The organism is Streptomyces barringtoniae (genome assembly GCF_020819595.1).
In the GTDB taxonomy this organism is placed as follows: Bacteria; Actinomycetota; Actinomycetes; order Streptomycetales; family Streptomycetaceae; genus Streptomyces; species Streptomyces barringtoniae.
On record NZ_JAJHNP010000003.1, the window covers coordinates 338,592 to 453,527 of the forward strand.

The 114,936-nt window shown below is 72.6% G+C and carries 96 protein-coding genes and 4 pseudogenes (2 of these 100 running past the window's edge); 54 read left to right on the forward strand and 46 right to left on the reverse strand.

Annotated elements, in window-relative coordinates:
- The 7 genes from LMU33_RS06390 to LMU33_RS06420 form a co-directional block, all read left to right on the forward strand.
- A protein-coding gene (locus LMU33_RS06390) for a polysaccharide deacetylase family protein (protein ID WP_228618110.1) crosses the window boundary here: on the forward strand, positions 1-524 show its 3' portion. Its footprint begins 250 nt before the window's first position; the window shows 524 of its 774 coding nt (coding positions 251-774); its start codon lies off the left edge, out of view; it ends in the stop codon at positions 522-524.
- A gap of 212 nt (positions 525-736) precedes the next feature.
- Positions 737-1,945, forward strand: coding sequence for an EfeM/EfeO family lipoprotein (locus tag LMU33_RS06395; protein ID WP_228618115.1), 1,209 nt, complete (start codon positions 737-739; stop codon positions 1,943-1,945).
- Positions 1,942-3,180: an iron uptake transporter deferrochelatase/peroxidase subunit gene (gene efeB, locus LMU33_RS06400; RefSeq protein WP_228618116.1), complete on the forward strand. Its 1,239-nt coding sequence runs from the start codon at positions 1,942-1,944 to the stop codon at positions 3,178-3,180. The genes LMU33_RS06395 and efeB (LMU33_RS06400) overlap by 4 nt, the downstream gene beginning before the upstream one ends.
- Before the next feature lie 203 nt (positions 3,181-3,383).
- Entirely contained in the window at positions 3,384-5,198 is a 1,815-nt protein-coding gene (locus tag LMU33_RS06405; RefSeq protein WP_228618117.1) for a phospholipase C, read from the forward strand.
- Positions 5,199-5,331: 133 nt separating this feature from the next.
- Positions 5,332-6,333 carry a phosphotransferase gene (locus LMU33_RS06410; protein ID WP_228618119.1) on the forward strand — a complete coding sequence of 334 codons (1,002 nt, stop codon included), beginning with the start codon at positions 5,332-5,334 and terminating at the stop codon, positions 6,331-6,333.
- A gap of 219 nt (positions 6,334-6,552) precedes the next feature.
- Positions 6,553-7,551 (forward strand): hypothetical protein, encoded by a 999-nt coding sequence (locus LMU33_RS06415; protein WP_228618120.1) that lies wholly within the window; start codon positions 6,553-6,555, stop codon positions 7,549-7,551.
- 155 nt (positions 7,552-7,706) lie between these two features.
- On the forward strand, positions 7,707-9,260 hold the full coding sequence (locus LMU33_RS06420; protein ID WP_372477884.1) for a N,N-dimethylformamidase beta subunit family domain-containing protein: 1,554 nt from the start codon (positions 7,707-7,709) through the stop codon (positions 9,258-9,260).
- Positions 9,261-9,421: 161 nt separating this feature from the next.
- Here LMU33_RS06420 and LMU33_RS06425 read toward each other — a convergent pair whose 3' ends face one another.
- Positions 9,422-9,604, reverse strand: a complete 183-nt coding sequence (locus tag LMU33_RS06425; RefSeq protein WP_228618122.1) for a hypothetical protein — start codon at positions 9,602-9,604, stop codon at positions 9,422-9,424.
- 399 nt (positions 9,605-10,003) lie between these two features.
- Here LMU33_RS06425 and LMU33_RS06430 point away from each other — a divergent pair, with 399 nt between their 5' ends.
- Positions 10,004-10,393 (forward strand): VOC family protein, encoded by a 390-nt coding sequence (locus LMU33_RS06430; protein WP_228618124.1) that lies wholly within the window; start codon positions 10,004-10,006, stop codon positions 10,391-10,393.
- Between the two features lie 15 nt (positions 10,394-10,408).
- Here the strand turns inward: LMU33_RS06430 and LMU33_RS06435 are convergent.
- Both LMU33_RS06435 and LMU33_RS06440 read right to left on the reverse strand, forming a co-directional pair.
- Positions 10,409-10,915, reverse strand: a pseudogene (locus tag LMU33_RS06435) (RNA-guided endonuclease InsQ/TnpB family protein); the annotation flags it as partial.
- A 127-nt stretch (positions 10,916-11,042) separates the two neighbouring features.
- The gene (locus LMU33_RS06440; RefSeq protein ID WP_228618125.1) at positions 11,043-11,735 is read right to left on the reverse strand and encodes an NAD(P)-dependent oxidoreductase; all 693 of its coding nucleotides are present in this window, start codon (positions 11,733-11,735) and stop codon (positions 11,043-11,045) included.
- Between the two features lie 169 nt (positions 11,736-11,904).
- Between LMU33_RS06440 and sigJ the strand changes: the two genes are divergently transcribed.
- Entirely contained in the window at positions 11,905-12,876 is a 972-nt protein-coding gene (gene sigJ, locus LMU33_RS06445; RefSeq protein WP_228618127.1) for an RNA polymerase sigma factor SigJ, read from the forward strand.
- Positions 12,877-12,937: 61 nt separating this feature from the next.
- Here the strand turns inward: sigJ and LMU33_RS41910 are convergent.
- The 3 genes and pseudogenes from LMU33_RS41910 to bla all read right to left on the reverse strand — a co-directional run.
- Positions 12,938-13,395 (reverse strand): annotated as a pseudogene (locus LMU33_RS41910) (right-handed parallel beta-helix repeat-containing protein); the annotation flags it as partial.
- Positions 13,386-13,601, reverse strand: coding sequence for a hypothetical protein (locus LMU33_RS06455; RefSeq protein WP_228618131.1), 216 nt, complete (start codon positions 13,599-13,601; stop codon positions 13,386-13,388). The pseudogene LMU33_RS41910 and the gene LMU33_RS06455, both read right to left, overlap by 10 nt.
- 78 nt (positions 13,602-13,679) lie before the next feature.
- Complete coding sequence (bla, locus tag LMU33_RS06460) at positions 13,680-14,609, reverse strand: class A beta-lactamase (RefSeq protein WP_228618133.1); 930 nt, start codon at positions 14,607-14,609, stop codon at positions 13,680-13,682.
- 133 nt (positions 14,610-14,742) lie between these two features.
- Between bla and LMU33_RS06465 the strand changes: the two genes are divergently transcribed.
- Together LMU33_RS06465 and LMU33_RS06470 are read left to right on the forward strand one after the other, a co-directional pair.
- Entirely contained in the window at positions 14,743-15,732 is a 990-nt protein-coding gene (locus LMU33_RS06465) for a LysR family transcriptional regulator (RefSeq protein ID WP_228618135.1), read from the forward strand.
- Positions 15,729-16,652 (forward strand): serine hydrolase, encoded by a 924-nt coding sequence (locus LMU33_RS06470; protein WP_228618137.1) that lies wholly within the window; start codon positions 15,729-15,731, stop codon positions 16,650-16,652. Before LMU33_RS06465 ends, LMU33_RS06470 begins: the two co-directional genes overlap by 4 nt.
- Before the next feature lie 192 nt (positions 16,653-16,844).
- On the opposite strand, the gene LMU33_RS06475 is transcribed toward LMU33_RS06470, so the two are convergent.
- The 3 genes from LMU33_RS06475 to LMU33_RS06485 all read right to left on the reverse strand — a co-directional run bounded on the left by LMU33_RS06475 (position 16,845) and on the right by LMU33_RS06485 (position 20,464).
- Complete coding sequence (locus LMU33_RS06475; protein ID WP_228618139.1) at positions 16,845-17,555, reverse strand: DUF4232 domain-containing protein; 711 nt, start codon at positions 17,553-17,555, stop codon at positions 16,845-16,847.
- A 212-nt stretch (positions 17,556-17,767) separates the two neighbouring features.
- Positions 17,768-19,993, reverse strand: coding sequence for a catalase/peroxidase HPI (gene katG / locus LMU33_RS06480; RefSeq protein WP_228618141.1), 2,226 nt, complete (start codon positions 19,991-19,993; stop codon positions 17,768-17,770).
- Positions 19,994-20,026: 33 nt separating this feature from the next.
- A complete protein-coding gene (locus tag LMU33_RS06485; protein WP_228618143.1) occupies positions 20,027-20,464 on the reverse strand; it encodes a Fur family transcriptional regulator in 438 nt (145 codons plus the stop codon).
- 544 nt (positions 20,465-21,008) lie between these two features.
- Here LMU33_RS06485 and LMU33_RS06490 point away from each other — a divergent pair.
- Together LMU33_RS06490 and ku are read left to right on the forward strand one after the other, a co-directional pair.
- Complete coding sequence (locus tag LMU33_RS06490) at positions 21,009-22,007, forward strand: hypothetical protein (RefSeq protein ID WP_228618145.1); 999 nt, start codon at positions 21,009-21,011, stop codon at positions 22,005-22,007.
- Positions 22,008-22,084: 77 nt separating this feature from the next.
- A complete protein-coding gene (gene ku, locus LMU33_RS06495; RefSeq protein WP_228618147.1) occupies positions 22,085-23,053 on the forward strand; it encodes a non-homologous end joining protein Ku in 969 nt (322 codons plus the stop codon).
- Between the two features lie 18 nt (positions 23,054-23,071).
- On the opposite strand, the gene LMU33_RS06500 is transcribed toward ku, so the two are convergent.
- Entirely contained in the window at positions 23,072-23,329 is a 258-nt protein-coding gene (locus tag LMU33_RS06500; RefSeq protein WP_228618149.1) for a substrate-binding domain-containing protein, read from the reverse strand.
- Positions 23,330-23,343: 14 nt separating this feature from the next.
- Between LMU33_RS06500 and LMU33_RS06505 the strand changes: the two are divergent.
- The 4 genes and pseudogenes from LMU33_RS06505 to LMU33_RS06520 form a co-directional block, all read left to right on the forward strand.
- Positions 23,344-24,288, forward strand: a pseudogene (locus tag LMU33_RS06505) (Gfo/Idh/MocA family protein); the annotation flags it as partial.
- A pseudogene (locus LMU33_RS06510) lies at positions 24,285-25,147 on the forward strand (sugar phosphate isomerase/epimerase family protein); the annotation flags it as partial. The pseudogenes LMU33_RS06505 and LMU33_RS06510, both read left to right, overlap by 4 nt.
- 186 nt (positions 25,148-25,333) lie before the next feature.
- The gene (locus LMU33_RS06515) at positions 25,334-26,512 is read left to right on the forward strand and encodes an acyltransferase family protein (protein WP_228618151.1); all 1,179 of its coding nucleotides are present in this window, start codon (positions 25,334-25,336) and stop codon (positions 26,510-26,512) included.
- Between the two features lie 268 nt (positions 26,513-26,780).
- Positions 26,781-27,530, forward strand: a complete 750-nt coding sequence (locus LMU33_RS06520) for a class I SAM-dependent methyltransferase (protein WP_228618153.1) — start codon at positions 26,781-26,783, stop codon at positions 27,528-27,530.
- Here the strand turns inward: LMU33_RS06520 and LMU33_RS06525 are convergent.
- From LMU33_RS06525 to LMU33_RS06555, 7 genes are all read right to left on the reverse strand, one after another.
- Positions 27,458-29,869 carry a catalase gene (locus LMU33_RS06525; protein ID WP_283844085.1) on the reverse strand — a complete coding sequence of 804 codons (2,412 nt, stop codon included), beginning with the start codon at positions 29,867-29,869 and terminating at the stop codon, positions 27,458-27,460. The genes LMU33_RS06520 and LMU33_RS06525 overlap by 73 nt on opposite strands.
- Positions 29,870-30,383: 514 nt before the next feature.
- The gene (locus LMU33_RS06530; protein ID WP_228618155.1) at positions 30,384-31,847 is read right to left on the reverse strand and encodes an aminotransferase class I/II-fold pyridoxal phosphate-dependent enzyme; all 1,464 of its coding nucleotides are present in this window, start codon (positions 31,845-31,847) and stop codon (positions 30,384-30,386) included.
- Between the two features lie 166 nt (positions 31,848-32,013).
- Entirely contained in the window at positions 32,014-34,185 is a 2,172-nt protein-coding gene (locus tag LMU33_RS06535; RefSeq protein ID WP_228618157.1) for a discoidin domain-containing protein, read from the reverse strand.
- A 111-nt stretch (positions 34,186-34,296) separates the two neighbouring features.
- Positions 34,297-35,652, reverse strand: a complete 1,356-nt coding sequence (locus LMU33_RS06540) for an FAD-binding protein (protein WP_228618159.1) — start codon at positions 35,650-35,652, stop codon at positions 34,297-34,299.
- An 82-nt stretch (positions 35,653-35,734) separates the two neighbouring features.
- Positions 35,735-36,550: an inositol monophosphatase family protein gene (locus tag LMU33_RS06545; protein ID WP_228618161.1), complete on the reverse strand. Its 816-nt coding sequence runs from the start codon at positions 36,548-36,550 to the stop codon at positions 35,735-35,737.
- 84 nt (positions 36,551-36,634) lie between these two features.
- A complete protein-coding gene (locus LMU33_RS06550) occupies positions 36,635-38,422 on the reverse strand; it encodes an RICIN domain-containing protein (protein ID WP_308280758.1) in 1,788 nt (595 codons plus the stop codon).
- Between the two features lie 125 nt (positions 38,423-38,547).
- The gene (locus LMU33_RS06555) at positions 38,548-39,729 is read right to left on the reverse strand and encodes an FAD-dependent oxidoreductase (protein WP_228618163.1); all 1,182 of its coding nucleotides are present in this window, start codon (positions 39,727-39,729) and stop codon (positions 38,548-38,550) included.
- A gap of 254 nt (positions 39,730-39,983) precedes the next feature.
- Here LMU33_RS06555 and LMU33_RS06560 point away from each other — a divergent pair, with 254 nt between their 5' ends.
- From LMU33_RS06560 to LMU33_RS06590, 7 genes are all read left to right on the forward strand, one after another.
- Complete coding sequence (locus LMU33_RS06560) at positions 39,984-40,991, forward strand: Ppx/GppA family phosphatase (protein WP_228618165.1); 1,008 nt, start codon at positions 39,984-39,986, stop codon at positions 40,989-40,991.
- A 93-nt stretch (positions 40,992-41,084) separates the two neighbouring features.
- Complete coding sequence (locus tag LMU33_RS06565) at positions 41,085-41,438, forward strand: hypothetical protein (RefSeq protein ID WP_228618167.1); 354 nt, start codon at positions 41,085-41,087, stop codon at positions 41,436-41,438.
- 132 nt (positions 41,439-41,570) lie between these two features.
- Entirely contained in the window at positions 41,571-42,539 is a 969-nt protein-coding gene (locus LMU33_RS06570) for an ABC transporter substrate-binding protein (protein WP_228618168.1), read from the forward strand.
- Positions 42,536-43,336, forward strand: a complete 801-nt coding sequence (locus tag LMU33_RS06575; protein WP_228618170.1) for an ABC transporter permease — start codon at positions 42,536-42,538, stop codon at positions 43,334-43,336. Before LMU33_RS06570 ends, LMU33_RS06575 begins: the two co-directional genes overlap by 4 nt.
- Positions 43,333-44,178 carry an ABC transporter permease gene (locus LMU33_RS06580; RefSeq protein WP_228618171.1) on the forward strand — a complete coding sequence of 282 codons (846 nt, stop codon included), beginning with the start codon at positions 43,333-43,335 and terminating at the stop codon, positions 44,176-44,178. The genes LMU33_RS06575 and LMU33_RS06580 overlap by 4 nt, the downstream gene beginning before the upstream one ends.
- A complete protein-coding gene (gene mdlC / locus LMU33_RS06585) occupies positions 44,175-45,785 on the forward strand; it encodes a benzoylformate decarboxylase (RefSeq protein ID WP_228618173.1) in 1,611 nt (536 codons plus the stop codon). Before LMU33_RS06580 ends, mdlC begins: the two co-directional genes overlap by 4 nt.
- A gap of 3 nt (positions 45,786-45,788) precedes the next feature.
- Positions 45,789-46,556 (forward strand): ABC transporter ATP-binding protein, encoded by a 768-nt coding sequence (locus tag LMU33_RS06590; protein ID WP_228618175.1) that lies wholly within the window; start codon positions 45,789-45,791, stop codon positions 46,554-46,556.
- A 153-nt stretch (positions 46,557-46,709) separates the two neighbouring features.
- On the opposite strand, the gene LMU33_RS06595 is transcribed toward LMU33_RS06590, so the two are convergent.
- On the reverse strand, positions 46,710-49,349 hold the full coding sequence (locus LMU33_RS06595) for a WD40/YVTN/BNR-like repeat-containing protein (RefSeq protein WP_228618176.1): 2,640 nt from the start codon (positions 49,347-49,349) through the stop codon (positions 46,710-46,712).
- A 102-nt stretch (positions 49,350-49,451) separates the two neighbouring features.
- Positions 49,452-50,576 carry a GNAT family N-acetyltransferase gene (locus tag LMU33_RS06600; protein ID WP_228618178.1) on the reverse strand — a complete coding sequence of 375 codons (1,125 nt, stop codon included), beginning with the start codon at positions 50,574-50,576 and terminating at the stop codon, positions 49,452-49,454.
- Between the two features lie 972 nt (positions 50,577-51,548).
- Here LMU33_RS06600 and LMU33_RS42205 point away from each other — a divergent pair.
- The 5 genes from LMU33_RS42205 (at position 51,549) to LMU33_RS06625 (ending at position 57,405) form a co-directional block, all read left to right on the forward strand.
- On the forward strand, positions 51,549-51,728 hold the full coding sequence (locus LMU33_RS42205; protein WP_443728961.1) for a hotdog domain-containing protein: 180 nt from the start codon (positions 51,549-51,551) through the stop codon (positions 51,726-51,728).
- A gap of 691 nt (positions 51,729-52,419) precedes the next feature.
- A complete protein-coding gene (locus tag LMU33_RS06610) occupies positions 52,420-54,612 on the forward strand; it encodes a glycoside hydrolase family 31 protein (RefSeq protein WP_504967688.1) in 2,193 nt (730 codons plus the stop codon).
- A gap of 132 nt (positions 54,613-54,744) precedes the next feature.
- A complete protein-coding gene (locus LMU33_RS06615) occupies positions 54,745-55,953 on the forward strand; it encodes a carbohydrate-binding protein (protein WP_228618180.1) in 1,209 nt (402 codons plus the stop codon).
- A 128-nt stretch (positions 55,954-56,081) separates the two neighbouring features.
- Positions 56,082-56,858: a polysaccharide lyase family 7 protein gene (locus LMU33_RS06620; protein WP_228618182.1), complete on the forward strand. Its 777-nt coding sequence runs from the start codon at positions 56,082-56,084 to the stop codon at positions 56,856-56,858.
- A gap of 94 nt (positions 56,859-56,952) precedes the next feature.
- On the forward strand, positions 56,953-57,405 hold the full coding sequence (locus LMU33_RS06625) for a hypothetical protein (RefSeq protein ID WP_228618183.1): 453 nt from the start codon (positions 56,953-56,955) through the stop codon (positions 57,403-57,405).
- A gap of 33 nt (positions 57,406-57,438) precedes the next feature.
- On the opposite strand, the gene LMU33_RS06630 is transcribed toward LMU33_RS06625, so the two are convergent.
- Positions 57,439-60,813, reverse strand: coding sequence for a pyruvate carboxylase (locus LMU33_RS06630; RefSeq protein WP_228618185.1), 3,375 nt, complete (start codon positions 60,811-60,813; stop codon positions 57,439-57,441).
- A 158-nt stretch (positions 60,814-60,971) separates the two neighbouring features.
- Positions 60,972-61,877: a hypothetical protein gene (locus LMU33_RS06635; protein ID WP_228618187.1), complete on the reverse strand. Its 906-nt coding sequence runs from the start codon at positions 61,875-61,877 to the stop codon at positions 60,972-60,974.
- A 693-nt stretch (positions 61,878-62,570) separates the two neighbouring features.
- On the opposite strand from LMU33_RS06635, the gene LMU33_RS06640 reads away from it, so the two are divergent.
- A complete protein-coding gene (locus tag LMU33_RS06640) occupies positions 62,571-63,560 on the forward strand; it encodes an aldo/keto reductase (RefSeq protein ID WP_228618188.1) in 990 nt (329 codons plus the stop codon).
- Positions 63,561-63,570: 10 nt separating this feature from the next.
- Here the strand turns inward: LMU33_RS06640 and LMU33_RS06645 are convergent, their stop codons facing one another.
- Positions 63,571-64,143 (reverse strand): hypothetical protein, encoded by a 573-nt coding sequence (locus LMU33_RS06645; protein WP_228618189.1) that lies wholly within the window; start codon positions 64,141-64,143, stop codon positions 63,571-63,573.
- 70 nt (positions 64,144-64,213) lie between these two features.
- Here LMU33_RS06645 and LMU33_RS06650 point away from each other — a divergent pair, with 70 nt between their 5' ends.
- Positions 64,214-64,564 (forward strand): iron-containing alcohol dehydrogenase, encoded by a 351-nt coding sequence (locus LMU33_RS06650; protein ID WP_228618191.1) that lies wholly within the window; start codon positions 64,214-64,216, stop codon positions 64,562-64,564.
- A 142-nt stretch (positions 64,565-64,706) separates the two neighbouring features.
- Here LMU33_RS06650 and LMU33_RS06655 read toward each other — a convergent pair whose 3' ends face one another.
- Positions 64,707-65,063 carry a DUF6343 family protein gene (locus LMU33_RS06655; RefSeq protein WP_228618192.1) on the reverse strand — a complete coding sequence of 119 codons (357 nt, stop codon included), beginning with the start codon at positions 65,061-65,063 and terminating at the stop codon, positions 64,707-64,709.
- A 375-nt stretch (positions 65,064-65,438) separates the two neighbouring features.
- Between LMU33_RS06655 and LMU33_RS06660 the strand changes: the two genes are divergently transcribed.
- On the forward strand, positions 65,439-66,686 hold the full coding sequence (locus tag LMU33_RS06660; RefSeq protein WP_249813378.1) for an MFS transporter: 1,248 nt from the start codon (positions 65,439-65,441) through the stop codon (positions 66,684-66,686).
- A 201-nt stretch (positions 66,687-66,887) separates the two neighbouring features.
- On the opposite strand, the gene LMU33_RS06665 is transcribed toward LMU33_RS06660, so the two are convergent.
- The 3 genes from LMU33_RS06665 to LMU33_RS06675 are packed head-to-tail and all read right to left on the reverse strand — an operon-like array spanning position 66,888 to position 68,616.
- Positions 66,888-67,631 carry a metallophosphoesterase family protein gene (locus LMU33_RS06665; RefSeq protein WP_228618195.1) on the reverse strand — a complete coding sequence of 248 codons (744 nt, stop codon included), beginning with the start codon at positions 67,629-67,631 and terminating at the stop codon, positions 66,888-66,890.
- On the reverse strand, positions 67,628-67,906 hold the full coding sequence (locus LMU33_RS06670; RefSeq protein WP_228618197.1) for a hypothetical protein: 279 nt from the start codon (positions 67,904-67,906) through the stop codon (positions 67,628-67,630). Before LMU33_RS06670 ends, LMU33_RS06665 begins: the two co-directional genes overlap by 4 nt.
- Positions 67,903-68,616 (reverse strand): nucleotidyltransferase family protein, encoded by a 714-nt coding sequence (locus tag LMU33_RS06675; protein ID WP_228618199.1) that lies wholly within the window; start codon positions 68,614-68,616, stop codon positions 67,903-67,905. Before LMU33_RS06675 ends, LMU33_RS06670 begins: the two co-directional genes overlap by 4 nt.
- 386 nt (positions 68,617-69,002) lie before the next feature.
- Here LMU33_RS06675 and LMU33_RS06680 point away from each other — a divergent pair, with 386 nt between their 5' ends.
- On the forward strand, positions 69,003-70,157 hold the full coding sequence (locus LMU33_RS06680) for a PP2C family protein-serine/threonine phosphatase (protein ID WP_228618200.1): 1,155 nt from the start codon (positions 69,003-69,005) through the stop codon (positions 70,155-70,157).
- Between the two features lie 76 nt (positions 70,158-70,233).
- On the opposite strand, the gene LMU33_RS06685 is transcribed toward LMU33_RS06680, so the two are convergent.
- The 4 genes from LMU33_RS06685 to LMU33_RS06700 form a co-directional block, all read right to left on the reverse strand.
- A complete protein-coding gene (locus LMU33_RS06685; RefSeq protein ID WP_228618202.1) occupies positions 70,234-70,734 on the reverse strand; it encodes a hypothetical protein in 501 nt (166 codons plus the stop codon).
- Between the two features lie 178 nt (positions 70,735-70,912).
- Positions 70,913-71,398, reverse strand: coding sequence for an SRPBCC domain-containing protein (locus LMU33_RS06690; RefSeq protein ID WP_228618204.1), 486 nt, complete (start codon positions 71,396-71,398; stop codon positions 70,913-70,915).
- Between the two features lie 140 nt (positions 71,399-71,538).
- Positions 71,539-72,354: an SAM-dependent methyltransferase gene (locus tag LMU33_RS06695; RefSeq protein ID WP_228618206.1), complete on the reverse strand. Its 816-nt coding sequence runs from the start codon at positions 72,352-72,354 to the stop codon at positions 71,539-71,541.
- A gap of 52 nt (positions 72,355-72,406) precedes the next feature.
- A complete protein-coding gene (locus LMU33_RS06700; RefSeq protein WP_228618207.1) occupies positions 72,407-73,282 on the reverse strand; it encodes a Sco1979 family transcriptional regulator in 876 nt (291 codons plus the stop codon).
- Positions 73,283-74,508: 1,226 nt separating this feature from the next.
- On the opposite strand from LMU33_RS06700, the gene LMU33_RS41135 reads away from it, so the two are divergent.
- The 3 genes from LMU33_RS41135 (at position 74,509) to LMU33_RS06715 (ending at position 76,773) form a co-directional block, all read left to right on the forward strand.
- On the forward strand, positions 74,509-74,841 hold the full coding sequence (locus LMU33_RS41135) for an ATP-binding protein (RefSeq protein WP_308280760.1): 333 nt from the start codon (positions 74,509-74,511) through the stop codon (positions 74,839-74,841).
- A 436-nt stretch (positions 74,842-75,277) separates the two neighbouring features.
- Positions 75,278-75,931: a GNAT family N-acetyltransferase gene (locus LMU33_RS06710; protein WP_228618211.1), complete on the forward strand. Its 654-nt coding sequence runs from the start codon at positions 75,278-75,280 to the stop codon at positions 75,929-75,931.
- Between the two features lie 44 nt (positions 75,932-75,975).
- Entirely contained in the window at positions 75,976-76,773 is a 798-nt protein-coding gene (locus tag LMU33_RS06715; protein ID WP_228618213.1) for an SAM-dependent methyltransferase, read from the forward strand.
- Positions 76,774-76,820: 47 nt separating this feature from the next.
- Here the strand turns inward: LMU33_RS06715 and LMU33_RS06720 are convergent, their stop codons facing one another.
- From LMU33_RS06720 to LMU33_RS06730, 3 genes are all read right to left on the reverse strand, one after another.
- A complete protein-coding gene (locus LMU33_RS06720) occupies positions 76,821-77,090 on the reverse strand; it encodes a hypothetical protein (protein ID WP_228618214.1) in 270 nt (89 codons plus the stop codon).
- 43 nt (positions 77,091-77,133) lie between these two features.
- On the reverse strand, positions 77,134-79,290 hold the full coding sequence (locus LMU33_RS06725) for an acetoacetate decarboxylase family protein (RefSeq protein ID WP_228618215.1): 2,157 nt from the start codon (positions 79,288-79,290) through the stop codon (positions 77,134-77,136).
- A gap of 209 nt (positions 79,291-79,499) precedes the next feature.
- Positions 79,500-79,958: a flavodoxin family protein gene (locus tag LMU33_RS06730; RefSeq protein WP_228618217.1), complete on the reverse strand. Its 459-nt coding sequence runs from the start codon at positions 79,956-79,958 to the stop codon at positions 79,500-79,502.
- Positions 79,959-80,060: 102 nt separating this feature from the next.
- Between LMU33_RS06730 and LMU33_RS06735 the strand changes: the two genes are divergently transcribed.
- Positions 80,061-81,005, forward strand: coding sequence for a GNAT family N-acetyltransferase (locus tag LMU33_RS06735; RefSeq protein WP_228618218.1), 945 nt, complete (start codon positions 80,061-80,063; stop codon positions 81,003-81,005).
- A 92-nt stretch (positions 81,006-81,097) separates the two neighbouring features.
- On the forward strand, positions 81,098-81,796 hold the full coding sequence (locus LMU33_RS06740; protein WP_228618220.1) for a lipoprotein: 699 nt from the start codon (positions 81,098-81,100) through the stop codon (positions 81,794-81,796).
- A gap of 132 nt (positions 81,797-81,928) precedes the next feature.
- Here LMU33_RS06740 and LMU33_RS06745 read toward each other — a convergent pair whose 3' ends face one another.
- Positions 81,929-83,917 (reverse strand): DUF1996 domain-containing protein, encoded by a 1,989-nt coding sequence (locus LMU33_RS06745; protein ID WP_228618373.1) that lies wholly within the window; start codon positions 83,915-83,917, stop codon positions 81,929-81,931.
- A gap of 368 nt (positions 83,918-84,285) precedes the next feature.
- On the opposite strand from LMU33_RS06745, the gene LMU33_RS41915 reads away from it, so the two are divergent.
- Positions 84,286-86,070: a C40 family peptidase gene (locus tag LMU33_RS41915; protein ID WP_372477886.1), complete on the forward strand. Its 1,785-nt coding sequence runs from the start codon at positions 84,286-84,288 to the stop codon at positions 86,068-86,070.
- 51 nt (positions 86,071-86,121) lie between these two features.
- Here LMU33_RS41915 and LMU33_RS06755 read toward each other — a convergent pair whose 3' ends face one another.
- On the reverse strand, positions 86,122-87,180 hold the full coding sequence (locus LMU33_RS06755; RefSeq protein ID WP_228618221.1) for an NAD-dependent epimerase/dehydratase family protein: 1,059 nt from the start codon (positions 87,178-87,180) through the stop codon (positions 86,122-86,124).
- Positions 87,181-87,393: 213 nt separating this feature from the next.
- Between LMU33_RS06755 and LMU33_RS06760 the strand changes: the two genes are divergently transcribed.
- Complete coding sequence (locus tag LMU33_RS06760) at positions 87,394-88,758, forward strand: FAD-dependent oxidoreductase (RefSeq protein WP_228618223.1); 1,365 nt, start codon at positions 87,394-87,396, stop codon at positions 88,756-88,758.
- A 132-nt stretch (positions 88,759-88,890) separates the two neighbouring features.
- Positions 88,891-89,856 carry a DUF1152 domain-containing protein gene (locus LMU33_RS06765; protein ID WP_228618225.1) on the forward strand — a complete coding sequence of 322 codons (966 nt, stop codon included), beginning with the start codon at positions 88,891-88,893 and terminating at the stop codon, positions 89,854-89,856.
- Between the two features lie 34 nt (positions 89,857-89,890).
- Here the strand turns inward: LMU33_RS06765 and LMU33_RS06770 are convergent, their stop codons facing one another.
- Positions 89,891-90,892, reverse strand: coding sequence for a hypothetical protein (locus tag LMU33_RS06770; RefSeq protein WP_228618227.1), 1,002 nt, complete (start codon positions 90,890-90,892; stop codon positions 89,891-89,893).
- Positions 90,889-91,281, reverse strand: coding sequence for a PadR family transcriptional regulator (locus tag LMU33_RS06775; RefSeq protein WP_228618375.1), 393 nt, complete (start codon positions 91,279-91,281; stop codon positions 90,889-90,891). The genes LMU33_RS06770 and LMU33_RS06775 overlap by 4 nt, the downstream gene beginning before the upstream one ends.
- 327 nt (positions 91,282-91,608) lie before the next feature.
- Between LMU33_RS06775 and LMU33_RS06780 the strand changes: the two genes are divergently transcribed.
- The 6 genes from LMU33_RS06780 (at position 91,609) to LMU33_RS06805 (ending at position 100,943) form a co-directional block, all read left to right on the forward strand.
- On the forward strand, positions 91,609-92,844 hold the full coding sequence (locus LMU33_RS06780) for a hypothetical protein (RefSeq protein ID WP_228618229.1): 1,236 nt from the start codon (positions 91,609-91,611) through the stop codon (positions 92,842-92,844).
- Between the two features lie 30 nt (positions 92,845-92,874).
- A complete protein-coding gene (locus LMU33_RS06785; protein ID WP_228618231.1) occupies positions 92,875-93,159 on the forward strand; it encodes a DUF1232 domain-containing protein in 285 nt (94 codons plus the stop codon).
- Between the two features lie 29 nt (positions 93,160-93,188).
- Positions 93,189-93,926, forward strand: a complete 738-nt coding sequence (locus LMU33_RS06790) for a 2-phosphosulfolactate phosphatase (RefSeq protein WP_228618233.1) — start codon at positions 93,189-93,191, stop codon at positions 93,924-93,926.
- A 298-nt stretch (positions 93,927-94,224) separates the two neighbouring features.
- Positions 94,225-96,735 carry a SpoIIE family protein phosphatase gene (locus tag LMU33_RS06795; RefSeq protein WP_228618235.1) on the forward strand — a complete coding sequence of 837 codons (2,511 nt, stop codon included), beginning with the start codon at positions 94,225-94,227 and terminating at the stop codon, positions 96,733-96,735.
- 83 nt (positions 96,736-96,818) lie between these two features.
- Complete coding sequence (locus LMU33_RS06800; RefSeq protein ID WP_228618237.1) at positions 96,819-99,557, forward strand: SpoIIE family protein phosphatase; 2,739 nt, start codon at positions 96,819-96,821, stop codon at positions 99,555-99,557.
- Between the two features lie 66 nt (positions 99,558-99,623).
- Entirely contained in the window at positions 99,624-100,943 is a 1,320-nt protein-coding gene (locus LMU33_RS06805; protein WP_228618239.1) for a tetratricopeptide repeat protein, read from the forward strand.
- 13 nt (positions 100,944-100,956) lie between these two features.
- On the opposite strand, the gene LMU33_RS06810 is transcribed toward LMU33_RS06805, so the two are convergent.
- Complete coding sequence (locus LMU33_RS06810; RefSeq protein ID WP_228618240.1) at positions 100,957-101,190, reverse strand: hypothetical protein; 234 nt, start codon at positions 101,188-101,190, stop codon at positions 100,957-100,959.
- Between the two features lie 91 nt (positions 101,191-101,281).
- A complete protein-coding gene (locus tag LMU33_RS06815) occupies positions 101,282-103,132 on the reverse strand; it encodes a glycoside hydrolase family 15 protein (protein WP_228618242.1) in 1,851 nt (616 codons plus the stop codon).
- Between the two features lie 153 nt (positions 103,133-103,285).
- Between LMU33_RS06815 and LMU33_RS06820 the strand changes: the two genes are divergently transcribed.
- The gene (locus LMU33_RS06820) at positions 103,286-103,492 is read left to right on the forward strand and encodes a hypothetical protein (protein ID WP_228618244.1); all 207 of its coding nucleotides are present in this window, start codon (positions 103,286-103,288) and stop codon (positions 103,490-103,492) included.
- A 169-nt stretch (positions 103,493-103,661) separates the two neighbouring features.
- Here the strand turns inward: LMU33_RS06820 and LMU33_RS06825 are convergent, their stop codons facing one another.
- Complete coding sequence (locus tag LMU33_RS06825; protein WP_228618246.1) at positions 103,662-104,798, reverse strand: molybdopterin-dependent oxidoreductase; 1,137 nt, start codon at positions 104,796-104,798, stop codon at positions 103,662-103,664.
- 351 nt (positions 104,799-105,149) lie between these two features.
- Between LMU33_RS06825 and LMU33_RS06830 the strand changes: the two genes are divergently transcribed.
- Together LMU33_RS06830 and LMU33_RS06835 are read left to right on the forward strand one after the other, a co-directional pair.
- A complete protein-coding gene (locus LMU33_RS06830; protein WP_228618248.1) occupies positions 105,150-105,833 on the forward strand; it encodes a TNT domain-containing protein in 684 nt (227 codons plus the stop codon).
- A gap of 73 nt (positions 105,834-105,906) precedes the next feature.
- Complete coding sequence (locus LMU33_RS06835) at positions 105,907-106,260, forward strand: hypothetical protein (protein WP_228618250.1); 354 nt, start codon at positions 105,907-105,909, stop codon at positions 106,258-106,260.
- A gap of 66 nt (positions 106,261-106,326) precedes the next feature.
- On the opposite strand, the gene LMU33_RS06840 is transcribed toward LMU33_RS06835, so the two are convergent.
- The 6 genes from LMU33_RS06840 to efeU all read right to left on the reverse strand — a co-directional run bounded on the left by LMU33_RS06840 (position 106,327) and on the right by efeU (position 112,352).
- Positions 106,327-106,710, reverse strand: coding sequence for an STAS domain-containing protein (locus tag LMU33_RS06840; protein WP_228618252.1), 384 nt, complete (start codon positions 106,708-106,710; stop codon positions 106,327-106,329).
- A gap of 191 nt (positions 106,711-106,901) precedes the next feature.
- Positions 106,902-107,111 carry a DUF5709 domain-containing protein gene (locus tag LMU33_RS06845; protein ID WP_372477887.1) on the reverse strand — a complete coding sequence of 70 codons (210 nt, stop codon included), beginning with the start codon at positions 107,109-107,111 and terminating at the stop codon, positions 106,902-106,904.
- Positions 107,112-107,186: 75 nt separating this feature from the next.
- Positions 107,187-107,663, reverse strand: a complete 477-nt coding sequence (locus LMU33_RS06850; RefSeq protein WP_228618253.1) for a DUF5709 domain-containing protein — start codon at positions 107,661-107,663, stop codon at positions 107,187-107,189.
- 69 nt (positions 107,664-107,732) lie between these two features.
- Positions 107,733-108,890, reverse strand: coding sequence for a Nickel transporter NicT (nicT, locus tag LMU33_RS06855; RefSeq protein WP_228618255.1), 1,158 nt, complete (start codon positions 108,888-108,890; stop codon positions 107,733-107,735).
- 103 nt (positions 108,891-108,993) lie between these two features.
- Complete coding sequence (efeB, locus tag LMU33_RS06860; protein ID WP_228618257.1) at positions 108,994-110,265, reverse strand: iron uptake transporter deferrochelatase/peroxidase subunit; 1,272 nt, start codon at positions 110,263-110,265, stop codon at positions 108,994-108,996.
- Between the two features lie 56 nt (positions 110,266-110,321).
- The gene (gene efeU / locus LMU33_RS06865) at positions 110,322-112,352 is read right to left on the reverse strand and encodes an iron uptake transporter permease EfeU (protein ID WP_228618259.1); all 2,031 of its coding nucleotides are present in this window, start codon (positions 112,350-112,352) and stop codon (positions 110,322-110,324) included.
- 245 nt (positions 112,353-112,597) lie between these two features.
- Between efeU and LMU33_RS06870 the strand changes: the two genes are divergently transcribed.
- The 4 genes in view from LMU33_RS06870 to LMU33_RS06885 are tightly spaced (each overlapping or abutting the next) and all read left to right on the forward strand, a layout consistent with a single transcriptional unit that may run on beyond the window.
- Positions 112,598-113,257, forward strand: a complete 660-nt coding sequence (locus LMU33_RS06870; protein ID WP_228618260.1) for a DedA family protein — start codon at positions 112,598-112,600, stop codon at positions 113,255-113,257.
- Positions 113,257-113,694 (forward strand): hypothetical protein, encoded by a 438-nt coding sequence (locus tag LMU33_RS06875; protein ID WP_228618262.1) that lies wholly within the window; start codon positions 113,257-113,259, stop codon positions 113,692-113,694. The genes LMU33_RS06870 and LMU33_RS06875 overlap by 1 nt, the downstream gene beginning before the upstream one ends.
- On the forward strand, positions 113,691-114,446 hold the full coding sequence (locus LMU33_RS06880) for a phosphatase PAP2 family protein (RefSeq protein WP_228618264.1): 756 nt from the start codon (positions 113,691-113,693) through the stop codon (positions 114,444-114,446). Before LMU33_RS06875 ends, LMU33_RS06880 begins: the two co-directional genes overlap by 4 nt.
- Positions 114,400-114,936, forward strand: the 5' portion of a protein-coding gene (locus LMU33_RS06885; protein WP_228618266.1) for a response regulator transcription factor. 129 nt of this gene lie beyond the right edge of the window; the window shows 537 of its 666 coding nt (coding positions 1-537); the start codon lies at positions 114,400-114,402; its stop codon lies beyond the right edge, outside the window. Before LMU33_RS06880 ends, LMU33_RS06885 begins: the two co-directional genes overlap by 47 nt.

Genomic DNA, 114,936 nt, shown 5'->3' on the forward strand with positions numbered 1-114,936 from the left:
TCTGGACCCCGCAGGTGCTCCAAGTGCTGCGCGAGAACGGCGTGAAGGCGACGTTCTGCATGATCGGCCCGCTGGCCGAGGCGCACCCGGACCTGGTCCGACAGGTGGTGGCGGCCGGGCACCGCCTGTGCGACCACACCGTGTCGCACGACACCACGATGGACAAGAAGTCCGAGGCCTACCAGTCGCAGCAGATCCTGGAGGCGCAGCGGCAGATCACCCAGGCGTCCGGCGGGGTGCGGCCGATGTACTACCGGGCTCCGGGCGGCGCCTTCACCCCCTACAGCCGGCATCTGGCGGCCTCGCACGGGATGCGTCCGCTCGGCTGGAACGTGGACTCCAAGGACTTCGAACGGCCGGGCACGGGCACCATCGTCGCCACGGTCCAGCGGGAGGTGGCCAACGGGCCGACGATCCTCTTCCACGACGCGGGCGGCGACCGCTCGCAGACGGTGGCCGCGCTGCGCACCCTGCTGCCGTGGCTGAAGCAGCAGGGCTACTCCTTCGGTTTCCCGGTGCGCTGAACGGGCCGCCGGGGAAGGCGGCTTCAGCCGATCCGGTGGCAGAGGTTCTCCAGGGTGCCCACGCTCGGTCCGTGCCGGGCAGCTCGTGGAGCGTCGCGTCGGTTAACCCCAGGGGAAATCTTGGTCATCGGAGTCCTGGGACGACTGTTCGGATCCGCAGGGGTGCCTACCATGAGGCCGCTGCGTATCACGTCGTACCGGAAAGGCTCGCCATGCCGTTGCCTCGCCTCGGCACGCGGTCCGCTCGTCTCCGGACGGCGCCCGCCGTGTTCGTCGTCCTCGCCGTGGCCCTCGCGGGCACACTGCTGGCGTTCTCGCTCGGCGTCCCGCGCCACGGCCGGGCCGCCGGCGCCCCGTCGGCGCACGTCGTCATCGACGTGTCGCAGAGCCACTGCGGCCGCGGCTGGACCCGGCCCGAGCCCGGGGTGCGGACCTTCGACCTGCACAACTCCTCCGACGGCGCCGCCGAGGTCTACCTGGAGGACCCGGCCAGCCAGGCGGTGTACGGCGAGGTGGAGGGCATCGGCCCCGGTACGACGCGGCAGTTGACGGTCCGGCTGGGCCAGGGGACGTACGCCTTCAAGTGCGTGCCCGACGACGCCGACGCCGTCACCGGCCCCACCGTGCACATCACCGGCGGACAGCGCGGCCCCGGCGCCGCACCGGTCTCGGAACACGACCTGATCCCGCCCGCCCTCGCCTACCAGAAGTGGGTCGGCGGCGGACTCGACCAGGTCGTCCGGCTGACGACGAAGCTGAAGGACGCGATCGACCGGGGTGACCTCACCGCCGCGCGGTCGGCCTGGCTGCCGGCGCATCTGGAGTACGAGCGGCTGGGCGCGGCGTACGACGCCTTCGGGGACGCGGACGCGGCGGTCAACGGCACCGACGCCGGACTGCCCGGCGGGGTGCACGACAAGGACTTCGCCGGGTTCCACCGTATCGAGTACGGGCTGTGGCACGGTGAGCCGGCCGACGGGCTGCGCGCCCCGGCGGCGGCGCTGGTGAAGGCGGTGACCGGGCTGCGGGACACCTGGTCGCAGACCCGTATGGACCCCGCCCAGCTGGGGCTGCGCGCGCACGAGATCCTGGAGAACACCGTGCAGTTCGAGCTGACCGGCCGCACCGACTACGGCAGCGGCAGCAACCTCGCCACGGTCCGCGCCAATCTCGACGGCACCCGCGAGGTACTGTCCCGGCTCAGGCCCCTGCTGACGACCCGCTATGCCGGTCTTCCCGAGCTCCGGAAGGAGTTGGACCGCGCCGGGCACACCCTGGACGGGTTCGGCCACGGAGCGTCCTGGACCCCGCTGGACCGTCTCACCCGCGCACAACGGGAGGACGTGAACGCGGTGCTGGGCGGCCTGGTCGAGCGCCTGGCGTCGGTGGCCACCCTGTGCGACCCCCGGAGGACCGTGTGAGCGAGCCCGCAGTCACCGCCGAACCACCCGACGGCCTGGGCCGGCGCGGCTTCCTGCGCGGCGCCGCCCTGGCGGGAGCCGGGCTCGCCACCAGCGCCGCCGCCCCCGCGCAGACACCGGTCGCCGCGACGGCGTCCGTCGCTCCCTTCCACGGCGTCCACCAGGCCTCGGCCATCGCGGCCCCGCGCCGCTGTTGCGTGTTCGCCTCCCTCGACGTGACCGCCGGGAACCGCGCCGAACTCACCGACCTGCTGCGCACGCTCACCGACCGGGCCCGCTTCCTCACCTCGGGCGGTACGCCGTCCCCGGTGGGCATCACCGGCCCGCCCGCCGACTCGGGCGTCCTCGGCGACCGGCTGCCCGCCGGACAACTGGCCGTCACCGTCGGCGTCGGTGCCTCGCTCTTCGACGACCGGTTCGGGCTGTCCGCGCTCAGGCCCCGGCGGCTTACCGCCATGCCTGCCTTCCCCGACGACGACCTGCAGGCCGACTGGTGCCACGGCGACCTCAGCCTCCAACTGCACGCCGACGAACCGGACACCGCCCTGCACGCGCTGCGCGACATCGCCCGGCACACCCGGGGCGCCGCGCAGGTCCGCTGGCGCCTCGACGGCTTCGCCAGCCCGCCCCGGCCCTCCGGCACCCCGCGCAATCTGATGGGGTTCAAGGACGGCACCGCGAACCCGGACGCCACCAGTGCCCGCGAGATGGACCGGCTGGTGTGGGTGGGCCGGGGCATGGGCGAGCCTGACTGGGCGGTCGGCGGCAGCTACCAGGTCGTACGGCTGATCCGGATGCTGGTGGAGTTCTGGGACCGGGTCTCGCTCGGCGAGCAGGAGCGGATGTTCGGCCGCGCCCGCTCCTCCGGCGCGCCCCTGGACGGGGACCACGAGCACGACACGCCGAAGTACGCCGACGATCCCAAGGGCGACGTCATCCCGCTGGACGCGCACATACGGCTCGCCAACCCGCGCACCCCGGCCACCGCCGACCAGCGTCTGCTGCGCCGCGCGTACAACTACGACCGGGGCATGGACGCCAACGGCAACCTCGACATGGGTCTGCTGTTCACCTGCTACCAGCAGGACCTGAAGCGGCAGTTCGAGACGGTGCAGCACCGGCTGGCGGGCGAGCCGCTGACGGACTACATCACCCCGTTCGGCGGCGGCTACTTCTTCGCGGTGCCCGGCGTGCGGGACGCCCAGGACTGGTACGGGCGCGCCCTGTTCGGCTGAACCTGTCCGGACAACTTGGCGGCCGAATGGGTCAATACACAGTCAAGTTTTGCCCTAGCATCCCTGACTCGGTGTTCACCCGCACGCCATCATGGCTCCGCCGACGCGCCCCGCAACGGGCGCAGCATCCGTGCTCGTACGACGCACAGACGTTCTGTCCGGAGGGGTTAACAACCATGGCAAGCAGAGGAAGACGAGCCGCGATGCGGAGCCTGGGGGCGCTCGCGGGGGCCGCGGCGCTCACGGTGCTCGGCAGCAACGCGCCGGGCTGGGCGGCGACGCCCGCCACGGCGCAGGGCGGGCACTCCTCGACCGCGACGCCGATCAAGCACGTCGTCGTGCTCTTCGACGAGAACATCTCCTTCGACCACTACTTCGCCACGTACCCGAAGGCCGCCAACACCGACGGCACGAAGTTCACCGCGTCGAAGAACACCCCGAAGGACATCGACACCCTCGCGCACGCCGGGCTGCTGACGAAGAACCCGAACCAGTACGCGCCGAAGCGGCTGTCCCCGTCCCAGGCGATGACCTGCGACCAGAACCACAACTACGGTGCCGAGCAGCTTGCCTACAACGGCGGCAAGGCCGACCAGTTCGTGCAGAACACCGAGGTCGACAAGTGCAGCGGCGGCCTGTTCGGCGAGCCGGGCCTGGTCATGGACTACTACGACGGCAACACCGTCACCGCGCTGTGGAACTACGCCCAGCACTACTCCCTGTCCGACCGCAGCTTCAGCTCGGTCTACGGTCCCTCCACGCCCGGCGCCCTGAACCTGATCTCCGGTCAGACGCACGGTGTCATCTCCATGGACCCGTCCAGCGGCACGGAGAACCCGAAGCAGACGCCGACGCCCGACGCGTACACGGTGAAGTCCCCCGACGCCAAGGGCGTGGGCACGGTCATCAACGACCCCGACCCGGCCTACGACGACTGCTCCGACAAGGACCACACCAGCACCAACGCGCTGGCCTCGATGCAGGGCAAGAACATCGGTGACCTGCTCAACGCCAGGAAGGTGAGCTGGGGCTGGTTCCAGGGCGGCTTCCGCCCGTCGACCGCGTGGAACGGCACGTCCGGCTCGTACGCCAAGTGCGACACCACGCACACCAACCTGGGCGGGGCCGCCGTGGCGGACTACAGCCCGCACCACAACCCGTTCTCGTACTACAAGTCGACGGCGAACCCGCACCACCTCGCGCCGAAGAGCGTCTCGGAGATCGGCCACAACGGTCAGGCCAACCACAACTACGACCTGACCGACTTCTCCGCCGCGCTGAAGGCGGGCAAGCTGCCGGCCGTCAGCTACGTCAAGGCCGGTGAGTACCAGGACGGCCACGCCGGCTACTCGGACCCGACCGACGAGCAGCACTTCCTGGTGAACCAGATCAACGCGATCCAGAGCTCGCCGCAGTGGAAGTCCACCGCGATCGTGGTCGCCTACGACGACTCCGACGGCTGGTACGACCACGCCTACGTCGCCCCGAAGAACGGCTCGACGGACACCTCGCCCGGCTCCAACGGCAAGGCCACCGACAGCCCGGCCTGCCAGAACGGCCCGAAGGCGTCCGGCGGTTACGCCGACCGCTGCGGCCCCGGCACCCGCCAGCCGCTGCTCGTCATCTCGCCGTACAGCAAGGTCAACAAGGTCGACCACACCCTGACGAACCAGGCGTCCATCACCCGGTTCATCGAGGACAACTGGTGCACCGGCCGCATCGGCGACCACTCCTTCGACGCCACGGCCGCCTCCCTCGCGGGCATGTTCGACTTCCGGCACCCGAACAACAAGCAGGTGCTGCTGAACTCCGACGGCTCGGTCAAGCACGTCGGCCCGATCCAGCACGTCGCCCCGGTGTCCACGAGCATCACCCCGGGCCCGGCCATGCAGAACACGGCCGCCGCGACGGACGCCTCCGGCTTCCCGGCCCTTCCGGTCGGCCTCGGCGTGGGCGCCCTGCTGGCCGCGGGTGCGACCGGCACGTACCTGACGCTGCGCCGCAGGCAGCAGGCCTGATCCCGCAGCAGCGCACACAGCCACGCGCCCCCGGTCGGTGACCGGGGGCGCGTTCGCGTCCGATGGAGCCGTGCGGCGCGCCACGGAATGAAACGGGTGGCCGGCTCCCCTGCCGTGATGTTGAGATGGCGCGGTGCAGGGTGAGTTTTCGATCGTCGTGGACCGCAGCGAACACCAGTACGCGCCGACTCCGTGGGAGCAGGAGTCGTGGCGGGTCTCGGCCCTCGCCTGGGTGGCGGAGCAGCTCGCCTCCCACGGCCTGCGGGCGGGCGGTGAGTTGCGTGTCCGGCTGCGCCCGTGGTCCGTGCTGGTGCGGGTGCCCGTCGAGGGGCGGGAGGCGGTCTGGTTCAAGGCGAACCCGCCGGCCAGCGCCTTCGAGGGCCCGTTGACCGCCGCGCTGGCCCGCTGGGCGCCGGAGCATGTGCTCCGGCCGCTGGCCGTCGACGCCGAGCGTGCATGGGTGTTGCTGCCCGACGGAGGAGAGCTCTTCCGCGACGTGCTCGCCCGGGAGCCGGTCGAGCCGCGGACCTGGGAGGAGCTGCTGCGCCAGTACGCGAGCCTGCAGCGGACCCTCGCTCCGCACGCGCGCGAGATCGAGCGGCTCGGGGTGCCCGCCACCCGGACCCCCGATCTGCCGGGGGCGTTCGACCAGTTGCTCACGAGGAGCACCGCGCTGCTCCCGGAGGCACGCGAACGGCTGGATCGGCTGCGGCCCCGCCTCACGGACTGGTGCGCAGAACTCGCCTCCTTCGGCGTCGAGGACACCCTCGACCACGCTGACCTGCACGACGGCCAGCTGTTCCGTCCGGCGCCGGGCCGGTTCACCTTCTTCGACTGGGGCGACGCGGTGGTCTCCCACCCGTTCTGCAGCCTGCGGATCCCCGCCGAGAAGGCGCGCGCACGGTACGGGCCGCAGGTCCTGGCCCGGCTGCTCGACGCCTACCTGGAGCCCTGGACGGGCGCCGGCCGCACGCCCGCGGACCTGCACCGCGCGGCACACCTCGCCTGGCGCCTGAGCGTCCTGAGCCGCGCCGCGTCCTGGGGCCGCACGTTTCCCGACGCGTCGGGCAGCGGCCCGGGCGCCGAACGGAGCTCCGCGTCCCTGCTGGAGATCCTCAACGACCCGCCGTTCTAGGCCGGTTGGGCCGTCGGCGTGGTTCCGAAGGCGTCGGTCACCACGGGACGGCGGTGGCGACCGGGCGTTCCAGGTGCCAAGCACCGGGGGCCGGCCGCTTGCCGGTGCGCCGACGCGTCGTAGCCGCTTCTCCCCCCTTCGGTCCGCGCGCCACCCGATCCGTGCGCCGTACTCGGCCGCACTCGCCGCCCCCTCACCGCGCGGCGGACACTGGGCCGTATGACCCGCACTCGTACGCCCGCCGCTCCCCCGCCCGGCCGCCGTACCGTGCTGGCGGCCCTCGCCGGTGTCGCGCTCGGCGCGGCGGGCTGTTCCGGCCGTACGACCCCGGCCGCGCACCCGTCCCGGAAGGCCACGGCCGGCATCGGGTCGCCGTCGCCCTCTCCCGTGCTGCCGCGCACCACCCCCTGGCGGCCCACTTCGGCCGAGGTCCAGCCGGCCGCGAAGCTGCGCGCCGTGCGGCTGGTGGAGGCGATCGGCGCCTGGGCCGACGGTCACGGCGGCGCGGCGGCGGCACGGGCGAGGGTCGCGGCGCTCGGGCTGCCGGCGTCCCTCGTGGGCCGGGCCGGGCCGCTGCTGCCGACGGCCGACCAGGCGGCGCTGCAGGTCGTGGACGCGCAGTACGGCGGGATCCTGTCCCGGTCGGCCAGCGTGCTGGTGGTGTGCCGGCAGTGGACCCGGCGCGCCGGCACGGTGAGCGCCGGCGGGACGACGGTCGATGTCCGCCTCTCCCGGTCGGGTTCCGGCTGGACGGTCGACGCCCTGCATCCGGCACACCCGGGACCGGCCGCCCGGTCCTTGGCGCCGGACGTCCGGAGCGTGCTGTCCGACGAGCGGATCGTGCTGCCGCCCGCCGCCGTGGCGGACCTGCGCAGCGGTCAGGTGCACACCAGTGTGGCGAAGGCGATGCTCGCGCTGGCGCGGACGTACCGGCTGGAGGTGAGCGTCGTCCGCTCCGGGCATCCGCTGGACGTGTTCGGCACCAGCCGGCCCAGCGACCATCCGCGGGGCCGAGCCTTCGACGTGTGGCGGATCGACGGCCACGCGGTCGTCGATCCGGCGACCTCACGCGGTCTGATCGAGCGGTTCATGCGGGACGCGGCGGCCGCCGGGTCGTACAACGTGGGCGGCCCCGTGCCGCTGTCCGGCGGCGGTGCCGGTCAGTTCTTCAGCGACGCCACCCATCACGACCACGTGCACGTCGGCTTCCGCACCTGACCGCAGCCCGCGGCATCACCCGTTCGGCCGTACCGCCGCCGGCCCGGGCAGGCGCCCTCGCGCGGCCCGCCGGCCGGTGTTCCCGTGACTCCCGCGGGTTGCGCGGGCCGGGCGGGCGTCGGAACCCTGGAGCCGACACACATCCGGGAGGTGCAGTGGCTCCGGCACACGACACCACGCCGTCGGACGGCCTCGGCCGCCGGCGTTTCCTCACCCTGTCCGCGGGCCTCGGCCTCGGCACGGCCGCCGCGTGCACGGCGGCACCGCCGCGCCCGCACTCCACCGCGGCCCCCCACGGCCGGCTGCGGCCCGAGGCGGAGCGGGACGCCCCCGGCACCGCCGACTGGCGCCTGGCCTCCACCGGCCCACCGGACGCGGTGGCCGGTTACCCGGACCGGGTGAGCGTCACCCCGGGCGAGCAGTTCGGGCTGCACGTGTCCACCACGGCCGCCGCGTTCCGGGTGTCCGCGTTCCGGGTCGGCTGGTACGGCGGCCGGCAGGCCCGCCGGATATGGACGTCCGGGCGCATACCCGGCCGCGCCCAGCCGGCGCCGCGCGTGCTGCCCGCCACCCGCACGGTGCGCGCCGACTGGCCGGTGACGTTGCCGGTGGACACCTCGGGCTGGCCGGAGGGCGCCTATCTGCTGCGGCTGGAGGCGGACACCGGCCACCAGCGTCACGTTCCGCTGATCGTCCGGTCCACCGACGGCACGGGCCGTACGGTCCTGCTGCACGCCCCGGCCACCTGGCAGGCGTACAACCGCTGGGGCGGCAGCAGTCTCTACAACGGCGCGTCCGGGGCGTACGCCACCCGCTCGCTCGCGGTGAGCTTCGACCGCCCCTACGACGGCGACGGTGCCGAGAAGTTCCGGGTGTACGAGTGGGCGCTGGTGGTGCTGGCCGAGCGCCTCGGCATACCGCTCGCCTACACCACCGGCGTCGACGTCCACCGCGACCCCGGCGTCCTGCACGGCGCGCACGCCGTCGTCTGCCTGGGGCACGACGAGTACTGGACGCCGGAGCAGCGGGCCCATGTGACCGCCGCCCGGGACGCCGGTACGAACATCGCCTTCCTCGGCGCGAACACCTGCTTCCGCCGGGTCAGGCTGGAGGCCGGGGAGGGCGCGGACGCCCGTACGGTGGTCTGCTACAAGACCGCCTACCGTGCCGACCCGTGCTACGACTCCCACCCCGCGCTGGTCACCACCGACTACCGTCTCCCGCCCGCCGCGGATCCCGAGTCCTCCCTGACCGGCGTGCTCTACGAGGGCTATCCGGTCGACGCCCCCTATGTCGTCCGGGCCGCCGACCACTGGCTGTACGACGGCACAGGCGCACGTTCCGGCGACGCCTTCGCCCATCTCGTCGGCGTGGAGTACGACCGGATCACGCCCGGCGCTCCCGCCCCGGGCGAGCTGGAGATCATCGCGCACTCCCCGCTGGTGTGCGGCGGCCGGGCCAGCCACAGCGACTCGGCGTACTACACGGCTCCCAGTGGCGCCGGCGTGTTCGCGACCGGCACCATGCGCTGGGTGGAGGGCCTGACGGCCGGGACCGGCATGTTCGGGCGTGACCACGGCATGGACGCCCGCACCCGCACCTTCGTCACGCGCACCACGGAGAACCTCCTGCGCACGTTCGCGAAGGGCCCCGCGGCCGGGCACGCCCCGCCGCCGCGCGCCAACGTCCGTACGGTGTACGGCGCCTGACCTCGACCCGCCTGCAGGGAGGCGCGAACCTGTTCAGCCACAACATGCCGTACAGGTTGGTCCGCATGACCCGGACGCGCGCTGGTCCGTCACGGCGCCCCCTGCGTCTGGAGGGCGGGACGGCGACCGGGTTGCCGGACCACGCGGGCCGAAACGCCCGGTCAGTCCGTCGCGGCGTGCCGTCCGCCCGACCGCATGTGGTCCCTGCGGGCGTTGTTGTAGATCCGCAGGAGATGCTTGGCCACGGCACAGGCCGCGCCGTCGGCATGGCACTGACGGCACGTCCGCACGTGCTGCTCATAGGTGAGGCGCGCGTTTTCCAACGCGTCGTTGAGAGAAGACATGGACATCTCCGGGCAGGGCGCGTCCTGGGACCGCACCAAGTTGACTGACTGGTAACCCGGAACCAAGGTGATCATATTACTGGCGGTAGTGGGAAACCCTCTCCATCGCCCTTGCGCCAGGGCATGGTTGCCCCCTCTCCGAACGGCTGCCCCGCGCGACCGTCACCGTGCGTGACAGCCACCCGGAGTCGAAGGCCGGATGCTCGGCGCCGCGGACCCGGAGGCCCACCCCGTCGGCCGCGAACGACACGGTCGGCCGAGCCCGGCGCGATGCCGCCGCCGGGCGTGACGTCGTCGACGCGCCGTGGCATCCCCGGGCTAGGATCGTCGGCAGCATCGCGTGTCGGTCACCGTCTGGGTGAGGCATGGAGGTGCCAGGACATGCCCCGGAGGCATTCCTTGTCTGTCCAGTTCAACCACACCATCGTCCATGCCCGGGACAACCGGGAGTCCGCCGAGTTCTTCGCCGGACTGCTCGGTCTCGAGATCACCGGGGAGTGGGGCCCGTTCGTCGCGGTCGCCCTCGCCAACGGAGTCACCCTCGACTTCGCCACCATCCCCGAAGAACACATCACGCCCCAGCACTACGCCTTCCTGGTCTCCGAGGAGGAGTTCGACGCCGCGTACACGCGGATCGTCGAGGGCGGCATCGAGCACTACGCGGACCCGCACCGGCGACAGCCCGGCACGATCAACCACAACGACGGCGGCCGCGGCGTGTACTTCATGGATCCGGTGGGCCACGCCATGGAGCTGATCACCGTCCCCTACGGCGGTTGGCCTTCTTGACGTCTCCCCGACCTGAAGGCCGGGGATTCCTCCCACGGTCGTCTGACCGTCTCGGCCTGTTCCTGCTTCAACGCGCTGTGCCGGGACTTTCGTCCTGGTCCTACCTGCGCTCTGCGGGGCGTTCAGCCTGTCGGCCCGTCCGGCCGCCAGGATGTTGCGAGCTGCATTCACGTCGCGGTCGTGGACGGTCCCGCATTCCCCGCAGGTCCACTCTCGGACGTGGAGGGGCTTGGGGCCGTCCTGGACGCCGCAGGCCGAGCAGACCTGCGAGGTGGGCTCGAAGCGGCCGATCCGGCCGAAGTACCGGCCGTGCTTGGCGGCCTTGTACCCCAGCATCGCGACGAACATCGACCAGCCCGCGTCGTGCACAGACTTCGCCAGGCGAGTGCGGGCCAGGCCCTTGACTGCGAGGTCTTCCACATAGATCGCTTGGTTGTCGCGGATCAGGTCCGTGGAGAGCTTGTGCAGCCAGTCTCGGCGCCGGTCGGCCACGCGGGCGTGCCGGCGTGCGACCTCGGCCCGCGGAGCTCAGGGCATCGAGCAGCAACAACGTCCGCTCTGAGGTACAGGTCAGAGCAGTCCGGGAATGTATTCATCCCCGGCGTGAACGCCGAGGCCTTCTGCGAGATGCCAGGGTAACCGGCACACTTCACCTGCCGAAGCCCTCCTTCTTGACGAGGTCGAGGAAGCGCGGAGTGCCCTCGGTGGTGCGCACGTCGAGGAAGGCGCGCACATGCCCCTCGGTGACGGCCTCGCGCACGAGCGCGTGCGCGAGGTCGGCCCGGGAGGTGAACCGCCCGGGCAGACGGCGGGGGACCAGCCGGTAGTCGCTGACCTCGGTCGTGTCGAAGAGGCCGGCGGGCCGCAGCACCGTCCAGTCGTGGCCGCTCGCCCGCACGATCTCCTCCATGCGGCGCATGTCGTCGTAGACCGTGCGCCCGACGACCCGCACGAAGAACGGCTCCAGCACCTTCCGGAAGAAGATGCCCTCGCCGGGGGCCGGCACGTCGAACAGGACGGTGGAGGTGACGCACACCAGGCGCCGGACGCCGTGCCGCGTCATGGCCCGGGTGATGTGGGTGAGGCCGGCCGAGTACACCGTGACCGGAGCCCGGCCGTAGGGGACGCCGAGCGCGGAGATCACCGCGTCGTGGCCGGGAACGACGCGGTCGACCGCCGCCCCGTCCAGGACGTCGGCCTCCGCGACCCGCAAGCGGGGGTGGTCGAGCGGGAAGTCGTCGGGGTGACGGGTCACGGCGGTGACGGTGTGTCCGGCGGCGGTCGCCTGCTCGGTGACCTGCCGTCCGGTCGGCCCGTTCGCGCCGAAGACGACGAGTCGCATGGGCTGCTCCTTCGCTGCGTGATGCTGCTGCCGTGGACCGAGAGGGCCGGAGGGGCGGCAGGTGTGACAGCGCGGGAGCAGGATGAGACCTACGGCACACATCCGCCCCCCGATGTCACACTCCGGGGACCCGGCCCCTCTGGGTGGGCAGACGTCGTGAGGAGATGCCATGCCCGACAACCGGACGCCCGCGGGGGCGGACACCGCCACACAGGCGTTCCTCGACCACCGCGAGCTGCTGTTCTCGGTGGCGTACAACATGCTGGGCGCCGTCACCGACGCGGAGGACGTCCTGCAGGAGACCTGGCTGTCCTGGACGGGGCGGGCAGGTGCCGGGGACGCGGGGCAGGCGGCGGAGATCGAGCATCCGCGCGCCTATCTGGTGCGGATCGCCGTACGGCACGCGCTCGCGCGGCGGGCACGGATCGCCCGGCGGCGCGAGACCTACGTCGGGCCGTGGCTGCCGGAACCCCTGCCCACGGACGGCGCTCCCGGTCCGGCGGCCGGTGAGGACGCGTCCGAGGGCGCGGTGCGCGCCGAATCGGTGTCGCTGGCCATGCTGGTCGTGCTGGAGACCCTGACCCCGCTGGAGCGGGCGGTGTTCGTCCTGCACGAGGTGTTCGGCTACGCACACACCGAGATCGCGGACATCCTCGGCCGCAGCCCCGCGGCCGTACGACAGCTCGCGCACCGCGCCCGGTCCCATGTGCGCGCCCGGCGCCCCCGCTACCGGGCGCATCCCCGCGTCCGGCGGCAGGCGACGGAACGGTTCGTGGCCGCCGCGCTCGGCGGGGATCTCGCGGCGCTGCTGGAGATCCTGGCGCCGGAGGCCACGCTGTGGACGGACGGCGGCGGCAAGGCCCAGGCGGCGCCGCGGCCGATCCGCGGCCGGGACAAGGTGGCACGGGCGCTGACCGGCTACGCCGCGCGTACTGCGGTGGGGCTGGAGTTCCAGCACCGGCACGTCAACGGCGACGCGGCCGTGGTGGTGTTCGAGGACGGGTCCCCGCACGCGGTGATGGTCATGGACCTCGACCCTGACGGTGAGCGGGTCCGCGAGGTGTACCTGGTCACGAACCCGGACAAGCTCTCGGCGCTGGAGTCGGACGAGCCGCGTCCGAAGGTCTGGCGGCGCGCGTGAGCGGGACGCCGCAAGGCAGCGGCGTCCCGCCGGGAGACCGTGGTGCGCCGGGCCGCGGCTGCGGCGTCACGACGGTGCCGCCGAAGGTCACCGCGAGGTGCCCGTCCGAGGCGAAGGACCAGCCGAGGGCTCCCGGGTACGAGGAGCAGCGGGAGCCGTTCGTACCGGTCCAGAACTGGTTGGAGCTGTCGGAGTTGCCGACGGTCTTGTCGTTCGAGCCGCTGACGGCGAAGCGGCACGAGGTGTTGGAGCGGAACACCGAAGTACCCGCGTCGAAGGCGAAGTTGCGTTCGGCGTTGTCGATGCTCGCGTTGTTGGAGATCGTCATCGTGCCCGGGTTGCTGTTGTAGGTGAACCGTGATGGCCGTTCTTGCAGGCGATGTCGTGCCGCACGATGTGGTTGACCGCGATGTCGTCGCCGCCGAGCTTGTAGCCGTTGCGGTCGCCGTTGGCGTTCTGGGTGCCGTCGGTGAGTGTGCCGTTGCCGTGCGACAGGGAGTACTCGATGGTTACCCGCCGCGCAGGTAGATCGTCCCGCCCGGGGCGATACGGCTGATGGCCGCGGTGAGTGTGGTCGGCGCCGACTGTGTGCCGGCCACGCTGCCGGAGCCGTTCGGCGACACGTACTGCACGGTGGCCGTCGCGGCCTGTGCCGTGGTGCCGGACAGCGCGACGAGCGTACCGGCGAACAGACCGGCGCACGCGATGGCTGATCTCGGTTGCATCGGCTTGTCTCCAGTTGTGGCATGGTGAAGGAGGGGAGGGGGAATGATTCACATTCAGATGAATGAATGCCGCGAGGGCTACTCCCCCGGTGCAAGGACTCGGGCCACGATCCGTGCCGCCTCCGCGACCAGTGCGTCGTCCGCCGGTGCGTCCGGGGCGCTCTTCGTCGACAGCACGGTCAGCAGGACCGGCGTCTTCCGCGTGGTCCAGGCCACGCCGATGTCGTTGCCGCTCCCGTAGTCGCCGGTGCCGGTCTTGTCCGCGAGAACCCAATCGTCCGGGAGTCCGGCGCGGAACCGCGCGGCACTGGTGGTGTTGCCCTTCAGCCAGGTGACGAGCCGTTCCCGGTCGGCGCCGGCCAGGTCCCGGCCCAGGGTCAGCCGCTCGAAGCTGTGGCCGAGGGCCTCGGGAGTCGTGGTGTCGCGCAGGTCGCCGGGGATCGCGGTGTTCAGGTCCGTCTCCCAGCGGTCGAGCCGGCTCACCCGGTCGCCCAGCGACCGGAAGAAACGGGTGAGTCCGGCGGGACCCCCGATCTGACGCAGCAGCAGGTTGCCCGCCGCGTTGTCGCTGTACTGGATCGCCGCCGCGCACAGGTCCGCCACCGTCATGCCGGTGTCCACGTGCTCCGCGGTGCGCGGCGAGTTCGGCAGGATGTCGTGCGGCGGGTAGTGGATCACCTTGTCCAGCGGGGCGCAGCCGCCGTGGTCCCGCAGGACCGCCGCCGCGGCGAACGCCTTGAACGTCGAGCACATCGCGAACCGCTCCCCCGCCCGGTGGGACACGGTCCGTCCGGTGCGGGCGTTGCGCGCGTACACACCGAGCCGGGCGCCGTGCCGTCGCTCCAGATCGGCCAACTCGGCTTCCGCACCGGACGGTTCCCTGTCCGGAGCCGCCGACGCGGCGGGCGCGGAGACGGCCGTGGCGGCCACGGCCGCGGTGGTGAGGGCGAGGCCCGCCTTGAACAGGCGGCGCCGGCCGAGCGAGTTGGCGTGGTCGGGGCTGGTCATGAGCACAGTCCTCCTGGTCGTCCGTCCGTGATCGGCTTCCCCGATCTTCGACGGGGACAGCGAAACAGCCGGACACCACTCATGTCCAAGAGTGAACTTTGAACATGTCATACCTTATTGATATGACTGCAGGGTGGATCTCCTCGCGCATCTCGAGGCGTATGCCGCGACGGCCGACGAAGCGAGCTTCTCGCGGGCGGCGGACCGGCTCGGCATCGCCCAGCCGCTGCTCAGCCGCCGTATCAAGACACTGGAGGAGCACTTCGGCGGCCTGCTGTTCGACCGTTCCCGGCGGCAGATCACGATCACCGAGCTGGGCGCGCTGCTCCTGCCGTACGCGCGTGACGTGCTGGACCGGGCCCAGCGGCTGCGGCAGGTGGCCGGTACGGCCGGGCGGGCACGGACGCAAGCCGTCGGCGTGCCCGCGCACTGCGCCCCGGCGGCGCTGGCACGTGCGATCCGCGCCGGCGCCGAGCACGGGATCACCCTGGGCATGCGCGAACTGCCGCCCGCAGAAAGGGCTTCCGGGCTGGCCGACGGCTCGCTCTCCTACGCACTCGTGCGGGTTCCGCCGGAGCGGGGCGCGTTCCAGGTGCCGCTGGGCCTGGCGTCGGCGCCGGAGGCGTCCGGCGGAGGGCGGGGCCCGGAGTACGACGGCGTGCGGCGCGCCGTCCATCTGGAGGACCTGCGGCCGCGCCGCGGGCGCGGCGCCGAACGCACCGCTCCCCCACCGGTGTTGACCCTGCCGGAGGATCAGGTGCCGTCCTGCGAGGACCGGCTGGAGCGCGCGGTCGCCCGGGCCGGGCTGCCACCGGGCCGGTTCCGGCCGGCCGGGCCCGCGGCCACCGCACTCGCCGAGACGCTGGCCGGGCGGGCCCTGCTGCTGTGCGCCGAGCCCTTGGCCCGGCAGCACGGGGCCCGCTGGGCGCCGCTGGGCGACCGGTCACTGCACCGGGGGTACGACGTGAGCGGCGCCCCGGACCGGTCCGGCTCCGCGGAGGTGCCGCACTGGCTGGTCCCGCTGCTGGCGTCGGCCGCGGGAGCCGCTGCCCGAGGGCCCGGTGGACCAGGTTCCGGGACCGGCGCCGAGGACGTACCCGCACGGCTGGCGGCACGCGGATGAGCATGGCACCGGTGTACGTCGCGGACGACGGCGCCCTCCTGGACGTCGCCGAGGCGATCGTCGCGGACTGGGCCGCCCTCGGTGTGCGCGGTTCCTTCCTCGCCCGACACCTGGGCACCGGCGAACAACTGGGCTTCGATGTCGACGAGTTGATGCCGCTCGCGTCGGTGGTGAAGGTCCCGCTCGCCCTCGTCGTACTGGACCGGATCGCGTCCGGGGAGCTCGATCCGGCGCACCCGGTGACGGTCGATCCGGCGCAGAGCAGCGTCGGTCCCACGGGGCTCGCGGCGTTCCGGCACCCGGCGAGGGTGGCCGTCGGAGATCTCCTGCTGATGATGCTGTCCGTGAGTGACAACGCCGCGGCGGACACCCTGCTCGACCTGGTGCGGGTGGCGGACGTGGACGAGCGGCTGCGGGCCTGGGGGTGCGGGGAGATCCGGATGCGGCACCGTCTGAACCACATGTACGAGTGCGCCGCCGGTGCCGCCGGCAACGACTTCTCCCTCGCACTGGAACTGGCCCTCCGGGACGAGCGGGCCGGCCGGCACACCATCGAGACGCTGGACCCGGCGTACGCCAACGCCGGGTCGGCCGCGGCGCTCGTCGAACTGCTGCGGCGGGTGTGGTGCGACGAGGTCTCCACGCCGACGGCCACGGCGGAGCTGCGGCGGCTGATGGGCCTGCAGGTCTTCACGCACCGGCTGGCGGGCGAACTGCGGGCGGACTCGCTGCGGTGGAGCGGCAAGACGGGGACGTTTCTGCATCTGCGGCACGAGATCGGGGTGGCCGAGGCGGAGTCGGGGGACCGGGTGGCCATGGCGGCGCTCACCCGCGCGGACCGCTGCGCGGGGCTCGCGCCGGATGTCGACCTGGCGATCGGGGCGGCGGGGCGGGAGGCGTTCGAGGCGCTGCGGAGGTGAAGTCGGCGTTCGCGTGAGCTCCGTTGGGGCTGTTCGTCGTCGGGCGACTGCGGGTGCGATGTGGGGTGGTCGCGCGGTTCCCCGCGCCCCTTCGGGACGCCGTGACAACAGGCGTTGTTCTCGCGCCCGCGGCAGGCGGGCGGCCCCACCGAGGCGTGCTCGGAGCCGGCCGCCCGCCGATCACGTGCCGGTTCAGGCCGGCTTCGCCGCCGAAACCGCGGTCGCGGTGACGGTGTTGTCGCACTCGGCGAACTCGCCGTCCGACAGGGCGACCTGGTGCGCGCCCGAGCCGGAGAAGCCGACCACGAGCGTCGGGTAGACGGCGGGCTTGGCGCCGGAAACGCAGTAGCCGTCGCCCTCGCCCTCGACCTGGACGAAGGTCAGCTTCACCCATGCCTTGCCACCCGGCGCGAGGCGCACGGGCGAGGCTTGGCCGGTGGGCGTCACCTTCAGGGGGCTGTTGTGTTCGGGGGAACCGTTGCCCGCACCGGCCACCGAGGGGTGGCCCTGCAGGACGCAGGCGTGTCCCGAGACGTTGGTGAACTGGATGAGCGCCGTGCCGGTACCGGTGCCGACGCGGTTGTCGGGCCCCTGCTGGGCCGTCGCCTGCACGGCCGAGACCGGGCATGCCGACGCCGTGCCGGCCGAGGTGTGGGACGCCGGAGAGACCGCGGCGCTCGGGGCCGTCGAGGTGCCGCCGGACGATCCCGAGGTCGACGGCGGCGTGGCGGCGGGGCTCGCGGCGGTGGAGGCGATACCGGAGGGAGTGGCGGCAGCCGGAGTCGGGGAGGACGACTTGCCGGCCCCGTCGCCGTCTCCCGACCCGCACGCCGTCAGCGACAGCGCGGCGGCGATCACGGCCGTCGCCGATGCGGCGAGGCGGATGGTGTTGCGGTGGTGCATGAGGTCCCCCGATTCCGGTGGTTCGACCGGCTCCCTGCCGGTGCTCGCGGAGGGAGACAGAGTCGGGCGACCCGGGGTTTCCGCTGTAGATCGTCTGTGACGGTTGTGGATCTCCTGTGACGTTTCGGTGACGGAGATCCGGTCCCCGTTCGGACGACGAGGGCGCCCGCCCCGACCCCTGCGGGTCGGCCCGGACGCCCTCCAGGCCGTGCTCAGACCAGGTCGAACCGGTCCAGGTTCATGACCTTGTCCCACGCGGCGACGAAGTCCTCCACGAACTTCTCCTTCGCGTCGTCGCTGGCGTACACCTCGGCGAGGGCGCGCAGCTCGGAGTTGGAACCGAAGACCAGGTCGGCACGGCTGCCGGCCCACTTCAGCTCGCCCGTGACGGCGTCGCGGCCCTCGAACGTGGTCTGGTCCCCGGAGGTCGACTTCCAGGTCGTGCCCATGTCGAGCAGGTTGACGAAGAAGTCGTTGGTGAGGACGCCGGGCGTCTTGGTGAGGACGCCGAGCTGCGACTGCTGGTGGTTGGCGCCGAGGACCCGCAGACCACCGACGAGCACCGTCATCTCGGGGGCGCTCAGGTTCAGCAGGTTGGCCTTGTCGACCAGCAGGTACTCGGCCGGCAGGCGGTTGCCCTTGCCGATGTAGTTGCGGAAGCCGTCCGCGGTCGGCTCCAGCGCCTCGAAGGACTCGGCGTCGGTGTGCTCCTCGGTCGCGTCCACGCGGCCCGGGGTGAAGGGCACCCGCACCTCGAAGCCGCCCTCCTTGGCGGCCTTCTCGACCGCGGCGACACCGCCGAGGACGATGAGGTCGGCCAGGGAGACCCTCTTGGCACCGGCGGAGGCGTTGAACTCCTGCTGGATGTTCTCGAGGGTGCGCAGCACCTGGGCCAGCTCGTCGGGCTCGTTGACCTCCCAGCCGCGCTGCGGCTGCAGGCGGATCCGGGCGCCGTTGGCACCGCCGCGCTTGTCGCTGCCGCGGAAGGTGGAGGCGGAGGCCCAGGCGGTACCGACCAGCTGGGACACCGAAAGACCGGAGTCGAGCAGCTTGGTCTTCAGAGCCGCGATGTCGGCGTCGTCGATCAGCTCGCCCTCGCGCTCCGGCAGCGGGTCCTGCCAGATCAGGGTCTCCTCCGGGACCTCCGGGCCGAGGTACAGCGACTTCGGGCCCAGGTCACGGTGGGTGAGCTTGTACCAGGCGCGGGCGAAGGCATCCGCGAACTCCTCCGGGTTCTCGTGGAACCGGCGGGAGATCGGCTCGTAGATCGGGTCGAAGCGCAGCGACAGGTCGGTCGTGAGCATCGTCGGCAGGCGCTTCTTCGACGGGTCCTGCGGGTCGGGGACGATCGCCTCGGCGTCCTTGGCCACCCACTGCTTGGCCCCGGCCGGGGACTCGGTCAGCTCCCACTCGTAGCCGAAGAGGATGTCGAAGAAGCCGTTGTCCCACTGGGTCGGGGTGGCGGTCCAGGTCACCTCGAGGCCGGAGGTGATGGCGTCCGCGCCCTTGCCGGTGCCGTAGGTGCTCCTCCAGCCGAGTCCCTGCTCCTCGAAGCCGGCGGCCTCGGGGTCGGGACCGACCGCGTCGGCGGGGCCGGCGCCGTGGGTCTTGCCGAAGGTGTGGCCACCCGCGATGAGGGCGACGGTCTCCTCGTCGTTCATGGCCATGCGACGGAAGGTCTCACGGATGTCGCGGGCCGCGGCCAGCGGGTCCGGGTTGCCGTTCGGGCCCTCGGGGTTGACGTAGATCAGGCCCATCTGGACGGCGCCGAGCGGGTTCTCCAGCTCGCGGTCGCCGGTGTAGCGCCTGTCGTCCAGCCAGGTGGTCTCGGGACCCCAGTAGACGTCCTCCTCCGCCTCCCAGACGTCCTCGCGGCCGCCGCCGAAGCCGAAGGTCGTGAAGCCCATGGACTCCAGGGCCACGTTGCCGGCGAGGATCATCAGGTCGGCCCAGGAGATCTTCTGGCCGTACTTCTTCTTCACGGGCCACAGCAGGCGGCGGGCCTTGTCCAGGTTGACGTTGTCCGGCCAGCTGTTCAGCGGGGCGAAGCGCTGCTGGCCGGCGCCGGCGCCGCCGCGGCCGTCGCTGATGCGGTAGGTGCCGGCGCTGTGCCAGGCCATACGGATGATGAGCGGGCCGTAGTGGTCGAAGTCGGCGGGCCACCAGTCCTGCGAGGTGGTCAGCACCTCGGCGATGTCCCGCTTCAGGGCCGGCAGGTCGAGGCTCTCGAAGGCCTCGCCGTAGTCGAAGTCCTCACCGAGCGGGTTCGTCACGGGCGGGTTCTTGGCAAGGATCTTCAGGTTGAGCCGCTCCGGCCACCACTGGCGGTTGCCACCGCCCTGGGTCGGGTGCAGGGCCCGGTCATGGGCGACGGGGCAGCCGCCGCTGGTCCCCTCCGCCTTCGCGTCTGTGACGATCGCGTCGTGGTTCTCAGTCATGGCAATCCTTCCGAACTGTGCGGAACTCGGTGCTCAGGAACTGCGGCCGGTGGAACAGTCGGGGCACATCCCCCAATAGACGACTTCGGCCTCGTCGATGGCGAAGCCGCGGTCGTCGGAGGCGGTCAGACAGGGCGCGTCGCCGACCGCGCAGTCGACGTCGACGACGGCACCGCACGACCGGCACACGATGTGGTGGTGGTTGTCGCCCACGCGCCCCTCGTACCGGGCCGGGTGACCGGCCGGCTCGATACGGCGGACGAGGCCCGCCGCGGTGAGGGCGTGAAGGGCCTCGTAGACGGCTTGCAGGGAGATGTGGCCCACGCGGTTGCGTACCCCGGAGGCGATCGCCTCGACGCCGAGGTGGTCGCCCGCCCGGACGGTCTCCAGCAGCGCGACGCGGGCTGCCGTCACGCGCAGGCCGGCACCGCGGAGCTCCTCGGCGGTGGTCGGGGTCGGGGAGGCGGTCATGACGCCGAACCTACCCTCATAAACACGAGCGATTCAAGAAAACGAACGATGCAATTTTGGTTGCGCCCGGCCGACCGCCGTCCGCCCGCGCGTCCGCCTCGACACCCGCCCGAGCGTTTGCGTTCGCGTTTGCCTTCGCGTGGCTCCGCCCCAGACGCCCGCGCGCCCGGGTGGGCAGGCCGCGACGGCTCCGGCGGTACGGCGACGGGTCGCGGCGCGGACCGGGGTGCGGACCGGGGTGCGGGTCGGGGGGCGGATCGGGGTGCGGATCGGGGGCATGCCCGCATCATGTGACCCCGGGCCGACGACGGCGGCGCGGCAAGCCGGACGGTCCTCCGAACGGGTGAGCCGGGGCAGCGGCGTCGACCTGACCCGGCGGGCGGCCCGTCCGGTCGTGCCCGTAGCGGCGGGCCGGTGGCGCCTCCACCCGACCCACCGGAATCCGTCCCACCTCACCAGGACGAGTAGTCGCATAAAGCACATAAACGCCAAAGAGCGCGAAACTCGGACCCCGTCACCCAAGTGGCCGTTGAGAGGGGCGCTGGTGGACCTGGACGCCGTCGCCGACGAGCTGTACGGGTTGCGGCCGGAGGAGTTCGTCGCCGCCCGTGACCGCCGCGCCCGGGACGCCCGCAAGGCCGGTGATCAGGCTCTCGCCAAGGAGATCGGCGCGTTGCGACGACCCAGCCCGGCCGCATGGGTCGGCAATCTGCTCGTCCGCCGGCAGCCGGAGGAGGTCCGGCCACTGCTCGAACTCGGCGAGGAACTGCGCCGGGCACACCGCGAACTGGACGGTCCGCGGCTGCGCAAGCTCGCCCGTCGGCAGAGCGAGGTGATCGGCGCGCTCGGCCGGCAGGCGCGGCGGCTGGCGGTGGAGGCCGGTCGACCGGTGGGTGAGGGGGTACAGCGAGAGGTCGAGGAGACCCTGCACGCCGTGCTCGCCGATCCGGAGGCCGCCAGGGAGTGGGCGGCGGGGCGGCTCGTGAAACCGCTCAGCTCCACGTTCGGGTTTCCCGAGGCGGGCGAGGGCGTCCTCGCCCGCCGTCCTGCTCTCCCCGCGGCGGCCGGGGCGAAAAAGCGCGCCGAGGGCGAGGAGCCCGGCGGACGTGGCGCGGAGAGGAAGGGGGGTGAGGCGGAGGCGCGCGAGGACGAACTGGCACACCGGCGCCGTCTCAACGAGGCCCGCAGAGCCGCCCGGGACGCGGAGCAGGACCTTGATGCCCGCGAGGCGGAGGCGGAGACCGCCGGGCGGGAGGCGGAGGAGGCCCGTGACCGGGTGGCCGAGGCGGAGGAGCGCGTGCAGGAGTTGCGCGCGCGGCTGCGTGACGCGGAGGAGGAGCAACGGCGGTGCCGTACCGACGAGCAGGAGGCGCGGGAGCGGGCCCGGCGGGCGGACCGCGCCGTGCGGGAGGCCCGGCGCCACGCCGAGGCGACCGCGGCCGAGGCCGAGGCCGAGGCCGAGCGGCTGGCCGGCGCCCGGCACGAACGCGCCGGCGATGACCGGACAGCACCACGAGGACCACTGGGACACAACAGGCGCTGACCGACACCGGACGACGCACCCACAACGGACGGCTGACCCCCTACGGACGACAGACCCCATGACGGAGGCGAGGAGCCATGGCGAGACCCATCTGGACCGGTGTCCTGACGTTCGGGCTGGTCACCCTGCCCGTGGGGCTGTACACCGCCACCGAGGACCACACGGTGCACTTCCACCAGCTTCAGCGCGGCACCTCGGACCGGATCCGCAACAAGCGGGTCAACGAGCGCACCGGCAAGGAGGTCGACACCGACAAGATCGTCAAGGGCTACGAGATGGACGAGGGCGAGTACGTCGTCGTGGAGCCGGAGGAACTGGAGGAGATCGCGCCGGGGCGGTCGAAGGTGATCGACCTGGCCGGGTTCGTCGGCCTGCACCAGGTCGAGCCCGTGTACTTCGCCCGCACGTACTACGTCGGCCCGCGCGGCAAGGAGTACGTCAAGGTGTACGAGCTGATGCGGTCGGCGCTGCACCGCTCCGACAAGGCCGGGATCGCCACGCTCACCATGCGCGGCAAGGAGTATCTGACCGCGTTGCGCGCGCAGCCGGGCGTTCTCGTCCTGCACACCCTGCACTGGGCCGACGAGGTGCGCGACCCCGCCGACGTGGTGCCCGAGCTGCCGGAGCGGCGCACGAAGAGCGACAGCAAGGAGCTGCGGACGGCCGAGCAGCTGATCGACGCCCTCACCATCGACTGGGACCCCGCCGACTATCACGACACCTACGAGGAGCGCGTCAAGAAGCTCGTCGCCGCCAAGCGGAAGGGCGAGGAGGTCGTCGGCGAACCGGAGCCGCCGGAGGCGACCAATGTCATCGACCTGATGGAGGTGCTCAGCCGGAGCGTCGAGCAGGGCCGGTCCAGGGGGCGCAAGGGCGGCGGAGAACCGCCAACGGGCAAGAAGCAAGCCGCCGGCAAGAAGGAGGAGGACCTGGGTGCCCTGTCCAAGGCGGAACTGTACGAGCGGGCGAGCGCCGCGGGCGTACCGGGCCGGTCCAGGATGTCGCGGGATCAGCTCGTCAAGGCCCTTGCGGGGACGGCGGCTTGACCGTCGGGGGCATCGGATTCAGGTCGGCGGCGGGCAACTTGCCCCCCGGCACGACCAGCTTCGGAACCAACTCCGCTTCCTGGGCCCCAGTTCCGGATCCTCGAGGCGCTCGACGGCGAAGCGGACCGCGTGTTCGGCCATCAGCCGCGCGTCCTGGCGTACGGCAGTCAGGCCGATCGGCATCAGATGGGAGAGATGGCTGTCGCCGTAGCCGACGACGGAGGGGTCCCGTGGCACCTCGGCGCCGCCCCGGGTCAGCGCCATCAGCAGCCCCATGGCGCTGAGGTCGCACCGTCACCGGCGCCCGTGTCACCACCGTCACGGACATCGACGCCGCCCGCGCCGAGGAGGCGGCGGCTCCGGCCGGCGCCCGGGTGCTGCCAGACGGCGCCGCCGTGGTCGCGGCGGACGACGTGGACGCCGTCCTCGTGACGTTCTGGGGCCCGACCCAAGCCGAGCACGTGCTGAACGCGATAGCCGCCGGGAAGCCGGTGTTCTGCGAGAGCGCTGGCCACCACCGCCGAGGACTGTCTGAAGATCATCGAGGCGGAGCAGGCGCACGGCCGCCGCCTGGTGCAGGTCGGCTCATTGCGCCGCTACGACGCCGGCTACCGGCAGACGAAGCAGGTCATCGACTCCGGCCGCATCGGCGACCGCTGATCGTGCACTGCGCCCACCGCAACCCGACCGTGCCGGAGTCGTACACCTCCGCGATGGCCGCGCTGGACACGGCGGTGCACGAGGTGGACGTGCTGCGCCGACTGCTGGACGACGAGATCGTCTCCACGCAGGTGGTCACCCCGCGCGCCACGGGCAAGCGGTTCGAGCACCTGAAGGATCCGCAGATCATGCTCTTCGAGACCGCCAGGGGCGTCCGCATCGACCTGGAGGTCTTCGTCAACTGCCAGTACCGCTACGACATCCAGTGCGAGGCGGTCGGCGAGGAGGACCTGGTGCGGCTGCCGGATCCCGCCTCGGTCGCCGTGCGCACCGGCGGCCGGCACAGCACCGAGGTGCTGACGGACTGGGTGGGCCGCTTCGCGGGCGCCTTCGACACCGAGTTCCGCGAGTGGATCGCGAACCTGGCCGCCGGCCAGGAGCCCACCGGGCCGTCGGCCTGGGACGGTTACGCCGCCACCGTCGTCACCAGCGCCACGGTCGAGGCTCTGGACTCCGGCCGGGTCGTCGCCACGGACCTCAAGCCCCGCCCCGCGTTCTACGGAGGTGCCGCGTGAAGATCGCCCTCGACCCGTACATGTTCCGTACCCTGCCGATCGACGACATGGTGCGCACGCTGGCCGAACTCGGGCACGAATAAATCGAGTTGTCCCCACGTGCGGACTTCATCCCGTTCTTCCTGCATCCGCGGGCGGACGACGCGCGCATCGCGGAGTTGAAGAAGTCCCTGCGCACGCACGGAGTACGGCTCTCCTCGGTGCTGCCGCTGTACAAGTGCTCCTCGCCGGACGAGACCGAGCGGCAGGCGGCCGTCCGTTACCGGAAGCGGGTGATCGGGATCACCGCGGAACCCGAATGCCCGCTGATGAACGCGGAGTTCAACGGCCGTCCTGAGCAGGCTGCGCAGAGCGAGGCCGCGTTCTGGCGCTCGCTGGAGGAACTGCTGCCGCTGCTCGAGCGGGAGGGCATCGCGCTGGCCCTGGAGGCGCATCCGGACGACATCTGCGAGGAGAACACGCCCGCGGTCGACCTGGTCCGCGCGATCAACAAGCCGTGGGTGAACTACCTGTACCGCGCCCCGCACTTCTTCCACCTGTCGGGCTCGGACCCGACGGCGGACATCGCGGCGATGATGCGCTACGCGGGCGACAAGCTGCGGCACGCGCACATCGCGGACTCCTTCAACCACAAGGGGTCCTCCGCCTACGGTACATCCTCAACCCGCCCGGCACCGCGGCCCGCGTTCACCAGCACCTGGACATCGGGCAGGGCGAGATCGACTGGGACGCTTTCTTCGGTACGCTGCGGGAGTTGAAGTTCGACGGCGTGGCCACGGCTTGTGTGTTCGCCTGGGAGGAGCGGGCCCGCGAGTCCTCGGCGTTCATGCTGGAGCGGATCACGAAGGAACTGGCCGCGCGCCGATCAAGGCGGTGCGTGGGGCATCACTCGTACGGGTGCACCCGGTCCGGCCTTCCGTGGCATACGGAGGGGTCTGTCGTTCGGCAGCGAGTGTGATGTTTGCCATGTGACGTGATGGACCAGGGGTGAACGGGCAAGGTACCCCTTCATGCCCCACGCCAACCCTCTGCGGCAGGTGATTCGATGACAACGGCGACGACCCGGACGTTCCGGACGACGCCGCCCACCCGTTCCGGCGACACGACCGCCAGGGACTCCCCAGCAGCCGCCATGCCCTCACTGCCCTCCCTCACGGGACTGCGGTGGATGGCGGCACTGCTGGTGTTCGGACTGCACGTGAACAACTTCGGCTATTTCGGAGGCACCGGTGGCCGCCTCGTGTCCTGGGGATTCGGGGCCGGCGCCACCGGCGTGTCGTTCTTCTTCGTGCTGTCCGGCTTCGTACTGACCTGGTCGGCGCGACCCGATGACCGCGCGCTCGCCTTCTGGAGACGGCGCATCGCGCGCATCTACCCGGTGCACCTCGTCACCGCGGCCCTCGCCCTGGTCATGACGTACACGCTGGCGAACCAGCCGAGACCGACGCCGAAGCAGGCGCTGTCCAATGCGCTGCTGCTCCACTCCTGGTGGCGCCCCTGGTGGCAGACGCTGAACCCGGTCAGCTGGTCCCTCGCCTGCGAGGCGTTCTTCTACGCCTCCTTCCCCCTGCTGTTCCTGCTGCTGCGCCGGCTCGGTCCACGCTGTTCGGTCGCGCTGGGCGCTCTGTCGGTGGTGGCGGTCGTCGTGCTGGCCCGGGCGGACGCCCATCACTGGTGGACGTACGCGCTGTACTCGTTCCCGGCGGCGCGGCTGCCCGAGTTCGTCCTCGGCGCGGTCACCGCGCGGCTGGTGCTGCTCAACCGGTGGCGGGGTCCCGGTCTGGAGGCCTCGCTCGCCCTGGCGATCATCGGCTACTTCCTCGTTCCGCAGGTCGCGCCCGGCTACTCCGCCACCATGTGCACCATCGTCGGGTACACGCTGCTCATCCCGGCCGCGGCCGTCGCGGACATCCAGGGGCTGCCCTCGCTGTGGCGGCGCCGGCGGCTGGTGCGGCTCGGCGAGCTGTCGTTCGCCTTCTACATGATCCATCTGCTGGTGCTGCGGGCCGCGACGCAGTTGCTCGGGACGAAGCCGCACTTCGGTCTGCTGGCCGGGATCGCCGTCACGACGACCGCGTTCGCGGTGTCGCTCGGGCTGTCCTGGCTCCTGTACGAGGCGGTGGAGCGCCCGGCGAGACGCCTGCTGCTGCGCCGGCGCCGCCCGGCCGCACAGCCGGATGCGGTCGAGGTCCGCCGCGAGGAACCGGCTGCGGCACGCGACTGAGCCGCTGCCCGGCCGTGGGAGGCGCGCGCTGGGGTACGCGGCCGAAAATCTGCCCCCGGCTCGATCGTGGAGGGGCGCGTGCCGGTGCGCCGTGGGGTCCCGGAGGCCTGTCGGCCGACCTCCGGGGGAGGTGCCCCGCTGCTCCTCCACCGTCCGCTCCAAAGCCCGCCGGTGCCTTCCGGCCGGGCCCTGCCATCTGGTGTTCGGCCGCTCCCGTCCCTAGGTTCTGCACATCGGGAGCATCGGGCGTATCGGGGATGGGGGGCGGATGGACCGGGACATCCGCACGGTGGAAGACGTGCTGCGACTCCTGGACGGGCTGTTCGCGCCGGAGGCCGACCGGTGGACGGAGGGCGCGGCCGCATGGTGGGACGGGTTCTATACGGAACGGGACAAACAGGTGCCGTTCTTCGCGGCGAAGCCGGACGAGAACCTGGCGTCCTACCTCGAGCGCGGTCTGATCGCGCCGGGGCGCGCCCTCGACCTGGGCTGCGGCCCCGGCCGTAACGCGCTGTACCTCGCCGCGCGCGGCTTCGACGTGGACGCCGTCGATCTCTCACCCGCCGCGATCGCCTGGGCCGAGGAGCGCGCGCGGGAGGCCGGGGACACCGGGGGCGCCGTGCGGTTCCACTGCGGTGACGCCTTCGCTCTGACCACGGGAACCGAGCCGGCGCTGGCGGGCCCGTACGACCTCGTCCACGACTCCGGATGCTTCCACCACCTGCCACCGCACCGCCGCGTCAGCCACCTCGCGCTGCTGGACCGCGTCCTGGCGCCGGGCGGACACTTCGCACTCACCTGCTTCGCCTCCGGCCGGATGGGCTCCGAACTCCCCGACGCGGCCTTCTATCGCGAGCCCGGCCTGCACGGCGGCCTCGCCTACACCCCTGGGTCACTGCGCCGGATCTTCTCCGGCCTGGAGGAGATCGAGCTGCGCGCCATGCGTCAGGAACCGGCGGACTCCGTGCTGTTCGGGGAGGACTTCCTGTGGACGGCCCTGTTCCGCCGGACGCGTTGACCCGGGTCGAGCGGGCTGCCGGCGAAGTGCCTTTCGCCGGGGCCTGCTTGGGCGCGGGCCGTCAGGCGGTGGACGGAGCGGTCCCAGACCCGGTGCGAGCCGAGCAGTTGGGTGAGCTGCTGCAGCACCGTCGTGGCGCCGTCACCGGCGATCACGCCGGGCGCGTCGGCGGGGATGCCCGCCGCCTCCAGCGCGATCTCACCGCCCTTGGCCGCGCCGATGGCCTTGCCGTGCCGGTACGCCTCCGCGAGCAGCAGGCCGACCCGCGGGTCGGGAGTGACGTTGCCGCCGGCGGGCAGGCCCGCCTTGGCGTCACGGGCGCCGTAGGCGTCGACGCCGACTCCCGGAGCGCCGGCCACGAGCAGCGCGTCGAACTCCACGGACCGTGCCGTCGCGTAGGTCCGCTGGACGGCCGGCGCGTCGGGGCCGGGGCCGAGGGTGCCGCCCGTCGGTGCGACGACGAGCGGGACCATGCCCCCGTCCAGCACCTCCCGGCGTACGGCCTGTACACCGTCCAGGTCGCCGTCGGGGCCGGTGATGATGCCGATGACCCGGCCGTCGACGGGCCAGGTGTGCCCGACCTGGGACAGGGCGGGGCTGGGATCGACGTCGGCCAGGGGCACGGTGGGTGCGGGGGCGGGCAGGCCGAGGCCGGTGGCAACGCCCGCGCACAGCTCCGGGTCGATGTTCGCCAGCACCTGCAACGCCCGCTCCCTGATGGCCTGTTCGTAGCACTTGCCGAGTTCGAAGGTGTAGGCGCCGATGATGTGCTCGCGCTCCACCGGGCTCATGCTGAGCCAGAACCGGCGCGGCTGGCTGAAGTGGTCGTCGAACGACGCCGGTGCCTCGCGGGCCTTCGTCGCCTCCGGCACCCGGACCGGAGCCTCGACGAACCCGCCCGCGTCGGCGCCGGCCGCGAACGGGCAGCCGCCGTCGAGGGAGTTGGGGCGGTAGGGGGCCACGCCCTGGTGCACGGCCGTCTGGTGCATGCCGTCGCGCAGCATGTCGTTGACGGGCGCGTGCGGACGGTTGACCGGGATCTGCGCGAAGTTGGGGCCGCCCAGCCGGGTGATCTGGGTGTCAAGGTAGGAGAAGAGCCGGCCGGCGAGCAGTGGGTCGTCGGTGATGTCGATGCCGGGGACGAGGTGGCCGGGGTGGAAGGCGACCTGCTCGGTCTCGGCGAAGAAGTTGAACGGGTTGCGGTCGAGGGTGAGCAGGCCGACGGGCTGCACGGGGGCCAGTTCCTCGGGGACGATGTTCGTCGGGTCCAGCAGGTCGATGCCCTCGAACGTCTGGTCGGGGGTGTCGGGGAAGGTCTGGATGCCGAACTCCCACTCGGGGTGGGCGCCGGCCTCGATGGCGTCGGCGAGGTCCCGGCGGTGGAAGTCCGGGTCGACGCCGCCCATGATCTGGGCCTCCTCCCACACCAGCGAGTGCACGCCCAGCTTCGGCTTCCAGTGGAACTTCACCAGGGTCGTCCCGCCGTCGGCGTCGACCAGGCGGAAGGTGTGGATCCCGAAGCCCTCCATGGTGCGGTACGAGCGCGGGATGCCCCGGTCGGACATGTTCCACAGGGTGTGGTGGGTGGCTTCGGTGTGCAGGGTGACGAAGTCCCAGAAGGTGTCGTGGGCGCTCTGGGCCTGCGGGATCTCCCGGTCGGGGTGGGGTTTGGCGGCGTGGACGACGTCCGGGAACTTGATCGCGTCCTGGATGAAGAAGACCGGGATGTTGTTGCCGACCAGGTCGAAGACGCCCTCGCTGGTGTAGAACTTCGTCGCGAAGCCGCGGGTGTCCCGGACGGTGTCGGCGGAGCCCCGGGAGCCGAGCACGGTGGAGAAGCGGACGAACACGGGCGTCTCCACGCCCTCGGCGAGGAAGGCCGCCTTCGTCACGTTCGCCGCCGTGCCGTAGCTGCGGAACACCCCGTGCGCCGCGGCGCCGCGGGCGTGGACCACGCGCTCGGGGATGCGTTCGTGGTCGAAGTGCATGACCTTCTCCCGCAGGTGGTGGTCCTGCAGGAGCACCGGGCCACGGGGGCCCGCCTTGAGCGAGTGGTCCGTGTCGTACAGCCGCGTGCCCTGGGCGTTGGTCAGCCGGCTGCCGCTCTGCGCCCTCCGTGCCTGGTCGGCGCCGGTGGGCTGCCCGGTGGGCGAGACCGTCTCCGGGCCGGTCTGGTCGGGCTTGGGCGGGAGCGGCTCGTGGGGCTCGGTCGGCTCGGCGACCGACGGGGCAAGGGGGCCCGGCTTTCCGGGGATGCCCTGCTCCGTACCCACGCCGTCGCCCCGCAGCGCGTCCGCCGCCTTCTCCGCCGCTCGCTTCAGGGGGTTCGTCTCGCTCATCACTGCGCTTCCTTCGCTGCTCACGGGGAGTGGGCCCGGCACCCGCGAAGCGGGGGCGACGCGTGGTGACCACGCCCGGGCGTACGGCCGACACACGAACAAATCTGATGAAGTCAGCTGAAATGCGCTGAAAGCGGTCGACACAGTTCCCGTACGGGGTCCCCGGGCCGGGGCGTCCGAAACCGGGAATCGCGGCGGATTTCCGGTCGGGGTGAAGTCGGGCCGTCTCCCATCGAGTTGCCGGGATGGCAGGCCCGCCGGACGTGTCGTCCGGACCCGGGGACCGTCGAGCAGGGCCAAGTGCCCCCTGCCGAGGATGTCTTCGTCGGGAGGGCCGCCTTCTTGACCCGGCAGGCAGGCACCCGTGCCGCCCGCACACGCCACCTTAGGCGCTGTCCCTGGCCCCCGCAGTCCGAACGGCCCGGTCACGGGCGCATGGGCGGCCGGTCAGGCGACCGCGGAGCGGCCGGTCGGGGTACGGCGTGGGCGGCCCCCGGCGCACGGGCGGGACCGGTCACGGCCGGCCCGTGACGCGCAGGCTGTCCAGCGACGGGTCGGCCGCATCGGCGATGAGGAAGCCGTGGGCCGCTCCGCTGCGCAGGTAGTCCAGCACCTCCTTGGTGATCACCTCGCCGGGCGCCACGACGGGCACCCCGGGCGGATAGGGGCTGATCATCTCGGCGGAGATCCGGCCCACGGCCCGCTCGGCGGGCACCTGTTCGGTGGGGCCGAAGAAGGCCTCGCGCGGCAGGACCGCCTGTTCCAGTTCGAGTGCCCGGGGCTCGGGCAGCCGGACGGCGGGCCGCCGTTCGATCGAACCGGCGTTCTCCACCAGGGAGCGCATGGCGTCCAGCAGGACCTTCTCCGTCTCGTCGTCGTCGGCGTGGGTGATGGAGGCGCTGATCCGGCAGGTGTCCGAGCCGCCCACGTCGACATGCCGGTGCGTCCGCAGCCATTCGACCGCCTGCATGCCGCTGATGCCGAGGCCCCGGACGTCCATGACGATCTTCATCGGCTCGAACTCGGCCGCGAGGCCCTCCTCGATCACCTCGCCCCCCATGATCCGCAGCCCCGGCAGTTCCCGCAGCTCCGCCCGGATCCGCTCGGCCCGGTGGACGGCCGCCTCCAGCAGCTCGCGGCCCTGCTCGACCATCTGCCGCCGCCAGCCGTCCAGGGCGCCGTACACCAGGCAGGAGGCACTGGTCGTGCCGAGCAGGTCCTCGCGCTGCTTGAGCACCTCGGGCGCGACCCTCTCGTGCTGGAGGTGGAAGACCGAGCTCTGCTCGATGGCGCCGCCCATCTTGTGCACGCTGGTGACGACCAGGTCGGCGTCGGCGTCCATGCCCCAGGCCGGGAGGTCCGGATGGAAGGGCAGATGGGCGCCCCAGGCCTCGTCCACGATGAGCGGTACGTCGTAGGCGTGGCAGGCGTCGGCGACGCCCCGGATGTCGGCGCAGGTGCCCCAGTCGGTGGGTGTGATCAGCAGCATTCCCTTGGCGTCGGGGTGCTCGCGCAGCCGGGCGCGGACGTCGTCGGGCTCCGGCGGATGGGCCATGTGCCGCTCCGCGTCGAACTTCGGGTGGACCCAGATCGGCTCCACCCCGTTGATGATCACGGCCGCGATGACCGACTTGTGCGCGTTGCGCGACAGCAGCAGCTTCTCCCCCGGGCCCGCGACGGAGCACATCGCGGTCTTCACGGACAGGGAGCTGCCGCAGGTCGAGAAGAAGGCGTGCTCGGCGCCGACCGCGTCGGCCATCAGCTCCTGCGCCTGTGCCAGCACGCCCTGGGACTCCCGGCGGTCGTCCAGGCCGTTGAGGTTCAGCACGTCCGAGCGGAAGACGTCGATGCCGAGGACCTCGGCGACCCGGGGGTCGGTACCGCGGCCCTGCTTGTGCCCGGGCGGTCCGAACACCACGTCTCCGCGGCGCCGGAACTCCTGAAGGGCCTCAAGTACGGGTGCGCGCGAGTGGTCCATGCGTCTCCCCTCCATCAGCGGACATGCGGCCGGTGCGGCTCCGCGGGCACGGGCCGCACCCTCCGTGTTGCACCCGGAGCGCACTCGAAACCCCGGGCTCCTCCTCGGCCGACCGGACGGGCAGCTCATGACCTGCGCGATCACGAGCCGCCCGCCCCGGCAGGGGTCACGGGAACGACGTCACCTTGGAGGGGACGGTGCTGGTCCCCGAGGTGGGTGCGCCGGTGCTGTCGACCACATGGGCGTACTGGCCGTTGCCGCCGAGGGAGATCACCAGCAGGTCGTGCATCCTGATGCCCGGGCCGGTCGGGACCTGGAAGCCGTGGGCCTGGACGATCGAGGGATCGGCCGTGTAGTTGCAGTAGCTGCCGAGCCCCCAGGCCTCGTGGGTGGTGACGGAGTCGGCGACCTTGTAGGCCGCGTAGCCGACGATGCCGTCATGGGTGACGGCAGCGGCGTCGGGGGCGTCGTACGCCTTCTCGTTCTGGAAGAAGATCGTCCGGCCGCGTTCTCCGCTCCAGTAGACGTCGTACTTGTTGAAGTGCTCCACGAACAGGCCGGTGGCGAGCACGTCGTTGCCGTTGACCCTCAGTCCGTAGTCGGCGCGGTTGGTGTCCCAGCCGACGCCGCTGCCGTGGTCGGCGCGCCAGATCCAGGTGTGGTCGATGACGACGTCGTTGCTGTTCACCACGACCGAGTTGGTGGCGAGGCCGGGCCCGGCGCCGCCGATGCGGATGAACACGTCCTGCATGGTGGTGGGGTCGGCCGAGTGGTCGGCGGTGGAGCCGGGCGTGCCGATGCGCAGCAGCGTGTCGGAGTTGACCGGTCCGGCGTCGATGAGGAAGCCGGCCAGCCGTACGCCGTCGACGTCGGCCACGTGCATCGCGTCGATGCCGTTGTCCGGCACGAGCGTGGCCAGGCCCAGGCCGAGGACGACGGTGTCGGGGCGGGTGACGTCGATGGTCCGGTCGAGGTGGTAGATGCCGGGCGTGAAGAGGAGGTTGAGGCCCTGGGCGAGGGCCGCGTCGATGGTGGCGGCCGTCGCTCCCGGCTTGACCACGTAGAACCGGTCGAGCGGGAGGGAGGTGCCCGGGGTGTTCGGCCAGGAGACACCGCGTGCGTTGGTGCGCCTGCCGGGGACGAACACCTTGTAGTCGGTGCCGTCCAGGTAGAGGAACGGCTTCTCGCGGGAGACCGGGGTGGTGTCCAGCGTGGTGTACGGACCGCTGTCGAAGTTCGTCGCGGGGGCGCCCTGGACGCCGGAGAACGTCATGTTCCAGACGCCGTTGGTCCAGCCGCCGACCGAGCTGTCGCGGGTGTACCACTGCTGCTGGGAGTACGGGCCGACCGTGCCGTCGATCCTCGAGTCGGCGATGTAGCCGCCGGAGGCCCAGCCGTAGCCGGTCGGGGCGAGGTTCATGCCGCCCTTGACGTGGATACGGCGGAAGGGCGCGGCCTGGGCGACGGCCCAGCGGTCGGTGCCGCTGGACGGGGTGATCGCGAGGTTCTCCGCCGAGCGCCAGAAGTTCTGTGTGGCGTTGCCGTTGAACCAGCCGGCGTCGACCGTGACGTCCCCGTTGATCCGGGTGTCGTCGGGGTTCAGGCCGAGCCCGGAGACGGAGGTGTAGAAGCCGAGCTGGGCGTTGATGCCGTTGTACGTGCCGGGCTTGAGCAGGAACTGGTAGCGGCCGGTGCCGAACTGGGCCGACTCCTGCTGCCTGAAGACGTCGTCGAACTTCTGCTGGAGGTTCGGGGTGGACGGGTCCACGACGATGACATTGGGGCCGAGGTCGCCGCCGCCCTGGATGGGGCCGGTCCCCGTGGCCATGGTGTGCACGGCGACCTCCCACAGGGAGTAGCCGTACCCGGTGCCGCGCGCGGTGCCGTAGACCCGGACGTACCGGCCGGAGCCGCTGACGCCGTACGACGCCGTGCCTCCGCTCGCGCCGGTGACGGTCTTGAGGGTGGTCCAGTTCTGGCCGTCGGTGGAGGCCTGGAGCTGGAAGTCCTTGCCGTAGGCGGTCTCCCAGTTCAGGTCGATCCCGCACAGGTCCTCGACCGCGCCCAGGTCGACCTGGAGCCACTGCGGGTCGCTGAACTGGCTGGACCAGCGGGTCGCGGGGTCTGCGTCGAAGGCGGCGGAGGCGGGGGTGCCGGCGTTCTCGGTGGAGGACGCCGTGGCGGGCCGGCCCTGGGCGGCGTCGGCGGTGTCGCAGCTCTGGATCTCGGCCGCGGCCGCCGGGGGGTGGGCGAAGGGCAGGGTGAGCAGCGCGGCCAAGGCGGCCGACGCGACACCCAGGGATCTCCGTCTCGTGCGGCCTCTCTTCTGGCTCCTCATATGGCGGCTCCCAAGGGAAGACGGGGTCAAACGGCCGACCCCACTGCTTAGTTCATGTTTTGATTTAAGTGGTGAGGCAAGCGGGCGGCAAGTCTTCGGAAGCCAAAACCTTCAGAACCGCAGGCCGTGTCCGCGCGCCAGGACGAGATGCGGGTCGAAGCGCCGTTTGGCGGCGGCGAAGGCCGGGTGCCGGCTGCCGTAGTGGTCCCGCCAGTCGGCGTCCGCCATGGGCAGGGCGTTCACGGGATAGGCGACCGCACCCCGGGAACGGGCCAGTTCGTACGCGGCGCGGTTGGCGGCCACCATCGCAGCGACCGTCTCGGGGCTGCCGGGCGGCGCCGTGCGCAACAGGGCGAACAGATACAGGACTTCGCCGGAGGGACGGCTGAAGAGGGGAGCCCGCAGCCGGCCGGACAGCAGCGGGTACAGCAGGACCACACCGGTCTCGCGCAGGTCCCGGAAAGCGGGGTCGGCGAGCACGGCACGGACGACGGACTCGGCGCTGTCGTGCGGAAGCAGCAGATTGAGCCACGGGTGCGGATACAGCCACTGTCCCGTCTCCCGCAGGACTTCCTCATCGGTGTCCACGCGGTGGGCGAACTCGCCGTATCCCAGGTCCTCGGTCTCCAGTGCGGCGGGACCGTGCCCGAGACCGTCGAGAAGGGCGGCGTCGTCGGGCGGGCAGGGGCCGTCGTGCGGGGCCACGGCCTCGATCATGTACTGCCAGCCCTGCTCGCCGGCCGGCCGGGCCTGACCCTCCAGATAGGTGAAGCGCTGCTCCTCGGCGAGCCGTCGCTGGTCGGCGAGGCAGCGGGTGAGGCCGGCGTAGTACAGGCAGTAGCGGCGGACCCGGGCGGGCGCGGGGACCAGGCGCAGCGTGGCGGTCACGATGACGGCGCACTGGCCGAGTCCGGCGAGCACCGCGTGGAACAGCTCGGGGTCCCGGTCGGGCGAGCAGACCCGGTGCTCCCCGGCCCCGGTCACCACCTCCAGTTCCAGCACCTGGTCCGCGACCAGGCCGTGCCGGTGGCCGGCTCCGCCGAGTCCGCCGGCCGACAGGACTCCGCCGACACCCGCGCCCAGGTAGTCGGTGAGGACGGGCGGGGTGCGGCCGTGCGGCAGGGTGGCGGCCAGCACCTCCCGCCACGACGCGCCCCCCTGGACGGTCACCCGGTCGTCCGCGACGGCACCGACCCGGTTCATCGCCCGCAGGTCCAGCACGATCCCGCCGCCCGCCTGCCCCTGGCCGTACATCGAGTGACCACCACCGCGCACGCTCACCGGGACGCCCCGGGGACCGGCGAACTCCAGCAGGTCCTGGATCTCGGCGGCGGACCGTGGGCGCAGGACGCCGAGCGGAGTCTCCTGCACGATGTGCCCGAAGTCCTGCGCGGCCTCGCGCAGGGTCTCCGGGCGGGTGTCCAGGGCCTGTTCGAAGCGGGTGGCGAGGTCGGCGGCCAGGGTCATGCGGGCATCACACCAGACGCGCGGCACCTCCGTCGAGGAGGCGGGTCCACCACGTGACGCCGAAACACCCCGAGGCGCTCGGCTAACTCCCCTCGCCGCTCTGGTTCTTGACGAGCTGCACCAGTGCGGCATGGGTCTCCGCGTCGGCCGCCGCGACGAGACCGCCCGCGCCGCCGAGCACGGGCTCGCCGTTCAGACCGGTCACCGTGCAGCCGGCCGCCCGGCACAGCGCGATCCCCGCCGCGAAGTGCACGCTGTCGCGCAGATCGCCGTCGGTGACATAGGCGGCCCGGCGTCCTGCGGCCACCCATGCCACCGCGAGGGTGCTGGAGACGACCCGGGGCCGGAACCGTTCGGCGAAGCCCGGGGCGGCGAGGAGGCGGGCGGCCCGGAAACCGGGGGCGTTGGGGAACGGCGGATCGAGGTTGACGTCCACCAGCGCGGACCCGGACCAGGGCGTGAGCCGTTCGTCGGCGCCCTCCCTGCGGACCCAGGCCGCCGCGCCGTCGGTCCAGAAGACCTCGCCGCTGAACGGGTCGGCGGTCGCGGCGGCCGTGACCTCGGGCCCCTGGCGCAGGGCGACGTTCACGCCGACGAGCATGTTCCGCACCGCGTAGTTCAGGGTGCCGCACAGCGGGTCGACGAGCCAGCGGCGGTGGGCGTCGGCGGCGCCGGATCGTCCGCTCTCCTCGCCGGTCACGGCGTCGTCCGGGCGGGCGGCGCGCAGCACGTCCAGGATGGCCCGCTCGGCGGCGAGGTCCGCCTCGGTCGCGAAGTCCCCGGCGGACTTGTCGTAGCGTTCGAGCCGGCGGCCGTAGAGGTCACGGACCACGGCGGCGCCCGCCTGGGCCGCGTCCACGGCCAGGCGGGCGTCGGAATCCCCGTTGATGATCGACATGGCCGCAGGATAGCCGGAGGTTCGCTGTCGTCCGAAGGGAGTTGAGCGCCCCCGACGGCCTGTCGCGGCACCCCCGGGAAGCGCTCAGGTCGCAGTGAGGGACAGGCTCTGTTCCTCGGCGGAGCGCCCCGCGCCGACGGAGCTCCCGCTGCGGTCCGTCCAGGTGCGCACCGGTGTGGTCTCGGCGCGCCGGCCGGAGGTGCCCGAGAGGCCGAGCACGAGTCCGCTGTAGCGGTTGACCAGACGGTAGGTGCCACCGGAGGCGTTCGGGATGACGAACCACTGCTGGCCGACGGTGGGCCCGCTGCTCCGTGCGGCGGTGACGGAGGGCCTGGCGCCCCAGGCCCGGCCGGCGGCCGAGGACGAGTCGACGCCGAGCAGCCGGCCGCTCGCGGCGTTGGTGAGGGTGAAGGCGCCGTCGCCGGTCGGGGTGAAGACCCAGGTGTCGCGGCCGGACCCGGTGGGCCGCGCCAGCGAGGTGGTGGCGCTGCCGCCGGCCGCCTGGGCGAGGATCCGGCCCGTGCCGCTCGTGATGCGGTAGCCGCGGCTCGTGTCCATCGGCGCGGCCGCCGGAGTGGTGGAGTCGACGGTGATGTCGACGTACTCGCCCGAGGCGTCGTGCGAGCAGCCGAAGGCGCAGTAGGAGCGGAAGGACCTGCCGACGACGGTGGAGCTGGTGCGGTTGGCGCTGTCGAGGAACCAGCGGTACCAGGAGGCGTTGGTGTAGCTGCCGGTGTCCCCGATCAGGTGCCACTTCTGGGTCGTCAGGTCGTCGGTGGCGTAGAGGTACTGCGGTGAGTTCCCGCTCTGGTCGACGGCCTGCGGTTCGCCGATGTACAGCCCGAGATGGGCGTCGTAGGCGATGTTCATCACGAACAGCGGCGAGGTCGGCGGCATCTTTCCGGCCGCGATCTGCTGGGCGGCGGTGCCGGTGTTGGCCGGGTCGTACTCGGCGGAGGCGGGGGTGTAGCCGGTGGGGTGGTCGGCGTCGACGGGGACGATGTCGCTCTCCCTGCCGCCGGTGCCGGGCTGCGACCAGGCTCCGTCGTACCACTTGCGCCAGGAGCCGGGGGCCATCTTGGCAGAGATCGGGGCGCGGGCCACGTGTTCGTAGAACGCCTTCCAGCCGCCGCTCTTGTCGATGATCCGGGAGCCGTAATAGACGTAGAAGTAGCCGGAGGCGGTGTCGACGAAGAGGCGCTGGTCGCCGTCGCCGTAGGAGTACGTCTGGTTCGGGAAGGCCGTGGTGTCGCCGCGCTCGGTACTGTACGGGGACGTGATCACGTGGTCCTTGATGGTCCAGGTGCGTCCCCTGTCGGTGGAGACGGCGTAGTCGACGGCGTCGTAGTGCAGTCCGTCACCGAAGGGCTGCGGGGTGAACTCGTTGTGCACCAGGCCGTACCAGTCGCCGGTGTCGGGGTCGACCCACACCCCGGACAGGTCGCAGTAGTTCTTCTGGGCGTAGCCGGAGCCGCTCGGCGCGTACGTCGCCTCCCGGCCGGTGGGGCTGTTGTTGCAGCGCCAGGTGGTGTCGTCGTTGCGGTCGGCGGGGTCGGCCGGGTTCACCGCCCTGCTCAGGGTCTTGTCGAAGGTCGCCGTGTCGAAGTCCTTGCCGGTGTAGAAGTCCCAGGTGCGCGGGTCCTTGGCCCCGTACAGGGCGGCGGACTGCTGGTAGTGGAAGGTGCCGTCCCGGTCGAGGTAGGGGACGGCGGGGGTGTCCGTGGGGTGGGTGAAGGGCACCGGGGTCCCGACGGTCACGGTGTAGCCGGCATCGCCGGGTGTGGCGGCCGGTGCCGGGGACGCGATGCCACCGCCCAGGACCAGGGCGGCGGTCGCGGCCGCCGCGGCGCCCGCTCTGCTCGAGAGTCGCAACTGTGCTCCTTGTTGCCGAAGGGCCGGTTGCACGGAACGATCCGGCCCCGGCGCACCCCCGGCAATGGACTCCAGTGCTGCGCCTCTTGCACTTTCGCGAGCCCGCGCAGGGTCGGTGCTCCCGGTCAGTCCTCCTCGGGCGCCGGCGCGGCCAGCGGGCTGTCCCAGGCCAGTTGGCGGACGAGAGCCTCGTCCGGCTCGGCGGGAGGGGCCACGACAAGACCCGGTCGGGAGGTGTCCCGGCTGCCGCGGGAGATACCGCCGCTGACGGTGATGTTGTGTTCCACCCGTGCGCGCCGGTGCCGTTCGTAGGCGGCGAAGGCGGCCGGTGCACCGGGCAGGTCGCGCAGCGCCTTGGCGAGGACGACGGCGTCCTCCAGGGCCATCGAGGCTCCCTGGCCGGTCGCCGGGGAGGCCGCGTGGGCCGCGTCGCCGATGAGCACGGTCCGTCCCCGGTGCCATACGGCGCCGAGCGGCATCTCGGTGGCGTTGGTGACCATGACGGGCCCCTGGGAGGCGGCGACGATGTCCGCGGCGGGTGGGCAGTCCTTGCGCAGCAGCGGCAGCAGGTCCTCGCGCCACGGGGCGCTGTGCGCGGCGCCGCCGGCGGGCAGCGGCCGGGTGCTCACCCGGGCGAACCAGTACGTCAGCCCGGCCGGTGACACCGCGTATCCGAACGTGGTCCCGCCGCCCCGGACGAAGGTGATGACGCCGGTGCCGTCCGCGCCGGGTGCGGTGCCCGTGTAGCCGTAGAAGATCCGCTGGCCGGCGTACAGGGGCCGCACACCGGGGGTGAGGAGCCGGCGCACGGTGGAGTTCAGCCCGTCGGCGCCGACGAGGAGGCCCGCGTGGGCGGTGCCGCCGTCGGCGAACCGGGCGGTGACGCCGTGCGGGCCGTCCGTGACGGCGACCAGCCGGGCGCCGTGGCGTACGCGGATGCCGCGCCGGGCCGCCTCGCCCTGCAGGGCCGCGTTCAGCTCGCCGCGGCGCAGACAGCGGTATTGCAGCCCGGGTTCGGTGACCTCGCCGAGCGGGGCGTGCGTCAGCTCGGTGCCGTCACTGTCGAGCAGCCGCAGGGAAGTCAGCGGAAAACCGACGGCCGTGACGGCGTCCGTGGCGTCGAGCTCGGCGAGGGCGCGCATTCCGTTGCTCGCCAGGGTCAGGAACGCCCCGGTGTCCTCGGCCGTGTCGGGGTGTGCCTCGTACACGGTGACGTCGTAGCCGGCCTTGTGCAGCCCGAGCGCGGCCGCGGTCCCCGCGATGCCTCCGCCGGCCACCAGTACCCTCGTCGCGTCCGTCCCGCTCAAGTGCCGCTCCTCGCGCCGACAGTGGTGGTGACCATCTAAGGGCAGGCACGGGCCGGTGCGGGGGCCGAGGGGCCGAGATCCGGACAGGACCAGGGCGGGGTGCCGAGCCGGACGCCGGTCCGTGCGCCGCTCGCGCCCGGTCCGCCTCCGGCTGCCCCGCGAGCCGTTCCTGAGGGACCTGCCGATCGGTGCCGTGCACACACACGCCCCCCTGAATGACGGGTTCCTGACGGGAAAGTGGGTACTCCCCGGCCATGCGGGTGAGCGTGCTGGATGCGGGGTCGAACACGGTTCGGCTGGTGGTCGCGGATGTGGCGGACGGTGTTCCGCTGCCGGTGCACACCGTCAAGTGGAAGCTGCGCCTGTCCGAACACGTCGGTCCGGACGGCTCCATCGCCGACGAGGCGGTGGAGGGGCTGGTGAAGGCGGTGGCCGCGGCGGGGGCCACCGCCCGGAGCTGGCATGCGTCGGTGCCGCTGGCCTTCGCGACCGCAGTGGTGCGCGCCGCACCGAACCAGCAGGAGGTGCTGCACCGGGTGGCGGCCGGGACCGGGATCCGTATGTGCACCCTGCCGGGTGAGACCGAGGCCGAGCTGACCTTCCTGGCGGCCCGGCGCTGGCTGGGCTGGCACGCCGGCCCGCTCGCGGTGCTCGACATCGGCGGCGGCTCCCTGGAGGTGGCCTTCGGGCGGGGCCGGCTGCCCGACTTCTCCGCGTCCCTGCCGCTCGGCGCGCGGCGCCTCACCCAGGAGTACTTCGCGGTCCAGGATCCGCCGGGGCCGGAGGAGCTGAAGGAGCTGCGCCGCCGGATCCGGCATGAGCTGCGGGACGTGGCCCAGCGGATCCGCTGGGAGCGGCCGCGCACCGCCGCGGTCAGCTCCCGTACCTTCCAGCAGCTGGGCCGGCTGTGCGGGGCGGCACCCGGACGCCACGGCCCGTTCGTGCACCGGGAGATGCGCTGCCGGGACCTCCGCAAGTCGGTCCGCACCCTCGCCGCGCTGCCCGCCGCCGAGCGGGCCCAGCTGCCCGGGATCTCCGCGCCGCGCGCCGAGCAGAGCCTGGCCGGAGCGGTCGTCGGGCACACGGCGCTCAAGCTCATGGGGCTGCAGGGAGCCGTCGTCTGCCCCTGGGCGATCCGGGAGGGCGTGCTGCTGCGCTACATCGAGGACGGCGCCGACTGGTGGACGGACGCCACCGGCGCCGCCGACAGCGCGGCGCCCCCCGCCGCGACACCCCTGCGCGTCGCCGGTCCACGGGCCTGAACCGGGCAGCGGCGCGGCGGGATCCGGCCCGGACAGGAAGACCCGGCCTCTGCCGTGTGCGGAGCCGTGCCTGAGGTGGCAGGATCCGGGGGGGTGTCCGTCATCAGCAAGCTGCAGATCAAGCCCGGTCAGAGTGTCGCGGTACTGGGCAGGCCCGTCGACGTCCAGCTGGAGGCCGAGAACGCGGGTGACGCGGCCTCGGCCGACGCGGTGATCGCCTTCGTGACCACCTCCGACGACCTCCTCGGGGCGGATGCGCAGGCGGCGCTCGCCGCCGCGCGGCGCGATGCCCTCGCCTGGGTGGCCTACCCGAAGGGCGGGAAGCTCGGGACGGATCTGAACCGCGACACCCTGGCCGCCGCGCTGTCCGAGCACGGCGTGCGGCCCGTGCGGCAGATCGCCGTCGACGACACCTGGTCGGCGCTCCGGTTCCGGCCCGCCGGCTGACCTCCGGCAGCACCCCCGCAGAGGGTCTGCCGCTTCGGCGGGCCGCCCTGCTCGGTTCGTATTTCTCCAAACGCCCCGAAACCCGCCCCCGTTCTGTAGCGATCATGACAATCGCGGGGTAGGCATGCCGGTATGCCTTTACGTCGATCACGTTCGGGAACGAAACGCCTCGCCGCACTCGCCGCCGCGGTGGCGCTGGTCCTGGTGGGCTGTGACAGCGGCGGCACCTCGCACTCCGGTGACGGGCGGCAGCAGCTGACCGTGGCGGCACTGCCGCTCACCGACTCCGCCGCGCTCTATCTGGCCCGGGACCGCGGGCTGTTCGCCAAGGAGGGCCTGGACGTGCGCATCCAGCCCGTGCAGCAGAGCATCCAGGCGCTGCCCGCGCTGCTCAAGGGACAGGTGGACGTGATCGCGAGCGCGAACTACGTCACCTACTTCCAGGCGTACGAGAAGGGCACCCTGGACCTGCGCATCCTCGCCGAGGGGGTCAGGATCGCCCCGCACATGATGGACGTCCTCGTGCCCAAGGACTCGGCGCTGAGGAAACCCGCCGACCTCGCGGGCAGGAAGGTCGCCGTCGCCGTCCTCAACAACATCCAGTCCCTGACCCTGAACGCGATCCTGGACGCCCAGGGCGCCGGCCGGCCCGTCTACCGGCAGATCCTGTTCCCGCAGATGGGCCCCGCCCTGCAGCGCGGCCAGGTGGACGCCGCCCACGTGGTCGAGCCCTTCGACACCGCCGTCCAGGGCGAGTTGGGCGCGCGGGTGCTGCTGGACGCCGGGGCGGGACCGGCGCGGGGCCTGCCCGCCAGCGGGTACGTCACCACCGCCGACTTCGTGAAGAAGAACCCGAAGGCCGCGGCGGGCTTCCGGCGTGCCGTCGAGGCGGCCTCGAAGCTCGCCGCCGAGGATCCGGGAGCGGTGCGCACCGAGCTGCCCAAGTACGCCAGGGTGACCGCGGACCAGGCCAAGTCGATCCATCTGCCCGCCTACCCGGCGACCGCCGACCCGGCCCCCCTGCGCCGGCTCATCAGGCTCATGTGCGCCCAGGGGCTGTTGAAGAAGGACGTCGATCCGGCACCGCTGCTGGTGAAATGACACGGCGTCAGGAACTGCTGCTCGGTCTGCTCGGCGCGGCGGGAGCCTTCGGGATCTGCGAGGCGGTCGCCCGCGCCGGGATCGTACGGCGCAGCTACCTGCCGCCCGCCTCCGAAGTCCTCGCCCGCGCCGTCCGGTTGGCGGGCGACCCGGCTTTCGTCGACGGGATCGGGGTGACGCTGCGGGCGTGGGCGCTGGGCCTCGGGCTCGCCTGTGCGGTCGCCGTGCCACTGGGGCTGCTGCTGGGCGCGGTGCCGGTGGCGGAGGCCGCCGTACGCGCGGTGATCGAGTTCCTGCGGCCGCTGCCGTCCGTCGCGCTGATCCCGCTGGTGTCGCTGCTGCTCGGGTCGGGCACGCAGACAGAGGTGACGCTGATCGCGTACGCCTCACTCTGGCCGGTGCTGTTCAACACCGTCTACGGCCTCGGCGAGACCGACCCGCTCGCCAGGGAAACCCTGCGCGCCTTCGGGTTCGGCAGGCTCGCGGTGCTGCTGCGGGTGGAGCTGCCGGCCACCGCCCCGTTCATCGCCGCCGGCGTGCGGATCTCGGCCGCGGTCGCGCTGATCCTGGCCGTCGCGACGGAGATCCTCTCCGGCTTCGGCCAGGGTCTCGGCATCTTCATCGCCCAGGCCCAGACCGAGACGGACGGCACGCGGGACGTGCTGGCGGGGGTGGTGTGGGCGGGCGGTCTCGGGCTGGTGATCAACGGCGTACTGGTCGGCGCGGAGCGGCGGTTGTTCGCCTGGGCCCAGGAACCCCGCCCGGAGGCGGAGAAGTTGCAGCGGAGCCGGCCATGACACGGACGCAGGACAGCGCACCGCCCGCATCCGCGCCCGGCCCGCCCCGGGCCGGCGCCGTACCCTTCCTGCTGCGCTGGTCGGTGCTCCTCGTCGCCGTCGCCTGCTGGGAGCTGGCCGCCCGTGCCCAGGGCAGCGTGTACTTCCCGCCGCCGCTGCGGATCGCCCGGCACGCCCGCGACCTGTGGTTCTCCGGGCCGCCCGGCCGTCTGTTCCTCACCCCGGCCGCCGTCGGCACCATCCTGCCGAGCCTGGGCCGGATGGCGGCCGGGTTCGCACTCGCCGCCGTCACCGGGATCACCCTGGGCATCGCGGTGGGCCGCTCGCGACGGGCGTACGCGCTGTGCAACCCGGTGCTGCAGTTCGCACGGGCCGTGCCGCCGCCCGCGCTGGTGCCGGTGTTCGTCGTCGTCTTCGACTTCGGTACGCCCATGCAGGTGGCGTCGATCGTGTTCAGCGCCGTATGGCCGGTGCTGATCAACTCGGCCGAGGGCGCCCGGGCCACCGACCCGCTGCGGCTCCAGGTGGCGGCCGTGCTGCGGCTGACGGCGCCCGAGCGGCTGTGGTTCCTGATCCTGCCCTCGGCGCTGCCCCGTATCTTCGCGGGGCTGAGGCTCAGCCTGTCGCTCTGCCTGATCCTGATGGTGTTCTCGGAGTTGCTGCCGGGCAGTGACAACGGTATCGGCTTCACGCTCACCGACGCCCAGACGCGCTCCGACCTGCTCACGGTGTGGTCGGCGCTGCTGCTGCTCGGTGCGCTGGGTTATCTCCTCAACACCGGTCTGCTGGCGGTCGAGAAGCGGCTCGTCGGCCCCGGATCGTCCGCAAGGAGGACGGCATGACGACGGCCACGGTGCGCGAGGCGGTCGTACGGTTTCTGCGCGACACCGGCATGACCACGGTCTTCGGCAATCCGGGCTCCACGGAACTGCGGATGTTCCGCGACTGGCCGGACGACTTCACCTATGTGCTGGGCCTGCAGGAGTCCGTCGCCGTCGGCATGGCGGCCGGGCACGCGCTCGGCACCCGGCGGGCCGCGTTCGTCAGCCTGCACTCGGCCGGCGGGGTGGGGCACGCGCTCGGCGCGGTGTTCAACGCCTTCCGCGACCGGGTGCCGCTGGTGATCGTGGCGGGACAGCAGGCGCGCTCGCTGATCCAACTGCGGCCGTTCCTCGGCGCCGACGAACCGGCCCTGTTCCCGCGCCCGTACGTGAAGTCGGCCCGCCAGCCGGAACGCGCGGAGGACGTGCCGGCCGTGCTCGCCGAGGCGTACCGGATCGCGATGACGCATCCGCGCGGACCGGTGTTCGTGTCCGTGCCGGAGGACGACTGGGACCGGCCCGCCGAACCCGTCACGCCCCGCACGGTGCACTCGGCGTTCACGGCCGCCCCGGACGCCCTCGACGCGCTCGCCGCCCGGCTGGAGGCCTGCGCGCGCCCCGCGCTCGTGGTGGGGCCCGGCGTGGACGACGAGGACGCGCTGGACGGGGTCCGGACGCTGGCCGAGCGGATCCGGGCCGGGGTGTGGATCAGCCCGCTCTCCGGCCGCTCCGGCTTCCCGGAGTCGCATCCGCTGTTCCAGGGGTTCCTGCCGCCGATCGCCCGTCAACTGGCCGCGCGGCTCGCGCCGTACGACGTGGTGGTCGCGCTCGGCACGCCGGTGTTCACCTATCACGTGGCGGACGACGGCCCGCCGCTCGCGCCCGGCACCGAGCTGTTCCACCTGGACTGCGACCCCGGCCAGGCCGCCTGGCTGCCCACCGGCACCAGCATCGTCACCACGCTGCGGCCCGCCCTGGAAGGGCTGACCGGGCTGCTGCGGAAGGAGCCCGACCGCGACCCGCCACCACCCCGGCCGGCCCCCGCCCCGGCCCGCGCCGAAGGGCACATCACCCCGGAGGTGTTCTTCGATCTGCTGCGCGCCCGGCTGCCGCGCGACCGGGTCCTTATCGAGGAGGCGCCGAGCCACCGCGACACGCTCCACGCGCGCGTGCCCGTCGAGTCGGGCGGCGGCTTCCTCACCACGGGCAGCGGGGCGCTCGGCTGGGGCCTGCCCCTCGCGGTGGGCCGGGCGCTCGCCGACCGGCGCCGGGTGGTGTGCGTGCTCGGCGACGGCTCGGCGCTGTACTCGGTGCAGGCCCTGTGGAGCGCGGCCCGGCATGCGGCTCCGGTCACCTACGTCCTGCTGGACAACGGCGGTTACGCGGCCGTCCGTGCGCTGGGCCGCCGGATCGGCATCGCGCCCGTCCCCGGCACGGACATCACCGGTATCGACTTCGCGGCCCTCGCCCAGTCCTTCGGCTGCCCCGCGGCCCGCGCCGAACACGCCGACGAGCTGTCGGCCGCGCTGGACCACGCCCTGGGCCGGGGCGACGGCTCGGGCCCCTTCCTGCTGCACCTGCGGGTCACCGGCAGCGCGGGCACCCTGTACGAACCCTGGGCCGGGTGAGGGATGCTGCGCCTCGACTCCGTCGGCCGGCACTTCGGCGACACCCGCGTCCTGGACGGCATCAGCCTCACCGTGCCGGACGGTCAGCTCCTCAGCGTGGTCGGGCCCTCCGGCTGCGGCAAGTCCACGCTGCTGCGCACCATCGCCGGGCTGCTGCCCGTGCAGGAGGGCACGGTCACGATCGACGGGACAGCGGTGAACGGCGTGCCGGAGCAGCTCGCGGTCGTCTTCCAGGAGTACGGCCGCTCACTGCTGCCCTGGCTCACCGTCCGCGACAACGTGGCCCTGCCGCTGCGCCGCCGTGGCCTCACCCGTGCCGCCCGCCGGGCCGAGGCCGAGGCGATCCTCGAACGGGTCGGCCTGCACGGGGCCGCCCGGCGCCGTCCGCGGGAGCTGTCCGGCGGCATGCAGCAGCGCGTCGCCATCGCCCGTGCCCTCGTCTGCCGGCCCGCCCTGCTGCTCATGGACGAGCCGTTCGGCTCGCTGGACGCGGGCACCCGCGAGGACCTGGAGGACCTGCTGCTGGAAGTCCACCGGACGAACGACACGACCATCGTGTTCGTCACCCACGACATCGACGAGAGCGTGTACGTCGGCGACCGCGTCGTCGTCCTCTCCCCCGGCCCCGGCTCCCGCGTCGTGCACGACCTGCCGGTGGACCTGCCCCGCGAGCGGGACCAGCTCAGCACCCGGAGCCTGCCGGAGTTCGTGAAGCTGCGCACGGAGGTCGGGCGGGCCGTGCGAGGCGCTCCGCTGGAAGGGCCGGTATGAGGAGGTGCCGCGCTGTGCAGTCCGTCGTCCGCGGCTCCGTCGTGGCCGGTCGCGCAGTTCCTCGCGCTCCTTCGGGGCGCGTGCCGTACGTGCAGGAGGGGTGACTCCCGGATGTTCGGGAGCCACCCCTCCTGGTGGTGGTTGCGCGGTCGGTCAGCGCAGGTCGCAGAGCTTGACCGTGTAGATCCCGCGGCCGTGCGTGGCGGCGTACAGCGTGCCGCCGTCCGGGCTCGTCTTCAGCTGGAGCACGGCGACGGCCGGCAGGCTGCCGATCCGCTGCCAGGTGGTGCGGCCCGGCGCGCGGTAGACGACGCCGAGGTCGGTGGCGACGGCGAGGCCGCCGTCCGCCGTCACCAGCGCGGAGTCGGTGGGCACGTCGGGCAGGTTGGCCGAGATGTCCTTCCAGGTCGTCCCGCCGTCGGTGGACTCGAAGACGTGGCCGACGCCCGCGCCGGGGCCCTCGGTCCAGTGCCGGGAGAAGCCGTTGACGGCGAGGAAGACGTGGTCGGCGTTCTTCGGGTCGACGGCGAAGCCGCTGAGGTAGCGGTTGGGCACGGTGCCGTCGACCGGCAGGTTGATGTCGTGCCAGCCGGTGCCGTCCGCGTTGCCGACGGCGATGCCGCGGGCGAAGCCCTGGTTGTTGCAGGGGCCGCACCAGGCGGCGTAGATCTTCCCGCCGGAGACGGCGACGGCGGTCGCGGTGCGACCGGCGCCGAAGTCGTGGACGCTGGTCCACTCCTTGCCGCTGCGGATGGCGTAGCCGTGGGTCTGGACCCAGATGTGGCGGCCGCCGGCGACCCAGGTGTTGCCGTCCTTCATGTCCGCCCCGAGCGGGGCGATGAAGCGGGCCTCGCTGGTGGCGTTGTCGGGCGGGGCGACGGAGTACGAGGTGGCCTTGCTCGGGTCGGTCGCCCAGCTGCCGTCGTTCACGGCGCAGTTCTGGGTGACCTGGACGGCGAGGTAGACGTACTCCTGTGCGATGTCGCAGCCGTTGGCGGGGTCGGTGAGGGTGTCGCCGCCGTCGCCTCCGAAGTTGGAGCCCATGATCTTGTCGTTGCCGCGCAGGATGGACTGGCCGTTGTCCTGCAGGCCGCCGGTGACGGACAGGCCGCCGTTGTCGAGGTCCTTGCCTACGCCGACGGAGTAGTACTGCAGGGTGTCGATGGTGCCGTCGTTGAGGGACGTCCAGTCGGTGGCGTGGCCGGAGGCGTCCTGGCGGCCGTTCACCGGGCGCTTGTAGATGCCGCCGTCGTTGCCGACGTAGACGAAGCTCTTGCCGTGGTAGCGGCCGATCGCGACGCCGTGCTGGTCGGAGTGGGTGGTCGGGTTGCAGTCACCGGTCTGCTTGGTGGGGTCGAGGCTCCAGCAGGAGAAGGTGAAGTTCCAGTACGGGCCGACCGTCGACCAGTCGGCGCCGCCGTCCTTGGTCTCGTAGACCTCTTCCAGGCCGGCGTACACGTGCTGCGGGTCGCTCGGGTCGACTGCGAGGAACTGGTTGTACCAGGCCTGGACGCCGGGCATGTAACCGGCGGTGGTGAGCGCCGAGTTGTCGGCCGCCAGGCCCTTGTAGTCGGCGATCTTCGTCCAGGGGCCGGCCGGTGAGCCCGACTTGGAGACGTAGATGCCCTCCAGGCCGCTGTCCGGGTTGGTGTTCAGCTGCTCCGGGGACTGGTCGATGGCGTAGTAGCGGGAGCCGTCGGCGGAGCGGGCGAAGGTGACGTTGCCGACGTTGTCGGCGTCGGCCGGGAGGTCACCGAGGCCGCTGGTGATGCGGGTCCAGGTGCCGTTCACCTTCGTGTAGAAGCCGTTGTACTCGTCGCCGCTGCGCCAGCCGACGGCGAGGACCACCTTGGACGGGTCCTTGGGGTCGATGGCGATGTCGTTGGCGATGTTCTTGTACGGCGCGCTCGGGTCGTCGGCCTTCGAACCGCCCGGCAGGAAGTCGGGGTTGGGTGCGTACTCCAGTTTCCAGGGGCCGCCGAGGTTCCTCGTGGAGTGGCTCCACACGCCCTTGCTGGTGGCCGCCCACACCTTGTCGCCGCCGAAGCGCAGCTCGTGGATGGTGGTGCTCTCCAGCTCGTCGCCGCCGACCCGGCTGCGCGCGGAGAAGGTGCCGTGGTGCGGGTGCGTGAGGACGTAGACGCCGCTGCCGAGGTAGGCGTCGGCGTTGGTGGTGGCCTCACCCGTGCCCAGCCACAGCCGGCCGGCGCCGTCGAGGGCGAGGGCGCCGGTGGACTGTGCGGGCAGCCGGTCGCTGATGGGCTGCCAGTGGCCGCCCCCGCTGTGCGAGCGCCACACCCCGCCGCCGGCGCTGCCCGCGTAGACGTAGCCGTCGTCGTCGGCGGCGACCGCCGCCATCCGGCCGGTGACGTTCCCGCCGCCACCGCTGGAGTTGGAGTCGATGTCGCGGTATCGCGGGTCGTCGGAGTTGTACGGCAGATCGGTGATGTTGTGCCAACGGCCGCTCGTGGACCTCAGGTTGCCGAGATCGCGCCAGGCGGCGCCGTATGCGCCCGGCGCCACGACACCGGGCGAGGTACGGGCCTCGGCGTACTGGTCCGCGCCCTCGGCGATCTCGTCCGCCTCGTTGCCGCCGTCGTCGTCCGCCGCCACGTGCGGCGACATCGCGCCCACCGACTGCTCGCGTTCCTTGGCCAGGTGGGCCAGCGCCCGGACGCCGAAGGGGCTCACCGAGCGCCCGGAGGCGGCGGACGGGGGTATCGCCACGAGTGCGGCGGACGCGGTGAGCGCGCAGACGGTGAACCACCGTCTTCTGTGGGTTGGTACGGACACCAAGGACCTCCCGGGTGCAGCGACAGCTGACGCAGGAGACCCGATCACGTTGGCGCGAAAACGTCCGCCGCTTGGCGAAGTTTTGACGAGAACCTGCCAGTACTACCGCTCCGGCAGGCGACTCTTCCCGGCGGCCGCCGTAGCCGCCATGCCCTGACTTCGCACCCTGCCCACCGTCTTCAGCAGACGGTCGGCCGGCTCGCGCAGCTGCGGATGGGCGTTGACCGTGTTCCGCAGCCCGCGCACCGGTCTGCGCCACAGCCGCCAGGCCAGCGCGACCGGGTGCGGACGGGCCGCGAAGCCCTCGGCGACCCGCAGTTCGCGGGTCTTGAGCCAGTCCTTGTACTCCTTGTCGCCACGCCCGAGGTCCACGAGGGTCACCCCGTGCCGGGCCGCCGCCTCGGCGGTCCGCAGATGCATCATCAACCCCGGTGAGTAGTAGTGCAGTTCAGGATCGTAGGCGGTGAACCAGGCCGCCAGTACGGTGCTCGACCGGGGGCCGAAGTGGGCGGCGACCGGCCGGTCGCCCGCGTACAGCACGGACAGCACTCCGGTGAAGTGCTCCTCGCGGACGCGGGAGAGATGGTCGACGAGGCCGACGATCCACGGCCGGGAGAACCGGTCCATGCGGCCGGTCCTGCGGTACTGGGCGGACTTCCAGCGCATGAGGGTGCGCAGCACCTCCGGATCGCGCTCGTCGAACTCGAACCGCACCTCGCCGATGTCCCGGCCGAGCCGGCGTTCCTTCTTCAGCGTGGTCTTGGCCAGGCCCGGGTAGGTGGCGCGCAGCCACTCCGGGTAGCCGCCGTCGCCGGGCTTCACATCGATCACCGGTGAGGAGAAGGTGCCCGTGATGTGCGGCGCGAACGGCCGCTGCTCCTGGACGAGGTGGTCGAACTCGAAGATGCTGAGCCCGCAGGCCCGCAGCAGTTCTCCGGCGTTCCAGGTGACCCCCGGCCGGTGCACGAGGGCCTGGCAGTCGGACAGTCCGAGCCCGATGGCCCGACCTGCGCCGAACGGCCCCCGCTCGTACGGGAAGAACCCGGCGGGTTCCCCGTCCTCGTGCAGGACCGCCACCCGGGCCCCGCGCCGGTACCGGCCGACGCCGATCGCGAACTCCGGTGCGAGGAAGGGATTGGAGTACTCGGGCGACTCGTCCATCGCGCGGTGCCAGGCCCCGCGCAGCTCGGGCGTCAGCTCGCCGGGTCTGTGGATGGTGATCTCCACCTCAGTTCGACCGCCCTTCCGCAGGCTCCGCGAACGGTGTGCCCGAGGCGGCACAGGCCGGTGAGGCGTGTGGATCATGGCTCATGGATCGCATGGGCGACCGCTCCCCCCAAGACGCGCCGGGCGCGTCCTCCCACTGGTTCCGATGTGCGCCGCATCCCCTCCGCACGCGACTGCTCAAACGTCGCGAAACAGTACGCACACTGTCAAGGGTGCCTCAGGCGACGGACGATCCGCCACGGGTCCGGCGACATCGTGACAAGCCTGGTGCGATCCCGCGCCGGCCGGCTCGGCGGAGCCGATCCGGGCCCTCCGACCTGGCGCTCAGGCCCTGGGTGCGCGAGGGGTGCACGATCCGCCTGCGGCCCATGCGGCGCAGGGCCTCCTCCCGCTCCTGCCACAGCCCGGCGAACTCCGTGCTGCGCCTCGCGGCGTGGCCACGTCGACCCGCCCGTGACGGCGGCGAGGTCGTCTGCGCGGTCGCCGACCGCACCCGCGCCGACTTCTTCCGCCTTCTTCCGCCGTGCCGGCCTCGACGTCCTGCTCACCACGGGCAGTTCGCTGCGGAGTCCCCTTCGATCGAGGAGACCGTTGTACGGGAGAGAGGGCGGACGCCGGCTGCGGCATCGGCGCCGGTGTCCGGAAACCCGCCATGTTCCAGGAGCCTTCCGGGAACGGACTGCCGCACTGCCTGATCAGCCCGATCACCCGTTGCTGTCGCGAAAGGCGGTACGCCATGTCGCCCCGTCCCCAGCCCGCCGAGTTGTTGGCCGCGATGCCGTTCGCGGCCGGCCTCGGCATCGAGCTGAAGGAGGCCGCCGCCGAGCGCACCGTCGGCTCGCCGGCCTGGTCACCGGAGGCGTGTACGGCGGGCGGCGCGCTGCACGGCGGCGCCCTGATGGCGCCGGCGGACAGCGGCGGGGCGGTGTGCGCCTTCCTCAACCTGCCCGAGGGGCGAGGGGTACGTCGACGGTGGAGTCCAAGACCAACTTCCTGCGGGCGGTCACCGCCGGGCACGTCGATGCCGTCGCCTGGCCGCTGCATCTCGGCGGCACGCTCATCGTCGTGCAGACGGACCTGCGTGACGACCGGAACCGGCTGGCCGGCCAGACCACGCAGACCCGGATCGTGCTCCGGAAGAACGCGGGCTGAACGACCCGCGCGCGAAGGCCGGCCCCGCTGTCGAGGGGGCCGGCCTTCGGCGTGTCCGGCCGGTTCGGGGCACGTGTCCGGCCGGGTTCCGGGCCCGCGGTCTTGACATGAACCTGCGTCACCCCCGAGTCTTCCTGCTTGAAGTTGCTCGATTGCAGCCTATTTCGAGCGCTTGTGAGCACCAGGAGCAAGAACAGTCAGTCCGCAGTGCTGCGAGGGGAGCTGTTCCGCCGTGCAAAGACCGCGAAGACTGCGCCACCGTGTGCCGTGGCCGGCCTGGGTACCACTGGGGCTGGCGTCCGCCCTGGCGGGAACCCTGCTCGCCGCCCCGGTGCCCGCCCATGCCGCCGCCACCACTTCCGGCGCCCTGCTCGACCCCGCCCACAGCAGCGTCAGCTGGCAGAGCCCGGTCTACGCCAAGGGCACCGGCGGCGGCACCGAGAGCTGCCCGGATCCCGCCGCCGACCCGGACAACAAGGTCTGCGACCGCTTCGACCTGACCGTCTCGGTGCCGGCCGGCTACTGGGACGACAACCCCGAAGGCGGCGTCCCGCTGGCGGTGAAGTGGGAGAAGCCCTCTGACGACTTCGACCTGTACGTCTACGACGACCACGGCAAGCAGGTGGCGTCCAGCGCGGGCACCGCCGACCCGGAGGCCACGGTGATCCCGCGGGCGTCGGGGACGTACCACGTGGTGGTCGTGCCGTACGACGTGCACGACAACTCCTTCACGGGCACCGCGTACCTGCCCGCCACGACCGACGCCGGCGATCTCACGTCCTTCTCGGGCGGCGACGGCACCTACACGGTCGAGGCCGGGCAGCTCACCGCACGGGCGGATTTCCTGACGGGAGGCCAACTGCGGCTGCAGGCCGACCCGTCCGGCTCGCTCAGCGATCCGGCGGGCAGCGCGATCGTGCGCAAGGAGCCCGCCGCCGAGCGGCACACCTCCTCCTTCGACGCCGGCGACTACTACGGCATCCGCTCCCCGCAGGCCGTGCTGCGCGTGTACAAGAAGCCGCTGCGGTTCGGGTTGTACAAGCCCGACAACCGGACCCGGATCTGGCAGGAGGACAAGCCGCTGCGCTGGTCGACCGGCGGGATGCGGCAGAGTCTGGTGCGGGGCGCGGACGAGCAGTTCTTCGGCGGCGGGGAGCAGAACGGCAGCTTCTCGCACCGCGGGCAGACGATGTACGTGGCCAACAGCTTCGACTGGAACGAGGGCGGCTACAACAACTCCCAGCCGTTCTACCTCTCCAGCGCGGGCTACGGCGTCTTCCGCAACACCTTCGCGCCGGGCGTGTACACCTTCGGCTCGCCCGTGACCACCGGTCAGCAGGAACGGCGCCTGGACGCCTACTACTTCCTCGGGGACGCCAAGCACGTCATCGGCAGGTACACGGCGTTGGTGGGCAGGCCCTTCATGCCCCCGGTGTACGGCCTCGAACCCGGCGACTCCGACTGCTACCTGCACAACGCCAACCGCGGTGAGCGGCACACCCTGGACGCGCTGAAGATCGCCGACGGGTACACCGAGCACCAGATGCCGCTCGGCTGGATGCTGGTCAACGACGGCTACGGCTGCGGCTACGAGAACCTGGCGCAGACCGCCCGGGGCCTGCAGGACCACCATGCCCAGCTCGGCCTGTGGACCCAGGACGGCATCGACAAGCTCGCCGACCAGGTCAAGGCGGGCCAGCGGGTGGCCAAGCTGGACGTGGCCTGGGTCGGCAACGGCTACAAGTTCGCGCTGGACGCGTGCGACGCCGCCAAGAAGGGGATCGAGGACAACAGCGACGCGCGCGGTTTCGTGTGGCTGCCGGTGTCCTGGGCGGGCGCCCAGCGCTGCGGGGTGCTGTGGAGCGGCGACCAGAAACTGTCCTGGGACTACATCCGCTGGCAGATCCCGGCCTACGCCGGGGCGACCATGTCGGGCATCGCCTACGACACCGGTGACGTGGGCAGCATCTACCGCCACGACGCCAAGATGTACACCCGGGACCTGCAGTGGAAGGCGTTCCTGCCGGCCATCATGACCATGGACGGCTGGGCGAGCGACCTCACCACCGGCAAGCCCGCCGACCAGCAGCCCTGGCTCGACGGCGAGCCGTACACGTCGGTCAACAGGAAGTACCTGCAGCTCAAGGAGCGGCTGCTGCCGTACATGTACACACTCTCCGCCGAGGCCGCGAAGACCGGTGTCGGCGCGGTGCGCCCGCTGTGGCTGGAGTTCCCGGACGATCCCAATACCCTTTCGGACCAGGGGAAGTACGAGTTCCTGTCCGGCCCCGACCTCCTCGTCGCGCCGGTCTACCAGGACTCCGACACCCGCGACGGCATCTATCTGCCGAAGGGCACCTGGACCGACTACTGGACCGGCCGTACCTACCAGGGTCCGACCACGGTCAACGGTTACCACGCCCCGCTCGACACGCTCCCGCTGTTCGTGCGCGAGGGCGCGGTCGTGCCGATGTGGCCGAAGGGGACGACGAGTTGGCAGAGCCGGGACCGGCACGAGCTGGACTGGGACCTGTATCCGGCGGCCCGCGGCACGAGCCACTACACGCTGTACGAGGACGACGGGGTGACCCGCGACTTCACCCGGGGCGCCGCCGCCACCCAGCGGGTGTCCCTGCACTCCGACGGCGGCGGGACGACCGTCTCGGTGGGCGCGAGCAGGGGCGACTACGCCGGCAAGGTGGACGCCCGCACGTACCGGTTCACCGTGCACGGCGACCCGGCACCCTCCCGGGTTCTGCTGGACGGCCGCCAACTGCCCGCCTCCGCCTGGTCGTACGACGCCGGCACGCACGTCACGACCATCACCACGGCGAGCCTGTCGCTGGACCGGGGCTTCACGGTGCGACTGGTCGACGGGAGGTAAAGAGATCGTATGGTCTAGTCCAAAGAGCGCGTTGGTCTAGTCCAACTTATTGACGTGGCCGCAACAGCTCCCGGAGGGTGGGGCTCCCCGCCCGGGGGACCTCCCCCCACCCCCACCCTCTGGAGGCACGCAGTGAGACCTCTTCGGGCATGTCTGGGCGCGGCGGCGGCCGTCACGCTCGCCGCCGCCGGCACGACCGCGCTCGTCGCGAACAACGCCTCGGGCGCGACGACCGCGTTGAGCAACCGCTGGTATGCCGCCGCCCCTTATCTGATGCCACTGGACAACGACCCGCCGGACCCGGCCGCCATCATGGACGCCACCGGCCTGAAGGCCTTCCAGCTGGCCTTCGTCCTCGCCCCCAACGGCGGCGGCTGCTCGCCCACTTGGGGCGGGACCGCGCCCGTCTCCTCGGACACGGCCGTGCAGTCGTTGATCAACACGATCCGCGCCAAGGGCGGTGACGTGTCGGTCTCCATCGGCGGCTACGGCGGCACCAAGCTCGGCCAGACCTGCGCGGACGCCGCGTCCACGGCGGCGGCCTACCAGCAGGTCATCACCAAGTACGGGCTGCACGCCATCGACTTCGACCTGGAGGAGCCTGAGTACGAGAACACCGCGGCCATCAGGAACGAGATCGGCGCGGCGAAGATCCTGCAGCAGAACAACCCCGGGCTGTACGTCTCGGTGACGACGGCCGGCACCGCGGACGGCACCGGCTGGTTCGGCAAGCAGATGTTGCTGGAGGCCAAGTCCCAGGGGTTCACCCCGAACAACTTCTCCATCATGCCGTTCGACGGAGGCTTCAACGGGGCGGCGAGCCAGACCAGCGCGCTGACCAACTTCAACTCGATCCTGCAGTCGACCTTCGGCTGGGACCAGGCGACCGCGTACGCCCACGAGGGCTTCTCCGGCATGAACGGCCGCAGCGACTCGGGCGAGTACTTCAGCCAGGCCGACTTCCAGACCGTGCTGGACTACGCGACGAGCCACAACATGGACCGCTTCACCTTCTGGTCCCTGAACCGCGACCGGCAGTGCAGCCCGCCGGACAACGGCGGTCGCACGTCCGGCACTTGCTCCAGCGTGGCGCAGAACGACTGGGACTTCGCCAAGTACTCGGTGAAGTTCGCGGGCGCCACCCCGCCGAGCAGCACACCGACGCCCACCCCCACCCCGACTCCGACCTCCTGCAAGAACGCGTGGAGTTCGTCGGCGGTATACACGGCCGGGGACGAGGTCTCGTACCACAGCCACAACTGGAAGGCGAAGTGGTGGACCCAGAACGAGGTGCCGGGTGCCTCGGAATGGGGGCCGTGGCAGGACGAGGGCGCCTGCTGAGTCACTTGACGTGTCTGGTTCAGACCTCTAGCTTCTCGGGTCATCGCAGCGACCAAGGATGCGTTCAGCGTTCATCATCCTGAACGCATCCGCCGGTCCGGCCTTCGGTTCGCAGAAGGGACCCCCACATGACCCGATCCCGGCTGCTCGCGGTGCCGACCACCGCGGGCCTCGCCCTGGCCCTCGCCCTCCTCGGCAGCCCCAGCGCGATCGCCGCCGACCCGCACGTCGCACCCGGCGGCAACTTCGACCTGTCGGTCTGGGAGTTGCAGGAGCCCGTCGGCTCCCCCGGCAGCCCCACCACCATCCCGTCGTCCCGGCTCCAGGGCGCGAACGGCTACCAGGACGCGTACTTCTACACCGACACACGGGACGGGGCGATGACCTTCTGGGCGCCCGAGAAGGGTGTGACGACCCCGAACTCCCACTACGCCCGCTCCGAACTGCGCGAGATGAACCGCGACGGCAGCGCCGCCGACTGGGCGCTGTCCGGCTCGCACCGGATGAACGCGACGCTGCGAGTGGTGTCCGTGACGAAGAACGTGTGCGTCGGGCAGATCCACCTCGGCAGCGGCGGCTCCTCCACCAAGCCGCTGCTGGAGCTGTACTACCACGCCAACGGCGACATCGTCCTCGGCACGGAGAACTCGCCGTCCGGCGGGCAGACCTCGCACGCGGTGGGGCACGTGCCGGTCGGCAGGACGTGGAGCTACACCATCGCCGTATCCGGCGGGAACACCATCGACCTGACCGTCAACGGCACCACCACCCACTACGGCATCCCGTCGTCGTTTCGGCAGTACAAGCAGTACTTCAAGGCCGGCTCCTACAACCAGTCCTCCTCGGACAGCACCACCAACGGCGCCCGCGTCGCGTTCTACGGCCTGACCGTCGCCCACGGGTGACACGCCGCCCGACCTGCGCGACTGGTGCAATCGGCCGTACGGTCGTAGCGTCGAGTGAACGCGGTCGGACACAGCACGACGGGTGGGAGCGACCATGCGCGGATCAGTGTGGGCAACGGCAGTCACCCTCGCAGCGGGCGCGCTTCTGCCGGCGGCCATGACCCCGGCTTCGGCGAGTCCGCCGACAGCGGCCGTCAAGGCCGACACCCCACGCCCCGTCCTCGTCGACTGCATGTGGCAGCAGGACGTCCGTCCCACCGACTTCATCCTGGCCTGCGGCGACGGCAACAGCCGGCTCGTGGGACTCCGCTGGTCCCAGTGGAGCCCGGACGGGGCGACGGCCAGGGGTGTGAACATGGTCAACGACTGCAAGCCGTACTGCGCGGCCGGCCGCTTCCACGGCTACCGGGTGACCGTCCGGCTCGACGAACCCAAGCCCTGGCAGAAGCATCCGAGCGTGCAGCACTACACGCGGATGACCCTCACCTACGCCGATGAGCGGCCCGAGGGGTTCAAGCAGGTCATGACCTACCCGCTCTGGGACTGAGCGTCGGCGAGCGGGTAGGTGCCGAGCACCGTGTCAGGCGAGCTCCACCAGTAGGTCGCCGCCCTCCACCTGCTGGATGCGGTTGATGGCGAGGCGGGACACCCGGCCCGGCTTGGGCGCGGTGATGGTGGCCTCCATCTTCATCGCCTCGATGGTGGCGACGGTGGCACCGGCGGCGACCTCGTCGCCCTCGGTCACCGCCAGGGTCACCACACCGGCGAACGGCGCCGCCACATGGCCGGGGTTGGCGCGGTCGGCCTTCTCCGTCACGGGCACGTCCGAGGCCGCGGCGCGGTCGCGGACCTGGATGGGCCGCAGCTGGCCGTTGAGCGTGGACATCACCGTGCGCATGCCCCGCTCGTCGGCCTCACCGATCGCCTGCAGCTCGATCAGCAGCCGGACGCCGGGCTCCAGGTCGACGGCGTACTCCTTGGCGGGCCGCAGTCCGTAGAAGAACGCCTTGCTGTCCAGCACGCTGGTGTCGCCGAAGCTCTGCCGGTGGGTGTCGAACTCGCGCGTCGGGGCGGGGAACAGCAGCCGGTTGAGGGTGGCACGGCAGTCCTTGGCCAGGCCTTCGCGGTCCTCGGCGGACAGCTCGGGCGCCTCCTTGGGCGCGGCCCGGCCCTGCAGGGCCTTGGTGCGGAACGGCTCGGGCCAGCCGCCGGGCGGGGTGCCCAGCTCGCCGCGCAGGAAGCCGATCACCGAGTCCGGGATGTCGAACCTGTCGGGCGTCTCCTCGAAGTCCTTCGGCGAGACACCGGCGCCGACCAGGTGCAGGGCGAGGTCGCCGACCACCTTGGAGGACGGGGTGACCTTGACCAGACGGCCGAGGATGCGGTCGGCGGCGGCGTACATGGCCTCGATGTCCTCGAAGCGGTCGCCGAGGCCGAGGGCGACGGCCTGGGTGCGCAGGTTGGAGAGCTGGCCGCCGGGGATCTCGTGGTGGTAGACGCGGCCGGTCGGGGAGGCGAGGCCCGCCTCGAACGGGGCGTAGATCTTGCGGACACCCTCCCAGTACGGCTCCAGGTCGCCGACGGCCTGCAGGTCGAGCCCGGTGGGGCGGTCGGAGTGGTCGGTGGCCGCGACCAGCGCCGACAGCGAGGGCTGGGAGGTCGTGCCGGCCATGGAGGCCACCGCGCCGTCCACGGCGTCGGCGCCCGCCTGGATCGCGGCGAGGTAGGTGGCGAGCTGGCCGCCGGCCGTGTCGTGCGTGTGCAGATGCACGGGCAGATCGAACTCGCGGCGCAGCGCGGAGACCAGCTTGGCGGCGGCCGGGGCGCGCAGCAGTCCGGCCATGTCCTTGACCGCGAGGACGTGGGCGCCGGCGTCGACGATCTGCTCGGCCAGCCGCAGGTAGTAGTCGAGGGTGTAGAGCCGCTCGCCCGGGTCGTTGAGGTCGGCGGTGTAGCAGAGGGCGACCTCGGCGATCGCGGTGCCGGTCTCGCGTACGGCGTCGATGGCGGGGCGCATCTGGCCGACGTCGTTGAGGGCGTCGAAGATGCGGAAGATGTCGATGCCCGTGGCGGCGGCCTCCTGCACGAAGGCGTCGGTCACCTCGGTCGGGTACGGCGTGTAGCCGACGGTGTTGCGGCCGCGCAGCAACATCTGGAGGCAGATGTTGGGTACCGCCTCGCGCAGGGCGGCCAGCCGCTCCCAGGGATCCTCGGCGAGGAAGCGCAGCGCGACGTCGTAGGTGGCGCCGCCCCAGCACTCCAGGGAGAGCAGCTGCGGCAGGGTGCGGGCGACGACCGGGGCGACGGCGAGGAGGTCCTTGGTCCGCACGCGGGTGGCGAGCAGGGACTGGTGGGCGTCGCGGAAGGTGGTGTCGGTGACGCCGATCGTCGGCGACTCGCGCAGCCGGCGGGCGAAGCCCTCGGGGCCGAGGTCGACCAGCAGCTGGCGGGAGCCGGCGGGCGGCTCGCCGGCCGGCAGCGGCGGCAGCTTGGTGACGGGGTCGAGCAGGTCGGGGCGTTCGCCGTGCGGCTTGTTGACCGTGACGTCGGCGAGGTAGGTGAGCAGCTTGGTGCCGCGGTCCGCGGAGGAGCGGGCCGTCAGCAGATGCGGGCGCTGCTCGATGAAGGAGGTGGTGACCCGGCCCGCCTGGAAGTCGGCGTCGTCCAGGACGGCCTGCAGGAACGGGATGTTGGTGGCCACGCCGCGGATGCGGAACTCGGCCACGGCACGCCGGGCGCGGCCGACGGCCGCCTTGAAGTCCCGGCCGCGGCAGGTGAGTTTGACCAGCATCGAGTCGAAGTGCGCGCTGATCTCCGTACCGGCGTGGGTGGTTCCGCCGTCCAGGCGGATGCCGGAGCCCCCCGGGGAGCGGTAGGCGCTGATCCGGCCGGTGTCCGGGCGGAAGCCGTTGGCGGGGTCCTCGGTGGTGATACGGCACTGCAGGGCCGCGCCGCGCAGGGTGATGGTGTCCTGGGCGAGGCCGAGGTCGGCGAGGGTCTCGCCGGAGGCGATCCGCAGCTGGGCCTGGACCAGGTCCACGTCCGTGACTTCCTCCGTCACGGTGTGCTCGACCTGGATGCGCGGGTTCATCTCGATGAAGACGTGGTTGCCCGCGGGGTCGAGGAGGAACTCGACGGTGCCTGCGTTGCGGTAGCCGATCTCCCGCGCGAAGCGCACCGCGTCGTCGCAGATCCGCGCCCGCACCTCGGGGTCGAGGTTGGGGGCGGGGGCCAGCTCGATGACCTTCTGGTGGCGGCGCTGGAGGGAGCAGTCGCGCTCGTAGAGGTGGATGACGTTGCCCTCGCCGTCGGCGAGGATCTGCACCTCGATGTGGCGCGGGTCGACGACGGCCTTCTCCAGGAAGACGGTCGGGTCGCCGAACGCGGCGTCGGCCTCGCGGGAGGCGGCCTCGATGGACTCGCGCAGCTGGGCGGGGTCCTGCACGCGGCGCATGCCGCGCCCGCCGCCGCCCGCGACGGCCTTGACGAAGACGGGGAAGCCGATCTCGTCGGCGGCGCGCACCAGTTCGTCCACGTCGGTGGAGGGCTGGGAGGAGCCGAGCACGGGCACGCCGGCGGCCCGCGCGGCCGCGACCGCGCGGGCCTTGTTGCCGGTCAGCTCCAGGGTGGCCGCGCTCGGGCCGACGAAGGTGATGCCGGCGTCCTCGCAGGCGCGCGCGAGTTCGGGGTTCTCGGACAGGAAGCCGTAGCCCGGGTAGACGGCGTCGGCGCCGGCCCGGCGGGCGGCGCCCACGATCTCCTCGACGGAGAGGTAGGCCCGCACGGGGTGTCCCGGCTCCCCGATCTCGTACGCCTCGTCGGCCTTCAGCCGGTGCAGCGAGTTGCGGTCCTCGTGCGGGAACACGGCGACGGTGCGCGCGCCGAGTTCGTAGCCCGCCCGGAACGCGCGGATCGCGATCTCTCCACGGTTGGCGACCAGCACCTTGCGGAACATCCTGGATTCCCTTCAGCTGCCTGTCGGCGACGAACACCATGGTGTCAGCCACGCCCTGCCGTACCTCGCGGGCCACCTTAGGGGGTGGCCGCGCGTGTCGACGTGCGAAAACCATCACATGGACCTTGTGGGCGGCGCCACAGGCACGCGCCGGGGGATCAGCACTCCAGGGAGGTCATGGCCGTGTCCTGCGACCGTTCCTGCGACCCGGCCCGCGACCGTTCGGCGCTCGCCGGTACGGGCACGGTCCGGGACGGTGCGGAGGCGGGGGCCGGGACGGGGACGGCGGGTGGTTCCGTGGGCGCGGGCCCGCGGTCGCGGACAGGCAGCAGGGACAGCGGAACGGCCCGCAGAAGGCCCCGCAGCCGGGCGCGGCGGCCGTGCAGCAGTCCGAGGACGATCGCCGAGGCCACCGCGATCAGGTGCTCGCGGCCGGCCAGGTTGGGCACGGCGATGGACTCCCACACCATCGAGCCGCCGGTCAGGGTGAACACCACGGGGGCGCGTTTGACCACCGAGAGATAGGTGAACAGGCCGACGACGGCCGCGGACGGCCCGGTGTCGAGCACCTCGGCGTACTGGTGCGGCAGCCCGAAGCCGCACCAGCCGGGACCCAGCGCGATCATCACGCGGGCGGTGAGTGTGCCGGCCAGGGTGGTGGCGTAGGAGATCGCCAGCGTCCGGGCCCGGCCCAGGGCCAGTTCGGCCCAGGCGAAGGCGAGGAACAGCTGGGTGATGCCCGCCCACACCGGCAGATCGAGCGCCGGGACGTACAGCGACACGGGCGTGCGCAGCAGCGACAGCCACAGCGGCAGTTCGGCCCTGACGCCGCCGAGCCGCGTCACCCAGAGCGCGCCGAGCGGGTGCTGGGCGATCGCGTGGAAGAAGATGACGCCGAACGCGGCGACGCACGCCAGCAGCAGGCCGGACAGTCCGCGCCGCGTGAACCTCCGTAACGGTTCGACGACGATGGCGTGCCACTCGCCCCGCAGCGTGCGCCCGGTGAACCGGACCAGGCGTGCGAGCAGTGCGCGACACCACTCGATGCGCGCTTCAGTCGTCATGAGGCACGGCAGCCCATCACCTTCGGCTCCCCCGTCATGTACATCGCCCCCTTCACCCCGATCCAGGCATTCCGGCCTCGGAGTGTTTTTTCGGTCATCCACCCGTATCGGCCGTCATCGTATAGATGTACGGATCTCTTCCGGTGGGCCCACCCCCGTGTGCGGGCCGCGGCGCACGCGCGTTCAGCCGCCGGTGCCTTCTTCGGTTCTGGTGAGTGCGATCACGAAATACGCCAACGTCGCGTGCTGGTTGCGCCGCTGTCGTTCCGACATGCGCCCGGTCCCTCCCCCGGTGTGGGCCTCTGTGGTGGTGAGACCCGATCGGTGACAGTTCAGCGAGCCGGGCGGCGGTCGTCAAGATCCTTTGCGGATGCGTGGGGGTGTGGGAAGACCCACAGGTCCGCAGCGGCGGAATCCGGGCCTCAGAGGCAACCTCCACCCCCTCGGATCCGTCCTCCCAAGCAGGCCCCTCGGACGGCTCGGCAGGGCGTGGATGCGGCCGTCCCTAGCCTTCGCACCCGTCCGGAGCAGCGCGCCCGCTGCCGGTGTGGCTGGATTCCGGCCGGGCTCGGAGCGTTGCTTGACTTGGAGAGCGCTCCAACTCGTAGCGTCGCAGACGTACGGCGCACAAGGCACCGGCCCGTGTGCCGTACGGAACGACCGTCGCATGTGCAGGAAAGGCTGGGACACCACATGCAGAAGCGCAGTCTGCGGGACCTCCAGGTATCGGCCATCGGCCTCGGATGCATGGGCATGTCCGCCTTCTACGGCTCCGCCGACCAGGAGGAGGGCATCGCGACCATCCGGCGGGCCCTCGAACTGGGCATCAACTTCCTCGACACCGCGCAGGTGTACGGCCCGCTGACCAACGAGTCGCTGGTCGGCGAGGCGATCCGGGGGCACCGCGACGAGTATGTGATCGCGACCAAGTTCAACTACCGGATGGACGACGCCGTACCGGGCGACATGAGCACGATCGGCCGGCAGGACGGCTCCGCCGAGCACGTGCGCAGCTCCGTCCACGGCTCGCTGACGCGGCTGGGCACCGACCACATCGACCTGTACTACCAGCACAGGGTCGACCCGAACGTGCCCATCGAGGAGACGGTCGGCGCGCTGGGCGAGCTGGTCGCCGAGGGCAAGGTGCGGCACATCGGGCTGAGCGAGGCGAGCGCGGAGACCATCCGGCGGGCGCACGCCGTACACCCGATCACCGCCGTGCAGAGCGAGTACTCGCTGTGGACGCGGGACGTGGAGGCCGAGGTACTGCCCGCCTGCCGGGAGCTCGGCATCGGCTTCGTGCCGTACTCCCCGCTCGGCCGTGGCTTCCTCGCGGGCCGCTTCACCTCGCCGGACGAGCTGGACGCGAACGACTTCCGGCGCAACAACCCGCGCTTCACGGACGCCAACCTGGAGGCGAACCTGCGGCTGGCGGAGAAGGTGAAGGAGATCGCCGCCGAGAAGGACGTGACGCCGGCCCAGCTGGCCATCGCCTGGGTGCTGGCCCAGGGCGAGAACCTCGTGCCGATCCCCGGCACCAAGCGCCGCAGTTACCTGGAGCAGAACGCCGGTGCGGTCGGTATCGATCTGACCAAGGAGGATCTGGCCCGCATCGACGCTGAGCTGCCTGCGGCGGCGGGTGAGCGGTACGACGAGGCCGGGATGAGGGCCGTCAATCGATGAGCGCCGCCCCTCACGGGTCGCTGCACTTGCGGCGTCTGGCGTAGGCGACCGTCAGCGTGCCCAGCAACGGGCCCCACAGGAGCAGGGGCGTGTAGCAGACGTACAGGGACAGGGCCTGCCAGCCGCCCACCCGGCTCGGGAAGTCGGCGGGCAGGCGCTCGCCCGTGATCGTCCGGCCCATGACCCCGGTCATGAAGGTCAGCGCCGTCCACAGCAGGGTCAGGGCGGTGGCCCCGAGCCCCGCCGGGACCACCGCCGCGCTCACCGGAACGCGTCGGCCGCGCAGATACGGCACCCACCTCGGGAACACCTCGCCCCAGCGGGCGATCAGACCGAACGCGGTGAACGCGAGGACCTCGGAGAGAGCCGACAGGCCGAGGATGTAGGCGCGTTCACCGATGCCGGTGCCGGGGCGGAAGGCGACCGGAAGCCGCCAGAGACTGGACGGCAGGACGGTCAGCGGTATGGCGCAGGCGATGAGGCGAGCCCTGCGGGAGACGCCCTCGACGGGCTTGTGTGCCGCACGCCAGGCGGCCGTCGAACGGCCGGGACGAAGCGCGGTGCGGGGCGACAGCGGGTCCATGCGCGGTCCTGGGTCTCGGTGGGCCCGGCGGGCCCGTCCGGTACCGAAGATCGCAGGGCTGCCCGGTCCGGTGGATCGTCCCGCGGGCCGAACCGGCTCCCCGCACGGCGTCGCCCTCGCCCCCGTGCTGGAGGAGGTCATGGAGTTCAGTGCACCGGCGGCCCGGGAGGCGTACGAGCAGGCGGCGCGGGCGATGCGGGTACCGGCGCCCGCCGACGGCGACTGGGCGCGCGCGGCCGTCGCGGCGGTACGGCAACTGTCCGGGACGCCGGACCTCAAGCGGCCCCTGCGCGAGCTGGGCGCCGGCCGCGAGCTGCTCCCGGCGATCGCGGCGGGCGCGGTCGCGGACGCGGTGACGAAGAACGCGCCCCGGCTGCCGGAGGAGGCGGAGGTGCTGGAACTGCTGACGCGGGTGTACTGAGCGGGCGCGCCGGCGGGTCCGGCCCGGCAGCGTGTCTGCGGGGGCTCGCTCAGCGTGGGCTGCCGTAACTGCCGGCCGGGAGGTACGGGGAATCGTCCGGGTCGCGCTCCACGGCTGGTGGCCGGGCTCTGCGCGGTCCGGCTCAGCGGCGGGGGCCCGGCTCCGCGAGGTCCGTGTCCCGCTCCCGCCGCCTCCGCGCCGTCACCACCACGAGATCCAGCGCCGCCGCCAGCGCGAGGACACCACACACCGCCGCGAGAACGGTCAGCGGGCCGCCGCCCGGGCTGTCGCCGGGACCGGAGCGCGCCGCCCAGACGGCGAAGCCGGCCGTCGCCGCGGCGAACAGGGGCAGGAAGACGGCGGACAGCAGCCGGCGCAACCGCAGGGCGCTGCGTGCGGTGGTCGGTTCGGTACCGGTGCGCGGGAAGCGGTGACCGAACGCTCCGGAGCGTGACCGGGGGTCCGGCACCACCGTGCGCCCGTGGCGCTCGTCACGCATGACGGCCTCCTTCGGCGGGACTTCACGGTCTGCTGCCGACCGCGTAGCCAGGACCCACGCCCGGCAAACCGGTGGCTGTGAGGAAGCACACGCGCGGCTCAAGTGACGTACGGACACCGGCCCTTGACCCTTTCACCGCCAGGTCGGCGGATGCCGCCGCGACCCCTGGGCCCTCCCCTCTGTCACGATGGACGGCGCCCTGACCAGGCGGCCCGGCCGTGCAGCGCAGCCGGTCCGACGGATTCCGCCGGTCTCTCCACGACTCCCCTGGTTGTCGAGCACCCCACTGTGTCTGCCGCCCCTTCCCTGCCCACGCCCGTGCCCGGTTCCGCGTCCGCCTCGCGTTCGCCGTGGCGGTCTCTGCGACACCGCGGAATGCGCTGGTGGTCGGCGGCGAACTTCGTCTCCAACGCCGGCACCTGGATGCAGCTCACCGTGCAGAACCTGCTCGTGCTGCACATCACCGGTTCCGCGGCGGCCACCGGCCTGTCGATCTCCGTGCAGGCGGCGCCGGCGCTGTTCGTGAGCCTGCTCGGCGGCGCGGCCGTGGACCGCTGGCCCCGGAAGCTCACGGTCGCGGTGAGCCAGGCGCTGCTCGGCGCGGTCGCCTTCACCACGGCGCTGCTGGTGGCGCTGGACCGGATCGACATGCCGGCGCTGCTGCTGCTGGCCGCGGTGACCGGCATCATCGCCACCGTCGACGGGCCGGCGTGTGCGCTGCTCGGCAACGACCTCGTGCCGCGGGAGGACGTGCCGTCGGCGATCGGTGTGGGTGCCCTCGTGCACAGCGCGGGGCGGCTGGCCGGCACCGCGCTCGCCGGTGTGACCGTCGGTTTCCTCGGCACGGGCGCCGCATACGCCGCGAACGGGCTGTCGTTCCTGCTCGTGGCGTCGGTCGTGCCCTTCCTGCGGCCCGTGCACGGGGCGGTGGCCGAGCCGGCGACCGAGGCGCGGGCGGTCCCGGCGCCCGCGGAGATGAGCGTGCGGGAGGGGCTGCGGTTCTTCGTGCGCCGACCCCGGCTCGTGGCGCTCGCCGGGATCACCGGGATCAGCTCGGTCTTCGGCCGCAACTACGGCCTCACGCTCGCCGTCCTCGTCACCGGCCCGCTCGCGGGCGGCGCCGGTTCGTTCGGCACCGTCTCCACCGTCCTGGCGGTCGGCGGCATCATCGGCGCGGTCCTCGGCGCCCGGCTGCGCAAGCCCTCCGTACGGACCGTGGGCCTGCTCGCGGCGGCGGGCGCCCTCCTCCAGGTCGTCGCGGGCCTGTCGCCTTCGCTGGCCGTGCTGATGGTGCTGGTGCTGCCCATGGCCGTGGTGGAGTCCGTCTCCGACACCGCGGGAACGGCCGTCCTGCAGACCGACCCGCCGGCGCATCTGCGCGGCCGCGTGCTCGGGGTGTGGAGCAGCATCGGCACGGTGTGGAGCCTCGGCGGCCCGCCCCTGCTGGGCCTGCTCATGGAGTGGGCCGGCGCGCGCGGCGCCCTGGTCGCCGGCGGCCTGCTCATCGCCGGTTCCATCGGCGCGGGCCTGCTGGTCCGGCGGCGCGGTGGCCTGATCCCGGTGACGATGACCGCAAGGGACGGCGACGCAACCGGCCGCGCGGCCCTGGGCACAGCAGCCTGACCGGCCGGGGAACCGGGGCGCCCGCTCCCTGACCTGCCGGGCGGCGCGCTGTATTCGCCCTGGCCGACCGGGGGGCGCACCGCCCGGCTCCCTCGCCGGCCGAGAGGCCCTCGCCATCGCCCTGAGCCGCCGGAAGACGCGACACATCAACCCGGGCCGACAGGGGCACCCGCCGAACGGCCGCCTCACCGGACCCCGGGCTCACCCCTGCGTGTGTTCCTCGTGGGCCGGCAGGTTGTACACGTGGAAGGCCTGTCCTATGACCGGCTGGGCCACGTTTCGTACGCGGACGCCGCCGCTGGTCATGCCGTGCTCGGTGCCGGCGTGGGCGTGGCCGTGCACGGCGAGGTCGGCGCCGGCGGTGTCGATGGCCTCCGCGAGCAGATAGCTGCCGAGGAAGGGGTAGATCTCCGGCGGCTCCCCGGCCAGGGTGTCCGGCACGGGCGAGAAGTGCGTCAGGGCGATCCGCACGTCGCAGTTCCAGTCGGCCAGGTCCTTCAGGGCGCTGTGCAGTTCGTCGGCGCACCGGCGGCTGTAGCGTACGAACTCCTTCATGAGGGGTTCGCCGAACTCCCCTGCGCAGCGCCCGACGAATCCTCCGCCGAAGCCCTTCGTTCCGGCGACGCCGATCCGGGCCTCGCCGGCACGGACGACGGCGGCCTGGCCCTCCAGCACGTGGGCGCCGGCGTCCCGCAGGATCGCGGTGACCTCCTCGGGCCGTTCGTCGTGGTAGTCGTGGTTGCCCAGGACGGCGACGACCGGCACCCCGAGATCCTTGATCTCCCGTGCGACGACCGCGGCCTCCTCGGTCGTGCCGTGCCGGGTGAGGTCGCCGGCGAGCAGCAGGACGTCGGCGCACCCGGGCAGCGTCTCGAAGGAGGGACGCAGCGTGCCCTGGCTCTCGGGGGACATGTGGATGTCCCCGACGGCCGCGACGCGGATCATGTCAGGTCCTCTCCGTGGTCGGGCGAGGAGGTCCCGGCGATGAGGATGTCGCAGTGGACGGGATGCCCGGCCAGTTCCTCGCGGGCCAGGGTGCAGATGTCGTCCCGGCACTGGCCGGACGGCACGGTGCCGGTCAGCAGGACGGCGTCACCGCGCAGCTCCAGCCGTACGCCGAGTTCTCCGAGGTCCCCGGTGGCCAGGCGCTCGGCGAGGTGGGCGACGCGGTAGTCCAGGTTGCCGGCCGCCGGCGGGGGCGGCGGGCTCGTGTCGGTCATGGCTGCCCCTCCTGGGGGTCGATCACGTTCAGCCGCTCGAGGAGGAAGAGAAAGGCGGCCGGCATGGGCTGGTCGCCGCAGGCCGCCCGGAGCTCGTCCCAGTCGACCTTCTCGCGGACGGCGCGGGCCACCGGCAGGACGGCGCCGAAATCGCAGTAGTGCTCGGAGAAGGCGCTGATCAGGCTGTGGATCAGGTCGGTCGGGCAGAGAACGGGCATCAGTACCGAGTCGACCGGCAGGACATGGGCGCGTTCCAGCATCTCCTTGGTGACGGGCTGGTGCGCGAGGGAGAAGATGATGTCGACGTTCTGCCCGCGGCAGGTGGTCTTCAGCAGCCAGTCCTCCGGCGGGGTCCGGATGGGAAGGCCGGCCTCGCGCAGGGTGGCGACCACCGCCTCGGCGTCGTCGGGGAGCACGCAGAAGTCGGCGTCGTGCTGGAGGTAGCGGCTGCCGCCGTGGGCGTAGACGGCCACGCTCCCGGCGAGCGCAAAGGGATGGCCGGCGCGTTTGAACAGGGCGCCGATCTCCTTGGTGGCCTCCAGGATCGCCTGGCTGCGGTCCTGCGGCAGGTCCGGCGGTCCCTGCTGTCCCTGCGGTCCCTGCTGTCCCGGTGCCGGCGCGACGGGCTGGTCCGGTGCGCCGCCGGCCAGGCGGAGTTCGGTGACCTCCGGTCGCCGGAGTGGGGCAGTGCCCTCCCCGTTGTGCGTCATGGCATCTCCGTTCGCGGCCCCGGCACCCCCGGGCCGGCCGGTTCGGACCTGGGGGCCGTACGGGTACCCGGCGCGACCGCACCGACACGGCGTACGGCCCGGCGGTTCGCGGCGGCCCGGTCCGCTCGACCTGCGGCGCAGTGCCCGGACCGGACATCACCGCGGCGGCAGGCGGTGCTGGGTGCCCGGGCCGGGACCTCACCGCGGCGGCAGGCGGTGCTGGGTGCCGGGGGCGGCGCGCCGCGGCGCCGGCCTGATCGGCACTCCGCGGGCCCCGCCCCCCCTGCCCCGGATGCCCCGTACCGCTCGCCACCCGGACGCCGGTGCCGTCGGTTCCGCGGCCGTACTCACGTGCATCGCGTCCCGCACAGGCGCACCCTGTAGGAATGAGGCCTCGGCTCAGGTCGGGTCCGCGGCAGCCGTTGCAGTCGGCACACGCTCTGCTGCTGCTCCCGATCCTGCTCATCCTGGTGATCACGGTGGTGGACATGCGTGCCCCCACCAACGTCCACCTCGGTCCGGCTCTGGTGATCGCGCCCGCGATCACCCCTTCCTTCGCCGGGCCCCGGACCACGGCGGCCGTCGGGGGGCTGGCGCTGGCCGCGCAGGTCCTCATCGGCTTCACCCACGGCGGGATCGGCACCCTGAACCACGTCGTGCAGATCATCACCCTCGCGGTGCTGACGGTGACGCTGGTGATCTACAGCGCCCTGCGGGAGCGCCGGCAGGCCCAGCTGGCCCAGGTCCGCACGGTCGCCGAGGCCGCGCAGCACGTGCTGATGTGGCCGCTGCCGGAGCAGATCGGCCCGCTGCGGATCGCCTCGCTGTACCTGGCGGCGGAGGACGAGGCTCAGATCGGCGGCGACCTGTACGCGGCGACCCGGTGCGACGACTCGGTACGGGTCCTGATCGGCGATGTGCGCGGCAAGGGCCTGTCCGCGATCGGCGAGGCCGCGCTGCTGCTCGGCGCGTTCCGGGAGAGCGCGCACCGGCACATGCCGCTCGCGGAGCTGGCCGCCCTGCTGGAGCAGAGTGTCATCCGTTACGCGGAGGAACTGGATCCGCCGGAGGAGGCGGGCGAGCGGTTCGCCACCGCACTGCTCGTGGAGATCCCGGACCGGGATCAGGTGACCCGGATGACCAGCTGCGGCCATCCGCCGCCGCTGCTGCTGAGCCCCGGCCACGCCGTCACGGTCCCGAGCCTGCACCCGTCCCCGCCGCTCGGGGTGCACAGCGACTCGGAGCGCACGCTGGACGTGTTCTCCTTCGAGCCCGGTGACACCCTGCTCCTGTACACCGACGGCGTGGTGGAGGCCCGGGACACCCGGGGCCGGTTCTATCCGCTCATCGAGCGGGTCGTGCGCTGGACCGACGACAGCCCCGAGGCGCTGATGCACCATGTGCGGCGCGATCTGCTCGCCCATGTGGGCGGCCGACTGGGCGACGACGCCGCACTCATCGCACTGCACCGCACGGCCGTCGACCGCCGCCGCCACCACTACGGCCGGGCAGCCGACACGGACAGCCTCCGGCACGGGTGAGAGCGGGGGGCGTCGAGTGTCACGGCAGGCGTGAGCCCCGCCCCGAGTGGGGCGGGGCGGGGCCACACGCCCCCGGTCAGCGGACCGACTTGAGGCCGGTGATCTTCAGGGTCTTCAGGTCGGACTGGACGTCGATCCGGCTGACCTCGGCGTGCGGCCCGTCGCCCCAGGTCAGCGTGACCCTGCTGGTGGCGTGGCCGGCGCCGGAACCGGTGTAGGTCACCTTCCACTGCACCGGCACGTTCTGCGCGAAGAGGATGCCGTCGGCGTGCTCCTTCTTCTCGAAGGCGGCGACCTTCCTCTGCTCGGCGGCGGAGAGGTAGAAGGCACGCAGCGCCTTGGCGGCGGTGCCGGCGGAGTTGTCGTCGGTGGACCAGACGGCGTCGATGTAGGCGCCGTAGAAGTCGGCCACGTGCTGGGTGACGTTGCGCGGGTCGCCCTGGGCGGAGGACACGGCGGCGGCACGGGCGGTGCGGCTCGCGCCGGCGCCCGCGAGGGCGGGGGTCACGGCGGCCAGGGAGAGGCCGCCGGTGAGGGCGACCGCGGTGATCAGCGTCTTGCGGCTACGGATGGACATAGGTCTCATTCCCCCGGTTTCGTTACGACCGGGCTGATCCCGGCCGTCGACGGCCTTTAAGACCTCATTTCCCTCGCGCCGGTTCCGCTTTCTCTCGGCTTTTTCCCACTCAGATCCCGGAACATGAGGCAGCCGGACGGTTGTGCCGAATTCCGGTCGCTTTTCCGCGCCCTTTCGGTCATTCCGCCTCGGGCGACCGAAGGGCGTGCGGTCCTTCGACGAGCCGGGCGAGGTTGTCGAGGGCCATGCGGGTGCCCCGTTCGTTGTCCTCGCGGGGGATGTCGTCGGGGATGCCCTCGTGCACGATCTCCACGTCCGTGCCGCCGGCGGCCGCGGTGAGCGTGGTGGTCATGGTCATCGTGCCGCGCACGGCGTCGTCTTCGGTCTCGAAGTCGAACACCTCCACCACCAGCGCGTCGGGCACGAGCCTGGCGAAACGGCCGGAGTAAGTGTCCGTGTGCCCGCCCGACTTGCCCGTGGCGGACGCGTCGTCGTAGGTCAGGGAGACCCGGAAGGTACCGCCCTCGCGTGCCTCGAAGGTGTGGACCTGGGCGGTCATACCGGCCGGGACCCGCCAGGCCGCGATCGCGTCGGCGTCGGTCAGGGCCCGGTAGACGGCGTGCGGGGGCGCCTGCACGCGCCGGGAGACTCGGGTGGCGTACATGGGCCCACGCTATCGGGCGGGGAGCCGCCCGGCCCCCCGTACGGAAAAGGGCGGGGCCGGGGTCCGGGAGGTGGGTGCGGACCCCGGCCCCTGGTCTGTCGGGGCCCGGCGGTGACCGACCGGGCTCGCCGGCCGTCCTGTCAGGGCTTGCGGGCGACCGCGCCGTACATCGCGATGTCCTCGTCGCGGATGTTCCGCTCACCGGTTCCGTCGGGATGCCACTTGTGGACCTGCACGATGCCCGGCTCGACCAACTCGAGGCCGTCGAAGAACTCATGGGCCTCGTCGAGGGTGCGCAGCCGCATCGGCATGTTGCGGGCCGCGTACTCGCGGGCGACCCGGCCCACCTCCTCGGGGGCGAACTCGGCGGTGCCGATGGACATCGCCAGATGGCTGCCGGACGGCAGCGGCTCCAACAGCCGGCGTACGACACCGACCGCGTCGTCCTCGTCGAGCATGAAGTGGACGATGGCGATGACGGTGAGCGCGACCGGCTTGTCCAGATCCAGGGTCTCGCGCAGTTCCGGGGCGTCCAGGATGGCCGCCGGGTCGCGGAAGTCGGCCTCGATGTACGAGGTACGGCCCTCGGGCGCGCTGGCCAGCAGGCCCTGGGAGAGGGTGAGGACGATCGGGTCGTTGTCGACGTAGACCACCCGGGACTCGGGCGCCACGGCCTGGGCGATCTCGTGCAGGTTGGGCGAGGTGGGGATGCCGGTGCCGATGTCCAGGAACTGGCGCATGCCCGCCTCCTCGGCGAGCCACCGCGCGGCGCGGTTCATCCAGTCGCGGTTGGCGCGCATGTGGACCGGGAGCGCGGGCCACTCCCGGGACATGGCGTCACCGGCCTCCTTGTCGGCCGGGTAGTAGTCCTTGCCGCCGAGGATGTAGTCGTAGATACGGGCGGAGTGGGCGTTCTCGGTGTCGATGCGGTCGGCCGGCCATCCGTTGTCGGGCAACGCCGTGTCTCCCATTCGGGTCGGGGGCGGGGGCTTGCGTACGGGCGGTTCGTCACAGCTCCTTGCGGATCGCGCCGAGGAGGGCCTCGGTCTTCCGGGCGGGCGCGGCCTGGGCGCCGAGCCGGTCCAGCGCCTCCCGGTACACCACGACGTCGTCCGCCTTGTCCAGGTAGACGGCCCCGACCAGGCCGCTGAGGTACACGACGTCGGGCAGTTCGCGGGCCCGGAACCGGAAGAGGTGGTAGGCGCCGGCCCGCATCGCCGGGTGCGGGCCGTGGGCGAACGGCATGAGCTGCAGGGTCACATGGGCCAGCCGGTTCGCCTCGACGAGGTGGTCGATCTGCGCCCGCATCACCTTGGGCCCGCCGACCGGCCAGCGCAGCACCGTCTCGTCCATCACCACCCACACCCGCGGCGGCGCCTCGCGGGCCAGCAGTTCCTGGCGGCGCATGCGCAGCGCGACCCGGCGTTCGGTGGCCTCGGCGGAGGCGTGCGGGTTCTCGGCGCCGAGCAGCGCCCGGGCGTAGTCCTCCGTCTGCAACAGGCCGTGCACGAACTGGTTCTCGTAGGCGCGGATCTGCAACGCGGCCTGTTCCAGGCTGAGATACGCGGCGAACCAGTCGGGCATCACATCGCGGTAGGTGTGCCACCAGCCGCGTTTGTTGGCCTCGCGCACGGACTTCAGGAAGGTGTCGATCTCGTCCTGGTCGGTGACGCCGTAGACCTGGAGCAGCTTCTCGGCGTCCGCGAGGCGCAGCCGGGCCACCTTGGCGGCCTCCATGCGGCGGATGGTGGAGTGGCTGACGCCGATGGCGGCGCCCGCCTCGGCGTAGCCGAGGCCGGCCCGGGTGCGCAGCTCCTCCAGTTGCCGGCCGAGGATCATGCGCAGGACGGAGGGGGCGCCTCCCCAGTCGGTCTCCGCGGTCACGCCCCACACCCCCTCACCAGGTCATTGGGACACCCTCGCGCACGATCGCTGTCCGGGCCCATTCGATCACGTTCCGGCCGAAGCAGCATGCACTTCGCCACTTGCAAATTTCAACTTGCCGGTTGCGGGGCGTCATTGGCGGGTGCCACAGTGGAACCACTGCTCCGGCCGACCCAAGGAGCAGGCGCCGCGGCAGGGTTGGGGGAGACCGGGCCGCACCACGGCCTCGTGGGAGGCGTGTCGTCTGCTGCGCGCGGTCGGCCGGTACCCCCCACGCGAGGCCGGACGAAAGGCGCACGGCGATGGCTCCGCCCTCCCTTCCCCAGCCGCTCCACCACCCGCCCGAGCGCCGGAGCCCCGCCCGACCACCCCTGCCCACCGCCCCATCGCGCCTGCCGGCGCTACCCCGTCAGCCCTGGTCCGAGCCCTGTCCGGACCGGCCCCCCGCTTCCGTACAGCACCCGCACCGCTCCCCCACCCCCGCGGACCGCCCACACCCGACACCGGACAACGCGAGCCGGTCGCACCGGGCTCCGGGCAGCGCGGACCGTCCGAACCCGGCGCCGGACTGCTCCGACCACCCGCGCCCACCCCTGGACGGCGCAATCCAGCCGAACCGCAGCCCGAACGGCGCAGACCAAGCACGCCACACCCCGGAGCGCGCGAGCCGGTCAAACCAGGCCCAGAACCGGCCAGACCACCCGCACCACGCATCGGAACAACGAGACGGGCCGACAGACGCCACAGACAAACCGGGCCCCCGCACGGACACGGCGGACACCCCGCGCCCACCCCTGGACGGCGCAATCCAGCCGAACCGCAGCCCGAACGGCGCAGACCAGGCACACCACACCCCGGAGCGGGCGAGCCGGTCAAACCAGGCCCAGAACCGGCCAGACCACCCGCACCACGCATCGGAACAACGAGACGGGCCGACGGACGCCACGGACACCCCGCGCCGAGCCTCGGCCGCCGCCGCGGAGCACCCACGCCCGGCCTCGGACGACACCGGGGACCGCCCCCGCCCCGGTCCGGACGCCCTGGCTCCTGCATGCCGACCGCCGGTCCCCGCCGGCGGCCCGAGACCACCCGGAGGCGGGCATCTCGGTCGACTCCCTGGGCCCCTCGGCCCCGACCGGCCCGCCTCCGGGGACCCGCTCCCCCGCTCCGCCGCCGCCTTCGAGCTGGCCGCCCAGCCGGAGGCCGTCGGCACGGCCCGGCGTGTCGTGCAGGACCTGCTGACCTGCTGGGGCGTGCCGGACGGCCCCCGGGACGAGGCGATCCTGGTGACCTCGGAGCTGGTCACGAACGCCCTCGTGCACGCGGCCGGTGAACGGATCGCCTGCCGGGTGCACGGCACGGCGGACCGAATACGGATCGAGGTCGAGGACCAGGACGGCGGCCCCACGCTGCCGGCGGCGCGCCGCCCGGGACCCGACGACCAGCACGGACGCGGGCTCTTCCTGGTCGACGCGCTGAGCCTCGACTGGGGCGTGACGCCGGTGTCCGGCGGGGCCGCCCGGGTCGTCTGGGCGGAGCTGCCGTACGACGACGGCTGACGCCACGCCCGCCGCTCCCCACTCGACCACCAACGGATGATCCCCCACCAGTCCGAAGGATGCCCATGCACCTCATCGCCACCGCCACCGCTCCCGCCCCGGCCCCGGCCCCGGCCCCGGCGGCCGACCCCTCCTGGACCCGCACCCGCCCCAAGCCGGGCTCCCAGGAACAAGCCGACTGACCTCGGCACTGGCACTGGCACTGGCACTGGCACTGGCACTGGCACCAAGCCGACCTCACCACCCCGCCGCTCCACTCCCCACGACTGCCCACCCGCACGTCCCGAAACCACCCCCACGCACACCCCGCCCGCCCCCGAACCCCGGTACATTCGCCGCCGGTGCGGGTGTTCCGCATCCGTCGGGGCTCGGCGACCGTACGGGTTCCGGGGTCGTCGTGCGAGCCGTTCCCTCGGGGGTGTGCATGGTCTGGTCGGTGATCCGCCGGAGGCAGGCCGCCACGGCCGGGCTTCCCGTGCCCGGTCGGTGCGGGCCCGCGGCGGGCCGGCATGTCCTGGCCACCGAGCGGCTGTTGCTGTTCACGCCCCGCACCCGGCTGGACGTGGCGGCGGCCCTCGCCGCCTGCGCCGATGCAGAGGCGCAGCGCTGGCTCGGCACCCAGGCGGACCAGGTGCTGCCCGACCTCGGTACCCGCAAGGCCCTGCTCGCCTGGCGGCCGGCCGGCGACGACGGCCGCCGGGTGCCCCGGAAGCTGGCCCAGCCGTACGCACCCGGCCCGGACGATCCCTTGCTGCTCGTGTGTGTGCGCAGGTCGGATCTCGGCTATGCCGGCGCCCTCGAACTGGAGCACCGCACGGGCGAGATGGGCGGCTGGCTGGCACCGGCCTGCCGCGGCCAGGGCCTGGGCGCGGAGCTGTTCCGCGCGGGCGCCGCTCTCGCGCACACCCATGCCGGACTGAGCACGGTCCGGGCGGGTGCGGAGCCCGGGAACACCGCGAGCCGGCGGGCCCTGGCCCGGGCCGGCTTCGTACCGGACGAGGGACCGCCCCGGCACACCCTGCCCGACGGCCGTGTGGTCGAGGCCGTCTGGCACCGCCACGACAGCGCGGCGGCCTCCCGCTGCCGCTGACGACCACCCGATCACCCCCCACCCTTCACGGAGAGCCGACCGACGTGACAGACACCGGATTCAGCCCGGAGCGGATCGACACCGGCAAGCCGCACTCGGCGCGGATGTACGACTGGTTCCTGGACGGCAAGGACCACTACGCCGTCGACGCCGAGGCCGCGAGCAAGGTGCTGGAGCTCTTCCCGGGCGCCAAGGACGCGGCCTGGGCCAACCGCGAGTTCATGCACCGGGCCGCCCGGTTCGTCGCCCGCCACGGAGTGGACCAGTTCCTGGACGTGGGCACCGGGATACCCACCGAGCCGAACCTGCACCAGGTCGTCCAGGAGGTCACCCCGAGCGCCCGGGTGGTGTATGTCGACAACGACCCGATCGTGCTGCGGCACGCCGAAGCCCTGCTCCAGGGCAGGCCCGAGGGCCGTACCGCCTATCTGCACGCCGATGTCCGCGAGCCGGAACGGATCGTGGCGTACGCCCGGGAACATCTCGACCTCGGCCGGCCCGTGGGCCTGTCGCTGATCGCGCTGCTGCCGTTCCTCACCGACGAGCAGGATCCCCACGGTGTCGTCCGCACCCTGCTGGAGCCGCTGCCGTCCGGCAGTTTTCTGACGCTCTCCCACGCCGGCGCCGAGTTCGACCCGGAGGTCTGGGAGCGGATCGCGGCCGTGTACCGCGCCGGTGGCACACAGGTACGGGCGCGCTCGCACGCCGAGGTGAGCCGGTTCTTCGACGGCCTGGACCTGTGCGAGCCGGGCGTCGTACCGGCCACGCGCTGGCACGCCGAGCCGGGGATGCGGGTCCTTCAGGAGCAGCCGGTGTATGCCGGGGTGGCACGCAAACCCTGAGGCCGCTCACCGCGCCCCCGGTGGCGGCACCCCACCCTGTGCGAGGTTCAGTCCCAGTCGCCGGCTCGCGTGTGGGTCTCCAACGCCTCGGCGGCGGTGCGCAGTTGCTCCGCCGCCGTGGTGCAGGCGGCGGCCTGCTGCTCGAGGGCGGGGCGGCTCCAGCCGGGCGCCGCCGGGCAGCCGCTCAGGGTGGCCGCGGTGGCGAGCAGCTGGCGGGCGTAGCCGTCCATGAGGTCGGCGTCGGCCCGCAAGGTGCCGGTGTGCGCGAGGAGTTCGTCGGCCGAGGCCGTGGTCGCTCGGGGGGACTCGGTCACCATGGCGGCTCCCACTCGACTGGGGCAGAGGCAGGGGCAGGGGGCGTCAGCGCGGGAGGACGGCGCCGGCGCTGCGGTGGAGCATGAACTGGGGGCAGGCCAGGACGAGCAGGGGGCGGGCCCGGTCGATGCCGAGCCGGCGCAGCTGTCCGGCGAGGGGTTCGGCCGCCGCGGTGTCCAGCCGCAGCCGCACGCCGGTGCCGGGGTGCAGCCGCAGCCTGCCGTGGGCCCGGACCAGGGTGCGTACGGTGCTGTCGGCCCGGCGGCCGTAGAGGGTCCAGTCGGCTTCCGGGCAGCGGACGCCCGGTCCGAGCCGGCCCTCGACGGTGAGCCCGAGGTCCCCCGACCGGACGCCGATCTCCCGGCCCATCAGGTCGGCCTCGGCGGTCGTCCGCATCGCGGGCTGGCCCCAGATCTCCCGGGCGACCACGCGGGCCTCGTCGCTGGTGACGGCGAGGGAGAGGACGTAACGGCCGGTGCGGCGCAGGTCGGCCCGGCGCAGCAGGTCCGTTGCGATGTCGTACGGCCGGGGCCGCCACAGGTCGTCGACCAGGACGGACAGGGCGATCTCGGTGTAGGGGCCGATCGTGGAGCAGCGGTGCTCGTAGAGCGACAGCACGGCGAGGGCCCGTCGGCCCAGCCGGCTCGGGGTCGGCCGGGTGACGCCGGGCAGCAGGCGGCGTGCCGCGTCGGCGGGGACGGGGAAGCAGAGGTGGGCGGCGGATGAGTCGTAGTAGCGGACCGGCACGTCGACCGGGCCGGCCGTCGTCGGGATCGAGCTGGTCGGCAGGGTGAGGAACGGGTAGCCCTCGGGCGGGCGGGCGCGGTCCTTGAGCTGGTAGGCCTGGGTGCGCACGATCGGCCCGCGGTACGGCGTGAGTGCCGCGTCGACGCCCTCCCGGGCGACGGGAATGACGGTGCGCAGATGCTCGATGTACTCGCGGAGCATGTGGCACAGCGGGAACACGCGGGTGGGCCCGGTGTAGTCGACCGCGTGCCAGTGCGGGTGCGGGTCGAAAGCGGAGCCCGCGTCCCGGCCGTCCAGGACGGCCATGATGTCGTGCTGGTTGGTGACGGCGGCGACCCAGGTGCGCGGGTCGGCGGGCTTCTTGTTGTCGACCGGCGAGCCGACGGCGACGACGTGCGTGACCCGGTAGGTGCGGCAGAACTCCTCGTCCCGGGCGAGGTTCATCAGCGCGAGACCGCCCTCGCCGTGCCCGATCAGCGCGAGGTCGGCACCGCGCGGGATGCCGTAGTCCGCCAGGGCGAGCAGGACCGAGCGGGTGTGGGGCGAGTCGGTCATGAACAGGTTGTGCCAGGCGCGGACGAAGTCCTGCGGGGCGTCGCTGCGCGGCCGGCCCGGCGCCATGCCGGGCACCTGGACGACGTAGCGGACGACACCGTCGGGACCGCGCACGTTCTGCACGAGGATCCGCCCGCCGCTGGACAGCACCTCGATGTTGCGCAGAAACCCGAGGAAGGAGCCCTCGGTGGCGATGAACTGTCTCTCCTGGTCCGTGAGGTCGACCGCCTCGGCCGCGCCCTGCCCCTGGTCCGTTTCCTTCGGCGGATCGTGCGGCGGACCGGCGGACGGCTCGCGGCCCGCGGCGAGCGCCCAGCGGGCAGCGTCGCGCTTCGGGTCCTCGTCCAGCAGGGCGCGGACGGCGACCAGTTCGGCCATCAGCGGGCCCAGTCCGCACAGGGCCCGCTGGGCGCCCCGGTCCCGGAACAGCGCGCGCAGCGCCCGTACCGCCTCCAGGTCGCGGTCGGCGGTGACGGCCGCCATCAGCCGGCGCATGCCGGGGTCGCGTCCGAACTCGGGGTGGTCGACCAGCACGGCGGCGATCCTCAGGCGCAGCGAGGTGACGGCGACCAGCGCGGCGAGGCTCTCCCGGCCCAGGACCGCACGGGCCGCGCCGAGCACCTGGCCCACGCCCTTCGGTTCGGTGATCGCCGAGCCGCCGAGGCCCTGTTTGTTCGTCAGGGCCCGCAGCAGCGCCCACTGGGCGGCCAGGCCGGTACGGGGACGGCGGCGCGCGGAGGCGGTCAGGGGCGGCGCCGACAGCGCGGTGCCGGTGCGCGCGGACACCGCGCGGATGCCCTCGGCGACGTCCACCACGTCCCGTGCGCACCGGCGCAGCAGCTCTCCGGCATCCTGACCGTCCGGCGTGGGCCGTCCGGGTGCGTGGCCGTCCGCTCGCATCCGACGCTCCCTCGCTCTCCGACGTACGACGACACATGGCAGGGTTCGGCCGCACCGGAGGGCGCGATCCCGGTCCCATCGTCGGCCAGGGTCACCGGGCCCGCACCTTCGTCCGTCCAGGCAGCGCAACCCACGCCGGTGACCGTGCGTGACCGCACGAAGATCGCTCCGGCGGCCGCTCCCGCAGGCCTCCCGTGCTGCCCCGGCGCTCACGCTCCGGGCATCAGCCCCGCCGCCACGGTGGCCCCCAGCTCCCAGCACGCCTCCGTGTCGGCCTTGCCGAGTTCGCCGGTGACCGTCACCGCGTCGGCCGCGCGGCGCCAGCCGAGGCCGGTGGTGACGGCCTCGATGGCGCGGACGGCGCCGGTGACGTCGTTGCCGCCGTGGACGTAGTAGCCGAACGGCCGGCCCCGGGTCTCGTCCAGGCAGGGGTAGTAGATCTGGTCGAAGAAATGTTTCAGTGCGCCGGACATGTACCCGAGGTTCGCCGGTGTGCCGAGCAGATAGCCGTCGGCCTCCAGAACGTCGGAGGCGGTCGCCGACAGGGCGGCCCGGCGCACGACGCGGACGCCCTCGATCTCCGGTGTCGTGGCCCCGGAGACGACGGCCTCGAACAACGCTTGGCAGTTGGGCGAGGGGGTGTGATGGACGATCAGCAAGGTAGGCACACCCCGCACCCTGCCGTGCCCCCGTGGCGCCTCGCAAACGGCGGGCGTAGCGGGCGGCGCGGCGGGGTAGAGGCTGTGCACGGGGAGGACGGAGGGGCTGCCGTGACGAGCGCCAGTGCACCACAGGCCGGCCCCCGCCCGGAGCGGCTGCCGGCCGGCTACCGGTGGCGGCCAGCGACCACCGCCGACGTCGACGCGATCCACGGCCTGGTCGCCGCCTACGAGCGCGCGCTGCACGGCCTCGCCATGACCGGCGCCGACCGGATCACCGCCGAGCTCGCCCTGCCCGGTCTGCGGGCGGAGGACGACACGCTGCTCGTGTACGACGGCACGGGCGCGCCGGCCGGCTACGGCTGGGTGAACGGGCGGCGGGCCAGGGTGCATGTGCACCCGGGTCACCGGGGCCGGGGTCTCGGCGGCGCGCTGCTCGCCTGGACCGAGACCAGGGCCAGGCGAGCGGGCAGCGACCGGCTCGCGCAGACGGTCGCCGACGGCGACGGCGCCGCGACCGCGCTCCTGCGGGCCGGCGGGTACTCCCGGCTGGTCACGGAGTGGCTGCTGGAGATCGCGCTGCCGGGCGGACCCGAGTTGCCCGGTCCGCCGGCGGGCATCACCGTACGACCGTTCCGGCACGGCGACGAACAGGCCGCGTACCGGCTCACCGAGGACGCGTTCGACGAGTGGCAGCCGCGGCGGAAGAGCTACGCGGAATGGGCGCGGGGCACCGTCGAACGCGCCACGTTCCTGCCGGCGGCGTCACCGCTCGCCTTCGCCGGCGGCGAACTGGTCGGGGCCGTGCTGTCGCTGGACGTTCCGGGCCACGACGAGGGATACGTCGAGCGGGTCGCGGTACGGCGCGACCACCGCGACCGGGGCATCGCCCGCACGCTGCTGCACGAGACGTTCCGCACCTTCCACCGCCGCGGCAGGCCGGTCTGCACCCTGTGGACGCACTCCGGTACCGGAGCGCTCTCGCTGTACGAGCGCCTGGGGATGACGGTCCGGCGCAGTTCCACGGTCTACGGCAAGCCGCTCGTCACCGGCTGACCGGGCCCGAGGCCGGCCGCGGGGGAAAACGCGTTCGGTGCTGTCAGTGCCCTCGGTTACAGTTGCGCCCCTGAACAGGAGGGGAGCGGCACGTGCAGGTCAGGGTGGGGTCCGCGCGGGGTGCGGTGGTCGCGGCGGTGGCGCTCGCGACGATGCTCGGCGGGTGCGCGAAGCCGGCGGACGGTGACGGGAAGAACGCATCCAGCGCGTCGCCGACCGCCGGGAGCGAAGGGGCCGATGGGACGGCGGCGGCTGGCGGCGGTTCGATCGGCGCGGCCGGTTCGGACTGTGAACTGCCCGTCCGTTTCGACATCGCCAAGGACTGGAAGGCCAAGGCGATAGACACCCAGGCTGAGCTGTCGAAGACGTCGAAGGGTTCCGACGGCGATCTGAGCGGGTCGCTCGCCGACGCCTTCCTGCGCCAGGGACCGGTCACCGCGGCCTGCGAGATCGACGCCAAGCCGGCGGGCCACATCGGCTTCCTGCGTGTGTGGACCGGCAAGGCGGGGAAGGCCGACGCGGGCAGCGTGCTGCGGGAGTTCGTCGCCGCGGAGGACGACGTCAGCAAGGAGAAGTACCACTCCTTCAGAACCGGCGGCGGCCTGACGGGCGTGGAGGTGGAGTACCTCAGCACCAGCAAGCTCCTGGACGAGACCAAGAAGGAGACCGCGCTCGCGGTCGGCACGCCCCACGGCCCGGTCGTCCTGCACCTCGGGGGGATGGACACCGAGGAGCACGAGGCGATGCGGCCCGCCTACGAACTCGCCAAGCGCACGCTCGAGTTGAGCTGAGCGCCACCGCCCGGAGCGCTCGGTTCGCAGAAGGCACGCCCTGTCCGCGCGGGGCGGTGCACGGCAGGGCGGTCTCCTCGGGGGAGGGGACCGCCCTGCGGGAGTCGGCCGGGTGTCGTCGGCCGGCCGCCGTCAGTAGCGAAGGCGCCTGGCCCTGAGCAGCATGACCAGGCCCGACATGGCGAGCAGGGTGCCGAGCGCCGCGGGCCACAGGTGCGCCCCGGTCTCCGCGAGCGCGCCCTGCGTGCCCTGCGGCTGGGGCTGTGCGGTGGCCGACGGGACGGACCCAGCGGGAGTGGCCTGCGCGGACGCGGACCGGCTGGGCTCGGGCCGGGCCGCCCCGGGTTGGGTGGGCGAGGACGTGAGCCCGGGGGCGGAGGTGGCCGTGGACGGCGCCGGCGGGGTGGACCCGTCCGGCTCGGCGGTGTGGTTCCGTTTGGTGCGGCGCTGCTGCTTGGCCGTGCCGTTGTCCGGTGCGGTCGTGCGGGCCGGTGCGGTCGTGCGGGCCGGTGCGGTCGTGCGGGCCGGTGTGATGGTCGCGTCGGTCCTCGGTTCCGTGCCGGGCTGTGTGGCCGGGGGCGCCGGGGCGGAGGTGGCGGTGGCGGTGGCGCCGGGCTGGTCCGTCGTACCGGAGCCCGGGGCGGCCGTCGTACCCGAGCCGGAACTCGCCGTGGGCGACGCCGTCGTACCCGCGTTGTCGCCGCCGGGGCCGCAGGTGCGGCCGGAGTTGATGCAGTCGACCATCTGGCGCATCAGATCCTCGTCGAAGACGTTGATGAAGTCGCCGTGGTCGGTGACGGGCTTGTGCAGCTGCTCGGGGAAGGAGTCGACCGCGAAGAGCGGGACCGTACGGCCGCCGTCCTGGAGGCTCGGCGCCTTGACGTCGTAGACGATGCGCTCCACCAGCTGCGGGATGGGGCGGAAGCCGGCCGGGCAGGAGCCGTCGGGGGCGGTGAAGGCCACGTGGGTACGGTGGTTGGCGCTGTCGATGTTGCGGCCGTCCCAGCAGCTCTGGAACCGGAAGCTGCGCACCACGTCGCTGCCCGGCGGGCACAGCGGGTACTTGTCCTTCAGCTGCCGGTTCTCGTAACCGGTGCAGCTCCAGGAGGCGTTGGCGTTGCCGGGCCCGTTGACGAAGGCCTTGGCGTCGCCGGTGATGATGCGCAGCAGGCGGGGCATGGGGGTGACCTTGCCGAGCGGGTTGCCGGTGAAGGTCAGGGTGACCTGCTTGGGGGTGACGATCTGGCCCGCGTTGCCCTCCGTGCCGCCGCCCGGGGATCCGGCGTCCCGCTCCTGGGTGCCGTTCTGCAGGCGCAGCACCGGCCAGTAGTAAGAGGACTTGTCACCCTTGTCCACGCAGCTCGTGCCGGCGCCGGCCAGGTCGTCGTCGCTCGCGAAGGCGTTGTTGCCCTGGTTGCCGACGTAGTCGTGGAAGTGATGGGCTCCGTTGGAGACACCGGGGGCGACGATGACGTTGTCGGAGTTGAACAGGCCGTTGGCGTTGACCCCGCAGTCCGAGGCGAAGCTGCCGCGCGAGGCGTCCGCCTGCTGTGGCGGGTTCGGCGCGTCCGGCGGTGCGGAGGTGATGTCCGCGTAGTCGGAGACGACGGGTCCGTTGCCGCCCTGCCCGGCGCCGCCCGGCTGGGCGGACGAAGTCGCGGTGGCGGTGGACTGGGGGGCTGTGGACCGGGTGCCGTCGCTCGCGCCGTCGGCGCCGGGGCGCAGGGTGCAGGCGGCCAGGGCGTCCAGGCCTTGCGGGCGCTCCCCCGCCTGGTCGATGGCGTCGGTGATCCGTCCGATCGCCGCGGCCCGCTGGTCCTTCAGCGGGTTCATGATGGTGCCGTCGACCGAGCCGGAGCCCTGTCCGCCGGCCTGCCCCGACTGCTGGAGCTGCCGGTACGCCTCGGCCGTCTGCCGGTCCAGCAGGGCGAGTTCGCGGTCCACCGCGGGACGGGCCGCGTCCGGCACGGCGGTCAGCCGGCTGCCGACGTCGGGGCAGTCGATGGTCGTCATACCCGCGGACAGCACGTGTCCGGTTCCGGTGGTGTCGGATCCGTCACCCCAGCCCTCGGTCGCCGAGGCGTAGACGTTGGCCGCGACGAGGCCGCCTCCGCCCAGCATCAGGGCGACCGCTGCGAAGGTCGCGCGTCGTACGCGGGTCGGGCGTCTGCGCTTGTTGCGTGCCAAGGTCGTCCCCTGTGTGGTGTGTGCGCCGGTCGGGCATGGAGCTCCCCGGCCCCATACGGAGGGCGGCACCGATGTGTTCAACCGAATCGTGGATTCACCGGGACCTCACAGGAAAACGCGGAACTCGCCCTTTCCCCTTCGAACAACACCACGAACATCACAAATACGTATCGGACATTTCACACCTCAACCTTCACACGAGGTACACACCTTGGCTAGGTTGACGCCAGGCCGCCCGGCCCTCGACCGGCCGGACGCAACGGCCCAACTGCCCCGCGGGGCAAGGAAGGAGCGTGTCTTCCATGGCGCCGGAGAGCCGCGACGAGGTGGCGCAGGACGAGGTTCGGCAGCGGGTCGACTCCCTCTACGACCAGGCCGAGAACGCGACCGGGAACTACAACGCGACCCGGGCCATGGCCTCGGTGACGCGCTCTCGGGGCGTCCCGCTGGCCAAGCGCTCGGGGCGGCGACCGGATCCCGCTCTCGACGCGATCGCCCGGCAGTGGTTCGACGGGGCACGCGCCAAGCTCGGCCCGACCGTCCCCGCGGCGCTGCCCGCCGACCGGATGCCCGACCGCCCGGCAGCGTCTCCTGGCCGTGCCTGGGGCCGGATGGGCGGCGGCCTTCCGGGCGGCGCGCCGGACGCCCTGGGCGTGGGCCCGTCCGCTCGACGGCCCGCCCTGGAGCGTGCCATCGAACGTACGGTGGCCGAGCTGACAGCCGGCCGGGCGACGGACCCGGAGAGTCTTGCCCTGGCCGCACGCGAAAGCGGACGCGCCGCATTGCCCGGACCACGCCGTCCCGAACTGCCGAGCGCCGGCGCGGAGTTGCCGGCGCTCGACGGAACAGGTGCGCCCGGCGCGGGCGCGGCGAGCCTGGCACTCCCCGGCGCAGCAGCCCTGGTGGGTCCGGATACGGGGGAAATACCGGCCGGCCTCGATCCGGTGGGACCGACCGGCCTGGGACCGGTGGAACCGAGCGGCCTCGGACCGGTGGAACCGGCCGGTCCCGGTGCTGTGCCACCCGCCGGCCCCGGTCCCGTCGAGACCGCCGTCCTCCCGGTGACCGTGCTGTCCACCGCGCAGGACACCCCGGTCCAGGAACCGTGGACACTGCCCGGCCCCACCGCGCCGGGACGCCCCTCCCCCGCCGCGTCCAAGTCGAACAACCAGCGCAAACTGGCCGCGGCGAGCGATGTGATCACCCGGTACACCGCCCGACTCACCACGGCCGCCGCGGCCGCTCAAGCCGCGCCCATGACGGCGACACCACCGCAAACCGTTGCGGCCGCGCCGTCGGGGTCCCTTACGGGCATCCCGCCGGAATCCCTTACGGCCATGGCGCAGGCGTCGGTTACGGCCACGCCACCCCCGCCTACGACGGCCGCACCAGCCGCGCCGGTCACCACCGCACCACCCATGCCGGTCACGGCCGTGCCACCCATGCCGGTCACGACCGCACCACCCATGCCGATGACAGCCGCACCCGCAGCTCCCGCATCCTCGGCTCCCGTCACCCCCGCACCCCCCGCCCCCGCCACAGCCGTACCGCCCGCGCCACCCGTGCAGCCTCCCTCCCCGGACCCCGCGGCCACCCAGTGGCAGCAGCCGTACGGGGCGCCACCCGGTGCGACGGCCACCGCGATGCCGGCCTGGGACACCTCGCCCACCACCCCGGCCCCCGTGACCGACACCGCTGCCCTCGCCGCCGGCCCTGAGTCGCCCCGTGCCGTGCGGGCCGCCAAGGCCATCACCTTCGCGCGGGCGCAGATCGGGAAGCCGTGTGTGTGGGGTGCGACCGGGCCGGACTCGTACGACTGCTCCAGCCTCATCCAGGCCGCCTGGAAGGCCGCCGGCGTTCAGTTGCCGCGGGCCGCGTACGAGCAGGCCCTCGCCGGTGCGCCGGTCACCCTCGCCGGGGCCGAGCCCGGCGACCTGGTCCTCTTCTTCGACGACGACCGGCACGTGGGCCTCCATGTCGGCGGCGGCATGATGGTGCACGCGCCGGGCCCGGGCTCGTCCATACGCGAGGAGTCGATCTACGGCGCCGGGGAGTCGGCGATCCACCGGATCGTCCGGCCCGCCTGAGCGGTCGGCGGACCGGGCCGAGCGGCACGACCGGGACGACCCGGACCGGGATCAGCCGCGGCGCCGGTGTGCGCGCCGGCTCTCGTAGTGGTCGAGCAGGGTCTCCTCCAACGGGCGGTAGGTCAGGCCCAGTTCGTGGATGCTGCGGCTGTTGTCGACGCGGAAGCGGATGCCGAGGTGCCTGCGGATGTAGTCCTGGGTGAGGCCGAAGGCGGGGCCCAGGATGCGGACCGGCCAGTGCGGGAGCCTGGTGCGCGGGAGCCGGAGGTCGCGGGGGTGGTGGGCGAGGAGGATGCGGGCCATCTCGTGGAAGGACGTCATGGTCTCGGCGGCCACGATGTACCGCCCTTTCGCCGCCGGGTTCTCGGCGGCGGCGATGTGCGCGTCGGCGACGTCCCGGACGTCCGCCGTGGTGAAGCTGAAGTCCGGTGCGCCGTACCAGAAGGAGCCCTGGAACAGCTCGTCCAGCAGGAAGAGGCTGCCGGAGTCGGACGCGGGCGTGAAGGAGGGCCCCAGGATCAGGCCCGGGTTGACCGACACCATGCGCCAGCGGTCCTGCGCCGCCTCGGCCTCCCACGCGGCACGTTCCGCCAGCGTCTTGGCGTAGTGGTAGGGGTTGTTCCCGGCGGTGCTGGTGGTGTGGAAGTACCGCTCGGAGAGGACCCGGCCGTCCATCGCGAGCACGTCGGCGTAGTCGCCGAAGATCGCTCCGACGGTGGACGTGAACACGAGCGTCCGCACGCCGGGGGTCCGCTCGATCGCCGCCAGTACGTTGCGGGTGCCCAGCAGCGCCGGTTCCACGACGTCCCGTCGGCCGTCCTTGATCTGCTCCGGCATCAGGAACGGTGAGGCCACATGGAAGACGACCGTGCAGTGGCGGAACGCCGCGTCGAAGGTGCCACTCTTGAGCAGGTCGGCCTCGTGGAGCTCCAGTCGACCGGGAAACGCCTCCTGCATCTGCCACAGCGGCCGGACCTTCGCCGCGTCGGACCTGTCGCGTACGGTGGCGTGGACCCGATGGCCCCGCCGCAGCAGGCGTCGTACCAGATGGCTGCCGACGAAGCCACTGCCGCCCGTCACCGCCACGGTCGTCCCCGCACGTCCGGCCACGCCCGCCCCCTTCCTCCCGTCAGGTTCCTCCCGTCCGAGGACAGGGTCGGGCACCGGCCGCTCAAGGGGAACACCCCGGACCATAAGACGACGCTGGGTAAGTCATAAGATCCACTTATGAGGTCATAGACCGGACCCTCGTACCAACTTAGGTCTGCCTTAGTTTAGGCTTCCTGATCAAGTCGCCCATTCAGCCGCGAAGGGAACCTGATCATGCCGCGCCCCCTGCGGGTAGCCATCGTCGGAGCCGGCCCCGCCGGGATCTACGCCGCCGACGCCCTGCTCAAGTCCGAGGTGGCCGCCGACCCCGGCGTCTCCATCGACCTCTTCGAGCGGATGCCCGCCCCGTTCGGCCTGATCCGGTACGGCGTCGCCCCCGACCACCCGCGCATCAAGGGCATCGTCACCGCCCTGCACCAGGTGCTCGACAAGCCGCAGATCCGGCTGTTCGGCAACGTCGACTACCCGACCGACATCAGCCTGGACGACCTGCGCGCCTTCTACGACGCGGTGATCTTCTCCACCGGCGCGACGGCCGACCGCGACCTGTCGATCCCCGGCATCGACCTGGACGGCTCCTACGGCGCCGCCGACTTCGTCTCCTGGTACGACGGCCACCCGGACGTCTCCCGCACCTGGCCGCTTCAGGCCGAGAAGGTCGCCGTCCTCGGCGTCGGCAACGTGGCCCTCGACGTGGCCCGCATCCTCGCCAAGACGGCGGACGAGCTGCTGCCGACCGAGATACCGCCGAACGTCTACGACGGTCTGAAGGCCAACAAGGCCGTGGAGATCCACGTCTTCGGCCGCCGCGGCCCCGCCCAGGCGAAGTTCAGCCCGATGGAGCTGCGCGAGCTGGACCACTCGCCGAACATCGAGGTCATCGTCGACCCCGAGGACATCGACTACGACGAGGGCTCGATCGAGACCCGCCGCGGCAACAAGCAGGCCGACATGGTCGCCAAGACCCTGGAGAACTGGGCGATCCGCGATGTCGGCGACCGCCCGCACAAGTTGTTCCTGCACTTCTTCGAGTCCCCCGCGGAGATCCTCGGCGAGGACGGCAGGGTCGTCGGCCTGCGCACCGAGCGCACGGCCCTCGACGGCACCGGAAACGTCAAGGGCACCGGCGAGTTCAAGGACTGGGACGTCACCGCGGTCTACCGCGCGGTCGGCTACCTCTCCGAGAAGCTGCCCAAGCTGCCCTGGGACATCGACTCGGGCACGATCCCGGACCAGGGCGGCCGGGTCATCGAGGACGGCGGCACCCCTCTGCAGTCCGCCTACGTCACCGGCTGGATCCGGCGCGGCCCCGTCGGCCTGATCGGCCACACCAAGGGCGACGCCAACGAGACCGTCGCCAACCTCCTGGACGACTACGCGAACGGCCGGCTGCACACCCCGGCCTCACCCGACCCGGAGGCGGTGGACGCCTTCCTCGCCGAGCGCGAGGTCCGCTTCACCACCTGGGAAGGCTGGTACAAGCTCGACGCCGCCGAACGCGCTCTGGGCGAGCCGCAGGGCCGTGAGCGAGTGAAGATCGTCGAGCGCGAGGACATGCTGCGGGAGAGCGGGGCGTAAGTCCAGGACACGAGGAGCGACGAGCGGGGCCGGCGCGGGTGCGCCGGCCCCTGTGCGCGCCCCGGAAAAACCCCGACTGCGGCCCGCTGAAACCCGGGTGAGGCCCCGGAAGGTCCCTGTTAGGGTCCTGCGGTGTTCTCCCTCCGTGAGCCCCTCTTCTTCACCCGTCTGCGCGAGGCCCGACGTGTACTCGTCGCCGGCGCCGGCGGCGGCTTCGACGTCTACGCCGGGCTTCCCCTGGCGCTCGCGCTGCGGTCGGCCGGCAGTGAGGTCCACCTGGCGAGCCTGTCCTTCGCCGACCTGTACGGCCTCGGACTCGACCACTGGGTGGCACCGGACGTCGCCGCCGTCCGCCCGGACACCCCGCTGCGCGGCGACTACTTCCCCGAGCGGTCGCTCGCCCAGTGGCTCCGGGCGCAAGGCCTGCCGGACACCGTGTACGCCTTTCCCCGCACCGGTGTCGAGCCGCTGCGCGCCGCCTACCGCGCGCTGGCCGGGCACCTGGGCGGGGTGGACGCGGTGGTGCTGGTGGACGGCGGGACGGACATCCTGATGCGGGGCGACGAGCACGGGCTGGGCACGCCCGAGGAGGACATGACCAGCCTGGCCGCCGTCGCGGGGCTCGACGAGGTTCCGCACCGGCTGGTGGCCTGCCTGGGTTTCGGGGTGGACGCCTATCACGGCGTCAACCACTCGCTGGTGCTGGAGAACCTGGCCGCGCTGGACCGCGCCGGCGGCTACCTGGGCGCGTTCTCACTGCCCAGGGAAAGCGCCGAGGGCGCCGCCTATCTCGACGCGGTCGCCCACGCCCAGCGCTGCCACACCGGTCACCCGAGCATCGTGAACGGGTCCGTCGCCGCCGCGGTGCGCGGCGACTTCGGCGATGTGCGGTTCACCGAACGCACCCGCAACAGCGAGCTGTTCGTCAACCCGCTGATGAGCCTGTACTTCTGCGTGGACCTGCCCGCCCTGGCCCGCGCCAACCTCTACCTCGACCGGCTGGCGGAGACCGTCCTGATGCGCCAGATCAGTACGGTCATCGCCGGCTTCCGCGAGGAGCTGCCCCGCCAGCGGCCGCCCCGGGCGTTCCCGCACTAGCCGGGCTACGGGGCAGCCCTCGGGGGAACTCCCTTCAGCTTCGGGCGAGTTCCCGCACTCCGACGACTCCGAGGAGCACGGTCAGCAGCGCCAGGGCCGCCGTCTGAGCGAGGCCGCCGGCGATGTACGCGGCGGCGCCGGGGGCGTGGAGCCACGGGTACACGGCTGCGACGCGCACCACCAGGAGCAGCAGACCGAGCGCGGCGAGGGCGAGCGCGCCGCCCGGTGCGCCGCTCGGCGCGCGGCGGGCGCTCCACAGCAGCCGGCCGAGGGCGGCGGCGAGGAAGCAGTTGGCGGGCCCCCACACCAGGTCGTCGGCGATGGGCACGAGCACCAGGGACGCGCCCGTCACCACGCACGCCGCCATGAAGACGAGACCGGGAGTGCCGGCGGGCAGCCGCGCCGGGGGTGCGTCGCGGTGGTGGGCGGCGCACAGCGCGAGGGCGGGCAGCCAGGCGAGCAGCGCCAGCGTCACGACGAACGCCGGCTCCGTGACGACCGTCGCCCCCGTCAGCGAGCGGACCAGCGGCCACAGGCTGGGCACCGCGGCGAGCAGGGCACCGGTCCGGGCGAGGCGACGGCGGTCGTGCAGGAGGGCGAAATAGGCGACGGTCCAGCCGAGCGGCAGGATCCACTGGGCGACGGCGACCGCCCCGGCGAGGAGCCCGTGGTCGGTGAAGTCGGCGAGGAAGAGCCGCCGTTCCGCGCCGCCCCGGGTGAGGAACCAGGTCAGCCGCAGAACCGGCTCGACGACCGCGGAGGCCGCCAGGAGCAGGACGGCGGCCAGCGCGAAGAGCCGTGCGCCCGAGCCGAGCAGGACATAGCGCCGGGGCGCCCCGGCGGCACCGAGGCGGCTGCGCACCGCCAGGGCGGCGATGCTCGTCACCTCGCCGAGCGTGGGCCTGCTCTGGTCCTGGGTGTCGCGGTCGAGGTCCTCCAGGTACGTCTCGACCATCTCCTCCTCCCGTTCCCGTCGGTAGTAGGCGGGGAGCAGGCGCAGGACGGTGCGGTACCGGGTCTCCAGCAGCGTGGTCATGCGAGGCCTCCCGCGAGTCCGGGTGCGGTGGGGGGTTCGAGCCCGGCCGGGCGGGCGGCGGGGCGGGCGGGGGCGCCGGCGCGGCGGCCCTCGGCGATGCGCCGTTTGGCCGCCCCGGCACCGGCGGCCATCCGCTCGGCCTCCGCGTCCAGGGCGGCCACTCCGTCGTCGGTGAGCCGGTAGTAGCGCCGCAGCCGGCCCTGCTGGACCTCTTCGCGGTCCAGCACGATCAGGCCGTCCGCGGTGAGCCGGTCCAGCACGCCGTACAGCGTGCCGACCCGCAGCTGCACCTCTCCGTCGGACAGTTCCGCCACCTCCCGCAGGATGCCGTAGCCGTGCCGGGGCTGGTCGGCGAGCGCGGTGAGGACGAAGAACGCCGCCCGGGTCATGCTCTTCGCTGTCATGCGGCCAGGATATATCGGCTGCCGATATATATCGAGCAGTTGCCGATCGCCGCGAGAACGGGGCCCGCCCCTGAGCGGATGGGCGGGCGGACCCCGTTCGCCGGACCATTGTGGGGACCGTACCGGGACGCGACCACGTGTGAACGACGGCCGCCCGACGCGCGCCCCGCGCGCCCCGGGTGCGCGGCGCGCGCGTCCCGCGCACGTGGGCGCGCCACCGCCGCCACACGCCGCCACCCGGCCCCTGACGATGTGGGCCCCGCCGAGCGGTGATACTGGGAGGCGCATCCGCCCCCATCAGCAGATTGGCTCATGTCGAACTCCAGCACCGACCGCGCCACCGTCCCGCAGACCCTCTGGGCGGCCCGTGGCCGCCACACCGGTCCCGCCCCCGAGGAGGTCGTCCGCCGCACCCTGAGCCGCCACAAGGAGAGCGGTGACATCGACGACTTCACCGAACCCCCCGTGCCCGAGGACTCGGCCCGGCACGTGTTCGAAGCGCGCTGGCGGGTCGCCGGCACGGTGACCGTGCGGGCCCGGCTCACCCTCGTCGCGCAGGACGGCCGGCGGCCGGGCCGGGAATGGCGGCTCGTCGCGGAGGCGGAGCGCCCGTGGGACGAGGCATGGCCCTCGCCGGCGACGCTGTTCTGGCCCGAGGGCGCGGCGGGAGAGGACGGCTCCTGGGACCACCACGCCACGGTGACCGGGCTGCGTCTCCGGCAGGTCAACGCGCTGCCCGCGGACGACAAGGAGATGCGGCGCAGGCTGCGCGAGGCGGCGCGCGAGGCGTGGTGCCTCAATGTCGTCGTGCACGAGGCGATGACCCCGGACGAGCAGGGCAGGCTGCCGCTGACCCGGCTGCTGCCGCCGGGCCTCAGGCACCGGGTGGTGGAGCACCGGGCCGCGCCGCACCAGTTCCGTGCCGTCAACTGGGCGCTGAAGGACCTCGGTGTCGAGGTGCCGCGCGGCGGCGCGGTGCTGCTGCCCCCGGACCCCGCTCCGGAGGGCTACGACAGCCGCGAGCACACCGTCCGCAGCGTCTTCCTGGACGGCTCCGAACCCGCCGAACTCTTCGCTGCCCTGCGGCACTTCGCCGCCCTGCCCCGGCCGCTGCCCGGGGAGGGCGAGGAGGCGCTGACCGACCTGCGGGAGAACTGGACCCTGATGACCCTCCATGAGGAGCTGGAGCGGGAACGGCAGCGGGTCGCCCGGTACGCCGAGGCGCTGGAGGCGATGACCAAGTCCCGTGATCTGTACAAGGAGGCCGCCGAGCAGGCCCTGGAGGCCCTGGCCGCCTACCGTGACGTCCCGGTGCCCGGCCTTCCGCCGCAGCGGCCCGCGCCTCGGACGCCGGGTGCGCTGCAGCAGCTGACCCGGACGTTCGAGCGGCTGAGGTTCACCGCCAAGGGCCAGCGCCGGTCGGCGCCCGCCCCGCAGGAACCGGCGGCGGGCCCCGCGAACGGTGCACCGACGGCATCGGCGGCGGCCGGGCCCACTGCGGAGAACGGCGGCGCGGAGGCCGCCGACGGCACGGACCGGACGCCGTAGACGTCCTGCCGGAACCCGGAGGGAGGCCGGATGGATGCCACCACCCTGGTGGTGACCGGCGCCGTCGTCGCGGCGGCGCTGCTCGCCGTCGCCGTCGGTGTGCTGGTACGGCTGGTGCGCGCCCGGCGCGCGCTGCGGCGGGCCGGGCTGCCGACGGGCCCGCGCTGGGTGTTCTGGGGCGCGGTCGCCTATCTGCTGCTGCCCACCGACCTGCTGCCCGACCCCGTCTACCTGGACGACATCGCCGTCCTGCTGCTCGCCCTGCGCAGCCTGCGCGCCGCCCGGCCGCTGCCGCCCGGCCCGGACGGGCCCTGAACGGCCGGTGCGTGCCCGACCATGGGGTGATGCAGACCGAGTTCACCGGTATACCCGGTACGCCGAAGGCCCCGGACGTGGCCGTGGTCGTCGATGTCATGCGGGCGTTCACCGTGGCGGCCTGGGCGTTCCGGCGCGGTGCCGAGCGGATCGTCTTCGCCGGTACGCAGCGCGAGGCCCTGGAGCTGAAGGCCCGTCACCCGGGCTGGCTCGCCTTCCAGGACGGCGAGCCGGTGCCGGGGTTCGACCTGGCCAACTCGCCCGCGCGGCTGCGTTCGCTGGACGTGCGGGGCCGTACGGTCGTGCAGAAGACCACCGCCGGGACGGCCGGGGCGCTGGCCGTGGCGGACGCCGGGCTGCTGCTGTGCGCGAGCTTCGTGGTGGCCGGTGCGACCGCCGAGGTGCTGCGCCGGGCCCGGCCGGAGACGGTGACCTTCGTCGTCACCGGGGACGGCGGCCGGGCCGAGGAGGACCTCGCCTGTGCCGAGTACATCGCGGACCGCGTCCGGTCGGCCGGCGCGGACCCCGCCCCCTACCTCGAACGGGCCCGGCGCTCCGACGCCGCCGAACGGCTCGCCGACGGCGTGCGGCGCGGCTGGACCGGTGTCCATCCCGAGGACGTGGCGATGTGCCTGGAGGCGGACACCTTCCCGTTCGCCATGGCGGCCACCCGGGTGGACGGTCATCTGGTGCTGCGTCCGCTGGACGCCGGGAGCCCGGAACCCCGCCCTGCGTGCCGTCCGGGACCGGCAGGACCGGTCGGCTGAGCCGGGCCGCGCCGGGGCGGCCGGCGTTGCCCCCGGCCGGGGTGCCGTCGGCCGAGGGCCGGTGCTCGGCGGCGGCGCGGATCGCCGCGCAGTCGCTGTCGCCGCCCCCGGGGCGGCCCGATCGGCCGGGCTCGCACACGGCCGCGGCATCACGCGCCGGAGCACCGCACTGCCCGCGCCGTCCCCGGTAACTCTCCCTGTTTCCGGTTTCCCGCCCCTCCCAGGTGCGTCGCACGGTCTTCCTGACGCATTCTTGCTGTGTCATCCACCCGAAGGCGCACGGGACGAGGTAGGGGCGATGACTGTGAGCGGTGGCGAGCAGCCGGTCCGTACGCGGACCCGGCTGGCCGCGCTGCTGGCCGAGACCTCGACCGGCGCGCTCGGTGCGGCCGGCGGCCGGGTGGCGGCCGTGTATCTGCGCTCCGGCACCCCGGGCCTGCTGCGCCTCGCGGCGCTCGCGGGGCTGCCCGGCCCGCTGTTCCGGCCCTGGTGGCGAGTGCACGTCGACCGGCCCTTCCCCGTCGCCGACGCCTACCGCCTCGGCGTACCCGTGATGCTGGCGAACGCCGCCGAGACGGTGCGCCGGTATCCGCAGTTCGCGGCGAGCCTGCCCTTCCCGTTCGGATCGGTGCACGTGCCGGTGCCGGGCGGCAGCGAGCCGCTGGGCGTGCTCATGGTGCTGCGCCCGGCGACGGCGGACACCGCGGACGAGCTGCTGGACAGGGACCTGCTCGACAGGCTCGCCGAAGGCCTGGGCGCCGAACTGCTCGGGCTCGCCGACGGCGACCCGCGCGCCGTGGTCTGGGACGGTGAGCCGCTGTGCGTACGGCCGCCCGTGCGCCGGCCCGCGCAGCCCGTCGTGGCGCGGTTCCGCTGGGATCCCGTGACCCGCGCGGTGTACGCGGACGACCGGCTGCACGCCCTTCTCGGCCTCCCCCTCGACGACTGCGGGGGAACGGACACGGCGCTCGCGGACGCGCTGGCCCCGGACGACGCGCACCTGGTCCTGGCCGCGTTGCACGCCGCCGCGGCCGGAAAACCACCCGCCGCGCCGCTGAGGCTGCTGGCGCGGGACGGCACGCCGCGCCTGCTGGACCTGTGGCCGGCCGCCGAGGGCGGGGCCGCTGAGCAGGTCGGCGGGGTGGTGGTCGCTCCGGGGCCCGCCTCCTGGGCGGACGGCGCGGCCGACCTGCTGCCGCAGGGCGTGTTCTGCCTGGACCGGCTGGGTCTGATCGTGTACGTCAACGAGGCCGCGGCCCGGCTCGTCGGCCGGGACCGGGAGTGGCTGCTCGGCCGCCCGCTGTGGGAGGGGATGCCGTGGCTGGCCGGTGCGCCGTACGACGACCATCTGCGCGGTGCGCACCTGTCCCCCGGTCCGGTGCACTTCCATGTGCGCCGGCCGGCCGGGAGACCTGGCGAGCCCGGTGCCGGCGAGTGGCTCGCCGTGTCGGTGCACTGCGGCGAGGACCTGCTGAGCTGCACGCTCGTCCCGGCCAGCCGCATGGACCCACCGGTCGGGCCGGCCGTCGAGGCGCAGGTCCCGGAGGACACGGTGGCGGCCGGCGGCTCGATGGCGCCGTTGTACCGGCCGATCACCCTGGCCATCGCGCTGACGGACGCCGTGACCGCCCGTCAGGTGTCGGCCGTGGTCGTGCGGGAGCTGCTGCCCGCGTTCGGCGGCGGGTGCCTCGCCATCTATCTGCTCCAGGAACGGCATTTCTATCTCGCCTGGGAGACCGGCTTCCCGCAGGGGTTCCTCGACCCGTTCGAGGGGATCGGCCTCGACGCACGGCTGCCGGGCGTGGAGTGCCTGACCACGGGCCGGCCGCTGTTCTTCGAGTCGATGCAGCAGTTGGCGGCCGCCTATCCGGGCATCCCGCTGGACGCGCCCGAGGGCGCCCGGGCCTTCCTGCCGCTGATCGCCTCCGGCCGGCCGGTCGGCTCGTGCATCCTCGGCTTCGACCGCACCCGCAGCTTCAGCACCGAGGAGCGCACGGTCCTCACCGCGCTCGCCGGGCTGATCGCACACGCCATGGAACGGGCCCAGCGCTACGACAGCGAGGCGGCCCTCGCCCGCGGCCTGCAGCAGGCGCTGCTGCCCCGCCGGCTGTCGGCCCACCCACAGGTGGAGACGGCGGGCCGGTATCTGCCGGGCACGCAGGGCATGGACGTGGGCGGTGACTGGTACGACGTGGTCGAGGCGGGCGACGGGCTCGCCCTGGTGATCGGGGATGTACAGGGGCACGGGGTGCAGGCGGCGGCCACCATGGGGCAGCTGCGCAGTGCGGTGCGCGCGTTCGCGCTGGGCGACCGGCCGCCGGACGAGGTGCTGAGGGGCACCAACCACCTGCTGATCGACCTCGACCCCGGTCAGTTCGCCAGCTGCTGCTATCTGCGGCTGGACCCCGCCACCGGCCGCGCCCGGATCGCCCGCGCGGGACATCCGCCGCCGCTGCTGCGCTCCCCCGACGGCCGGACCCGGCTGCTGGACGTCCCCGGCGGTGTCGTCCTCGGGGTGGATCCGCGGGCCCCGTACCCGGTGGCCGAGCTGCTGCTGGAGCCGGACGCGATCTTCGCCTTCTACACGGACGGTCTGGTGGAGCGGCCGGGCGCGGACATCGACGACGGCATCGAGGCGCTGCGGCTGGCGCTGGCCAGGGCGGGGGCCGCCGCCGGGCGCCGGGGCGGACGGTCGCTGGCCGGGGTCGCCGACCGGCTCACGGCCACCGCCCGGCACGCCGCGGACCGCCCCGACGACGTGGCGCTGCTGCTCGCCGCCCGCCGTTCGACCCCCGTTCGCCACCGGTGAGCGAAGCGGGCCACTCCGATCGGCTGCGGTCACCTCGGGTGACAGTCTCGCCGGACGGCGCCGGGCAGTGTAGACATGGGCACATGGTGCGACTGTCCGGCCGGAGCGCGACTCGGCCGCCCCGTCCTTCCGCGTCCCCGCGCGCCTCGGAGGGCCCCCAGCCGCAGGGCTCGGGCGGGAACGGCGGCGCGCCCGGGGCGCTGCGGTCGGCGGTGACCGGGCGCAGTGTCGCCGGACAGGTGTTCGTGCTCCAAGTGGTGATCGTGCTGCTGCTGATCGTCGCTGCGGTGGTGGCGCAGGTGCTCCAGGTGCGGCGCGACACCGACGTGGAGGCACAGAACCGTTCCCTCTCCGTCGCCCAGTCGTTCGCGAACGCGCCGGGCACGGCGGCCGCGCTGCGTTCCGCGCACCCGACGGCCATCCTCCAGCCGAGGGCCGAGGCCACGCGCAAGGCGACCGGCGTGGACTTCGTCGTCGTGATGAACACCGACGGCATCCGCTACACGCACCCCAAACCCGACCGTATCGGCAAGAAGTTCGTCGGCACCATCGCCCCGGCGGTGGCCGGCGGCACGGTCGTCGAGCACGTCAACGGCACCATAGGGCCACTGGTGCAGGTCGTGGTGCCGGTGAAGGACGTCTCCGGCAAGGTGGTGGGCCTGGTGTCGGCCGGGATCACCACCGCGCACGTGGGCGGGGCCGCCAACCAGCAGCTGCCCCTCCTGCTCGCGGCGGCAGCGGCGGCGCTCGCGCTGGCCACCGCGGGAACGGCCCTGGTGAGCAGACGGCTGCTGCGCCAGACCCACGGCCTGGGCCCGTACGAGATGACGCGGATGTACGAGCACCACGACGCGGTGCTGCACGCGGTCCGGGAGGGCGTGCTGATCGTCGGCGGCGGCGGCCGGCTGCTGCTCGCCAACGACGAGGCGCACCGGCTGCTGGACCTGCCCGAGGACGCCGAGCGGCGCAGCGTGCTGGAGCTGGGCCTGGACAAGGAGACGGCCGGGCTGCTGGCCTCGGGCCGGGTGGCCACGGACGAGGTGCACCTGGTCAAGGACCGGCTGCTGGCCATCAACCAGCGCCCCACCGACGTCCGCGGCGGCCCGGCCGGCAGTGTCACCACGCTGCGCGACTCCACCGAGCTGCGCGCGCTGTCCGGCCGGGCCGAGGTGGCGCGTGAGCGGCTGAACATGCTGTACGACGCCGGGGTGGGCATCGGCACCAGCCTGGACGTGAGCCGTACCGCAGAGGAGCTGGCCGAGCTGGCGGTGCCCCGGTTCGCGGACTTCGCGACGGTCGACCTGTTCGACGCGGTCCTGCACGGCGAGGAGCCGAGGCCGGGCACGGCGCTGCGCCGCGCCGCCTGCGCAGGCATCCGCAAGAACGCACCCCTGTACCCGGTCGGTGAGCGGATCCGGTTCGTGGCCACCTCGCCGCAGGCGCGCAGCCTGACCACGGGGCAGTCGGTCCTGGAGCCCGTCCTGCGCGAAGCGCCCGGCTGGCGCGCGCAGAACCCGGAGCGCACCGGCCAGGTCCTGGCGTACGGCATCCACTCGCTGATCACCGTGCCGCTCCGAGCGGGCAGCCTGGTGCTGGGCGTGGCGAACTTCTGGCGTTCGGAGAAGCCGCAGCCGTTCGACTCCGAGGAACTGGCGCTCGCCGAGGAGCTGGTGGCGCGGGCGGCGGTGTCCATCGACAACGCCCGCCGGTACACGCGCGAGCACAGCATGGCGGTGACGCTCCAGCGCAGTCTGCTGCCGCGTTCGCTGCCGGAGCAGGGCGCGCTGGACATCGCCTACCGCTATCTGCCGGCGCAGTCCGGGGTGGGCGGCGACTGGTTCGACGTGCTGCCGCTGTCCGGTGCCAGGGTGGCGCTGGTGGTGGGGGACGTGGTGGGGCACGGGCTGCACGCGGCGGCCACCATGGGCCGGCTGCGCACGGCGGTGCACAACTTCTCCGCGTTGGATCTGCCGCCCGACGAACTCCTCAGTCTGCTGGACGAGTTGGTGGGCCGGATCGACCAGGATGAGACCGCCGCGGACGGCTCCGCGGCGATCGCCGGGGCGACCTGTCTGTACGCGGTGTACGACCCGGTGTCGCGGCGCTGCAGCGTGGCCCGGGCCGGTCATCCGCCGCCCGCGTTGGTGGACCCCGACGGCCGGGTGGAGTTCCCGGAGGTGCCGGCCGGGCCGCCGCTGGGTCTGGGCGGGCTGCCGTTCGAGACGGCCGAGCTGGAGCTGGCGGAGGGCAGCCGGCTGGCGCTGTACACGGACGGTCTCGTGGAGGACCGGGAACGGGACATCGACGTCGGTCTCGCCCTGCTGAGCGACGCGCTGCGCGACACGCCGGGCGGCTCGCCGGAGGAGACCTGCCGTGCGGTGCTGGACCGGCTGCCGGCCCGGCCGAACGACGACGTGGCGCTGATCGTCGCCCGGACCCGGGTGCTGGGCCCCGACCGGGTCGCCGAGTGGCAGGTGCCGTCCGACCCGGCGGCGGTCTCCGAGGTGCGGTCCGCGGTGACCCGGAAGCTCACCGACTGGGCCCTGGAGGACCTGGACTTCGCGACGGAGCTGATCCTGAGTGAGCTGGTCACCAACGCCATCCGCTACGGACGCGGCCCGATCGGGGTACGGCTGCTGCGCGACCGCACACTGATCTGCGAGGTGTCCGACCGCAGCACGACCTCGCCGCATCTGCGGTACGCGGCGACCACCGACGAGGGCGGCCGGGGTCTGTTCCTCGTCGCGCAGCTCGCCGAGCGCTGGGGCACCCGGTACACCCACAACGGCAAGATCATCTGGGCGGAGCAGCCGCTTCCGTAGTCCTCTGCGGGCATTGCGCGGGAATTGTGTTGAGAACACGTCATCGGGCGGGTGATGATCTCCGGCATGTTCTCGCGCAGAAGTCGCCGCCCGAAGTCCCCCGAGCTCCTCGAGGCCTGGGGGTGCCTGGATTCCGGGGATGTGCCCGGTGCGCTGCGGCAGTTGCGGGCGGCCGGCGAGACCCAGCCGCTCTCGGAGGTGGCCCTGGTGGTGCGGCGGGCCGCCGCCGCGGCGGGCTTCGACGACCTCACGCAGGCCGCCACGGCCCTGGCCGCCGACCCCGAACGCGCCAAGGTCCTCTACGACTTCGGGTACGCCTGCATCGAACGAGGCGTGTCCTACCTGGCGGTTCCCGCGCTCCGCGAGGCGCTGCGGCGCAGCGACGGTTCACTGCTCGCGCTGCGGGAGCTGGTGTCGGCGTACGAGGACGAGGGCCGGCATCGCGAGGCCGTAACCGAACTCGCCCGGCACGAAGGGTCGTTCAAGGACTGGCCGGACCGCTATCTGCTGGTGTTCAACGCCGTCCTGGCGGGCGACCTGGAACTGGCCCGGCGCCAGCACGCGCTGCTGTCCGACCCCGAGGACGCGCAGTGGCAGCCGGCGCGGGACCGGCAGAACCGGGTACTGGAGCGGGCGGCCGACGCCGAGCGGGTGTCCTCGCTCGACCTGACCGATCTGCGCGGCTGGCAGTACGTGATCGCCGGCACGGTCCTCGGCACCCTGTCGCCGTACGGCTTCGGCGCGGGCATGCACGGCCGCTACGCCTGGCTGCAGGACACTCCCGGCGGCTGTCTGCGCGGGCTGCTGCGGCTGCGCGCCCTGCTGGAGGCCGCCGAGCTGCGGCCCGGCTCGGTGTCGCTGCTGCCCGACCGGGACTCGCGGATCCTCGGCCTCGCCGCGGCCGAGGTGCTGGACCTGCCCGCCGAGCCGTTCGTGCCCGGCCGCACGGACACGGTCGTCGTCGCCTACGACCTCGACGGCCTGGCGGCGCACGACGGCGGCCCGGAGATCGTCGGGCAGCTCTTCGAGCGCGTGCCCGGGCAGGTGCTGCACGCACACGCGTGCTGCTGGACGGACCCGCCCGCGATCACCGCGGACAGCGTGGGGCTGCTGCACCAGTCGGTGGTGCCGCCCTGGGGCGAGCGACTGCGCCAGGGCGCGGACGGCAGTATCGGACGGGACCCGGCGGACGACCGCCCGGAGGCGGAGATCGCCGCCGAGGTGACCGCAGCCGACCCGGCCGCCGATCCGGGGGACGGCGAGGGCCCGGGGGACGACGACACCCGGTTCGCCGCGTTCGCCGGTGCCGTGCAGGGCACCTGGCTGCGCGGCGACCGGGCGCGCGTACGCTCCGCCGGGCCCGTCCCGAGTTCCCGGTTCGCCTGAGCGGAGGAGGCGATCAGGCGCTCAGCCGATCGCGCAGCAGCTGCTTGCCCATCTCGGCGCCCTTGCGGCTGTCGGACTGAGCCTTGTGGAACAGGTCCATGAGCTCGCGGTCGTTGTCGCGTTCGGCGTCCTGGATGTACGTCTCCAGGCGCAGGGCGTTGTCCAGGCACGCCTCGACGTACCAGATGAGGTCGTAGTTCTTGTCGCGGGTACCGGTGATGCCACCTGTCTCACTGGAGCTGGTCATACGGGGTCTCCTCCTTCTGTCGCCCCTGCGTCGTTCTCCTTTCGGAGACTCCCGGGTACCCGTACGACCTGGGGACACACCGCCCCGGTGGTCAGCCGAGGGCGCGGTCGAGGTTGAACGCGGCGCTGATCAGGGACAGGTGTGTGAACGCCTGCGGGAAGTTCCCCTGTTGCTCCCCGGTACGGCCGATCTCCTCCGCGTACAGGCCGAGGTGGTTGGCGTAGGTGAGCATCTTCTCGAAGGCCAGCCGGGCCTCGTCGAGCCGGCCGGCCCGCACCAGCGCCTCGACGTACCAGAAGGAGCAGATGGAGAAGGTGCCCTCGTCGCCGCGCAGTCCGTCGGGGCTGGCCTGCGGGTCGTAGCGGTAGACGAGGGAGTCGGAGACCAGGTCCTCGGTGAGGGCGTCCAGGGTGGACAGCCACTTGGGGTCGGTGGGCGCGATGAACTTGGCGAGCGGCATCATCAGCAGCGAGGCGTCCAGCACGTCGCCGCCCTCGTGCTGCACGAAGGCGCACCGGCGCTCGGACCAGCTGCGGTCCATGATCCGCCGGTAGATCGTGTCGCGGGCCTGCCGCCAGCGGGGCAGGTCGGCGGGCAGGCCGCGGTGGTTGGCGAGACGGATGGCCCGCTCGATGGCCACCCAGCACATCAGCCGCGAGTACGTGAAGTTCTTGCGGCCGCCGCGGGTCTCCCACACGCCCTCGTCGGGCTGGTCCCAGTGCGCGCACACCCAGTCGACCAGCTTGCACACGTCGTCCCACTGGCAGCTGGAGATCGGCTGCGCCCATTTGTCGTAGAGGTAGATGGAGTCGATCAGGGCCCCGTATATGTCCAGCTGGAGCTGGTCCGCGGCGGCGTTGCCGACCCGGACCGGGGCGGAGCCCAGATGGCCCTCCAGGTGCGGCAGCTCGCGCTCGGGCAGGTCGGGGCGGCCGTCGATGCCGTACATGATCTGCAGGGGCGGCGCGGAACCGCCGGTGTCGCAGGGGCTGACGTGCGTGGTCAGGAAGCGCATGAACGCCTCCGCCTCCCCGGCGAAGCCGAGCCGCAGCAGCGCGTACACGGCGAAGGCGGCGTCCCGCACCCACACGTACCGGTAGTCCCAGTTGCGCTCGCCGCCGAGCTGCTCGGGCAGGCTGGTCGTGGGGGCGGCGACGATGGCGCCGGTGGGCGCGTAGCAGAGCAGCTTCAGGGTCAGTGCGGAGCGGTGCACCATCTCGCGCCAGCGGCCCCGGTAGCGGGACTGGTGCAGCCAGCGCCGCCAGTAGGCGACCGTGGCGTTGAACTGGTGCTCGGCCTCGGCGTGGGCGCAGCCGCGGGGGATCACCTCGTCGCCGACCTGGTCGAGGGCGAACACCGCCGACTCGCCCTCGCCGAGCTTGAAGTCGGCGCGCGCATCCCGGTCGTCGCACTCCAGGTCGACCGTGGAGATCAGCGCCAGGGACCGCTCCGCGGACTCGAAGACGACGGTGCCGCCCATGGTGCTCAGGGTGTGCGGGGCCGCGCCGTAGTCGAACCGGGGGGCCACCAGCACCCGGAAGGGGACGGTGCCGCGGACGCAGACCACGCGCCGGATCAGCCGGTGCCGGCCCGCCTCGCCCGCGCCGGCCGCGCTGTCGGAGGTGACCGGCATGAAGTCCTGCACCTCGCCGACGCCGTCGTCGGTGAAGAACCGGGTGATCAGTACGTTGGTGTCGGGGAAGTAGAACTGCTTGGCGCGCGCGGGTACGGCGGCGGCCAGCTCGAAACGGCCGCCGCGCTCGGCGTCGAGGAGGGCCGCGAAGACACTGGGGGCGTCGAAGGACGGCGTGCAGTACCAGTCGATCGTGCCGTTCGTGCCGACCAGGGCCACGCTGCGCAGGTCGCCGATGAGTCCGTGCTCGGCGATGGGCAGATAGCGCGGGCGGGGGTGGACGTCCTCGGGAAACGGGGTCTCGGCCATCTGCGGCCTCCCGGTGAGCGGTGCGAGATGTTTTCCAGCTTAGGAGCGAGTGCTCTCCGGTGGCGTGGGAAGGCGCTGCGAGGAATGGTGAGAGTGTGCCCCGTTCGGCGGCACCGGCACGGATGCGGTCATCCGGACCGAGGAGGAGGCATCATGTCGACGATCACACCCGACGAGTCCCGGTCGTCCGACGACCACTGCACCCCGGACGCCCTGCTCCACTCCGCACCCTCCAGGGATGTCACCCCGGAGGACCTGGTGATGGCGGCGGGCAGGGACGTCACACCGAAGAACCTCGAGTGGGCACGCCGCAAGATGGAGAAGGAGGGCCCGACAGCCATCGAGAGGCTGATGCCGTAGGGCAGTCCGGGGAAACCAGCAGGCTCATTGTCAACGGGGGCACGTCAGCCGACCTCAAGGGGCGCGGGGCCGTATTCGACATGCGGCTCCGCCGCGGGCGCGAGCGACCACGCACGACCCGCGCCCGCACGAACCCCTACGGCACGGTGACGTCTACGGCACGCGACGTCTACGGCACGGTGGCGTCGTCGGCCACACACACCACCCGCACCCAGCGCACGGCGTTGTTGGCAAGGCCACCTCGGTTCCAGTGCTGCTCAAGGGGCTGGGTGAAACCGCCGGCGTCGGTCGCTCGCGCACCCACCGCATGCTCCCCAGGCGTGGCGGACCAGGCGTGGTGCCAGGACCGCCAGGCCCACCGGTGCGCGTCCACGACCGGGTCGAGAACAGCCGCCTCCCAGCTCGCGCCGCGGTCGACGCTGACCTCCACCGAGGAGACGGGCGCCCGCCCGGACCAGGCACGGCCGAAGAGCCTCACCGGCCCCGGCCGCACCACCCGCGTCCGGGACATGAAGTCGGGAAACCCCGGCGGGACCAGCAGTGCGCGCGGCGCGATCCTCGTGACCGGCTCGCCCGGTTCGTCGGCGCTGCGCCGGATCCGATAGGCGACCGACTGCTGGAAGCCCGTGAACGGCACGTCGCTCACCGTGACCGAGCGCAGCCACTTCACCTGGGCCATGCCGTACCAGCCGGGCACGATCAGCCGCAGCGGCCGGCCGTGCTGCGGCGGCAGCGGCGCGCCGTTCATGGCGGTGGCGACCAGCACCTCGGGGTCGTCGCCGGTGGCCACGGCCAGGGACAGGGCGCGCTGGTAGTCCTGCTCGACACCGCGCTCGACACCGTGATCGGCGCCGGTGAAGACGACGTCGGCGGCCGCCGGGTCCGCGCCCGCCTCGGCGAGCAGCAGCCTGAGCGGCACTCCGGTCCAGTCGGCGGTGCCGACCGCCTCCACCAGCCAGGGCTGGCTGACCGGCCGGGGTGTGAGCAGGGCCCGGCCGTTGCCCGCGCACTCCAGGGTCACCCGGGTGGTGACCTGCGCGAACGACAGCAGATCGGCGAGCGACAGGTCGAGCGGGGTGCGCACCCGGCCGTCGACGGTCAGCCGCCAGGCACCGACGTCCGGCACGTAGGGGATGTCGTAGTGCGTGAGGACGTAGTGCAGTCCGGGCGGGGTGACGTCGTGCCGCAGTGCCTCCAGGGGCAGACCGTGGTTGCGGGCGGCGAGCGCGAGTTCGTCCGCGCCGATGCCCTCGCCGGGACCGGCCAGCCGGGCGGGGGCGCTGACGTCGCCGGGTCGCTGGCCCATGGCGTCATTGTCCTCCAGGGGCTCCGGCGCGGCGACAAGAGCGGGCACCGGCGGTAACTCCCGTGCCGTTCCGGTGATTTCGGCGCCGACGCGTCCCGGTCCGGACGTACGCGTTCACCCATGCCGCTGCGTGCGGCCGCAGCGAACGGATCGAGCCCTCGCCTCGGGTCTTCGGCTGTCCGAGGAATTGCGCTCATCGGATTGGGTGACTATCTGCGAAGCCTCCGTCCCTCGCGCATATGCCCCGCCTGAAATGAGTCCCGTCACGACGAGGCGGGCAGGTGGCCGCCCAGGCCGGCGGCCCGCCGCTCACACGGCGCCCGGCTGGCGCCAGAAGAGAAGGGACTTCGAATGCGCGTACCGCGCGCCTTCGTGAGGAGCGCCCTCGCATCGCTCCTCCTGCTGATCGGCACCTCCCCGGCCACGGCGCACGCCGACCACCCCCGTGCGGGGAACAAGGCTCCCTGCCCGACCACGCACCGCACCCGCGTGCCCGGCTTCGAACCGCCAAAGCAGTACACGCCCTACTACCGCAACGACTGGCGGCTGGGACCCAAGTCCCTGCCCCGGACGGGGCCTCTCGGCAAGATGCTGAAGGGATATCAACGCACGGACCACACCTCCGCCAACCGGTTCCTCGCGTGCTACTGGCAGACCGGCACCGCGACGGAGAAGCCGGGCTGGTGGTTCCCGGACAACGACGGCTTCGTGCTGAAGAACGGCAAGCCGGTCGAGCACCCTGTGACACTCCGCAAGGGCCAGCTGGTCGACCTCTTCGGCAGCGGTCTCGGCAGCTTCCTCGCCCCGGCGGGCACGCCCTACGCCAAGCGCGCGATCCCGCCGAGCAATCTCGACCAGTACGTCGAGTACTGTCCGTTCAGCTACCACCTGTACCGGGTCGTCAAGCCGTTCACCGTCGATGCCGGCCCGATCCGTCCCTGGTTCGGCCAGCCCGGCCTTGGCCTCCAGTACAAGACGCGCGAGAAGATCCCCCAGCTCGCCACCGAACACAAGCTGGAGGAAATCCCCACCTGACGAGACGACGCCCGGGGTGGCCCCGGACCTGTCAGGCCGGGCCACCTCCGGAGCAGGCGGAAGGACGGATCCCTTGGACAGCGCGGAACTCGCCGGAAGACTCCGCGGGGCGGGTGTTCCCGAGGCGTTCTACGAGATCGCCGGTGTCCACGATGTGCCGGTCCAACTGGACGCCTACTACTTCCTGCGCCGTGAGGCGGGCGCCTGGACCGTCGGCCTGCGCCAACGCTCCCAGGACAGCGACATACGGCGTTTCGACACGGAGGCCGAAGCCTGTGAGTACCTCTACGACACGCTCGTGCGGGTGTCCTCCCGGCCTTCGGGGGCCGCAGAACCCCTGGAGGAGCTCCTGGCGGACGCCGACGAGATCCAGCGGCAGGCGTGGGCGGACTTCCATCGGCACCGTGGAACGGCTGACGATGCCTGACCTGGCGTAACCCGGTCAGCGGCATGGTGATCCCTCGAAGACGGCGCAACGGGCCCCGCCGTGGCCTCAGACCGGGTCGACCGCGGTCGCGTCGCTCACCGTGTCGTGCACCTTGAGGTCATGGGTGGGGTTTGCGATGCGCAGGACTCTGCGCACGCGCCCCGGGGGGACGACCAGGCGCACCGTGCCGCCGCGTCGGGCGGCCGTGTGGTGGGCGCCGACGAGCGCACTCAGCCCGCGTGCGTCACAGAAGGTGACGCCACCGAGGTCGATGATCACTTGGGGCAGCCCGCCATGGTCTGCCACGAGGTCTTCGAGATGCGCGCGCAGTCGCGGCGCGGTCAGGATGTCGATCGGGCCTGCCAGGCTGGCGACCGTCCAGCCGTCGAGGCGGCCCAGAGACACCCTCAGCTCCGTCTCTCCCTCTCCCCAACGGTCCTCGCTGCCCATGGCGCACCTCCCATCACCCCCCACGGGCAGCGTCATCTGCCCGTGAGGGCGTGGATAGGGGCACTCGGCCCCCATGGGACGCCACATGTCCCCTAATACTGGGCCGGTCGGCCCACGCCCGCCGCACCGCTCGACGCCGCCGTCTCCTTCCAGGGGGCGGCGGCACCGGCGATGCCTCTCGGCCGGCAGGCTCAGGTCTCCTCCTCCACCACGTGCACCGCTGCCTCCTCCGCGCCCGCCGCTCCCCCGTCCACGCCCACGTCCCGCGCGACCTCCTCCTTCGAGGTGTCCGGGTGCACGCCCTCGTCCGGGGCCACCAGGCGGCCGGCTCGGGGCCCGCCCGCCTCGGGGTCGAGGGGCTCGCCCTCGCCGCCGGGCCCACACTGGGCCGGTCGGCCCACGCCCGCCGCACCGCTCGACGCCGCCGTCTCCTTCCAGGGGGCGGCGGCACCGGCGATGCCTCTCGGCCGGCAGGCTCAGGTCTCCTCCTCCACCACGTGCACCGCTGCCTCCTCCGCGCCCGCCGCTCCCCCGTCCACGCCCACGTCCCGCGCGACCTCCTCCTTCGTGGTGTCCGGGTGCGCGCCCTCGTCCGGGGCCACCAGGCGGCCGGCTCGGGGCCCGCCCGCCTCGGGGTCGAGGGGCTCGCCCTCGCCGCCGGGCAGGTCGCCGATGTCGTCGCCCGGTGGTGCGCTCACGTCCGCCACCTCCTGGCCGAGCCGCTCGTCCAGGGTCTCCCCCGCGCGCTGCTCGGCGGCGGTGGTGCCCTTCTTGGTGACGGCGAGGGGGCGTTCGGGCGGGGAGTAGCCCTCGTCGAGGACGTCGTCGTAGGTGCGCTCGTCGACCGCGTCCTGGAGGTCCAGGGGGCCGGCGTCCGCTTGTTCCTCGTTGGTTCCGGTGGGCTGGTAGGCGTCGTCCGCCATCGGGGTCTGCTCCGACTGCGGGTCGCTCATGGTCGCCTCCCTCTGGGCTCGCGGGCGGTCCCGGTCCGCGTTTCCCGCCAGGCGGGCGGCTAACCCCGGTCAGGACCCCGACTGCTCCGCCGGGGCGAGGCTCTGCGTCCACTTCTCCTCGATGCGGCCCGCCTTCCACACCAGCAGGGCGATCGCCCAGGTGGCGAAGAACAGGCCGACGATCACGAAGCCGACGGTGTTGAGGTCGAGGCCGGAGATCCAGTCCCAGAAGGCGCCGTGCAGGCCGAGCTTGTCGGCGAGGAGGCCGAGGAGTTCGACGGTGCCGATGATGAGGGCGACGGCGACGGACAGACCGGTGATGGTGAGGTTGTAGTAGACCTTGCGGACCGGCTTGGAGAACGCCCACTCGTAGGCGAAGTTCATGAACGAGCCGTCGATGGTGTCCAGCAGGGACATGCCGGCCGCGAAGAGGACGGGCAGGCAGAGGATCGCGTACCAGGGCAGGCCGGAGGCGGCGCCGGAGCCGGCGAGGACCAGCAGGGCGATCTCCGTCGCGGTGTCGAAGCCGAGGCCGAACAGCAGGCCCAGCGGGTACATCTGCCACGGCTTGCTGATCGAGCCGGTGACCCGGCCCAGCAGGCGGTTCATGAAGCCGCGGTTGTTCAGCTGCGTCTCCAGCGCGGCCTCGTCGTAGGCGCCGGAGCGCATCTGCCGGAAGACCTTCCAGATACCGGCGAGGATGACGAGGTTGATGCCGGCGATCAGGTAGAGGAAGGTGCCGGAGACCGTCGTACCGATCAGGCCGGTCACCTCGTGCAGGTGTGAGTTGTCGTCGCGGACCGGTCCGGCGAGGGTCTTCATGCCGAGCGAGAGCAGCAGGGAGAGGCCGAAGACGATGCTGGAGTGGCCGAGGGAGAACCAGAAGCCCACCGACAGCGGGCGCTGTCCCTGCCCCATGAGCTTGCGGGTGGTGTTGTCGATCGCCGCAATGTGGTCGGCGTCGAAGGCGTGCCGCATGCCGAGGGTGTAGGCGGTGACGCCGATGCCGATGCCGAAGGACTGGGTGCCGACGCTGAAGTGCTGCGGCGCGATGATCCCGACCAGGGTGCCCCAGCCGATGATGTGCAGGGCGAGCACGAAGGCGGCCATCGAACCGACCCTGGTCCACTCCTGCCGCGTCATGGAGCGGCGGACACGCTGCCAGGCCGAGCGCTTGGCGTCGGCCTGGACGGGGAGGGACGGAGCGGAACCAGGGGCGGCCGTCATCGGGAGGGTCTTTCCTATCGCTGTGCGGGAACGGCTGCGCTGCGCAACCGTGCGCCATCATTCCGCACCTGCAACTGATGTGCAATAGCGACCGCAGGGGGTGCTACGCCGACAGCATGCCCCGGCCCAGCCAGTCCTCGGCGTCCCGTACGCCGGGCAGGGCGAAGAAGTAGCCGCCGCCCGTCGGGGAGATGTAGTCCACCAGGGGCTCGTCGATCAGCCGGGTCTGCACGGCCTCGAACTGGCGCTTGACGTCCTGGTTGTAGCAGCAGAAGACCAGGCCCATGTCGAGGTTGCCGACGTTGTCCACGCCCCGGTCGTAGTTGTAGCCGCGGCGCAGGATGCGGGAGCTGTCGGTCGAGGCCTTGCGCGGGTTGGCGAGGCGGATGTGGGCGTCGAGCGGGATCGCGGTGCCGTGCGGGTCCTTGGCGTACTGGGGGATGTCGGTCTCCTTCGCGCCGTCGAGCGGGGCGCCGGTGTCCTTGCGGCGGCCGAACATCTTCTCCTGCTCGGTGAGCGAGACCCGGTCCCAGAACTCGACCAGCATCCGGATGATCCGGATGACCTGGTAGCTGCCGCCCGTGGTCCAGGCGGGCTCGCCCTGGCCGTCGCCGACCCAGATCAGCTTGTTCGTCTCGCGCGCGGAGGTGACGTCCGGGTTGGCGATGCCGTCCTTGAAGCCGAGCAGGTTGCGCTGGGCGCCGGTGGGACGCGGGGCGTTCTGGAAGCCGTCGATGCGCCACTTGATCTGCATGGCGCCGCGGGTGTGCCGGGCTATGTCGCGCAGGGCGTGGAGCACGGTGTCCGTGCTCTGGGCGCAGATCTGCAGGGACAGGTCGCCGTGGCACTCGGCCGCGTTCAGGTTGTCGTTGGGGAAGGTCCGCATCGGGGTGAGCCTGGCGGGCCTTGCCTTGGCGAGGCCGTAGCGCTCGTCGAAGAGGGAGGCGCCGACACCGACGGTGACGGTGAGGCCGTCGGAGGGGACCTCGGGGCCGAGGATGCCGCTGTCCGAGGGCGGGGCGCCGACGCCCAGGTCGGTGGGGGTGCCGCCGGAGGTGAGGAAGCGGGCCCGCTCGGTGATGGTCTTCAGCAGGTCGGTCAGGCCCTTGCGGTCGTCCGCGATGACGTCCAGGGAGACGAAGGTGGCGGCGGCCGGTGCCGGGGTGACGATGCCGGCCTGGTGGGCGCCGTGGAAGGGGACCTTGGCGGTGCCGTCGGCGTTCGCCGACCGGGCCTGCGCGGTGCCGCCGCTCTCGCCGAGGGCGAAGCCGCCGCCGGCCAGGACCGCTCCGGCGGCACCGGCGCCCAGCGCGGTCCGCACGAAGGAGCGGCGGGCGGGGCCGACCGGGCAGGCCGACGGTTCGGCAGTGGACATCGCAGGGTTCCCTTCGGGGTGCGGGTGCGCGGACATCATCGGGCAGGCTTCGGTCATCAGGCGGACTTCCGGATCTCGAGCAGGTCCGGGATCGGCGCGAGGTCTTCCAGCAGCTGCCCTGTGGCGCCGTTCAGCCGCTGCCGGTCGGTCGCGGCGAGCTGGTCGACGGGGGTCCAGTGGGTGCCGTCGTGGGCCGCGTCCAGGAGTTTCTGCACGCGGGCGATGTCGGCGTCGACCGTCGGCAGCAGCTTCGGGGCGCGGCTGGTGAGCAGCGGCTCGAGGACGGTGAGCAGCTCGCGGGTGCCGGCGAGGTTGGCGTCGGCGGTGGCGAGGCACGTGCCGCTGCCCTCGTCGGTGTCGCCGGTCAGCTCGAACTGGAGCGTGTTCTCCAGGATCTCGTGGGCGCGCAGCGGCAGGTCGCCGGGGTCGAAGTCCTGGCTCGGGAAGGCCGTCCGCAGCCCGGCGGCGTCGGCGGCGAGCTGCCGGGCGGGGCCGGTCAGGTCCTTGGCGGACTGGCCGTGCCACAGGCCGTACTCGAGGCGGAGGAAGCCGGTGAAGCCCTTGTCCCGCTCGCCGTCGGGAAGTCCGTCGGCGCGGCCGTCGATCTTCTTGTCGTAGTCCTCGAAGGTGCCGTAGGCGGCGCCGAGGGAGGCGTAGCTGCGGTGGGCGGTGAGCCAGTCGGTGCGGGCCTTGTCGAGGTGGCCGTGCTCGATGTCGTCGTCCAGGGTGCGGGTCTGGGTGACGAGGGTGTCCAGCCCCTGCTCGACGTACGTCTTGTACGCCTTCAGGGGTGCGGCGAGGTCCTGTTCGGAGACCGGGACGACCGGCTTCGCCGCGCCGCCGCCGCTCACGGTGACCGGCTTGGAGGTGACGGCCCTGCCGCCGGTGGGGACGCAGCGCCAGGCGTAGGTGCCGCCGGAGACGGTGGCGACGAGGTCGCGGGTGGTGCCGGGGGCGAGGCCCTCGATCTCGCCGTAGACCGCGCTGGTCGACGGGTCGATGAGGTACACCTCGGAGGTCTTGCCGCCGGTGTTCTGCATCTGGAAGGTCTGCCGGCCCGGCTTGGGCGCGGTGAAGCCCTTGCCGCACTCGGTCTCGGAGACGGCGACGGTCTGGTCACCGGCGGGCTTGGGCCGGGAGAGGGCGACGACGAGTCCGGCGATCACGGCGGGTACGGCGACGACGGCGGCGGGCACCACCCAGACCGGCCGCCGCCGCTCGGGCCGGCCGGCCTTCGGCTCGTGCTCGGGGCGTTCCTTCGTCGGCTTGGGGCCCGTGGTCCGCACGCCGCGCACGAACAGGGTCATCACGACGGCCAGGTAGCCGACGTAGGCCACCACCTGGAGCCAGGTCATGGTCGGGGTGAGGTTGAGGACGCCCTGGATCAGGGTGCTGTACCAGGAACCGGCGTCGACGCTGCTCGCCAGGTCGACCGCGTAGGCCGTCTTCCCGGGCAGCACGCCGCCCTCCTGGAGGTCGCGCAGGCCGTAGCCGAGGACACCGGCCGCGATGACGATCAGAACGGCGCCGGTGGCGGTGAAGAACTTCGTCAGGTTGATCTTCAGCACGCGCCGGTACAGGCCCCAGCACAGGCCCGCCGCGAGGACGAGGCCGATGGCGGCGCCGGTCAGCGGTCCGGCCGACTCGCCGGCCGCCTGTGCGGTGGTCCACAGGAACAGGGCCGTCTCCAGGCCCTCACGGCCGACCGCGAGGAAGGAGGTGAGGACCAGCACGCCGGAGCCCATGGCGAGGGCGCCGGTCACCTTCTCCTTCAGCTCACCGGAGAGGCTGCGGGCCGAGCGGCGCATCCAGAAGACCATGGCGGTGACGAAGGCGACGGCGATCACGCTGAGGGTGCCGCCGAACGCCTCCTGGGCGGTCTGCGGCATGGACGCGGCGGTGAAGGTGAGCACCGCGCCGAAGCTCATCGCCACGGCGACGGCGGCCAGGACGCCGGTCCACACCTGGGGCAGCCGCGAGCGCGCCTCGGCCCGCACCAGGGTGGCCACCAGGATGGAGACGATGAGTCCGGCTTCGAGTCCCTCCCTGAGTCCGATCAGGAAACTCGGAAACGCGTCGTCCCACATGCCCTGCTGCCCTCCCTGTTAGTTAGTGAAGGCATACCTTACCTTCGCGGACCATCATGACCATGTCCAAGTAGTCGACCGGTCACGAAGCAGTAATGGGCAGGCAAAGTCCGGGAACGTTCGCCACTCTCCGTTCGTCTTCGGTCCGGTGGACCGTCTACAAATGTGTAGTCGGATCTTTGTCGCAATCGAAGACGAGCCGAAGTCCAAGTCGAAGTCGTAGTCGAAGGAAAGGGCGTACGGCGATGGCCACTCCCCCACACCTGGCGTCGCAGCTCGCGGTCAACGTGCTCGACGCCCATTCGCTGCTCGCCACCTTCGGCGTGCTCGGCGTCGGCGTGGTGCTCTTCGCGGAGACGGGCCTGCTGATCGGATTCTTCCTGCCCGGAGACTCCCTGCTGTTCACGGCGGGCCTGCTGTGCACGGGCAGGTCCGACAGCGGGGTGCACCTCTCGCTCGGGCCGCTGCTCGTCACGGCGGCCGTCGGCGCGCTGGCCGGTTCGCAGTGCGGGTTCCTGATCGGCCGGAAGGCGGGCGGCGCGCTGCTGGCCCGCAGCCGCTCGGCCAAGCTGCGCGAGGGCGCCCAGCGTGCCGAGGAACTCCTGGACCGGTACGGACACGCGAAGGCGATCGTGCTGGCCCGCTTCATCCCCGTGGTGCGCACCGTGCTGAACCCGCTGGCGGGCGCCCTCGAGGTCCCGGCCCGGACCTTCACCCTCTGGCAGGTGGCCGGCGGGCTCGTGTGGAGCCTCGGTCTCACGCTCGGCGGATACGCGCTGGGCTCCTCGATCCCGAACGTCGACAAGTACCTGCTGCCGATGATCGCGCTGATCGTCGCCGTGTCCCTCCTCCCGCTCGCGGCCGAGGTGCTGCGCTCCCGCAAAGCGGCCAAGGAAGCCCGCTGATGCCGTCCCCCCTGCCGGGCTCGTCGGCGGACGGTCCGCCCCACATCGACGTGGTGCACCTCGCCCGCCGCTCATCCGGCCGGGCGGACGACGCCGTCGGCGCGTGGACGGCGTACGGCGCGGGGGTGTGCACGCCGCTCAGGGGGGTGGGCCGGTGGCGGGCCCGCCGGGACGGAGCGAGCGGGGCGACCGTTCCGGTGGCGGTGCCGGCGCTGTGCACGGTGAACAGCGCCGTGAAGCCGCCGGCCGCAGCGGGCCGGTCCGGCCGGGGCCCGGTCTTCCGCACTCCGGTGTCGCGGCCCGCAGGGGGCGGTGAGGACAATCCGCACGGCATCGGCGCGCTCGTCGGCCTCCTTGCCTCGATCGCCCCGCCCCGTCGGCCGGGGCGGCTGTCGGGGACCCGGCTGCGCCCACTGCAGGTGGCGGGAACCGCATGAAGCCCAGGAACATCGCGGAGCGGGCGGGCACGGTGGCCCTGGGCGCCTGGATGGCGTTCGCTGCGCTGGCCGCCGTGCTGGTGAGCGACCAGGGCAGCCCGCTCGACCTGGACCAGGGCCTGCTGTCCTGGTCCGTCGGGCACCGACCGCCGGTCGCGGTGGCGGTGGCCCGCGGCCTGACCGCCACGGGCACGGGGGTCGTGCCGTACGTCCTGGTGGTCCTGGCCGGGCTGATCGCCGGACGCACCGGGCGGCAGCGGCTGGAGGCCGTGCTGCTCTGCGCGGTCTGCCTGGGCACGGGCCAGGCGGTGCGGTACGGCGTGATGGAGCTGGTCGCCAGGGCCCGGCCGTCGCAGTACGACTGGCAGACCCACGCCTCCGGCTGGTCCTTCCCCTCCGGTCACACCACCACGGCCGCGCTGACGGCGGGCCTGCTGACAGTGGCCCTGTGCCTGCGTGCCCCGCGCGGCAGGACCGTGTTGTGTCTGCTGGTCGCGTGCTGGGGAGCCGGGGTCGGGCTGACCCGTGTCTTCCTGGGCGTGCACTGGTTCACCGACGTGGTCGGCGGCTGGCTGCTCGCCGTCGGCTGGCTCGGTGTCTTCGTCTGCGCGGTGGCCCGGTGGCTGCCCGGTCGATACGTCCCCCGTGCCCCGGAGCCGGGCACACCCCACCCGAACGACGCGGCCGACGGGCCGGTGGAGAGACATGCATCCCAGGATCCTCATCGTCGAAGACGATCACGCCCTGCGTGACGTGCTGCGGCGTGGTCTGCAGGACGAGGAGTTCGACACGGTGTGCGCCGGCGACGGCGCCACCGCCCTGCGGCTGGCGACACCGGACGTGTCCGCCGTCGTACTGGACGTCGGCCTGCCCGATGCCGACGGCCGCGACGTCTGCCAGGCGATGCGGGCCAACGGCTTCCTCGCCCCGGTCCTCTTCCTGACCGCCCGGCAGGGACTCACGGACCGCCTGTCCGGCTTCTCGGCCGGCGGGGACGACTATCTGCCCAAGCCGTTCCACCTCGCCGAGCTGGCCGCCCGGCTGCGCGCCGCCCTGCGCCGGACCGCGCCCGCGGCCCCGGCCGCCGCCGCGGGCGGACTCGTGCTGGACGCCGTCCGGCACAGCGCCACCGTGCACGGCAGGCGCGTCGACCTCACGCCGACGGAGTTCCGGCTGCTGGCGGCGCTCACCGCGGCCGGCGGGGAGCTGGTGCGGCGCCGCGATCTGGTCCGCGCGGGCTGG

Coding starts and splice junctions, on each gene's coding strand:
- LMU33_RS06395 (WP_228618115.1), top strand. CDS start 737: ATGCCGTTGCCTCGCCTCGGCACGCGGTCCGCTCGTCTCCGGACGGCG.
- LMU33_RS06405 (WP_228618117.1), top strand. CDS start 3,384: ATGCGGAGCCTGGGGGCGCTCGCGGGGGCCGCGGCGCTCACGGTGCTC.
- LMU33_RS06415 (WP_228618120.1), top strand. CDS start 6,553: ATGACCCGCACTCGTACGCCCGCCGCTCCCCCGCCCGGCCGCCGTACC.
- LMU33_RS06425 (WP_228618122.1), bottom strand. CDS start 9,604: ATGTCTTCTCTCAACGACGCGTTGGAAAACGCGCGCCTCACCTATGAG.
- LMU33_RS06440 (WP_228618125.1), bottom strand. CDS start 11,735: ATGCGACTCGTCGTCTTCGGCGCGAACGGGCCGACCGGACGGCAGGTC.
- sigJ (WP_228618127.1), top strand. CDS start 11,905: ATGCCCGACAACCGGACGCCCGCGGGGGCGGACACCGCCACACAGGCG.
- LMU33_RS06455 (WP_228618131.1), bottom strand. CDS start 13,601: ATGCAACCGAGATCAGCCATCGCGTGCGCCGGTCTGTTCGCCGGTACG.
- bla (WP_228618133.1), bottom strand. CDS start 14,609: ATGACCAGCCCCGACCACGCCAACTCGCTCGGCCGGCGCCGCCTGTTC.
- LMU33_RS06470 (WP_228618137.1), top strand. CDS start 15,729: ATGAGCATGGCACCGGTGTACGTCGCGGACGACGGCGCCCTCCTGGAC.
- LMU33_RS06475 (WP_228618139.1), bottom strand. CDS start 17,555: ATGCACCACCGCAACACCATCCGCCTCGCCGCATCGGCGACGGCCGTG.
- katG (WP_228618141.1), bottom strand. CDS start 19,993: ATGACTGAGAACCACGACGCGATCGTCACAGACGCGAAGGCGGAGGGG.
- LMU33_RS06485 (WP_228618143.1), bottom strand. CDS start 20,464: ATGACCGCCTCCCCGACCCCGACCACCGCCGAGGAGCTCCGCGGTGCC.
- ku (WP_228618147.1), top strand. CDS start 22,085: ATGGCGAGACCCATCTGGACCGGTGTCCTGACGTTCGGGCTGGTCACC.
- LMU33_RS06500 (WP_228618149.1), bottom strand. CDS start 23,329: ATGGGGCTGCTGATGGCGCTGACCCGGGGCGGCGCCGAGGTGCCACGG.
- LMU33_RS06515 (WP_228618151.1), top strand. CDS start 25,334: ATGACAACGGCGACGACCCGGACGTTCCGGACGACGCCGCCCACCCGT.
- LMU33_RS06520 (WP_228618153.1), top strand. CDS start 26,781: ATGGACCGGGACATCCGCACGGTGGAAGACGTGCTGCGACTCCTGGAC.
- LMU33_RS06525 (WP_283844085.1), bottom strand. CDS start 29,869: ATGAGCGAGACGAACCCCCTGAAGCGAGCGGCGGAGAAGGCGGCGGAC.
- LMU33_RS06530 (WP_228618155.1), bottom strand. CDS start 31,847: ATGGACCACTCGCGCGCACCCGTACTTGAGGCCCTTCAGGAGTTCCGG.
- LMU33_RS06535 (WP_228618157.1), bottom strand. CDS start 34,185: ATGAGGAGCCAGAAGAGAGGCCGCACGAGACGGAGATCCCTGGGTGTC.
- LMU33_RS06540 (WP_228618159.1), bottom strand. CDS start 35,652: ATGACCCTGGCCGCCGACCTCGCCACCCGCTTCGAACAGGCCCTGGAC.
- LMU33_RS06545 (WP_228618161.1), bottom strand. CDS start 36,550: ATGTCGATCATCAACGGGGATTCCGACGCCCGCCTGGCCGTGGACGCG.
- LMU33_RS06560 (WP_228618165.1), top strand. CDS start 39,984: ATGCGGGTGAGCGTGCTGGATGCGGGGTCGAACACGGTTCGGCTGGTG.
- LMU33_RS06570 (WP_228618168.1), top strand. CDS start 41,571: ATGCCTTTACGTCGATCACGTTCGGGAACGAAACGCCTCGCCGCACTC.
- LMU33_RS06575 (WP_228618170.1), top strand. CDS start 42,536: ATGACACGGCGTCAGGAACTGCTGCTCGGTCTGCTCGGCGCGGCGGGA.
- LMU33_RS06580 (WP_228618171.1), top strand. CDS start 43,333: ATGACACGGACGCAGGACAGCGCACCGCCCGCATCCGCGCCCGGCCCG.
- mdlC (WP_228618173.1), top strand. CDS start 44,175: ATGACGACGGCCACGGTGCGCGAGGCGGTCGTACGGTTTCTGCGCGAC.
- LMU33_RS06590 (WP_228618175.1), top strand. CDS start 45,789: ATGCTGCGCCTCGACTCCGTCGGCCGGCACTTCGGCGACACCCGCGTC.
- LMU33_RS06620 (WP_228618182.1), top strand. CDS start 56,082: ATGACCCGATCCCGGCTGCTCGCGGTGCCGACCACCGCGGGCCTCGCC.
- LMU33_RS06625 (WP_228618183.1), top strand. CDS start 56,953: ATGCGCGGATCAGTGTGGGCAACGGCAGTCACCCTCGCAGCGGGCGCG.
- LMU33_RS06630 (WP_228618185.1), bottom strand. CDS start 60,813: ATGTTCCGCAAGGTGCTGGTCGCCAACCGTGGAGAGATCGCGATCCGC.
- LMU33_RS06635 (WP_228618187.1), bottom strand. CDS start 61,877: ATGACGACTGAAGCGCGCATCGAGTGGTGTCGCGCACTGCTCGCACGC.
- LMU33_RS06640 (WP_228618188.1), top strand. CDS start 62,571: ATGCAGAAGCGCAGTCTGCGGGACCTCCAGGTATCGGCCATCGGCCTC.
- LMU33_RS06645 (WP_228618189.1), bottom strand. CDS start 64,143: ATGGACCCGCTGTCGCCCCGCACCGCGCTTCGTCCCGGCCGTTCGACG.
- LMU33_RS06655 (WP_228618192.1), bottom strand. CDS start 65,063: ATGCGTGACGAGCGCCACGGGCGCACGGTGGTGCCGGACCCCCGGTCA.
- LMU33_RS06660 (WP_249813378.1), top strand. CDS start 65,439: ATGCGCTGGTGGTCGGCGGCGAACTTCGTCTCCAACGCCGGCACCTGG.
- LMU33_RS06665 (WP_228618195.1), bottom strand. CDS start 67,631: ATGATCCGCGTCGCGGCCGTCGGGGACATCCACATGTCCCCCGAGAGC.
- LMU33_RS06670 (WP_228618197.1), bottom strand. CDS start 67,906: ATGACCGACACGAGCCCGCCGCCCCCGCCGGCGGCCGGCAACCTGGAC.
- LMU33_RS06675 (WP_228618199.1), bottom strand. CDS start 68,616: ATGACGCACAACGGGGAGGGCACTGCCCCACTCCGGCGACCGGAGGTC.
- LMU33_RS06680 (WP_228618200.1), top strand. CDS start 69,003: ATGAGGCCTCGGCTCAGGTCGGGTCCGCGGCAGCCGTTGCAGTCGGCA.
- LMU33_RS06685 (WP_228618202.1), bottom strand. CDS start 70,734: ATGTCCATCCGTAGCCGCAAGACGCTGATCACCGCGGTCGCCCTCACC.
- LMU33_RS06690 (WP_228618204.1), bottom strand. CDS start 71,398: ATGTACGCCACCCGAGTCTCCCGGCGCGTGCAGGCGCCCCCGCACGCC.
- LMU33_RS06720 (WP_228618214.1), bottom strand. CDS start 77,090: ATGGTGACCGAGTCCCCCCGAGCGACCACGGCCTCGGCCGACGAACTC.
- LMU33_RS06725 (WP_228618215.1), bottom strand. CDS start 79,290: ATGCGAGCGGACGGCCACGCACCCGGACGGCCCACGCCGGACGGTCAG.
- LMU33_RS06745 (WP_228618373.1), bottom strand. CDS start 83,917: ATGCTGGGCGGAGGCGGCCTCGTCGCGGCCAACGTCTACGCCTCGGCG.
- LMU33_RS41915 (WP_372477886.1), top strand. CDS start 84,286: ATGGCGCCGGAGAGCCGCGACGAGGTGGCGCAGGACGAGGTTCGGCAG.
- LMU33_RS06760 (WP_228618223.1), top strand. CDS start 87,394: ATGCCGCGCCCCCTGCGGGTAGCCATCGTCGGAGCCGGCCCCGCCGGG.
- LMU33_RS06770 (WP_228618227.1), bottom strand. CDS start 90,892: ATGACCACGCTGCTGGAGACCCGGTACCGCACCGTCCTGCGCCTGCTC.
- LMU33_RS06775 (WP_228618375.1), bottom strand. CDS start 91,281: ATGACCCGGGCGGCGTTCTTCGTCCTCACCGCGCTCGCCGACCAGCCC.
- LMU33_RS06780 (WP_228618229.1), top strand. CDS start 91,609: ATGTCGAACTCCAGCACCGACCGCGCCACCGTCCCGCAGACCCTCTGG.
- LMU33_RS06785 (WP_228618231.1), top strand. CDS start 92,875: ATGGATGCCACCACCCTGGTGGTGACCGGCGCCGTCGTCGCGGCGGCG.
- LMU33_RS06790 (WP_228618233.1), top strand. CDS start 93,189: ATGCAGACCGAGTTCACCGGTATACCCGGTACGCCGAAGGCCCCGGAC.
- LMU33_RS06795 (WP_228618235.1), top strand. CDS start 94,225: ATGACTGTGAGCGGTGGCGAGCAGCCGGTCCGTACGCGGACCCGGCTG.
- LMU33_RS06800 (WP_228618237.1), top strand. CDS start 96,819: ATGGTGCGACTGTCCGGCCGGAGCGCGACTCGGCCGCCCCGTCCTTCC.
- LMU33_RS06805 (WP_228618239.1), top strand. CDS start 99,624: ATGTTCTCGCGCAGAAGTCGCCGCCCGAAGTCCCCCGAGCTCCTCGAG.
- LMU33_RS06810 (WP_228618240.1), bottom strand. CDS start 101,190: ATGACCAGCTCCAGTGAGACAGGTGGCATCACCGGTACCCGCGACAAG.
- LMU33_RS06815 (WP_228618242.1), bottom strand. CDS start 103,132: ATGGCCGAGACCCCGTTTCCCGAGGACGTCCACCCCCGCCCGCGCTAT.
- LMU33_RS06820 (WP_228618244.1), top strand. CDS start 103,286: ATGTCGACGATCACACCCGACGAGTCCCGGTCGTCCGACGACCACTGC.
- LMU33_RS06825 (WP_228618246.1), bottom strand. CDS start 104,798: ATGGGCCAGCGACCCGGCGACGTCAGCGCCCCCGCCCGGCTGGCCGGT.
- LMU33_RS06830 (WP_228618248.1), top strand. CDS start 105,150: ATGCGCGTACCGCGCGCCTTCGTGAGGAGCGCCCTCGCATCGCTCCTC.
- LMU33_RS06840 (WP_228618252.1), bottom strand. CDS start 106,710: ATGGGCAGCGAGGACCGTTGGGGAGAGGGAGAGACGGAGCTGAGGGTG.
- LMU33_RS06850 (WP_228618253.1), bottom strand. CDS start 107,663: ATGAGCGACCCGCAGTCGGAGCAGACCCCGATGGCGGACGACGCCTAC.
- nicT (WP_228618255.1), bottom strand. CDS start 108,890: ATGACGGCCGCCCCTGGTTCCGCTCCGTCCCTCCCCGTCCAGGCCGAC.
- efeB (WP_228618257.1), bottom strand. CDS start 110,265: ATGTCCACTGCCGAACCGTCGGCCTGCCCGGTCGGCCCCGCCCGCCGC.
- efeU (WP_228618259.1), bottom strand. CDS start 112,352: ATGTGGGACGACGCGTTTCCGAGTTTCCTGATCGGACTCAGGGAGGGA.
- LMU33_RS06870 (WP_228618260.1), top strand. CDS start 112,598: ATGGCCACTCCCCCACACCTGGCGTCGCAGCTCGCGGTCAACGTGCTC.
- LMU33_RS06875 (WP_228618262.1), top strand. CDS start 113,257: ATGCCGTCCCCCCTGCCGGGCTCGTCGGCGGACGGTCCGCCCCACATC.
- LMU33_RS06880 (WP_228618264.1), top strand. CDS start 113,691: ATGAAGCCCAGGAACATCGCGGAGCGGGCGGGCACGGTGGCCCTGGGC.